This is a genomic window from Corynebacterium sp. HMSC034B08 (genome assembly GCF_001835805.1).
Lineage (GTDB): Bacteria > Actinomycetota > Actinomycetes > Mycobacteriales > Mycobacteriaceae > Corynebacterium > Corynebacterium coyleae.
In genome coordinates, this window is sequence record NZ_KV825964.1 from 224,316 (window position 1) to 337,415 (window position 113,100).

Here is a 113,100-nt window from a genome sequence, read left to right on the forward strand (position 1 = left end):
CCCAGACTCCGACGCCGTATGGAGCACTGACGCTGCTGCTATGCAACTGAAGCGTGCTGGGGCACGCCCATGGCAGATCGCCCTTACGGCACCGCTGCTCGCGCGGGCCCAAGCTGAAGCGAAAGCAGCAAGAATCCCGCAGGGCAAAACCCCGTCATCTGGGCGAGCTGCAGCACGTCGCCGTCGCAGGAAGCGCGCTCAATAGCGCCTTACTCGCTGTCAGCGAGTCGCTGTGCCCACTCTCTAATCTGCAGGGTGGCAGACTCCGCATCGAGTCCGTACTCCTGGAGGATTTCGTCGCGGGACCCGTGCAGGGGGAACACATCCGGAAACGCGAGTTGGCGTAGCGGTGTGTCCACCTCTGCTGCCGAAAACGCCTCAGCGATAGCAGATCCGACGCCGCCTCGAATGATGCCGTCTTCATAGACCACAACCATGTCAGCTTCGACAGCCAGGTCACACAGCGCGGCGTTGACGGGAATGATCCAACGGGGATCGACAACAGTTACGCGGATACCGTCGTCGACAAGCGCATCTGCAATCTCGAGCGCGGCCTGACCAAATGCGCCGACGGCAACGAGTAGCACGTCGATTTCTGAATCGCTGCTATCACCTGTGGGTTCGGCGAGGATATCTACACCGCCGACGTTTCGCAGTGCCGGGATCGTCGGGCCGGCAGAGCCCTTCGGGAACCGTACGATCGTCGGGGCGTCGTCGACAAGAAGGGCCTCCCTGAACTCTTCGCGCAACGACTGAGTGTCTCGAGGTGCGGCGATACGGACACCCGGGACGATCGATGCGATCGCCATATCCCAAACACCGTTATGGCTTGCGCCGTCGGAGCCAGTTACGCCTGCACGGTCCAGCACTAACGTAACCGGCTGGTGGAGCAAACCTGCATCCATAAGCAACTGGTCAAAAGCACGATTGAGGAAGGTCGAGTAAATCGCCACAACCGGGTGCAATCCACCGAGTGCCATACCAGCGGCAGACGTCACTGCGTGCTGTTCCGCAATCCCCACATCGAAGAACCTGTCTGGGAACTGCTCACCAAATGGCTGCAGACCGGTTGGCCCCGCCATTGCCGCAGTGATCGCAACGATGTCATCGCGTTCGTGGCCTGCGCGAAGCAGCTCTTCGGTGAAAGCGGCGGTCCAACCTGGCTTAGAGGTGGCCAGTGCTTTTCCTGTTACAGGGTCGATCACGCCGGTAGAGTGCATCTGGTCGGCTACGTCATTGACTGCCGGGGCGAAACCGTGGCCTTTCTCAGTGACAACATGCACGATCAACGGCCCCTCGTAGCGCTTGGCATACTTAAAGGCGTTGAGCAGTGCCTTGAGATCATGCCCCTCGACCGGACCGACATATTTCATACCAAGGTCCGGGAACATTTCGGTTGGAAGAACCTGATACTTCACGCCTTCCTTGAGCGCATGCAACGCATCAAAGGTCTTCTCTCCGACCCACCCCATAGATTTGAGGGTCTTTTTCCCAGACTCCATGACCTCGTCGTAGCCAGGCTGGATCCGAATAGCGGCTAGCTGGTCACGGAGCTTGGTCAGGTTATTGGCCAGTCCGCCAATCGTCGGAGAGTACGAACGGCCGTTGTCGTTAACCACGATGACAACGTTGCGGTTTCCGGCCGCGATGTTGTTGAGTGCTTCCCAACACATGCCACCTGTGAGCGCTCCGTCACCGACAACTGCGATGACGTGATCGTCCGAACTACCGGTGAGTTCCTTCGCTTTGGCAAGACCGTCAGCATAGGACAGCGAGGCACTGGCATGGGAAGATTCGGTCCAGTCGTGTTCTGATTCAGATCGCGACGTGTACCCAGAAAGACCGCCCTTCTTGCGCAAGGAATCAAACTGGTTCGCACGTCCAGTCAAAATCTTGTGCACATACGACTGATGCGATGTGTCAAAGATGATCGGGTCGTTCGGGGAATCGAAAACGTAATGCAGCGCCAGTGTCAGCTCAACAACGCCGAGGTTCGGTCCGAGGTGTCCTCCGGTTGCTGACACTTTCTGGATGAGCAGCTGCCGGATCTCGTCCGCGAGCGCGTTGAGCTGGCTCGGCGCGAGCTTCTGCACGTCTGCCGGTGTCTCAATATGCTCGAGCAGTCCCACTATCCTGTCGCTCTCCTTCAGGTTTTTCGCCGCGATGCGGTCCGCATCTGCAGTGTTCCCGTATGGTTTCCGCACGTTGCGTAGTGCGGAATCGGTTCTGGTCAGCTTACACTCCGAAATTGGTTGACCCTATTCCTCCGCACCACCATTGTGGTCAGGCACAAGTGATGCCATGACCTCAAAATGGTGAGTATTGGGAAAAGCATCGATAAGAGCGATGTGCTCGACTCTAAATCCGTGCGCGCCAAAGCCTGCGAGGTCGCGCGCAAAGGTTGCTGGATCACAACCGATGTGAATGATGCGTTCTGGAGCCGCTTGCGCAATCTTGTCGACGACATCACGCCCTGCCCCTGACCGGGGCGGATCTAAGACAACAAGTCCCGGAGCCGGAAGCTCGCTGATTCCAACTTCCACCTTCGCATTGTGGCGATGCACATCAAACTCGTCTTCCACTGGCTGTGGGGTCGCCGTCGCCGAAGCGGAGTAATCAACACTGTCGATCCTGCCGCCGCCGATTGCCTCATTGATCGCAGGCACAAATGCACCGACGCCTCCGTACAGATCCCATCCGTTACGGTGCGTGTAGTTGTCGCTTCCCCATTCTTTAATGAGGTCGCTATAGGTTTGCGCCGCGTTGAGGTGCGCTTGCCAAAATGCTGTAGGGGGAAAGGAAAACTCGTGACCGTCTACCACCTCGGTGACCAACCCCGGGCCTTCAAGCACCTTGTGAATACGCTCAACGCGTCGGCCACGCTGCGCCGACTGTGTTTCCACAACGTGACGTTTCCCGCGGAAATCCACGACCGCCACAATCTCACTGCCGGGCGTGTATCGAGCCGCGTCGTCGCCAATGATGCCGTCGAGCACTTGCGGCGCGACCTGACTACACACGACACCACCGACAACATCTGTCGATTTCAGTGCACGCATTCCGGCTCGTCCTTGCGGGTCAACGCCCATGCGGACACGGGTGCGCCAACCAGTTCTGGGTTCAAGCTCCACAACCCGCAATTGCTTCTCGACGACATCCGCCTCGACAACACCACTCTTGCTCGCAAGCGCACCGAGTTGGCCAAGAAGAACGTCGCGTTTGAGCGATACCTGTACCGCCGGGTCAATGTGCGCGAAGTCGCAGCACCCCGCACCTGCTGCTGCCGCAGGACAAGCCGATCTGACCCGGTGAGGCGATGGATCCACTACTTTGACAAGCTCTGCACGTGCCCAGCGTTTTTTCACACGGGTCAGTCGCGCTTCAACCGTGTCGCCGGGAATTGCGCCCGCGATGAAAACGACGCGCCCGTCTGGGGCGTCGGCGATGCCTTCTCCCCCGTGCGCCATTGCCCTCACAGACAACTTCAGCACGAGGCCGGCAGTAATCTCGTCAGTCACAGCTACTCGGACTTGCCGCGTCCGGCTTGGCGCTGAGCGCGCTGCGCCTCACGGAATTCGCGGAGCTGCTTTTGGCCTTCGACATTTTGAGCGATGATCTTCTGCAACGCGTCGCTCAGCACGTTCGGGTTACCCTCCGCGGGGGCTTCCTGAGCGCCCTGAGCCTGCTGAGCACGCGCCTCCACAGCCTCTTGCACCTGCTTTGCCAGCTGCTCAGGAAGCACAACGGGGAGAGAGTTTCCAGCAAGAATCGGGTCGTCGCCACGGTAAACAAACGAGCGCGCGACCGTTTCACGACCAAGTTGCGCAAGCTGGTCTTCCGAACCGGACGGAGCAGCAAGTGTCACGCGGTAGAGCCAGCGCGGCCCCTCCACACCGATGATTCGAATGACGCCGTTAGTGCCGGTTCCTACGATCTCTTGACCCCAGGGCCCCTGCTCAATTTCGACGGGCATACCCTCAGAACGCATACCTTCGATGATCTCGTCGGAAGATTCCTCCCACAAACCACCGGTTCGCGGAGCAGCAAACGCCACCGGGGTCAGGCGGCCGAAGCGGGTGACGATGTGAACCATCTTGGGGCCCTGCTCGCCCATCTCCACCTGGACCTGGGATTCCTTCGGCAGTGGAATCCGGATGGATCCGAGGTTCAGCGTGGCCTGGGAGAAGTCCGAAAAGTCAAAGTCATCAATGTTGACGTTATCGCCATCGAACGGACCCGTGGAGCCATTGATCGGGTCATAATCTGTAAGAACCTGCACGCCTTCTGCCACACGAAGCTCCGGCGCCTCTACCTGCGCATCTGCCGTAGCAGATGCCGACTGGGTATCAGCAACCGATTCGGGCACCTCAGCCTCGGACGCTGCCGGTGCCGCGGTTGACTCCTCTACAACCTTCTGCGGTTCCGGGGTTGTTTCGGCTTTCTTCTTCCTCCTGAACGGCCAGATTGCCATTGCAGGTACCTCCTCTAAATTCTCAGTACGTTTTCGTCGCTAAAGACTGTAGCCCCCAGAGCGACACAGAGTTAGTTCGTGCCAGTCGATCCGTAGCCGCCAGCGCCTCGGACCGTCTCATCGAGCTCGTCTACTTCTTGAAAGCTTGCCAGTTCCACACGTTGCACGACGAGTTGTGCGATACGCATTCCACGTGTGATGACAATCGGCTCAGACCGGTCGGTGTTAATGAGGCACACCTTGAGCTCGCCCCGGTACCCTGCATCGATGGTTCCGGGAGTATTTACAATGCTCAAGCCCTGCTTTGCTGCGAGCCCGGAACGCGGGTGAATCAATCCCACTGTGCCTACAGGAAGCGCAATCGCAATTCCTGTGCCAATAAGCGCTCGCTCACCTGGCTGGAGCGTCACATCCTCTGCGGAGTAAAGGTCAGCTCCGGCATCTTCCGGGTGAGCCCGGTGAGGCAAGGGCAAATCAGGGTCAAGTCGCTTAACTGCGATTGGGCCGATGGTGTCGTCGATACGCGCGATTGATTGTTGCTCTTCCACGCTGCCAACCATACGGCAGCTAGGTTCCTCCGATATCAATGCCTAAGGTATGAGGGGTGACTACGAACCCAGTGAATCCTTCCGACACTTCCGCTCCGGATGCAGCGAAAGTGCTGTATACCGAGCGCCAATGGGTGCCTTGGTACTGGTGGGCTGCAGTTGCAGGCCTGACGCTGCTCCTCGCAGGCGAGCTCGCACTGAACCGCAACATGTGGTGGTTTGTCGGCGGCTTTGTTGTCGCAGGCGCGTTGGCGGTCTGGTTTTTAGTATGGCTGTCGCGCTACACCCTAACCGTTGAGCAGGACCCTGACGGGACCCGCTGGTTGCTCGCCGGGGATGCGAACTTGCCCAGTACGGTCGTGGACCGCGCGACGGTTGTGCCGGCTTCCGCCCGCCAGAATGCTTTGGGTAGGCAACTCGATCCGGCAGCGTTCCTCATCACGCGGTCGTGGGTGCCCGAGCATGTTCTTCTCGTGCTCGATGACCCTGAGGATCCGACGCCGTATTGGCTTATTTCAGCAAAAGACCCGGAAGCCGTGCTTGATGCATTCGTTCCGAGCCTTAAGGACCGCTCCTAATCCCCGCGAGGAGCGGATAACGGCTTGCGCCGCCTGGTACTAATTACTCGCAGTCGAGGCAGATCTTGGAGCCGTCGTCCTCGACATAGGCGAGGCGCTTGTTCTTTTGCACCAAGAAGCAGGACGCGCAGGTGAATTCGTCTTCCTGGCGTGGCTTGACCTCAACATTGAGTTCCTCACCCGAGAGGTCCTGCGTCGGGGGCTCGACAGGCTCAACAATTTCCCCATCATCGTCCATGCTGCTGCCTGCAACCTCTGCTGCCTTCAGGCCTTCGAGGGAGTCGGTTTCGATGTCGTCGTCCATGCGGCGGCGCGGCGCATCGTAATCGGTGGCCATGCTTGATGTTCCTCCAGCTCAACGTCGTGCTTGATCGCGCCTCTACACGCGACATTTGAGCGGAATACTAAAGCACGTCCATGCTTCTGTCATCTTTGCTGGTAGAAACTCATTTTTTCGACATCATCCGCACAAGGGTGCAAGTTTGTACACTGCGCACATGACCTCACCTCAACCACACAACGAGTCGCACGTGTCGCGCTCAGTTTCCCCTTCATCCCGGTTCGGCTTTGGAGTTGACGTTGGAGGCTCCTCCCTGAAGGCTGCGGTTGTCGACCTTCACAGTGGCGAATTTCACGGTGAAAGACTTGAGGTGCCTACGCCACAACCGGCGACCCCTGACGCTATTGCAGAGGCGGTCGCGCAGCTAACGCGTCAAGCAGCATGGTCAGGCCCGGTTGGGATTGCGCTTCCGAGCGTGATTGTCCGCAACATTGCTCGCACTGCGGCGAATATTGACCCGACTTGGGTGGGCACGGATGTGGTTGAGCTCTTCTCTACCGTGCTGGGGCAGCACGATGTCACTGTGCTCAACGATGCCGACGCAGCCGGGCTTGCGGAGGTGTCTTTCGGATGCCCCGAAGCACAGCGCGGCTCTGCCTTGTTTCTGACGTTTGGCACGGGTATCGGCTCAGCGCTTCTAGCTAACGGTCAGCTCTTTGCCAATAGCGAGCTCGGGCATCTGCTTATCGACGACACGGAGGCCGAACACCTTGCGTCATCCGCCGTGCGCACGAGGGAAGGCCTTTCTTACGACGATTGGGCCAAGCGCGTGGAAACTGTTCTTTGCGAATACGAACGACTCCTCAACCCGGATGTCATCATCGTTGGCGGCGGTGTTTCGGAAAACAGCGACCAGTGGGTTCCACTGCTGAACGTCAACACTCCAGTAGTTGTGGCCAAGTTACTGAATCGAGCAGGCATCGTGGGCGCTGCCAAGGCCGGTGCCGGTCATGTCGCTGGCTCACCTCATAGGTAAATCCTGTAGGGTGTTGACATTCTGCATATTCGGGCTACGCGCCCATACGTGCAGTAGGCACATGAAAATGGAACGTTCACCTGCTTGCTAGGATGGGCGTTCTGAAAATTTTTATGTGCCTGCGTACCCTGGTTTTCCAGTGGTAGCAAACACTGCACCAACTGCACTTCACAACGATGAAGTGCACATCGCAGTGGTTGTGGGCCGAACCTCTTGCGAGGTCCCGGCCCCGAGATAGTCTGATGAGTCGAAAGGGCGTACGTGGTAGCCAGCGAAGCTTCAAGCAACAACACCGTTCATGGCGAGCCTGTGGATCCGTCAAACGGTGGCGAGAGCAACGGTTCCGGTACCGACTCGAAGCCTGCCAAGAAGACGGTGAAGAAAGCAGCCAAAAAAGCAGTGAAGAAAACCGCGAAAAAGACTGCTAAAAAGACTGCGAAGAAAACCGCGAAAAAGACAGCCAAGAAGACGGTAAAGAAGTCCGCGAAGAAAACTGTCCGTAAGTCTGCGGCGAAGCGCACCACAAAGGCTGCTCAAACCGCTGCAGCGACGGCGGACGAAGCCGAGACCGAGGATCTCGAGGCAACAAGCGCGGACGACGAGTCCTTGGATCCGACAGATGCCGAGGATTACGACCCGGACATGGGCGACGATGAGGACGACGCGTTCGACGAAGATCTCGACGGTGCCATGGACGACGCCGACGAGACCGAAGACGAAGATGACGAGGAAGAAGAGGACGACGGTTCTTCTGTCTGGGACATTGAAGAATCCGCTGCCCTGCGCCAAGCACGCAAGGATGCTCAGCTGACCGCATCCGCGGACTCTGTTCGTGCCTACCTCAAGCAAATCGGCAAGGTTGCACTTCTCGATGCAGAGCAAGAGGTCTCTCTTGCGAAGCGCATCGAGGCAGGACTCTACGCACAGCACCGTCTCGACGAGATGGCACGTGCTGCTGCAGAAGGCGACAAGGATGCAAAGCTCACGCCTGCGGTAAAGCGTGATCTCCGCGCGGTTGCTCGTGATGGCCGTAAGGCAAAGAACCATCTGCTCGAGGCGAACTTGCGTCTCGTCGTGTCGCTGGCCAAGCGTTACACCGGCCGCGGGATGGCATTCCTGGATCTGATTCAGGAAGGAAACCTTGGCCTCATCCGTGCCGTTGAGAAGTTCGACTATTCCAAGGGCTACAAGTTCTCCACCTATGCCACGTGGTGGATCCGCCAGGCAATTACGCGTGCTATGGCAGACCAGGCCCGCACCATTCGTATTCCGGTGCACATGGTCGAGGTCATCAACAAGCTTGGCCGCATTCAGCGTGAGCTGCTGCAGGACCTCGGTCGCGAGCCAACGCCGCTCGAACTGGCAAAGGAAATGGATATCACCGAGGAGAAGGTCCTCGAGATCCAGCAGTACGCTCGTGAGCCGATTTCGCTCGACCAGACGATTGGTGACGAGGGCGATAGCCAGCTCGGCGACTTCATCGAAGACTCCGAGGCAGTCGTTGCCGTGGATGCCGTGTCCTTCACGCTTCTACAGGATCAGCTGCAAGACGTTCTGCACACGCTCACCGAACGTGAGGCTGGCGTCGTTCGCCTGCGCTTCGGCTTGAGCGATGGCATGCCGCGCACCTTAGATGAAATTGGTCAGGTCTACGGCGTCACGCGTGAACGTATCCGCCAGATCGAGTCGAAGACGATGTCGAAGTTGCGTCACCCGTCGCGCTCCCAGGTGTTGCGCGACTACCTGGACTAAATTTTCACGCGACAAAGCTCAGCGCCCCGGCCAGATCATGTATCTGCCGGGGCGCTGAGCTTGCGCTTTACTCGGTGCTACTCGTTTACGGCGAGTATCACCGCGGTCTTTAGTTCGAGGACCCTTCCATTTCATTTATCTTTTCATTGAAGCCATCTTCGATGCACTTCTGGTATGCAGCGTTGTCCGATTGGTACTGTTCACAATCGCCGATGATGTCCTTGGCAAAGTACACACCCCAGAAGATCATCACCGCAGTTGCGATCATTGCGAAAGCGCCTAGGACCAGGCCGGTCACCGCCATGCCTTTGCGGGAACCCGGCCCCACGATGTTCTTCGATTTACGGATACCAACGATGCCGAGGATCACCGCGATGACACCAAGAATGATGGCACCGAACAACGTGAACATGGCAGGGATCGAGAGAATGCCGAAAATCAGGGCTGCCATTGCAACGCCATTAGGTTTCTGCTCCCCTACCGGCGCTGTGCCGTAGGGCGCGCCGTAAGCGGAGGGGCTCTGGGCCGTGTCATAGCCCGCTGGTGCCTCATAGCCGGCGTAGTTGTTCGCTGTGTCGTAGCCTTCCGGCTGCGGCTGGTTATAGGGCGAGACTCCCTCAGGGTGGCCGTTCGGGTCGTTCGGGTAACCGTTGGGGTTGTAGCGGTCAGTCATTCGTTTCTCCTCGTTTTACGTAATGTGCCCGCCCACTGTACCGACTTCGGTGTCACCAGTCACGAAGGTATGCGATGCGTTCTCGGAGCTGTTCCGCGCTACACAGTGCAGTCGGTGGACCTCCGCAGGCCTTTCGTACCTCGGTGTGGATCGCACCGTGTGGGCGACCAGTTTTGCTGGCGACGATGGATACGCGCGCGTTGAGTTCGCTGCGTAGCTGAGGGAGTTCGTCAGCTGCAGTTGCACTTTGGGGAGTCTCCTCCACCGGCTGTGTTACCTTCTGCGGCTCCCCGAGGATCTCCGCTCGTTCACGAGCGCGTCGTTCCTCTGCCCGGCGCGCTTTTTCTTCAGCATCGCGTGCGTCGAGTTGGTCGGCCTGGCGTTTGGCCAGCAGGGTGCGTACTTGCTCGGCGTCGAGGAGGCCGGGCAGTCCGAGGAAGTCTTGTTCCTCTGCAGAGCCGGCGACTGTTGGGGTGCCGTAGGTGGATCCGTCGAAGATCAGCGAGTCGAGCTCCGCCGATGCTCCGATGGTTTCGTATCCGGAGGTTTCGTCGGGTTCGTTTTGGGTGCGGTTGGCCTGCTCGAGCAGTTCGTCGGACCAGCCGGATTCGCGGTGAGGTTTGCCTAGGACGTGGTCGCGAGAAACTTCCATTTCCTCAGCCAGGCGCAGCAGCACTGGGACGGAGGGCAGGAAGACGGAGGCCGATTCGCCGGGCATGCGGGAACGGACGAAGCGTCCGATGGCCTGGGCGAAGAACAATGGTGTGGATGCTGAGGTTGCGTAGACGCCGACGGATAGGCGTGGCACGTCGACGCCTTCGGACACCATGCGGACAGCGACCATCCATTCGTCGCGAGATGCTGAGAATTCGTCGATTCGATCGGAGGAGCCTGGTTCGTCGGAAAGAACGAGCGTGACTGGGGTGTTGGAAAGCTTTTCCAGGATCTTCGCGTATGCGCGGGCGGTGGTTTTGTTGGTGGCGATGACTAGTCCGCCAGCGTCTGGCATGTTTGCGCGGACTTTCATCAGGCGGGTGTGTGCAGCATTAAGGACGGCTGCGACCCAGTCACCTTTCGGGTCCAGTGCGGTCTTCCATGCACGTGCGGTTTGTTCGGCGTTCAGTGGTTCGCCGAGGCGAGCTGAGTACTCCTCCCCTGCTGAGTCTTTCCATTGTGCTTCGCCCGAGTATGCAAGGAACACCACGGGTCGGACGACGCCATCGGCCAGTGCGTGGGAATAGCCGTAGGTGTAGTCCGATTCTGAGACGAGGTGGCCGGCGCCGTCTTCGACGTAGCGCACGAAAGGGATCTGGGAGTCGTCGGAGCGAAACGGTGTACCGGTCAGAGCGAGTCGGTGTTCGACGTCGTTGTATGCCTCGTAGACACCATCACCCCAGCTCTTGGAGTCACCTGCGTGGTGGATCTCGTCGAGAATCACCAGCGTGCGTCGTGCTGAAGCGACAGCATGGTGTTTGAAGGGGTGCATACCTACTTGCGCATACGTGACGACGATGCCGTCGTAGGCGGCGTTGACTGCCGAAGAGTTGGTGAAGTTTGGGTCCAACGACATTCCGAACCGCTTGGCGGCGTCCGACCACTGGTGCTTGAGGTGTTCGGTCGGTACGACAACGATAATGCGCTGAACGGTGCGGTCAGCAAGCAGGGTCGAGGCAAGCGTGAGCGCGAAGGTGGTCTTACCTGCGCCGGGCGTTGCCACAGCCATGAAGTCGCGTGGCTTGGTACTCAGAAACGAATCGAGGGCCTCCTGCTGCCATTTGCGCAGCGAAGGCCCAGAAGACGCGGCTGTCACTTGCGGCGCAGCCCCTTATAGATCCGCTCGCAGTCCGGGCACACCGGAGAGCCGGGCTTTGCTTGTTTTTTCACCGGGAAGGTTTCGCCACACAGGGCGACGACCATTTTGCCGGAAATCGCAGAGTCGACAATTTGGTCTTTTTTGACGTAGTGAAAAAACTTCGGGGTTCCGTCGTCGGTTGTCGACGAGGTATCTTCCCGCAAATCCGGGCGTTCAAGTGTCTTCGTCGTCGTGTTCACGCGCTCTATCATGCCCCAAATTGAGCGAGAGGTTAAGCCGGAGGGCTAACCTCGACGCATATGAGCACCAATGAGAACGTTTCCCCCGATTCTGATCCGCGGGACCGAGCCCGTGACGGGTTGTTCTCTAGTTTGAGCCAGGACGATCAGACGGTTGACGCTCAAGCCGAGGATGTCGTCGACTCCTCTGTGCCTCACTCGCGTCGGCGTCGTCGCATGGCCCGCGCTTTGATCACAGACGCGGTGACGAGTCCTGAACAAAACCGGCAGTCTCGTGAGAAGCAGTACGCCATTTTGCAGGGGCTTCGCCTACCGTTCATCCTCGCCGCGATCTGGGCTGCGTGGATGAGCTGGTGGGTGCTGGCGGCAATATTGTTCGTCGTCTCGGTACCGCTGCCGTGGATTGCGGTGGTGTTGGGCAACGCACAGGGCGAGAAGCGGGATGCACGCTCAAAAAACGTGTACAAGCCTGCGGTAGTGCGTGAGGAGATTCGGTTGGAGAATTCTCGTCGTACGGCGCTCGAGAGTTCGTCGTCAAGCACGGCAAACGTGCCCGATATCATCGATCACGACGACGGTGGGGATGATGCAACAGGAGACAACGATGAGTGATTCAGTAACGGTAAGCCCGGAGACAGCGAAAACTCTTGCCCAAGCATTGGCAAAGGCCGGTTTTACGTCCGCAGGGATTGCTGAGCACCTTGGGCCAGCCGCGACGCAGGCGATGTTTCGCGGTGAGCCTGGAGTAGTGCGCCACGCGTGCCAGGATGGGTCCCGTTTGTCGCGGTTGATCCGGTTTTTTATCTTGCGCGAGCCATGCACCGCAGCGGAACTCAGTGATGTGCTGTCGCAAGAGCTTGTGCAGCTGCTTATCGACGACTGCGTGGTCGCCCCTGCAACCGACAATGCCGAACTTCACATCGCACTCGATGTGCGCCCGCATGCGATCGCAGATAAGGAGCGCTTTGTCTTTTCCGATCTCGACGCGTCGATGACCGACATCGTCCCAGGACACGATCATGTTCTCGGCGTTGGCGCCGCTTCCTTATCACTGCTTTCGGCTGCGCCTCAGACACCGGTGTCGTCTGTTTTGGATTTGGGAACGGGTTCGGGGGTGCAGGCACTTGCACAGGCTCACGTTGCTAAGAGAGTTGTCGCGACAGATGTTCACGGTCGAGCGCTGGACTTAGCTCGAGCGACGTTTGCTGCCAACGGTGTAGACAATGTGGAACTGAGGCAAGGAAGTTGGTTTGAACCTGTTGCGGGCGAACGGTTCGACCGCATTGTGGCCAACCCCCCATTTGTTGTCGGACTACCCGAGGTGGGCCATGTCTACCGCGATTCAGGCTTGGATCTTGATGCGGCCTCCGAGCTCGTTGTCTCCGGCGCAGTGGAACATCTTGCCGAAGGTGGCCGTGCTTTCATCCTGGGTTCCTGGGTGCACAGCAAGGATGCGTCCTGGCAGTCTCGGGTGGCGTCGTGGTTGCCCAGCACAGGAGTGAACGCCTGGGTGCTGCAGCGCGATGTTGTGGATCCGGGGATGTACGTCTCCACGTGGCTTCGCGACGAATCCATCGACCCCCGCTCTACTGAAGGCATCGAACGCACCGAACGGTGGCTGGAGCACTTTGCGCAAAATAACGTCACTGGAATCGGATTCGGGTGGATTGTCTTGGAAGATATCGGCGATGCCGCAACTGAGGTCACCGCTGAGGAACTATCCCAGCATTTCACTGACCGCTTAGCACCGGAGGTTGAAGAATACTTCCTGCGTAGCGATTGGCTGCGTGGAAAATCCTTCGCCGAAGTTCTTGATGCCCAATACATGCTGCGCCCAGGGGTCGCGCTTGAGGAGGTCAGTTTGGCCGACACCGAAACCGGTATCGGCTTCGCACCCGAGGTCATCCGTGTGACTCGCACGGACGGGCCACGGTTTACCCATACCGTGGATGCTGGGGTGCTCTCCGTTATTCGTGGGCTGCACCCGCAAGGCCTTGCGCTTCGCGACGTCACTGGGCTCTACGCTGCTGCCAACGGTATTAACGACGAGGCTGCACTACATGAACTTGAGCAATCCAGCTCGGCAGCCATAGTTGATCTTGTCCGTCATGGCGTTGTCCTACCCGCAGAAATCGCCGCTATCTGATCAGAAACAGAGGAATATCCTGTGAAAGCCGTCCTGACCCGCGTTTCCGAGGCTTCCGTCACCGTCGACGGCGACGTTGTCGGCGCTATCAATTGCGCTGAGACAGGCGGAATCCTCGCCCTTGTCGGCGTTGGCCGCGAAGACGACGAAGAAGCCTGGCAAAAGATGGCCCGCAAAATTGCAGAACTGCGCATTCTCGACGGGGAAAAGTCCGTTGAAGACGTCAATGCTCCGGTGCTTTTAGTCAGCCAGTTCACGCTTTTAGGCCGCACTGCCAAGGGTCGCCGCCCATCGTGGGGAGACGCTGCCCCTGGCGAAGTTGCGGAGCCAATCATCGCAAAGATCGCGTCGGCACTGCGTGAACGCGGAATTCATGTCGAAGAAGGGCGATTCGGCGCCAACATGCAAGTCCAGAGTGTCAACGAAGGGCCGTTCACCGTGTTGGTAGAAACGTAACGCTCAATGAATATAAATGGTGCCCGCGGGAACACCTCTTCACCTCGGACCGTTGCTCTATCAGATTGCAGCGATGCAACATGAAGTGTTTCACCCCAGTCCGAGGAGGCGTTGTCACATGACCCAGCCGGATCGTGCCACAGAAAAAGAAGAGAACGTCGACCGCGGTAGCCGACGTAATCAGACCAACGACAACCCATCCGCAGACCTTGTACGCGTTTATCTCAACGGCATCGGCAAAACCGCCCTACTCAACGCTGAAGAAGAGGTCGAGCTTGCCCAACAGATCGAAGTTGGCCTCTACGCTCAGCATCTTCTCGACGATCCGGAGGTGAAACTCACCCGGGCAAAAAAGCGCGACCTGACAATCCTCGCTAAGCAAGGCCGCAAGGCGCGCGCGCACCTCCTCGAGGCGAACCTGCGCCTGGTCGTATCGCTTGCGAAGCGCTACACCGGCCGCGGAATGCCACTGTTGGACCTCATCCAAGAAGGCAACCTCGGCCTTATTCGTGCGATGGAAAAGTTTGACTACGCCAAGGGCTTTAAGTTTTCCACCTACGCCACCTGGTGGATCCGCCAAGCAATCACGCGAGGTATGGCTGACCAGTCCCGCACAATCCGCCTCCCTGTGCACCTTGTCGAACAGGTCAACAAGCTCTCACGTATTCGTCGCGAAATGTATCAATCTCTCGGCCGTGAGCCGACGAACGAGGAACTGTCCGAAGAGTCCGGCATCGAAGAGTCCAAGATCGAAATGCTGCTGCGCCAATCCCGCGACCCCGTCAGCTTGGATATGCCGGTCGGTGCAGATGAAGAGGCGCCTTTGGGTGACTTCATCGAGGACGCGGAAGCCACCGACGCCGAAGACGCCGTCGTGACTACGCTGCGCCATGACGACATTCAAGACATCATTAACGGCCTTGAGCAGCGCGAACAGGATGTCATCCGCATGCGCTATGGACTGACTGACGGTGTGCCGCGCACCTTGGACCAGATTGGCCGACAGTACGGACTATCCCGGGAACGCGTACGTCAGATCGAACGCGAAGTCATGGCGAAGCTTCGTGTGGGCGAACGTGCAGACCGTCTTCGCGATTACGCAATGTAGCCATTAGGAAAAACAACAACTACGCCCAGTGATGGGACTTAGGTCACTATCGCTGGGCTACAGTATTTGTCGAACGTTCGTTATAGCAGCAACAGCTGCTGCCTCGTCGAGTGGAAGGAACCAACAACCGTGCGTGACCTCGTCGACACCACAGAAATGTACTTGCGAACGGTCTACGAGCTGGAAGAAGAGGGCATCACTCCCCTTCGCGCTCGCATCGCTGAACGGCTTGAGCAGTCTGGCCCCACCGTGTCGCAAACTGTGGCACGCATGGAGCGCGACGGACTTATCGTTGTTGAGCAAGACCGTTCCCTCTCCCTCACTGAGGAAGGGCGCGCACTCGCAACCGCGGTGATGCGCAAACACCGTCTCGCGGAACGTCTTCTGACCGACGTGCTGCGCCTTGATATTGAGAAAGTGCACGACGAGGCATGTCGCTGGGAACACGTCATGAGCGAAGAGGTCGAACGTCGCCTTGTCGCAGTGTTGGATAACCCCACCCACTCCCCATTTGGTAACCCGATCCCCGCACTGGAAGAGCTGGGAGCACCACAGGGGGTGCCCGAGACACGCGGAACTCGAGCGACCGATCTTCGAATCCAGGAACCGACCAGAGCGCGTGTTGTGCAGATTTCGGAAATTCTTCAGGTCCCGTTGACAGACGGTGTCTCCCTTGCAGGCATCGGTCACTTCGTCGGCCAAGAAGTGACGTTGACTCCATTTGAAGACGGCGCGCTGGAAGTCAAGACCGCCAACGGAGAAACTGTTGTACTTCCATCTGAGCTGGCACACGCGCTGCGCGTCGAACCGCTCAACTAACGCTTCGAGGAGAAACCCCATGAAACTTGTAGTCACAGGCGGCGCAGGATACGTCGGAAGTGTGTGCGCGCAAGCACTGCTTGAAGCAGGCCACGACGTCACCATTATCGACGATTTCAGCACTGGAAACCGCTACGCTGTCCCTGAGCAGGCTGTGCTCGTTGAGGGAAACATTGTCGATGTTATCGACGACGTACTGGCTGACGGTGACATCGATGGCGTACTGCATTTCGCTGCACGCTCGCTTGTCGGCGAGTCGATGGAGGATCCCGCCAAGTACTGGCATGGCAATGTCGGAGTATCACTCGCGTTGCTCGACGCAATGCGCAAGCACGACGTGAAATCCCTGGTGTTTTCCTCGACCGCTGCCACCTACGGTGAACCAGACACCGTGCCGATTACCGAAGATGCGCCAACACGTCCAACGAATCCCTATGGCGCCTCCAAGCTAGCGATTGACCACGCAATCACGTCCTACGCCAATGCGTACGGCCTCGGCGCAACGAGTCTGCGCTACTTCAACGTCGCCGGCGCACACAACGGTGTTGGTGAAAACCACATCACTGAAACCCACCTCATCCCCATTGTGTTGCAGGTTGCCATGGGCTACCGCGACAAGATCATGATGTACGGCGATGACTGGCCAACAAACGACGGTACTTGCGTGCGCGACTACATTCACATCCGCGACCTCGCCGACGCCCACATGCTCGCTTTGGAAAACAACACGCCTGGCCAACACAAGATCTATAACCTTGGTTCCGGTGCTGGCTATTCGGTGCGAGAAGTTGTGGAGATGTGTCGCGAAGTCACCGGCCATCCCATCCCAGCTGAGGTAGCTCCTCGCCGTGCAGGCGATCCGGCTGTGCTCATCGCGTCGTCCGAAAAGATCAAAAGTGAGCTTGGTTGGAACCCCACCCGCACAGATCTACGCCGAATCGTCGAGGACGCATGGGCGTTCACCCGCGAACTGGGAAGCCGTTCGCACTCGGCGCGTTAACCTCCGAATTCGAGCCACGTGTCTCTGCATGCTCGACTGCTCACTTCAAGAATCTCTTCTGCCTTGCCCGCCAGCATCACTTGCAGCAGCAGATTCGACAGCGCATGACCTGGAACTTCCTCGTCTGCGCACCGCAACGCAGTGCCCGCCCATGCGTACAAGCGTTGGGAAAGGGCAACCATCGCCCAAAGACACAACGCGTTGGCCCGAATGGCTCCGGTGAAGTTCCTCGCGATACACAACATCACCGCGGATGCCCCGAACGGGTATGCAAGCGCGTCGACGATTAAGCAGTCGCGCAACCGGCTTCTGCTCAGCATCGCGGCGATAAGTTCGACTTCGTCATCCGACTGAAACACATCGCTCAGTTCAACGTATCCATCCCCGTCAATGATCGAATCCGCTGGCGTTGAGACGAAGAGCTCGCAGGCCCGCTCGACGTCCCGGCGCGCAAGAGCAGGTGCCACTGAGACCAGATCCATTAGGTCAAGGCCTCGTCGATACGCAGCGGGCGCGACCTCGTCGCAACGCACAGCATCGCTGAGCAATAGCGGGTCGAAGTGCTCGAACGTATCCGCGCGATCGAGCTCCGGCAGCAAGCCGTTATCGATGTACGGCCGCATCGCCGGCGACGCGATCACCGAAGCGACCGTACCCGAAGCGAATGTGTCCTCCCACCCCCAGATCTGTGCGTTCTCCGTCTCGTTGGAGAACGCGAGGCGGTACGGGGTGCCATCAGCGACTTCCGAAACTAACCAGCACGCGTCGACCAGTGGCACAATCCCCTGATAACTGTCTCGCAACTCCTTAACGGCCTGTTTGACCATCTCCGAATCAGGGACTCGGCTAATGATCACGCCAAACGTCGCCACACGTTGCGTTATTGGCAGTTGCTCAAGCATGTTGCGAAGCTGCTCTGTGCTGCCCAAATCAGAGCATAAGTACGGCCCAACATCCAAGATGTCAGGTTCCCCCGGACGCGCTTGCAAGGTGATCAGCGAAACAGTTTCAGTTGGAAAGTAACCGAGAGTTCCAGGAAGTGATGCAATCAAGTGCGCGGGCGATTGCAATGTGTAGGTGTCGTGGTGCGCCGCGCCAGCACCATCCGATGAATGAGTTCCTTGTGGTTGAGTGTCTGTCATAAATATCAGACGCACTGAAGCAGTGTTCGGTTCCATCCAAAAACATAACGGGGAATGTTTTGCTCGCTTCCTTCGTTGTGGTGGGGGAATCAGCGATACCATTTCAGGAGATCTACAACCGTGACTTACGATCAGCAGATGTACGAGCTTGAGTACCCCTCGCCCACCGTGGACAGCACCTCCCAATCGGGCCCGGCGCTGATTATTGCCATGCACGGCTACGCCGACGCAGGTCACGCAGTTGAGTCTGCAGCCGACCATCTTAAGGCCGCGCTAGAGACCCATACGGTGGCGACGTTTAGCAACGACGAGCTCATCGACTACCGCTCACGACGCCCAACGGTGACACTCGCCCATGCTGAAATCGCAGACGTTGCAGACCTGCAACTCGATATGCGGGTCCTGCGCGACAGCAAGGGCAAGTCTTTCTTGCTCCTGTCCGGGCCTGAACCGGATCTTCGCTGGGAAGCGTTTAGCAATGCAGTCGCCGACCTCGTCGAGCGTTTCAATGTGGATAAAACGATCTGCCTCTACGCTGCCCCTATGGGCGCGCCACACACTCGCCCCCTTGTGGTATCAGCACACGGCAACGACACCGACCTCGTCGGCTCGATGTACACCTTCGACGGTATGGTGAGCGTTCCTGGCTCCGCCGCAATTCTCATTGAGCGCGAACTCCACAAGCGTGGGCGAAATGTCGCAGGCTACACAGCGCACGTCCCGCACTATGTCGCTGCTTCTCCGTACCCGCACGCAACTTTCCAGCTCTTGCAGTCGGTAGAGGATTCCACCACGTTGACCTTCCCGCTTGGTTCGTTGGAAGGCGACATGAAGCGGGTCTCCCAGCAACTTGCAGAACAAACGACGAACTCCGCTGAGATCACCCATGTGGTCCAGGCCTTGGAGGAACACTATGACCAGGAGATGGAGGAATACCGTCGCCACCACCCGCAAGCCATGATGCCCGGTGAGGCACAGATGCCCTCGGGTGAGGAAATCAGCGAGGCTTTTGAGAACTACCTCACCGCCATAGAGGACCGTGACCGCAACCGTGGTCAACAGCGCAGTCTGCCTCACGATGAGGACACTGATCGGCGCTTGCGTGACTACTACTTCATCGACCCCGACGCTGAAGTAGATGACGGCGACAGCGACGGTGACACAGGCGCAACATCCTAAATGCTGATGGGATGTCGGGGCGGTCAGCTACGGTGGTGAGCGTGACGCTCACAGACATGCTCTCCGACATTGCCGAAGCACCAGAGTCCCTCTTCGAGGACGTGGTGTGGGACTCGTTTACCTCCTGGACCGAGTCCCGCGGTATCAGCCTCTACCCTGCTCAAGAGGAAGCTTCGCTAGCGTTGCTCGCTGGCGACAACGTTATCTTGGCTACCCCAACTGGATCCGGGAAGTCCATGGTGGCCAACGCGGCGCATTTCATTGCCCTCGCCCGTGGACAACGATCGTTTTATACGGCGCCGATTAAGGCACTGGTAAGCGAGAAGTTTTTCGCGCTGTGCGAGATTTTCGGCGCTGAAAACGTCGGCATGATGACCGGTGACGCAACGGTGAACTCCAATGCGCCAATCATTGCAGCCACAGCGGAGATCGTCGCAAATATCGCGCTACGAGAGGGCGAGCATGCACGGATCGACCAGGTCGTCATGGACGAGTTCCATTACTATTCCGAGCCGGAGCGCGGATGGGCCTGGCAGGTTCCGCTCCTCGAGTTGCCAAAGGCACAGTTTCTGCTGATGTCGGCGACACTAGGCGATACTGCGTGGCTCGAGGAGGACCTGACGAAACGCACCGGGCGCACCACCACTTATGTGGGCGGCGCTGAGCGTCCCGTTCCGCTGGATTTCCACTATGTGTTCACGCCGGTGCACGAGACGATTGAGGAGCTGCTCGCCGACGGCAAGGCACCGATCTACGTTGTGCATTTCTCTCAGCGCGAAGCCACCGAACGAGCGCAGGCGCTGACCAGCATGAAAATCATTACGGATGAGGAAAAGCAGCGGATCGCTGAAGAGATTGGCAATTTCCGCTTTACCACCACGTTTGGCAAGACGCTGTCCAAACTTGTGCGTCGTGGCATCGGAATCCACCACGCAGGCATGTTGCCGAAGTACCGTCGCCTTGTCGAACGGCTTTCCCAAACCGGCTTACTGAAGGTCATCTGCGGTACAGACACGCTCGGTGTGGGGATTAACGTGCCGATTCGTACAGTGCTCATCACTGGGTTGGCCAAATACGACGGAACTCGCCAGCGCATCTTGAAGTCGCGTGAATTCCACCAAATCGCAGGCCGCGCAGGTCGCGCAGGCTACGACACCGAAGGCACTGTAGTGGTGGAAGCACCCGAACACGAGATAGAAAACGTAAAGCTGCGCCGCAAGGCGGGTGATGATCCGAAGAAACTCAAGAAGATACGGAAGAAATCTGCCCGCGACGGTGAAGTTTCCTGGTCTGAGAACACTTTTGAACGTCTGAAGGTCGCTGAACCCGAAGAGCTGACAAGCCAGTTCAAGGTGAGCAACTCGATGCTGCTCAACGTGGTGGCACGCCCTGGTGACGGCTACGAGCACATGCGCAAGTTACTGCGCGACAACCACGACAACCGTGCGAAGCAGAACAGGGACATCCTCACCGCAGTGGAGCTATTCCGTGGGCTGATTAACGCTGGAGTGGTGGAACGTACTCCGGACTCTCCCGCGTTTCGCCCATACACGCTGACGCAGGAGCTCGACCGCGACTTTGCGCTAAATCAACCTCTCGCTCCGTTCGCACTGGCGTTTCTTACCCTGCTGGATCCGGAATCGGATACATACACCCTTGATGTCATCTCAGCATTTGAAGCGATCCTCGACGACCCGAGGCAACTCCTCCAAGCGCAAGAGAAAGCCGCTCGTGGAGAAGAAATTGCTGCGCTAAAGGCTGAAGGTGTTGACTACACCGAGCGCATGGCGATTATTGAGGATGTCACCTATCCGAAGCCATTGACCGACGAGTTGGACGAAGCGTTCGATACCTTCACCCAAGGCAACCCATGGGCGAAGGAGTTCGAGCCGTCGCCGAAGTCTGTGGTGCGGGACATGATCGAGCACGCAATGACGTTCTCCGATCTCATTTCCACATATGGGCTGGCGCGCTCCGAGGGTGTGGTGCTTCGCTACCTCACCGATGCTTGGCGCACGCTCTCCTACTCCATCCCCGATGCCTACATGAACGACGAGCTCGAGGACATCGTCGTATGGCTCGGCGAGATGATTCGTCAGGTGGACTCGTCGCTCATCGACGAATGGGCGCACATGACCGGAGAAGACGAACCTGTCAGCCAGGAAACCATCGACCGAGAGCTGGCGTTTGGTGTACAAGACCCATCCGCACTGACCGCCAACCGTCGTGCGTTCACAATCATGGTCCGCAACTACTTCTTCCGAATGGTCGAACTGTTCGCTTATGAGAAAGAAGATGAGTTGGCCGAGATGCTCGACTACCTAGAAACAGACGAGCGGGTGGATTGGCCGGGGGCGATGGACGACTACTTCGACGAGTACGACGATGTCGATCTTGGCCCAGACGCACGCGGTCCTGAATTCTTCCACATCGGTGATCAATCCGGCAGATCCTGGCAGGTCACCCAGATTATTAACGACCCCGAAGGCGACAACGCGTTCCAGATTCACGGTGTGGTGGATCTCGACGCATCCGATGAAGCGGGTGAGGTTCGGGTCTCCTCGTTGGAGTTTCGGGGCCAGTAGAAGCCGTCGCGCTAAACGGAAAGCTCTAATTTGCCCCAAAACACAGCAACCCCGGCTAGATTGTGTGGAGCAAACTTTGGTTCTAGCGTGACAAGGAGCACAACGTGACGCGCACAATTGTTGTCGGCGCCGGCATGACCGGTCTGTCAACCGCATGGCACCTGCAGGAATACGGCCATGAGGTGGAAGTTCTCGAACGCATCGATGTTGCGGCCGGTTCTTCCTGGGGCAACGCCGGCTGGTTGGCACCGGGAAAGACGATCCCGCTGTCCAACTCGAGCCTGTGGGCATACGGCCCGACCGCACTGTTTGATAAGCACGCAGCCTTGGATGTGCCGGTGCGTTTCGACCCGAAACTGTGGCGCTTCTGCGCCAACTTCATGGCACACGCGACGGGACGCGCATGGGACAAGACCATGGCTCGCCTCACTAAGGCAGATATTGCTTCCCTCGCTGCTTTCGACGAGCTCGAAGCAGGTGGTGTGAAGGCCTCCACACATGAGGGTCCGTTCATCATCGGTTTCGAAAACGAGGGCAAAGCCGCCGGCTTCCTCAAGGAAGTCGAAGGCGCTCAGCGTCACGGCCAAGATATTCCTTTCGAGCAGATCACGCTTGACGACGCCCGCACTGACGCCCCGATGCTGACCGAGAAGGTCGGCGCAACCTACCGCATGGGCGGTCAGCGCTTCATCGAGCCGGGTCCGTACTGCCGGGCCATTGCAGATTCGATTATCGAGCGCGGTGGCAAGATCACGACGGGTGTTGAGGTCGTAGAGGTCACCTCCACCCGCAAGCCAGCCGTGAAGCTTTCCACCGGGGAGTGGCTGCAGGCCGACAACGTTGTTTTGGCAACCGGTGCGTGGCTTCCGTCCTTGGCTAAACAGCTTGGTGTGAACACGATGATTCAGGCTGGTCGCGGCTACTCCTTCTCGGTTGAGACAGCTGAGCCTGCTACCTGCCCGGTGTATCTGCCGGATCCAAAGATCGCCTGCACCCCGTACCAGGGTCGCTTCCGCATCGCAGGCACGATGGAGTTCCGCGGCCCGGATGAGCCGTTCCAGCCAGGCCGTATTACCTCGATGATTCACTCGACGAAGCCGTTCTTCCGTGGCATCGACTGGGAAGATCGCCAGGACGAGTGGGTCGGTTCCCGCCCGGTCACTCCGGACGGTCTCCCACTGGTTGGCGCGACGAAGGTGCCAAACGTGTACACCAACGGTGGTCACGGCATGTGGGGCATCATCCTGGGCCCGCTGTCCGGCAAGATGCTGGCAAAGCAGATTGTGACCGGCGAGATCGACGAGACGATCAAGCCGTTCGACCCGCTGCGCGGCCCGTTCGGTGGCCTGTAACGCACCAACGTTTCAAACCCCGTCACTGCACTATGCATGTGGCGGGGTTATTTTTATCCCCCGTTTTCCCCACCCGTCAACGCTGTGCGCTGCAGGTTTCCTCGCACGACTCGTGCGACGGCATCTAATTGCATTGAAAATCGCAGTTGTGCCTTATCTTAATTCCTGTCACATTGGTCAGTTATGAGTGATAAGGAACACAAATGCCACAACTGAGCACCAACCAGATCGCGCCGTCGAATAGCGATGACCTCGAGGCAGTAATCGAGGCAGCTGTTGCTCGCGCCTACCACTGGATGGAAGCTACCGCCGAAGCAGACGCCGACGACGCCTCCACCCAGCAGCTCGCTGAGTTGCTTCGCGACGAAAACGGTGTCCGCTTCACCATGGACTTCGTTGACCGCGTCATGCGCCCGGAAAGCAACCGTGTCGCAGCACACGCACTGCGGGCGATCACGCGCGGTGTCGACGCCCGATTCCTCGGCCAGATCAACTCCCTACTCGTCGGAATTGGTGCTTTCGTCGGCCCATTCCTGCCAAACGTAGTTGTTCCTGCGGCACGTGCCCGTCTCCGCCAGCTCGTTGGCCACCTGGTTCTCGATGCCGAAAGTGACGCACTGAACAAGCTGCTCGACAACGCGCAGCAGCGCGGCGAGCAGCTCAACTTGAACCTGCTCGGTGAGGCCGTCCTCGGCGAGAAGGAAGCAACAGATCGTGCAGAACGCACCCTCAATTTGATCAAGAACCCACGCGTTACCTATGTGTCCGTCAAGGCATCGTCGATGGTGTCGCAGCTCAACCACTGGGATTACGACGAATGCGTTCGATTGGTCAAGGACCGCATCCGCCCGCTGTACCGCGCTGCGCGCGACCGTAGCCCTCAGGTGTTCATCAACATGGACATGGAGGAGTACCACGACCTGCATCTCACGCTGGACGTGTTCACGCAGCTGCTCAGCGAGGAGGAGTTCAAGGACTACCAGGGCGGCATTGTGCTTCAGGCGTACTTGCCGGACACGCTTGGTGCACTCGAGTACCTGGCCGACTTCGCCCAGAAGCGTGTGGCCGACGGTGGCTCCAAGATCAAGATCCGTCTGGTCAAGGGTGCGAACCTGTCCATGGAACGCCACCACGCTGAAGTCAAGGGTTGGGAGCAGGCTCCGTACCTGACCAAGGATGAGGTGGACGCAAACTACTACCGCCTGCTGGATTTCATCCTGCGCCCTGAGTTTGCAGATGCGGTTTCTATCGGTATCGCTTCGCACAACCTGTTCACGTCTGCGTTGGCATACGAGCTGGCACAGCGCCGCGGTGTCACCGCGATGATCGACTCTGAGATGCTGCAGGGCATGTCCCCTGCGCAGCAGGAAATCGTGCGCGAGGTGTACGGCGACCAGATCCTCTACACCCCGGTTGTCGGCCGCGATGACTTCGACGTGGCGGTGAGCTACCTGGTGCGTCGTCTCGAAGAGAACGCTGCCCCGCAGAACTTCCTGCATGCCCTGTTCGCTCCGAAGACTGAGGACCGCGATCCGATTAAGGAGCAAGAGAACGTCTTCCGCTGGGCTGTCGGCAACCGTTGGGACGTGCACAATGGCCCGAACCGCACGCAAGACCGTAATACGGAAACTGAGCGCCACGTCGCACATGCTTCCGCAACGACCGGCCGCTTCTTCAACGAGCCGGATACGGATCCTGCCCTTGAGGCCAACCGTGCTTGGGCGATCAAGCACCTGAGCACTCCGCCATCGATCGACACCGGTGAGGAGATCACCGATCCGGTTGCTATCCGCGACAACATCGCGCGCGCACTCGAGGCGCAGAAGGCGTGGGGCGCGCTGTCCGCGAACGAGCGTGCAGAAGTGCTCGAGGCGATTGGTGACGAGATCGCGCGCCGCCGTGGCGAGTTCATCTCCGTTGCTGCGCACGAGGCTGGCAAGACTGTCGACCAGTCCGACCCGGAGATCTCCGAGGCTATCGACTTCTGCGACTACTATGCAGATAGCGCCCGTCACCTCGACGACATTGAGGCAGAGTTTGAGCCAAACAAGCTCACCGTGGTCGTTCCACCGTGGAATTTCCCGGTCGCCATTCCGACCGGCGGTGTCATGGCGGCGTTGGCTGCAGGCTCCGCTGTGATCCTGAAGCCGGCACCGCAGGTGACGCAGTGCGCCAAGCTGATCGCGGATTGCATCCAGGCAGTCTTCGCAGAGAAGGGCATCGACCCGGATACGGTGCAGTACGTTCGCGCTGACGAAGGCGAAGCGGGCAAGGCACTGCTTACCGACGACGCCGTGGACGCCATCATCCTCACCGGCGCATCTGAGACAGCCCAACTGTTTAAGTCGTGGAACCCGCAACTTAACGTCATGGCTGAGACCTCGGGCAAGAACGCCATCATCATCACGCCGTCCGCCGACCCGGATCTGGCGATCAACGACCTGTACCTGTCGGCGTTCGGCCACTCGGGCCAGAAATGCTCCGCTGCGTCGTTGGCAATTCTCGTCGGCTCCGCGGCCGAGTCTGAGCGTATTCGTGGCCAGCTCCTTGACGCTGCATCCACCCTCGTGGTCGGCCCAGGCACCGAGCTCTCCACCACGATGAACGGCTTGATTGAAGCTCCGGGAGAGAAGTTGCAGCGCGGTTTGACCAAGCTCGAACCGGGCGAGAAGTGGTTGCTCCAGCCGAAGAAGCTCGATGATGAAGGCAAGTTCTGGAGCCCCGGTATCCGCGACAACGTTAAGCCTGGCTCCTGGTACCACCAGAACGAGTGCTTCGGACCGGTCCTGGGCATCATGCACGCCAAGGACCTCGATGAGGCTATTGAGTGGCAGAACTCCACCGGCTACGGCTTGACTGCGGGTATTCACACCCTTGACGGCGACGAGATCAATACCTGGCTCGACCGTGTGGAAGCTGGCAACGTCTACGTCAATCGCGGTATCACCGGTGCAATCGTGCAGCGTCAGCCGTTCGGTGGCTGGAAGAAGTCCTCGGTCGGCCCAGGCGCGAAGGCTGGTGGCCCGAACTATGTGGCACAGATGGGCACGTGGCGTGACCGTGATGGTGTGGCTCCGTCGCCGGGCGTGAGCATCTCCGCCGATATCCAGGAGCAGCTGGAGGCGTTCCGCCCGAACGTCGATGCGGAGGACTACGGCTGGCTCTCCCGTGCTGCTGAGTACGACCAGCGCGCATGGGACCGCGAGTTCGGTCGTGGTCACGACCACTCTGGTCTTCGCTCGGAGGCGAACATCTTCCGTTACCGCAACACGCTCGAGCCGGTCGTGATCTACGTCGGTGAGAACTACCGCTTGCGCGATGTCTACCGCCAGCTGCTCGCAGCAGCGATCACCGGCTCCGAGATCCGTGTCGTTGCTCCTGCGGAAATCGCCTCGGATCTGGAGGCTGCTGCGATCACGGTCGATGCGAACCGTGTGGAAGGCACCCCGTCGCGCATCCGCGTTATCGGTGATGCCCCAGCAGACATCTACGGCGACATCACCACCGCTGTTTTTGATAGCCCGGCGCTCATCGACGGTCGACGTGAGTTGCTCCCGTACCTACTGGAGCAGGCCATCTCCGCAACCCTGCACGGTTTCGGCGTCATCCACGACCCGGCCGGCATCAGGAACTAGTCCCCCACTAACCGACACAACCCTGGGAGAACCCGATGACTACGAAACCACCACCATCGGAAGCATCAACTCGTCCTAAAGCTGGCGTCATTCCTGACGAAGATGCCGGCTTGCAGAAAGGGCTGTCCACCCGTCAGATCAACATGATCGCAATTGGCTCGGCGATCGGTACCGGTCTGTTCCTTGGCGCAGGTTCGCGCCTTGAGGCCGCCGGACCGTCGCTAGCCCTGATGTACCTGCTCTGCGGTTTCATCGGATACCTCATCCTGCGGAGTCTGGGTGAGCTCATTGTCCACCGTCCAACCTCGGGTTCGTTCGTGTCCTACACTCGCGAATTCTTTGGCGAGAAGGCCGCATACGTCTCGGGCTGGTTGTACTGGTTCAACTGGGCAGCGACCGCCGTTGCTGACGCGACAGCACTTGCGATCTACATCCGCTGGTTCGGCCAGTTCTACGGTTGGATTAACGACATTCCGCAGTGGGTCATCGCACTTGCGATCATCGCTCTTGTGACGGGCATGAACCTCGTCTCGGTGAAGTTCTTCGGCGAGATGGAGTTCTGGTTCTCCCTGATCAAGGTGGCGTTCCTGCTCACGTTCCTCGCGGTCGGCATCTTCATGGTCATCTTCGGCAATCCGAGTGGTGATCTGACTGGCCTGACGCTCATCTCCGATCACGGTGGCTGGTTCCCGAACGGCGTACTGCCGGCACTGATCGTGATCCAAGGCGTCGTGTTCGCTTACGCAGGTATCGAGCTGCTGGGCACGACCTCTGGTGAGGCAAAGAACCCCCGTAAGGACATCCCGAAGGCGATTAATGCTGTTGTCTTCCGCCTGCTGGTGTTCTACTTCGGCTCCGCGCTCCTGCTGTGCATGCTGCTGCCGTACACCCAGTACTCCGGTGACGAGTCACCGTTTGTGACTTTCTTCAACTCCATCGGCGTGCCGTATGCCGGTCCTATCACTCAGTTGGTGGTCATCACCGCTGCGTTGTCCTCCCTGAACGCCGGCCTCTACTCCACGGGCCGCATCATGTACTCGCTGTCCAAGGCCGGTTCCGCACCGCAGTGGGCAGGCAAGGTCACCAAGGGTGGTGTGCCCTACGGTGGCATTCTGATGACCACCGGCGTCGCCCTGTTCGGCGTTGTGCTCAACTACTTCGTGCCGGAGGCAGCGTTCGAGGTTGTGTTGAATATCGCGGCACTTGGCACGATGGCGTCCTGGGCGGCAATTTCCCTGTCGCACATGCGCTTTGTGCGGCTGGCCCGGCAGGGCAAGTACACCCGTCCGGATTACCGCGCACCATTCTCGCCGTTCACCGATATTGTCTCGCTGCTGTTCCTTGGGCTGGTTGTCGTGCTCATGGCCTTCGACTACCCAATTGGCACCTGGACACTGATTGTGTCGCTGCTGATGTGGCCGGCGCTTGCGTTCGGCTGGTTCAAGGTCCGCGATCGCGTTGAATTCATCTCGCGTTCGCACGTGAACTACGAGCACGTCACTGGTGAACAAGCACCCGACATTGATCCCCCAATCGTTACCCATTAATCCCCTCACACTTTTGAAAGGAACTGCCCATATGACTCAACTTGTCGACGTCACCAACATGTGCCGCTGGATCGACCACCACGGTGTGGAGAAGATCATCGCCGGCATCCTCGAATACATCGAAAAGGACTTCGTCCGCTGGGAGGAATTTGACAAGATTCCGCGCGTGGCCAGCCACACCCCTATCGGTGTCATTGAACTGATGCCCACCTCCGACTCAATCGAATACGGATTCAAGTACGTCAACGGCCACCCGTCGAACCCGGCTCGTGGCTTCCAGACTGTGACCGCTTTCGGTTTCCTGGCTGACGTAGACAACGGATACCCTACGTTTGAAGCCGAGATGACCTTGCTCACCGCACTTCGTACTGCTGCAACCTCCGCAATGGCGGCAAAGTACCTCGCGCGCAAGGACTCTGAAGTCATGGCGATGATTGGCTCCGGTTCCCAGTCAGAGTTCCAGGCACTCGGGTTCCGTGCGGCGCTGGGCATCGAGCGGGTTCGCATCTTCGATATCGACCCGAACGCTATGGAGAAGTTCCGCCGCAATATCGAGCCACTCGGCATCGAGGTCTACATCGCCGACAGCGTTGAGGATGCGCTCGAAGGCGCAGACATCATTACGACCTGCACCGCCGACAAGGCCCAGAACACCATCCTGGACTACTCGTTGGTTCGCCCGGGCGTCCACATCAATGGTGTGGGCGGCGACTGCCCCGGCAAGACGGAGCTTGATCCGCGCATTCTTGACGACGCCACCGTGTTCGTCGAATTCCCTCCCCAGACCCGCATCGAGGGCGAGATCCAAAACAAGGGCGAGGACTTCGAGGTCGTCGAACTGTGGAAGGTCATCGCAGGCAAGGTCCCGGGCCGCTCTAGCGATGAGGAGATCACACTGTTCGACTCGGTCGGCTTCGCAATCGAGGACTTCTCCGCCCTGCGCTACCTGCGCGACTCGACTGCTGGCACCGACTTCCAGACCTATATTGAGTTGGTCGCCGATCCGGATGATCCGAAGGACCTGTTCTCCCTGACCACCAAGGTGCTCAGCCCCATGTAGAGCGCTCTGCCTAACGACGAAACGCCGCTGGCCCCGAACAGAAAGGTTCGGGGCCAGCGGCGTTTAATCGTCGATACGCGCTAGTGGCTTAGCGTGCGTCTTCGATAGTGACCGTCTGGGCAACAGCCTGGACAACACCGGCAACCTTGATGGACTCCCAGACCTGCTCCTTGGTCAGGCCTTCCTCGCGGACGGTGTTGGCGTGGGCGACGGCGCAGTGCTCGCAACCATTGATGGTGGAAACGGCGAGCGACCACAGCTCGAAGTCAGCCTTTTCTACCCCCGGCTTGGAGATGATGTTCATGCGAAGGCCGAACTTCACGTTGGCGTAGTCGTCACCCAACCAGCCCTTAGCGCGGTACGCGACGTTGTTCATCGCCATGACAGTGGCCGCACCGAAGGCTGCGTCGATGGCCTCCTCGGAGAGGTGCTCCTTGGCCTCGTCGGTGATCTCGGAGATGACGGTTGCGTTGCGGGTCGCGGCCGCGGAGGCGACGAGCGTGCCCCACAGTTGCTGCTCATTCAGCTCGGTCGAGCGGGTCAGCGAACCAAGGTTGAGCTTCTGGTCCTTTGCGTACTCGGGAAGTGCGTTGCGCAGGTTATCGATAGACATACGTTGATCCTTTCAGTTGGTATGGGAGCGCCCCGCCACTCCAGCGGTAAGGAGCGCGGGGCGGCACGGAAACTAAAGTTCGGGTGCTACTTCAGGGACTCCTGGACCACAGCCATCTTGTCGATGTTCTTGGTCGGGTCGTTCTTCTGCCAATCGCAAGCGCAGACCTCTTCAGACTGCAGAGCGTCGAGGACACGCAGGACCTCGTCGACGTTACGGCCAACAGCGTCCGGGGTGACGGACACGAACTGGATGATGCCGTCCGGGTCGATGATGAAGGTTGCACGGTCTGCGACACCGTCAGCGTTCTCAACACCGAGGGCGCGGATCAGGTCGTGGCGGATGTCCGAGAACATCGGGAACGGGATGTCCAGCAGTTCCTCGTGGGTTGCACGCCAGTTGAAGTGCGAGAACTCGTTATCGATGGAGCCGCCGAGCACCTGGGTGTCGCGGTCCTCGAACTCCTCGTTGAGCTTGCCGAATGCGGCGATCTCGGTCGGGCAAACGAAGGTGAAGTCCTTCGGGTAGAAGAAGATGACCTTCCACTTGCCCTCGTACTTATCCAGGGAGACGCGCTCGAAGTAGTCGTCCGGGGAAGCAGCGTTAGCTTCCTTCAGGTTGCCACCCTTCAGTGCGAGAAGGTCGAACTCCGGAAAACGCTCTCCAACGGTCATGATCGGCATGATGATCCTCCAAAAGAATCTGGTCAAACGAATGTGTTTCGGACGTAAAACAGTATGACACAGTTCGCAGAAGGTTGCAACCAAAAACCTATTAGCCGGTGTAGGATTCATAAGTATGAGCAATCGAGAGTATAAACCGACACTCGCACAGATCCGTACCTTTGTCACGGTTGCAGAACAGAAACACTTTGTGAGCGCAGCAGCGAAACTTGGCATCTCCCAGCCTTCCCTGTCACAGGCTTTGGCGTCGCTTGAAAATGGTCTTGGCCTGCAACTTATCGAGCGTTCCACCCGGCGCGTGATCGTCACCCCCACCGGTGAAGCGCTGTTGCCATATGCGAAGGCAACCCTCGACGCTGCCGATGCTTTTCTTGCCCAGTCGCGCGGAGCGCTCGGCGAGCTCGCCGGCCCACTGAACATTGGCATCATCCCTACAATTGCGCCGTATCTCCTTCCGGGAGTGCTTATTGGGATCGAGGAAAACTACCCGGATTTGGAACCGCGCATCGTAGAAAACCAAACGGATCAACTGTTAAAAATGTTGCGCGACGGGCAACTCGATCTGGCAGTGCTTGCCACTCCGACGCACGCACCAGGTTTGGAGCAATTGCCGCTTTACGACGAGCCGTTTGTGGCAGTGACCAATCCGGACGATCCACTTGCCGGCCGCACCGATCTGGGGCTGGACAGCCTGAAGGACCTCAACCTTTTACTACTGGATGACGGCCACTGTCTCCGGGATCAGATTGTGGAGCTGTGCAAGATCGCTGAGGCAACTCCCGGCGCGCGCAAGCATGCTGTGACACGCGCATCGTCACTGACCACGATCGTCCAGTTGGTCGTGGCAGGGCTGGGGTCAACGTTGATTCCGGCCTCCGCGGTAGGCACTGAGTGCTCTCGCCCCGGAGTCGCTTCCGCAACGTTTGCAAACGGCGTACAGGCGCAACGCACGGTGAGCTTGGTCTACCGCGCGTCCTCGCAGCGTGTTGCGGAGTTCGAGCAGTTAGGGCAACTCGTGAAGGCTTCGTATGAGCGGGCCCTGGAATCAGGTAAATCCCTGCTTCCGCGCTAAGCTCTGCCTCTGGCTATGACTGATCATTCTTCCTCCTCCCCCGCCCCGCCGAAGCCGCAGCTCTACGATGCGCTCGATGCTGTACCGATTGCGGATGTTCGACGGTTCCGTAGGCGACTCAAAAATGCGAGCGCGCCGGATGCGCTGCGGGCGATTGGGAAGGATATTGAGAGGGCACGGGGTGTCGTCGAGAAGCGCGATGCTCTGATCCCTGAAATTACTTACCCGGAAAACCTGCCGGTGTCTGCGCGCCGCGACGACATCATGGAACTGGTGCGCGACAACCAGGTCGTTGTTATCGCCGGCGAGACGGGATCGGGCAAGACCACCCAGATCCCAAAGATGCTGCTGGAGATGGGGCGTGGCCGGCGTGGACTGATTGGACACACGCAGCCGCGCAGACTCGCCGCTCGCACCGTTGCGGAGCGCATCGCCGACGAGCTCGGCCAGGACATCGGTGAATCTGTCGGCTACGCCATTCGTTTCGACGACAAAGTAACCCCGTCTACTGCGGTCAAGCTGATGACGGACGGCATCTTGCTCACAGAGATGCAGCGCGATCGCTTCCTCAACGCGTACGACACGATCATTATCGACGAGGCCCACGAGCGCTCACTCAACATCGACTTCCTGCTGGGCTACCTCAAGCGACTGCTGCCCAAGCGGCCGGACCTCAAGGTGATTGTCACATCTGCGACCATTGACCCGGAGGCATTTGCCAGCCACTTCGCCGACGCCGAGGGCAACCCAGCTCCGATTATCGAGGTCTCCGGGCGTACTTACCCAGTCGAAATCCGCTACCGACCACTGGTTGAGCAGATTCAGAAAAAAGACGGCTCCATCAAGGAGATTGACACCGACATGATCGACGGTGTCGTCGCCGCCTGCAAAGAACTTATGGGTGAGGGCAACGGCGACATTCTGTGTTTCTTCTCTTCAGAGCGCGACATCCGTGACTGCATGGAGGCGATTGAGAAGCAGCACTGGCGTGGCGTTGAGGTTGTTCCGCTGTTCGGTCGCCTCTCCAACGCGGAGCAGCACCGTGTGTTCTCCCCACACTCGGGTCGTCGCATTGTGTTGTCGACAAACATCGCCGAAACGTCTCTGACCGTGCCGGGCATCCACTATGTGGTGGACACTGGCCTGGCGCGTATCTCGAGGTATTCGACACGCACCAAGGTCCAACGTCTGCCTATCGAGGAAATCTCCCAGGCTTCCGCGAACCAGCGTTCGGGCCGATCGGGCCGTACCGCCGACGGCATTGCCATCCGCCTGTATTCGGAGGAGAACTTCGAAGCGCGCCCAGAGTTCACTGACCCGGAGATTCTGCGCACAAACTTGGCGTCAGTCATCTTGCAGATGATCTCGCTGCGGCTTGGGGATATCAATGAGTTCCCCTTCATCCAGGCGCCTGACCATAAGGCGGTCCGCGACGGACTTATGCTGCTGCACGAATTGGGGGCGATCTCGCAAAAAGAACGTGGTGGCGCACCGACCCTCACCAACGTTGGCCGCGATATTTCCCGCATTCCTGTGGACCCCAAGATGGCCCGCATGCTGGTGGAGGCCAATCGCCTCGGCGTGCTTGATGACGTCACTGTCATCGTCGCAGCCATGACCATCCAGGATGTTCGAGAACGCCCCTTGGAGTACCAGGCCCAGGCCGACCAAGCACACGCCCGCTTCAAGGACAAAGAGTCCGACTTCCTGTCATCGCTGAAACTGTGGGACTACATCGGCGATTCCCGCGACGAGCTGTCCGGCAACGCATTCCGTAAGCGTATGAAGCGCGAGTTCCTCCACTACATGCGCATCCGTGAGTGGCGCGATCTTGTCCGCCAATTGCGCGACGTGGAGCGACAGCTCGGCTGGTCTCCCGCCGATAGTGTCGCGGGTGAGCGCGATGCAGCTGCAGTCCACCAGTCGCTCTTGACTGGTTTGCTCTCCAATATCGGCGCGCGTGACGGCAATTCCAAAGAGTTTCAGGGAGCGCGCGGGACACGGTTTATGGTCTTTCCCGGCTCGTCGCTGGCTAAGCGGCCTCCGGAGTTTCTCATGGCCGCTGAACTCGTCGAAACGTCACGGCTCTGGGCTCGTGACGTAGCCAAGATCGAACCTGCTTGGGTTGAGCGTGCCGCCGGCGACCTGCTCCAACACTCCTATTCGGAACCTGTGTGGTCGCGTAAGCGTTCCGCAGCGATGGTCCACGAAAAATCCATGCTTTACGGCGTGACCATCGTGCGTGATCGGCTTGTTCCCTACCACCGGGTGGATCCTGCCGCTGCGCGCACAATGTTCATCCGCCACGCGCTGCTGGAGGGCGATTGGAACCGTCACCATAAGTTCATCGACCACAATGAAGCGTTGCTTGCGGAAGCAGCCGAGGTCGAGGAAAAGGTTCGCCGCCGCGGCCTTGTCGTCGACGAAGATACGTTGTTCGACTTTTACGACGCTCGCCTGCCCGACAATGTCACCACCGCTCGCCACTTTGATTCGTGGTGGAAGAAACAGCGTGCGAAAGACAAGCATTATTTGGACTTCGATCCGAACGCATTGCTTGACGACGACAACGTTGACGCCTCTGCGACCGCCTTTCCCGAGGCCAAGCGCCAGGGCTCCGTGGAATACGCACTGCGCTACAAGTTCGAACCGGGCGACCCGTTTGATGGAGTCACTGTCGAGGTACCCGTGCCACTCCTGGCAAACCTTGACCCTGACGGCTTCGATTGGCTCGTCCCAGGCTTGCGCTCTGAACTCGCTGCCGAGATGATCCGCACCCTACCGAAGGCGTTACGTAAAACCGTCGTCCCCGCCCCCGACTTTGCGCAGCGTGCACTCGAGGTAATGCCCGAGGACGTCAACACGGACATCCCGTTTACTGAAGCGCTCGCCGATGCGCTTCGAAGCGTTGGTGGCCGCGGTATTAACGCCACGGATTTCAACCCCCAGGCGTTGCCACCGCACTTGCAGGTTACCTATGCGGCAATCGACCGCCGCGGCAAGATCGTCGACCACGACAAGGATCTCGCAGCGTTAAAACGCCGTCAGGCGGGCAAGATTAAGTCGTCTGTATCCAAAGCTGGACGCCAATCGGAGTCTGAGTCTGTAAAAAAGTGGACGTCGGACTCGCTCGGCGCTGTACCGGAGACTGTGACCACAACAATCGACGGTAACGAGGTTGATGCTTACCCAGCACTCGAAGCTACAAAAGACGGTGTCAAGGTCACGGTGCACCCGACGAAGGCTGCTGCCGACGCGTCGATGGTCACTGCGACACTGACGTTGCTGTTGCGCGAAATCAGCGTTAATGCGCAGCAGATGACCAAGGGCCTACCGCTGCGCCACAAGGTCGCTGTTGACCGCTATCCCCACGGCGGAGCAAATGGCCTGGTCGAGGATGCTCGTGTAGCAGTGATTCGTGATCTGATGATGTCGCACGGGGGGCCGGTGCGCACTCCGGAGGAGTTCGACGCCCTTCTCGCCGAGATTAAGCCACAGGTCTCGGGTGGTGTAAGGCGTGCTGTGGTCAACACTGCTCCAGCGCTTGCCGCGTACGCCGACATTTCGGTGGAGCTCGATCAGTGGGAGGGGCCTGCGATTGATGACATGCGTTCGCAGCTCGTCTTCTACCTCCCCCGTCACGCAATAACGGTTCATGGGGTGCAGCACTTGCAGCATTTGCCGCGCTATATCGATGCGATGCGGATCCGGCTGGAGGATATGCGTCTGGACCCGGACCGAGATGCTGACCGCCAGGAAGTTGTCGATGGGGTGAAACGCTACCTTGCTGATCATATGAAGCGACTTCCCACACAACGGTCGAAGACGCGGGCCTACAAGGATATTCTTTGGCTCATTGAGGAGTTGCGGGTCAGTTTGTTCGCGCAGCGACTTGGCACTCCCCGACCGGTCAGCCAGCGCCGGATTGAGAAGAAAATTGATGCGCTGCGCTAGCGATATTCTTCGCGGTCGCGCCGACGCATAAGCCTGATTTCCGACTCGAAATCGTCGGCACTTTCAAACGACTTATACACAGATGCGAAGCGCAGGTATGCAACCTCGTCAAGCGCACGAAGTGGCTCGAGTACTGCCAAACCAATCTCGTGAGCAGGAACCTGCGAGCTGCCCTGCGCACGCACGATTTCTTCGACTTCTTGTGCGAGGCGCTTCAGTGCATCGTCGGAAACGTCCCGACCTTGACATGCACGCCGCACACCAACGATGAGCTTGTCGCGGTCGAACGGCTCACTTACTCCATTACGTTTGACGACGGTGAGTACCGCGTTTTCAACAGTGGTGAATCGACCACCGCATTCTGTACATTCACGGCGACGGCGAATTGCAGAGCCTGCTTCGACAAGTCTGGAGTCAGCGACTCTGGTCTGTTCGTTATGACAGAAGGGGCAATACATAGGGCTCAGAATACCCCTCTAGCGGACCGCCTCAGAGTCTGCGATGAAAACCGGCTGGGACGATCCCGGCACCTGGTCTGCATCACTAAACACTCCACCAAACGCAGAGCCGGCTAAAAGCGCTCCAGTCAGCAACGCTGCTAAGACGAAACCTTCCTTGCCCTCGCGGTGAGATTCGAATGCCTCAGATACATATTCCCGACGTCCATAACCTAGGTTCTCTGTACGCTCACCTTTTCGATCAATAACGTCAAGCGTTCGAACACCGCTATAAACACCGCTACGATCTCGTCCTGGATTAAGGTCCCACACCTCGACCGGCTGCGCTAACCGAGGCGTCCGAGATACACCGCAATCGCTCCCATACCCACTGTTCACTGCTGGATTAATCGTTACCGACATTTCACTCTCCTTCAATCTCGTGCACCACTGTACGAATGCACTCGACATGTTCGAATATGTAATCGTTTGTATGTTCGATTCCGCTTACATGTTCGATTTATAGCAAAGCGAGCAAACACTGTCTAGCCCAAAGCGGAAAATATCGAACAAACTTGCCCTCTCTGGTAGGTTCTATGCCTACAGACCTAGAAACAGAGACACGCGGAAAGAGGAAGAGCGGTGGCAAAGAAAAAATCTGACGCAGGCAATCTCGACATGAGCACACTTTCAGACAGGCAACGTCGAATCCTTCAGGTCATCCAAGACGCCGTTGTGCTCCGCGGCTACCCGCCAAGCATCCGTGAGATCGGCGACGCTACCGGGCTGCAATCAACCTCATCCGTGGCATACCAGCTCAAGGAACTGGAGAAGAAGGGCTTCCTGCGCCGCGACCCCAATAAGCCGCGTGCCGTGGATCTGCGCCACCTGCAACAGACAACCAAACCGAAGCGCAAAACCCCCCAGCAGGACACGCCCGAGGACGCGACTCCCGCGCGTTTCGTTCCAGTTTTGGGACAAATAGCAGCTGGTGCACCTATCCTGGCCGAAGAAAACGTCGACACCTATTACCCACTTCCTAGCGACCTACTCGGTGATGGCGACGTTTTTATGCTTCAGGTTGTTGGAGAGTCCATGCGCGATGCCGGCATCCTCAACGGCGACTGGGTTGTTGTACGTTCGCAGCCTGTTGCCGAGGAAGGCGAGTTCGTCGCTGCATTGCTTGACGGCGAGGCGACAGTCAAAGAGTTCCACCGCGATTCCACCGGTGTGTGGCTCCTTCCCCACAATGATGCGTTTGCCCCAATCAAGGGCGATAACGCAGAGATCATGGGGCGTGTTATTTCCGTTTTCCGCACCCTTTAGCGGGAATTTGCCCTCCTTTAGGGGCAAAACAAACACAATCGCAGACATCCGGGCATGAATGTCTGAAATACTGAGTACTCCGACCAAAACGTTTGAGGAGTGCGATGTACGCCGAGGAGCGCAAACGCCAGATTGCGTCACTTACTGCTGTGGAAGGCAGGGTGAGCGTCGCTGAACTCGCGGAGAAGTTCGATGTCACTGCCGAAACGATCCGCCGCGACCTCACCGCACTTCACGCCGATGGGATTGTGCACCGCGTACATGGTGGTGCTGTTGCAAACCAAGCGTTTCTCACCTCTGAACTCCCGCTCGATGCCCGGTCTCGTGCGGCATCTGATGCGAAAACCGCGATCGCGAAAGCTGCACTGGATTTTCTCCCCCGCCACGACAACGCCGCGATTTTTCTGGATTCTGGCTCTACAACCAGTTACTTTGCACAGTTGCTTTGCGAGGGCACCCGCGCTCAAGACTGCTCTATCGTGACAAATTCGCTGCCAATCGCCCTGGATCTTTCCTCCGCAGGCCTTGATGGCGTACAGCTTCTTGGAGGGTCAGTTCGTGCAATTACGCAAGCGGTAGTTGGTGCGACTGCACTTCGAACGTTGGCATTGCTCCGCGCCGATGTCGCATTCATTGGTACCAATGCTCTGACGATTGACCACGGCCTATCTACCGCCGATTCTCAGGAAGCAGCCGTGAAATCGGCCATGGTCACAAATGCCCAGAAGGTCGTGGTCTTGTGTGATTCATCGAAGATCGGCAACGATTACCTTGTCAGTTTCGCACCCCTCGATGCCATCGACATCGTCATTACCGATAGTGGTGCACCTGAGACATTCCTCGAAGATCTCGAGCGCAATGATATTGAGGTCGTTCTTGCGCCGGTGACATCCAGCACACACTAATTCCGATTGTGTGGGATTCGTTGCAAAAACGGATACAGTCGGACACACTGGTTGTGTGAGCAGCACAAAGAACACGGTGCGGGTAGTCACCCTCACCCCAAACCCCAGCATGGATGTGACCGTAAACGTCCCCGTGCTTAAACGCGGTGAGGTTGCGCGGATTTCCCAGACCCGAAAAGAGGCGGGTGGAAAAGGGGTCAATGTCGCGCACGCGTGTGCCAAAGCGGGCATTCGAACCATCGCGATTGCCCCCTGTGCCCCCTCCGATCCGTTTGCGGACGTCATCCGTGAACTGCCGGTGCAGTTTCACCCCGTTGCTATCGCGGCATCGGTGCGAACCAATACTGCGATCGTTGAAGATGACGCAACAACGACAAAGATCAACGAACCAGGAGCGAGGCTTTGCGACGACGAAAAGGCGGCCGTTGAATCAGCTATAGATTCAGTCGTCGCAGACGCTGAAGCCGTCGTTCTTGCAGGATCGCTTCCCCCTGGTGTCCCAACTGACTGGTACGCAGATCTTGTGGAGCGCATCCGTCGGGTTAATGCTGGCGCGCTGGTCGCAGTGGATACTTCCGATGCACCGCTGCAGGCAATTGGTGAGCGACTCGATACGAGCGCGCCGGACGTGTTGAAGCCAAACGCGTTTGAGCTCGCGCAGCTCACCGGTGGCGACGGCAGCGCATTGGAGCGCAGCGCTTCCGAGGGCGACTACGCCGCCACCGTTTCGGCAGCACAGAAACTGATTGACCACGGGGTCAACGAAGTACTGGTCACCTTAGGCGGCGCCGGTGCATGCTTAGTTACTCGCGCTGGTGCGTGGGCGGCGACCCCACCTCCAGTCACGGTGCTCTCAACCGTCGGCGCTGGTGATAGTTCGTTGGCTGGCTACCTGATGGCACGGATCGCCGGGGATGAACCAGCCGAGTGCCTCCGCCGTGCAGTGGCGTACGGCTCGGCTGCGGCGTCGCTGCCGGGCACTGGCATCCCCTCTCCTTCCGATATCGACCTTGAACACACTCACGTGTTCCCCGTATAACTGCATGAAAGAAGACAACGTGAATCAACCTCTCATCACGCCAAAACTTGTCACGCTTGATGCTGACCTTGGCATTTCTCCCTCCGATGTCATTGGCCAGCTCGCTGCACGTATCGCAGATTCTGGCCGTGCGACTGATGCCGCAGCGGTGGCTGCGGCAGCCGTCGCGCGCGAGGCTAAGGCCGGCACCGGCGTGAACGGACGGGTCGCTATCCCGCACTGCCGTAGTGCCGCTGTCACCGAACCCACGCTTGCGTTTGCCCGGCTGTCCAACCCTGTTGACTTCAACGGCCCCGACGGTGACGCCGAGCTGGTGTTTCTCATTGCAGCACCTGAAGGCGGCGGCAAGGCACACTTAAAGATTCTCTCGAAGCTCGCCCGCGCACTGATCCGCGGCGATTTCGTTGATAACCTCCGCTCCGCCGCGTCCGAGCAGGAGATTGTGGATCTTGTGCACGGCGTGGTCAATGCTGAACCGAAGAAGGCTGAACCGAAGAAGGCTGAGCCGAAGAAGAAGGCCGATGCGGTGGTGTCGTCGCAAAGCAATGCGCCAATTCGTATTGCAGCGGTCACATCGTGTGCGACCGGCATTGCACACACCTACATGGCAGCGGATGCACTGACGCAAGCAGCTAGCAAGCGCGACAATGTTGATCTTCGTGTCGAGCCGCAAGGCTCCTCCGGTGGGGATCCGCTCGACCAGGCGTTTATCGATTCCGCTGATGTGGTGATTTTCGCCCATGATGTCGCTGTTCGCGGAAAGAGTCGCTTCGCGGGTAAGCCCGTGGTCGACAGTCCAGTCAAGCGTGGTGTCAACGAACCTGACGCGATGATCGATGAGGCGATCGCCGCATCGAAGGACCCAAACGCACCTCGAGTAGCTGCAGCGTCGAAGGCAGATAGTGACGACACCGCGTCTGCCGCGACACAGAGCTGGCCCAAGCGCATCCAACAGGCGATCATGACCGGCGTTTCCTACATGGTGCCGTTCGTCGCCGCCGGTGGCCTGCTGTTGGCCCTCGGATTCCTCTTCGGCGGCGCGGACATGGCGAATGGCTGGCAGGCACTGGTCACCGAGCACTCCCCGACTAACCTGCCTGGCAATCAGATCACTGTGGACGGCGAACTCATTGCGTTCAGGCGCTCCGGCTGGTTGCTCTACCTCGGCGCAGTGCTCTTCGCCACTGGGCAGATGGCTATGCAATTCGTCGTGCCGGCACTGTCCGGCTACATCGGCTACGGACTCGCTGGGCGCCCCGGCATCGCGCCTGGCTTCGTCGGCGGCGCAATCTCCGTGATGGTCGGCGCTGGCTTCATCGGTGGCCTGATCACCGGTTTGCTCGCAGGTGTGATCGCCCACTGGATTCAGACCTGGAAGGTTCCGCGCTGGCTGAGCTCGCTCATGCCGGTGGTAATCATCCCGCTGCTGACATCGCTGATCATCGGCGTACTGATGTTCCTGCTGCTGGGCCGTCCGCTCGGCGCTGTCATGGAAGGACTCACCGCGTGGCTGGAGTCCATGTCCGGTTCGTCTGCCGTGCTGCTTGGCGTGATTATCGGCTTGATGATGTGCTTCGACCTGGGTGGCCCGGTGAACAAGGCTGCCTACCTGTTCGGCACCGCTGGCTTGTCTGCGGGTACCCAGGGTGCGTACGAAATCATGGCTGCGGTGATGATCTCGGGCATGGTGCCGCCGATCGCGCTGTCTATCGCCACCTTCCTGCGTTCCTCGCTGTTTACCCCGGCTGAGCAGGAGAACGGAAAGTCTGCCTGGCTGCTGGGCCTGTCCTTCGTATCTGAAGGTGCGATCCCGTTCGCAGCTGCAGATCCGTTCCGTGTGATCCCTTCGATGATGCTTGGCGGCGCAACCGCAGGTGCGGTCTCGATGGCCCTTGGCGTGGGTGCGCAGGCACCGCACGGTGGCGTGTTTGTGATCTTCGCCTACCACCCGTGGTGGGGCATGCTCGTGGCGTTGGCTGCCGGTGTCGCGGTGGCAACGCTCGCTGTTGTGGCGCTCAAACAGTGGTGGCCTAACGATGAGATCCGAAAGGCTGCGAAACGCGAGGAAGAACTCGTGTCGGCTTAAGCACAAGGGCGTACACTCGACTGCAAAACGCATTCTTGAAAAACCGCGTGAAAGGAAAGTTGCATTATGGCTTCGAAGACGGTCAAGGTCGGTTCCACGGTTGGTCTGCACGCTCGTCCGGCGACGGTGATTGCGGACGCTGCTGGTGAGTACGATGACGAGATCCTGCTTACCCTGGTCGGCGGCGACGAGGACGATGAGACTGATGCTGCGTCCTCGCTCATGATCATGGCGATGGGTGCAGAGCACGGCGATGAGGTCATCGTCACCTCTGATAATGCCGAGGCGGTTGAGAAGATCGCCGCACTGATCGCGAAAAATCTCGACGACGAGTAAAGGCTTCTTGCTTAGCGACGACTACGCCCGGGCAACCACTGTGGTTGCCCGGGCGTAGTCTTTTTGATGGGTGAGGTTAGCGGAACTGGCCTTCACCAATATGGTCGTAAGCCCACCGCATCAGCGGGTAGATAACGATGATGCCGACGGAGCCGAGGGCGATGCCTTCCAGGGTGACCTGCCCGACCTCGAAGGTGAGGTTGCCGATGCCGACAATCAGCGCGACGGCAGCTGCGGTGAGGTTCGCCGGGTCAGTGAAGTCGACCTTGTTGTCCTGCCAGATTCGCACGCCAAGCATGCCGATCAGGCCGTAGAGCACCAGGCACGCGCCACCGAGCACGCCGGCAGGAATGGTGAAGATGACTGCGCCGAACTTCGGGATGAACGCGAGGATGATCGCAAAGGTGGCGGCCACCCAGTATGCAGCGGTGGAATACACCTTGGTCGCGGCCATGACTCCAATGTTTTCTGCGTAAGTAGTGGTGCCGGAGCCTCCGAAGCCACCCGCCAGGGTCGTGGCGATGCCATCGCCGATCAGTGCCCGGCCCTGCATGTGGTCCAGGTTGCGGTGGGTCATCTCGGCGACCGCCTTGACGTGTCCGACGTTTTCAGCAATGAGCACAACAAGCACCGGAAGTGTCACTAGCACGGCAGAAAGGTGGAACTCCGGAGTGTGGAACTGCGGCAGGCCAACCCAGGCGGCGTCACCGATGGTGGCCAGCGCGTCCTCGCTCAAACCGCCAGTGAGCGCGGCGAAGAGCCAACCCACCAACACACCAATCAGGATGGACAGTCGGGAAAGCATCCCGCGAGTTGCAACCGTGACCACCACGATGGTCAGCAAAGTCACGCCTGCAACAGCAGGCTGGGTTTGTACGTTACTGACCGCAGTCGGTGCGAGGTTAAAGCCGATCAACGCCACAATCGCACCTGTGACTACAGGGGGCATTACGGCGTCAATGACGCGTTTGCCGGCTTTTTGCACGATCACGCCGACAAGGATGAGCGCCACACCCGTCAGCAGCACGCCACCGAGTTGCGATCCAATGCCATACTGCTGAGACGCGGTCAGCGGGGCGATGAAGGCAAAAGAAGAGCCGAGGTAGCTCGGCAACTGGTTCCGGGTGATCAGCAGAAAGATAATCGTGCCAAGTCCGGAAAACAGCAACGTGGTGTTTACTGGGAAGCCAGTGAGCGTGGGCACCAGCAGTGTTGCGCCAAACATAGCCACCACATGCTGCATGCCGATGCCGATGGTGCGCGACCACGACAGTCGTTCGTCGGGAGCGACAACAGCCCCGGGTTTCACATGGCGTCCGTCGCCATGCAGGGTCCAACCAATTGAGTTCGTCACGAGTCTTCATTATGGCCCTCGCGCGCTTTGCATAGCTAATCGCAGCCGCAGCAGTTCGAGCGGGTAAGTTGCTCCTCATGGACATCATCATTCGACGCACCCCCGAGGAAGTCGGCACATACGCCGCCGATTGCATCGAGCCGTTCGCACGCCAAGGCGCCACCATCGGCCTTGCGACCGGATCCTCACCCAACCCAACCTATAAAGAGCTCATCCGCCGACACCGCGAAGAAGGCTTGAGCTTCGCCAACTGCAAGGCCTTCTTGCTGGACGAGTACTACGGCATCCCTCGTGACCACGAGCAGTCTTACTACTCGACGATCCGCCGCGAGTTCACCGGCTCTATCGATATTCCGGATTCGTCCGTTGCGTCTCCCGACGGCGAGGCCGCCAACCCCCAGGCAGCAGCTACCTCCTACGACCACGCCATCCGCCACGCGGGCGGTGTAGATATCCAAATTCTCGGCATTGGCGCAAACGGACACATTGCGTTCAACGAGCCGACGAGTTCGCTGCGCTCCCGTACCCGTCTCATCGACCTGCATCCACGCACGATCGAGGACAATGCACGCTTCTTCGATTCTGCCGACGAGGTCCCGCGCCAAGCCCTGACACAGGGCATCGGCACCATCCTTGAGGCACGCCACCTGGTGCTTATCGCCACTGGCCCGGCGAAGGCTAACGCGGTACAAGCACTCGTCGAGGGGCCTCTGTCCGCATCGTGCCCGGCATCGGCACTGCAGCTGCACAACGCCGCGAAGGTTGTCGTAGACGAAAGCGCCGCCGAGATGCTCACCGGGGCCGAAACCTACAAGGCGTTCGACCCTTACTGGCGCTAACACCGGGGTCAACGCCAACCCGAACCGCCAGGCTTAGGAGACGACGAACTCCGCATACTGGTCGGCGAGGACACGTGGCAGGCGGACGTCGATACGCGTGCCCTCTGCCTCGTACTCCTCGGAGCGCACTGTGCCCTCCTCGTGCACGCGGCTTACCACATCACCGCGGGTGTAGGGCACGACCATGGTCACGTGCGCGTCGATAGAGTTGAGGTGCTGCTCGATGCGCGCCTCTAGCTCGTCGATTCCCTCCCCCGTCAGCGCGGACACAAACACCGCGGTGCGGCCGGTTTTTTCAAAGGCGTGGCGAAGTTCGGCGAGCACGATCGGGTCAGCGTCGTCGATCTTGTTCACCACAACGATCTCCGGCGGCATCTCCTCGCCCGAGTCGCGTGTGACCTCTGCAAGGACCGCATTGACTGCTTCGATCTGCTTCAGCGGGAACGGATCCGAACCGTCCACGACGTGCAGGACAAGGTCGGCGCCGCTGACCTCTTCGAGCGTGGACTTAAACGCCTCAACCAGCTGGGTAGGCAGGTGGCGCACAAACCCGACAGTGTCGGTCAGCACTACGTTGCGCCCGTCTGCCAACTTGGCCTTGCGCGTCGATGGGTCGAGAGTGGCAAACAGCGCGTCCTCCACCAGCACGCCCGCACCCGTCATCGCGTTGATCAACGAGGATTTACCCGCGTTGGTGTAGCCCGCGATCGCGATCTTCGGGATAGTGGAGCGCTGGCGCTGCGCGCGCTTGATCTCTCGGGCAGTCTCCATATCGCGCAGCTGGTGGCGCAGTTTGGCCATCTCGGTGCGCAGGCGGCGACGGTCGGCCTCGATACGCGTCTCACCAGGACCACGCAGGCCCACACCGCCGTTGGAGCCAGCACGACCGCCCGCCTGACGCGACAGGTTGCCACCCCAACCGCGGGTACGGCTGTAGAGGTACTCCATCTGCGCAAGGCTGACCTGTGCTTTGCCCTCTTTACTCTTCGCGTGCTGGGCGAAGATATCGAGAATTAACATCGTGCGGTCGATCACCTTGATCTTGAGGGCTTCCTCCAGCGCGATCATCTGCGACGGCGAAAGCTCACCATCAAAAATCACCGTGTCAACGCCGGTAGACAGCACAATCTCACGCAACTCCGCAACCTTGCCGGAGCCGATGTAAGTACCCGGATCAGGTTTGTCGCGCTTTTGATACAGCATGTCGACGACTTCAGCGCCGGCTGTTTCCGCCAGTGCTGAAAGCTCCCACATGCGAGCCTCAATCTCCGCAAGGGTGCCTTCGGTCCACGCGTCAACGAGCAAGACCTGTTCGATGCGGAGTTTGCGGTACTCCACCTCGGTGATGTCTTTTTGGTCCTGCGAGCGGATCTCGGTCGACCCGGTCACGGAACGAAACGCGTTGCGCTCCTCCAGGTCAAGCGCGCCTACCGTCGGTGCGGATTCGTCGGGAACGGTGTTGTGCCGAAAAGCCTCACGGAGAAGTTCGTCGTGGGCGCGTTGCTCGGGCGTGGTGTCGTCGTCACGCAAAAAGCGCTCACGGTTACCGCCGAAACGGTCAAGGTGGGGTTCAGTCATTACATCCTTTAATGGAGCTTGAAATGTCCTCTTCATATCTACCCCATTAAACGCAGATACGGCCGAGATTCTTCCCCGTGTGCGACTGCGACTATTATCGGGCGCCATGAGCACAGCAATCAGCAACGACCTCGCCGCAATCGGCTTGGACTTTGAGAAGTGGCAGGACGCTGTGGAAGCCGCCATTGCCACCGACCGTCTCGCAGTCACCGGTGAAGTGCGCGGCGGCCAACTGATCCAATACGCCGACCCCTCAGGTGCGCAGCTCAACATTTTGGCAGTTGAGCCGTTTGCCACCTTCGCAGGTTTCGACTCCGTAACCCGCGCATACGCCCACGTCACCCCAATCAACGACGTAGTTGCGCTCGCCGATGTGGTGGACCCACGCGGCAACGCGATGGCATCCCTGACCGTGAATCTTGCCCAGGGGCCGCTGCTTGTCGACGAGCCCACGCTCCAATGGCAAGAACTCTCCGTGACCGCACTCGCGCTGACAGCGGAGTGCTACACATCAACCGATGCCTACCTGGCCCTGCACCCGGGAGCGGTGGTTGGCACGGTAACCTCCCCGGGTGCCGAAGCAGTCGCATCCGGTGCCGCCGCTACCCCGGACGCACGCGCCGAATTCTCCGGCCGCGTACTGGATGCGGAATACCGCACCTCCGAACTGACCGGCCAGCGCTTCATCCACGTCTCCGTCGACGCCGCGTTCCCGTTCGACGTATGCCTGCCCGACGGCGACCTGCCGTCGCGCGACTCCGTCATCGCAGGCACCGCAGTGATGGCCGGCTCCATCCCCACTCCGACCGGTGGCGGCTGCGGCGGTTGCGGCGGATCCTGCGGTTGCGGCGGCCATTAATCCCGTAGGGCTTGAACCATGAGTTCACCGGACAAAGACCTCTCACGAGCACTACTCGGCGCGCTCGTACTCGCCGCCTCAGTAGTGCTTGTCTTGACGCTGAAACTACCCGGTCTGCTCGTGTCTGCCCTACTGATTGTTTGTGCATTCTTCATCAGCCGACATCTGCAGCCTGACCCCGAAGTGGCAGCAATGCGCTCGTCACTGCAGTACGCGCGCGACGACATCCTCGAAATTCTCGACGCATACGAGAAGCTCCAAAACGGCGCATCAGCCGCCGATATCGCAGACCGGACGCTGCACTACCCCGCCCTGGCAAACCCCGATAACTCTGTGCCCCAAATCAACGAGTTTCTGCTTCGAGCATCCTCTGCGCGACGCTTCATTGAGCGCGTCGACGGTTATCTCGAATCCCCCGGCACCGACAAAACCCAGTTGGAACGCATCCTGATGGTCGCTGACGAGCGCGCCTTCGAACTTCAGGAGGCCTGGGACGACGCACGCCGGGCCGCAAAAGAGATCGGCCCGGCGTAACGGTTTAACGTTGCGGTTTTAGAACGGCAACTTGATCCCAAGCTGCGGTGCGAACGACACAATACCTGCAGCAATCAGACCGAGAGCAGCAAGCACGCCGGCGATGATGCCGACAATCTTGCCGGCATCGCTCGAGCCAGCGTCCTTATCGTTGTCACCCGGGTTGTTGTCACCCGGCTTGGTCTTATCGTCCAGCTTTGGTTTGGAAGGCTTGGTCGGGAACGCAATAGTACGGTCCCCACCAGCCAAGCAAGCCTTCTGCGCTGCAGTCATTGCAGAGCCGAAGTCACGCTCAATCACCCGCAACATCCGGCCGTACGGTGTCTTTTCAAATGCTGCCTGCAACGCAGCAATTTTGTTTGCTGGAATCGGCATGTCCTCTTCATCTTCATCCAACAGATCAAAAAAGCTCGATGCCTTATACGGGTCGTCGGATGCAACAACCCTCGACGTCAGAAACTGTTTCGAGTCTCCAAGGTCCCCCGGCGAAGGGTAGGCGGCCCCCAGTCGGGATTCTAGATATGCGATGTAGGCAAAGGCCAGTTCGGACTTCTCCGGAAAACGGTGTGATTCCTTCTCAGTTAAAGCTTCATAGGCATCCGCTATCCCTTCTGCCGGCTCAAGCTTCGCTTGCTTTGCTTCGAGATAAGCCTTCACGGTCGGGTTGTTAAGAAAAGCATCGGCAGGCGCTTTTACCTGCGGATAGACCACTTCAATTGCAGCTGCCGTATCCCTGAAAAGAGTAGTTAAAGAATTATCTCCCACAACTTTGTCACGGTAAGCCTGCTCAGCGTCCGTCAGACGAAGTAGGCAAATTTCTCCAAAAGTGCCTTCGCCCTTTTTGCCAACCTCAGCAGCATTTACAGCAGGGATGGTGATCAAGGATGCCGAGAGGCCGAGCGCGACGGCCGAGGCGATTACTTTGCGTTGCATGGGAAACTCCTGTCGGGTGGCTGGGGATACAACGACAGGTGCATTGTAAGGCAGGAAAATCCCCCACACACGTGGTTTACAAAAACTTTCCGCTAAAGTGTGCTGACCAGCTCTCCTCGGAACACGATGGTGGCCGGACCGGTCATGGTGGCTACGCCGTCGTTGAGCTCGACCTTGACGGCACCACCGGGCACGTTGATGGTGACGGCACCGTTTTCAATTCCGGCGTCTGCAAGCACTGCCTGCGCTGCAGCAACCGTGCCGGTGCCGCAGGAGCGTGTCTCCCCGACGCCGCGCTCCCAGACGCGCATGTGCGCCTCGCCGTCGCGAAGTTCGGTAAGCACTTCGACGTTGACGCCTTCAGGGAAGAACTCCGGGTCGAAGGTCGGGGCGACAAAATCCATTTCCGCAAGCCCTTCAGGTGTCAGCTCCGGGATCACGCAGGCGAGGTGTGGGTTGCCCACGTCCACGCCGATGCCAGCGAACTGGTTGTCCCCCATCGATGCGGTGGATACACCGGTGACCTGAACCGCCCCCATGCCGACGGAGACGACGGCATCGGCCTCATCAGCCTCGAGCACACGGATGTGCTTGACACCGGCGCGGGTGTCCACGTCGAACTCGCGGGCATCTTCAAGCCCCTCGGCGACGAGCACATGGGAGAAGGCACGGATGCCGTTGCCACACATCTCTGCGATGGAGCCGTCGGCGTTGCGATAGTCCATGAACCACATACCGTCACGTCGGACGACACGCAGCAGGCCGTCGCCGCCGACGCCGGCTCGGCGGTCGCACAGGAAGGCGACGTACTCTGGGGTGATGTCGAGTTGGTCGTCGACGTCGATCAGGACGACGAAATCGTTTTCGGTGGCATGTGCTTTCAGGAACTTCACGCCAGCGAGTCTAACGCGAGTTCCACCACGTTCGAATCGGCGGCGTCGAGCCATACCGTGCGCGGGTCGCGGTTGAACCACGAGCGCTGCCGGCGCACGTAACGGCGAGTACCGGTGATGGTCTGCTCAAGCGCTTGTTCTTCGGTGAGTTCCCCGTCGAACATGGCGAGGACCTGCGCGTAGCCGATGGCGCGACCGGCGGTGGAATTGCGGACGAGGCCGTCTGTGACCAGGGCGCGGGTTTCGTCGATAAGCCCATGCTCGAACATCATGCGGGTGCGCAGCTCGATGCGGGGGTTGAGCCACTCGGCATTCGTGCGCAAACCGAGGATACGTGTGCCCCAACGTGGAGGGGCATTTTTCGGCGGTTGGGAAGCCTTGAACGGTTTGCCGGTCAATTCGATGACTTCGAGGGCGCGCACGGTACGTCGCGGGTCTTTGTCCTCGATGATGCTGGCTGCTTCCGGATCGACCTCGGCGAGTTCGGCGTGCAGCGCGTCGACGCCGATCTCCCCCAGACGCGCCTCGTAGCGGGCGCGCACGGTGGGGTCGGTGGGTGGGAAGGACCAGGCGTCGATAAGCGACTGCACATACAGCATCGAACCGCCCACCAGCACCGGCACCTTGCCACGCGCCATGATCTCCTCAACCGTGGCCACGGCAAGCGTCTGGTACTCCGCGACGGAGGCGGTCTTGGTCACATCCCAGATATCCAGCAGGTGGTGCGTGATGCCTTCGCGCTCCTCCACCGGTAACTTCGCGGTGCCGATGTCCATGCCCCGGTACAGCTGCATCGAATCAACGTTGACCACTTCCCCGCCGAACTCGTGCGCCAGCGCAATGCCAAGCGCGGACTTGCCGCTGGCAGTGGGCCCTACAACTGCAATGGGATTCATACGCTCCACTCCGCTACATACCGTCCGACACCCAGCGTGTCATCGGCATCGATCAACCGCGCATCCTTGCGCTCAAGTCCTGCGAGTTCGCGCCACAGTTCCGGTTCGAGCACCTGCGTATCGACGAGCACAGCTTCACCACCGTCCAACCACCGCACAATGGCCTCGTGCGTCTCCGGCGCGCCGGGCACCAAGGCCAGCGGGGCGCGCGGAGTTAACCCCGCAGGCCCGTCGACGACGACAACGGTGATGGCGGCGAGGTCAGGGTCGTCAATGCGCGAACGTACCTCGCGAACCTCCGGGTCCCCCAGCGCAAACCTAGCGACCAGCTCTCCTAAGTGGTTCCCACTACGCACCGTGATGTCAGGGCCGCCCCAGGCACGAAACGACCCCGTGTGCGCCGTGTGCCACTGCTCGTCGAGCGAGCAGACGATGTCGATGGCGCGGCCACCTGCAGTTTCTGCCAACGCACGGGTGGCGGCGAGGAGGCGCTGCGAGGCGTCGTCGTGGGGCGAGAGCGCCAACGCAGGCGATCCAGGGATGATCCAAAGGTTTGCTCTCACCCGCTCAACCCTACCCAGAGACCCAAATCACCCCGCAGCGATGCGTGTGGCTGTACGATCGCATGCATTGCGCAAAGGCAGCCGCGGCGCGCGGCACAGTGCGGCCCCAAGGCCGCGGAAAGGACGACCACTATGACCGAGTCGAACCCCACCAACACCTCTGGCAAGATCCCCTCGCCTGCCGCCATGGCGAAGAAGGGTCCGAAGCCTCGGCCACGCCCGGCCGCGGCGCCTGCCGCCCCGTCAGTTACACCGGCGCCTGTTCCGGCCCGTACCCCGTCGGACCCGTCGAAGTTTGGCCGTGTTGATGCAGACGGCAACGTCTTCCTCACCCGCGGCGGCACTGAACGCCAGATCGCGTCCTGGCAGGCAGGTACGCCCGAGGAAGGCCTCGCACACTACGGGCAGCGTTATGACGACCTGGTTACCGAAGTCGAACTCATCGAGACCCGTCTGCGCGCTCACCCGGAAGACGCAGACGCGATCCGCAAATCCGCCGAAGCGCTGAAAGCCTCGCTTGACGACGCCGCAGTAATCGGCGACCTCGACGCCGTCGAAACCCGCCTCGATGCTGCGATTGCCGCATCCGCCGATGCCCGCGAGCAGGCCAAGGAACAAAAGGCGGAACGGCGTAAGGCAGCGATCGCCCGCAAGGAAGCACTCGCCGCCGAGGCCGAAGACCTGGCAGAAAACTCCACCGAATGGAAGCGCGCCGGCGACCGAATCCGCGACATCCTCGAGGAGTGGCGCGGCATCCGCGGCATCGACCGCGCAACCGACGACGAGCTGTGGAAGCGCTACTCCCGCGCCCGCGACAGCTTCAACCGTCGCCGTGGCGCCCACTTCGCCGAGTTGGACCGCAACCGCGCCCAGGCAAAGAAGATCAAGGAAGAACTCGTCGACCGCGCCGAAGCGCTCAAGGACTCCACGGATTGGGGCAACACCGCCCGCGCCTACCGCGACCTGATGACGGAATGGAAGGCCGCCGGCCGCGCCCCACGCGAGGTAGACGACAAGCTCTGGGAGCGCTTCCGCGCCGCCCAGGACCACTTCTTCGAAGCCCGCAACGCCGTCAACGCGGAACGCGACCGCGAATTCGAGGCCAATGCAGAAGCCAAGGATGCGCTGATCGCCGAATACGACGCGCAGATCGACCCCGCGAAGGGCCTCGGCGCCGCGAAGGCGAAACTGCGCGAACTGCAGGACAAGTGGGACGAGATCGGCTTCGTACCACGCGGTCGCATCCGCGAGTACGAGGACAAGATCGCCCGCATCGAGCAGCGCGTCTCCGAGGCCGAAGACTCCCGCTGGCGCAAGACCAACCCTGCCCAGCAGGACAAGGTCAACCAGTTCCAGGTCAAGGCCGACGACTTCGAGCGCCAGGCTCAGGAGGCGGAGGCCAAGGGCAACGCCGCCAAGGCAGCAACGCTGCGTGAGCAGGCGAAGCAGTGGCAGGAGTTCGCCGACGTTGCTGCGAAGGCTGTGAACGAGGGCTAGTGCTCACACCACAGCAGTACGTCCCCCGGCCCAGCTCATCGGAGGCAGTGGTCGGGGGTTACGCATTTTCCGCCACGCTCGCCATCCAAGACATCACAGGCCTTGCCACCTCTGGTGTGTCCGCATCGCACATTGCGAAGCGCCTCGAGCCGTCCGCCGAGTCGGAAGCAATCCTCTTCGTGCTCACCTCCCAGCAGGCACCCCGCCCTGTGACGGATTTGGGCTACCGCGAACTTTTCGACGACGACCTCGACCACACCGACGCCTGGCTCTTCATCTCCCTGCCTTTGCTCGAAGACCGTCGCGTGATCGAAGCGAACTTCACCTTCGACGCCGAGATCGCGCCCATGCCCGGCGAAGATGAACCGCCCGAACCGTGGGCCGCAGCGCTGTCGCTTCTCGACGACCTCTCCACCCGCCTCGAACGCCCCATCCGCCAACTCTGGGTCACCCACCTGCCCGACGCCCCGGCATCCCCCGCGCTGGCCGAAGCCGGTTATGCCGCTGCTTTCCGGGAAGACCAGGCCACGTTCGGCATCACTGCACTGGAGGCACTGCCTCGTACTGTGGCAGCCGAGTTCGCAGTCATCGAAGGCCCAGGGTTCTTTTCCAAGCGCAAGGCCGGCGCGAACGAAGTGGAACAGTTCTCCAGCCTGCTCACCGCGGCATCGCGCGACTACCCTCGCGGCGAGCTCGTGATGGACACGATCAATTGGGACCTTGAGCGCATCCGCGACGCCGGCGCGAGGCTGCAAGACCGAGGCGGCTCGCAACTGACCGGGCTGGCCTACGTCGACGGCGTCATCGTCGGGCTCTGCGAAGTCGTGCGCTTCCACGCCGACGACCCGAAGGTCTGCGAACTCGGTCTTGTCTACGTCCTGCCAGAGCACCGCGGCCGTGGCATCGGCAAATCCCTGCTGCGCGCTTCACTCGAGCGAGCACACGCAACCTGGGAAGACTTGGAGACTGTGTACTGCTCCTACCCCGCCGACTCCGCGCCAGCAGCCGCCATCATGAAAACGGTCGGCGCGGAAGTGGTTTCCGCGACGACAGGGTGGCAAAAGGTCTAAATCTTGCGGTGGCGTTCGGCGGCGCGGGCGCGGCGGTCGTCGACAAGCAGCGGGTTCTCCTCGCGCGCGTTCGCCTGATGCGTCGCCGACTGCTGCAGCAACGCCACGTCGTCGCGCTGCTGCACCTTCGCGCGCTCGTCGGCCACCTTCACCTGTGCCTCAGAGCGAGACAGGATCAGCGGGAACAGCGTGAACACCGCAACGAACACAGCCAACATGGCCAGGTAGTAGCCGATGTCGCGTGAGGTTTCCGGAGCACTTTGGTTGCGCAACCAAATGCCGAGGATGGAAAACACGGCAGAGACCGTTGTGACCATCCAGGCAGGCAGGGTGACGGCGAATCGTCGCAAAGCAACTGCGAGCGATGTCAAAACCCCAACACCGATGAAGGAAAACCACACAAACAAGTACTCCGCCACCGAAGTGCGCGCATCGCGCGACGCCTGGGTCAGCCCCAAAACCTGCCAACCGGCCACCCCACCTGCAAACGGCAACACCAACGCCACGAGGTACACCACCGCACACGCGGCGAGCACCCACCGTTTCGCCCTCATCGTGATCTGCGAAGCGGCGGACTTCTCCGCGTGAGCCAACGTCTGCGAATCCTGCTGCGTCATAGCAGCCACTGTAGCCCCTAGCAGCCGCAGGACGAATCGCCGGTGGGCTGCTTGGGCGGTTGACCGATCGTCGGTAAGCCAAGCCCCACGCCGACAGGTGCAGTCGTCGGCACTTGGCCTGCGGCAGAATTGTCGCCAGCCTTCGTACGACGGTGGTTACGCACCCCAGAATCTGCAATGAGGAAGTGCGGCTTGGACTCAGTGATGGTGACAGTGACGTAATCGCCCGGGCGGATCTCGCCATCAATGTCACCCTCAACCGCGAAGTGCACCAGGCGGCCATCGCGAGCGCGACCCGACATGCGGTGCGTCCGGTCATTCTTACGTCCGCCACCCGCTTGCACAAGCAACTCCTGCTCCGTGCCGATCATCTTCTCGTTCTCCTCGGCACTAATGCGATCCTGCAAGGCAAGCAGGCGCTCGAAACGATCCTGCACCACAGCCTTCGGGATCTGCTGCTCCATCTCCGCAGCCAGCGTGCCCGGACGCGGCGAATACTGGAACGTAAACGCAGAGGTAAAACGAGCCTTCTCCACCACATCGAGCGTCGCCTGGAAATCCTCCTCAGTCTCACCCGGGAACCCGACAATGATGTCAGTGGTGATGGAAGCGTGCGGAAGCTTCTCACGCACCTCCTCCAAAATCCCAAGGAACTTCCTCGACCGGTAGGAACGGCGCATGTCCTTGAGCACCTTGTCGGAGCCCGACTGCAACGGCATATGCAGCTGCGGGCACACGTTCGGAGTCTCCACCATCGCGTCAATCACATCCGAGGTGAACTCCGCCGGGTGCGGCGACGTAAAACGCACACGCTCCAAGCCCTCGATGTCGCCACAGGCACGCAAGAGCTTGGAGAACGCAGAACGGTCGCGCTCCATGTCCTCGTCGACAAAGTTCACGCCATACGCGTTCACATTCTGACCAAGCAGCGTCACCTCGGACACACCCTGATCGACGAGCGCCTGCACCTCCGCCAAAATATCGCCCGGGCGGCGATCCTGCTCCTTACCACGCAACGACGGCACGATGCAGAACGTACACGTGTTATTGCAGCCCACCGACACAGACACCCAACCGGCGTAGGCAGACTCGCGCTTCGCCGGCAGGACAGACGGAAACACCTCGAGCGACTCAACAATCTCTACCTGGGCTTCGTCCTCCACCCGTGCGCGATCGAGCAACGCCGGCAATGCGGAGATGTTGTGCGTGCCAAAGACGGCGTCGACCCACGGTGCCTTCTCAATCACCGTGTCGCGATCCTTCTGCGCCAAACACCCGCCGACCGCAATCTGCATGCCCGGATGATTCGCCTTCGTGTTCTTCAACTGTCCGAGCGAGCCATACAGGCGCTGATCCGCGTTTTCACGCACCGCACAGGTATTGAAGACCACCAGGTCGGGCTCAGCCCCCTCGTCTGCCGCCACGTACCCAGCATCCTCGAGCAGACCCGAAAGACGCTCAGAATCGTGCACGTTCATCTGGCAGCCGAACGTCCGCACCTCATAGGTGCGCGAAGTGGTGTTTTCAGAGGTATTTGCCGTAGTCACGGCGAGACAGTCTAACCAGGCAAAGCGCCCAAACCTAACCGCAAATGACAAACACTTTCCCAGTTTTGGTCACCCGCATCACAGTTTTGGCCTACTGTGCCTTGTATGACACAGGAGATTGCCGAACCCATGATTCGCATGGTGGGTGTGGAGAAGTACTTCGACGACTTCCACGCACTACAAAACATCAACCTTGAAGTCCCCCGCGGACAAGTAGTCGTAGTGCTGGGACCGTCCGGATCGGGAAAGTCCACCCTGTGTCGGACGATCAACCGCCTCGAAACCATCGAGGAAGGCACGATCGAAATTGACGGCCGTACCCTCCCCGCCGAAGGGAAGGAACTGGCCCACCTCCGTTCAGACGTAGGCATGGTGTTCCAACAGTTCAACCTGTTTCCGCACCTGACCATTCTGGACAACGTCACCCTGGGCCCCATCAAGGTCCGCAAGGTGAAAAAGACCGACGCCACCGCACGCGCTCGCGAACTGCTCGACCGCGTGGGCATCGGCAACCAGGCAGAAAAATATCCGGCACAGCTCTCCGGCGGCCAGCAGCAGCGCGTCGCAATCGCACGCGCCCTTGCGATGGAGCCGAAAGTCATGCTTTTCGACGAACCCACCTCCGCCCTCGACCCCGAAATGGTCGGCGAGGTCCTCGACGTCATGGCTGAACTCGCCGAAAGCGGCATGACCATGGTCGTGGTCACCCACGAAATGGGATTCGCCCGCAAAGTTGCCGACCGCATCTTGTTCATGGCCGATGGCGAAATCGTCGAAGACACCGACCCCGAATCGTTCTTCACCAACCCGCAGTCCAGCCGTGCACGAGACTTCCTCGGCAAAATCCTGCCTCATTAACCCACCCACGTTTCTTACAAGGAGAATCACCATGAAGCGCACCGCACGTTTCGCATCGACCACTGCCGCAGCCCTGCTCGCGGCCACCACACTCGTCGCCTGCGGCGGCGACTCCGCCGGCGACGCCGAAGGCCTTCTCGCACAGATCGAGGCCGGCAACGTCACCCTCGGCACTAAGTACGACCAGCCGGGCCTAGGCCTGCGCGAAGCCGACGGCTCCATGACCGGCCTCGACGTCGACGTCGCCACCTACGTGGTCAACCACATTGCCGACGAAAACGGCTGGGAGCATCCAGAAATCACCTGGCGCGAAACCCCCTCGGCACAGCGCGAAACCGTGCTGCAAAACGGTGAAGTCGCAGCAATCGCCGCGACCTACTCCATCAACAAATCCCGCTCCGAAGCAGTCGACTTCGGCGGTCCGTACCTCCTGACCCACCAGGCCCTGCTCGTACGCTCCGACGATGCCGACATCACCGGCCTCGAATCCCTCGACGGTCGCATCCTCTGCTCTGTGACCGGCTCCACCCCGGCGCAGAAGGTCAAGGACACCCTGCCGGGCGTCCAGCTCCAGGAGTACGACACCTACTCCTCCTGCGTCGAAGCACTGCGCAACGGCAACGTCGACGCCCTCACCACCGACGCAACCATCCTCGGTGGCTACTCCGCACAGTCCCCGGGCGACTTCAAGGTCGTCGAGCTGAAGAAGGACGGCGAAGAGTTCACCAACGAGCACTACGGCGTTGGCCTGAAGAAGGAAGACGCTGGCGCACTCGAGGCCGTCAACAAGGCACTCAACGCGCTTTACGAAGACGGTTCCTTTGACAAGTTCGTCAACGACAACCTCGACGGCGGCCAGGGTGTTGAAAAGGACAAGGTCGGCGACCTGTCCTTCGTCGAGTAGCACCCGCCGTGTGGCCGGGTGAACCCCACCCGGTCACCGAGCCCCAACCCTTCTTCATCTCCTTCACGTATTGGAAGTTCCCGCCATGGATGCAATGTGGGCTGATCTCGCGCCCAAACTGTGGCCAGCATTCTGGACCACAATCAAGCTGACCTTCTACTCCGCCATCGGATCAATGATCCTGGGCACCCTGCTCACCGCAATGCGGGTCTCCCCCGTTGCCATCCTGCGAAACCTGTCAGCGTTTTACATCAACACCGTCCGCAATACCCCGCTGACACTTGTGATCCTGTTCTGCTCGTTTGGCCTCTACCAAAACCTTGGCCTTGAGCTCGCGAGCCGCGAATCCAGCACCTACCTTGCAGACCAAAACTTCCGCCTCGCAATCCTCGGCTTCATCCTGTACACCTCGTGCTTCGTCGCCGAATCGCTCCGAAGCGGCATCAACACCGTTCACTTCGGACAAGCCGAAGCCGCACGCTCCCTCGGACTGAGCTTCGGGCAGATCTTCTCGTTGATTATCTTCCCCCAAGCTCTGCGTGCAGCAATCGTTCCGCTGGGCAACACGCTGATCGCTTTGACGAAGAACACCACGATCGCATCGGTCATCGGCGTCGCGGAAGCATCGCTGCTGATGAAATCCACCATCGAATTCCACGCAAACCAGCTCTTCGCCATTTTCGGCATCTTCGCCCTCGGCTTCATCGTGCTCACACTGCCAACAGGGCTTGCCATCGGCTGGCTGTCAAACCGATTGGCGGTGAAACGATAATGCCATCCTCACTCCGAGCAACCGTGCTTTACGACGCCCCCGGGCCCAAAGCAGTATGCCGCAACTACATCTACACAGCAATCACCACCATTGTCCTTCTGCTCGTCGGCTGGTGGGTACTGAGCAAACTGGCTTCGCATGGCCAACTCGATGCCGAGCGCTGGACCCCCTTCGTCCAGGCAAACACCTGGACCACCTACATCATCCCTGGCCTCGTCGGCACGCTTAAAGCCGCCGCCCTATCAGTGCTGCTCGCAATTGTCTTCGGTGTCATCTTCGGACTTGGCCGCCTTGCCCCAAACAAGATCGTGCGAGGCTTCTGCGCTGTGGTTGTCGAGTTCTTCCGCGCAATCCCAGTGCTGCTCCTCATGATCTTCCTCTACCAAGTCTTCGCGGTATACAAAATCGTCCCGCCAGCATCCCTCGCATTCTGGGCCGTCGTTGTAGCACTGACGCTCTACAACGGCTCCGTTATCGCCGAGATCCTTCGCGCCGGCATCAAATCTCTACCCCGCGGCCAAACCGAAGCCGCCCAGGCACTTGGCTTAAGCCACTGGCAGACGATGGGCAAGATCTTGCTGCCCCAGTCCGTCGCAGCCATGCTCCCCGCACTGATCTCCCAGATGGTCATTGCGCTGAAGGATTCCGCTCTGGGGTACCAAATTGGCTACGTCGAGGTTGTCCGCTCCGGCACGCAGGTAGCCTCTGCAAACCGCAACTACTTGGCGTCGCTCATCGTGGTGGCCATCATCATGATCCTGATCAACTACGCACTGACAATGCTCGCTACCCGCGTCGAGCGCCAACTACGCGCCGGCCGAGCACGCCGCAACCCCTTTGCCAAGGTGCCCACCGCCGGAAAGGAAGTCGGTCTAGACACCAAGGACACCGTCAACCTCGACTGGCAAGCCCCCGGCTACCAGCAGATCGACAACCCCGTGGAGAAACACTAAGCCCGCGTCACGGGTGGGTTGCACACTCGGCGATGCGTTCGTCGAGCGCTTCCCTCCCCAGGCGCATCGCTAGCCCCTGGTGAAACCCACGGCGGGCAAGCGCCCCAACGATCCGGCGCAAAAACTTGTCGTACTCTGCCCGATCCTCGGGTGCGTGTTTCACCTTGCGCGCCGCCTTTTCGGCGACCCCGCGGGCGATGCGCTCTTCGTCGTCGTCTGTGATCTGCTCGAGCGCAGCCGCACGGTCCGCACTACCCACCCCTTTGTCACGCAGCTCCATATCGAGCGCACGAGCAGACTTTCCGCGACGCGCAGCGCGCTGACGCACCCACTCAGAAGCAAATGCTGCGTCGTTGAGCAGGCCTGAGCTGGCGAGGTCGTCGAGAACTTCGTCGACAAGCATGGGCTCAAACTCGGCCTTGATCAGCCGACCACGCAGCTCCTCACGCGAGCGCGCCCGCTGATCCAGCAGCCCTAATGCGCGTTTGCGTACCGGCGCCTTCGCCTCCTCATGTGCGTGGTCGATGAAACCCGACCCCGGCTCGTACGCCTCGAGAGCAGCTTTGAGGCGCGCAATCTTTTCGGGGTCCGCCATATGCTACTTCTCGTCCGCCTTGGCGTCGTCTTCGTCGTCAAAATCGATGTTGGGCACCATGTCCACCGGATCATCCGACAAGGCATCGTCGTCAACATTGGCATACTTGCCCACACCAAGCGCGCGGAAGATTTTGTCTTCGATTTCGTCGGCCAGGTCCGGGTTGTCTTTGAGGAACAGGCGCGCCTTTTCCTTACCCTGCCCCAACTGGTCGCCCTCGTAGGTGAACCACGAGCCGGACTTCTTCACAATGCCGTTTTCCACGCCCATGTCGATGATGGAGGACTCCCGCGAGATGCCCTCGCCGTACATGATGTCGAACTCGGCGATCTTGAACGGCGGGGAAACCTTGTTCTTCACAACCTTCATCCTGGTGCGGTTACCGATGGAATCCTGGCCGTCCTTCAGGGTTTGAATACGGCGGACATCGCAACGCACAGACGCGTAGAACTTCAAGGCCTTACCGCCAGTGGTCGTCTCCGGGGAGCCGAACATCACGCCAATCTTTTCACGCAGCTGGTTGATGAAGATCGCGGTAGTCCCGGAGTTGTACAGCGCACCGGTCATCTTGCGCAGTGCCTGCGACATCAAACGTGCCTGGAGGCCGACGTGGGAGTCACCCATCTCGCCCTCGATTTCAGCCTTCGGGGTCAGCGCTGCAACAGAGTCGATCACGATCATGTCGATAGCACCAGAGCGCACCAGCATGTCCGCGATCTCAAGCGCCTGCTCACCCGTATCTGGCTGGGAGACCAGCAGATTGTCGGTATCCACGCCAAGCTTGCGGGCGTAGTCAGGGTCGAGGGCGTGCTCGGCATCGATGAACGCCGCGATGCCGCCTGCGCGCTGCGCCTCCGCAATCGCATGCAGGGCAACGGTCGTCTTACCGGACGACTCCGGGCCGTAGATCTCCACGACCCTGCCGCGTGGCCAGCCGCCGATACCAAGGGCAACGTCGATAGCAGTGTTGCCGGAAGAGATTGACTGAATCGGCGGGCGATTCTCGTCGCCCAAGCGCATGACGGCGCCCTTGCCAAAGTCCTTCTCAATCATCGCAAGCGCAGCGTCGAGCGCGTTCTGGCGCGAGTTCGCGGCGGAAGCGGCAGTCTTCTTCTTCGTTGCCATGTGGTGTTTTCCTCCAAATTGTCGGTGGTGCGACGGTTGCCGCATCCACACTGTGTGTTAGTCCGTGCCTATTAGACGCACGCGCCTACCCTTCGGTTCCCTCCAAAACAGGGAAAGTTCCTCGGGGGCGAATACAGGAGCCACTTTAGAATGCGGCTACGACATCGAACACTGTACACGCAAGCGTGTTCGAACGGGAATTCAAAACCCGGGCCTGTCAATGCCAAGTCGGCGCTCTTCCGGAATGTCAAACGCTTCACAGAGTCCGCGCCACGCCTCGCGGGGATCGACACCACTTTCGATCATGTCCGCCGCGGTGCGCTCGTAGCCCGGTATCACCTGCGTATCGATAATCCACTTGGCTCGACCCGCGCCAAATTCGTCCTCGACCAGTTGATGAAACTCCGTCAAACGCATGACTCAACACGCTACCCGAACACGCGTTATTGAACGGCGTTCAGGTACACTGCCGCGCATGAGTAAATCTTCCACCGCGCAGGACATTGCGCTCATCGCCGTCTTCGCGGCCATCATCATCGCTCTCGGCTTCGTCTCCATCCCCGTCGGCGCCGCAGGCGTGCCTATCGTGCTGCAAAACGCAGCCATCATCCTCGCCGGCCTCGTCCTCGGCTGGCGCCGCGGCCTGTTCACCGCAGGTATCTTCCTCCTGGTCGGCCTCGCACTACCCGTGCTTGCAGGCGGCCGCACCGTCATCTCCGCACTCGGCGGCACGACCGTGGGCTACCTTGTGGGCTACCTCGTCTCCGCTACCGTCGCGGGCCTGATCGCCTACCGTGCGCCATTCCGCCGCAACACCGCAGCTACGATCGGCGTCCTCATCGTCGCCGGCTACGTTGCCCTGTTCTTCCAGTACCTCTGCGGCGTATTCGGCCTCATGGCCCGCGCTGAGATGTCCTTCGGCGCAGCATGGGCCGCACAGGTGCCATTCCTGCTGCCCGACGCCGGCAAGGTCGCCCTCATGATCGCCATCGCAATCGCAGTGCACCAGGCGTTCCCTGACCTGCGTGGTAGTCGTCGATAAGCACGATGCCCCTCATCGAATTCAAAGGCGCAGCCGTCACCTACGACGGCAACACCGTCCTCCAGCCACTGACTACGCGCCTCAGTGAACAGCGCATCGGCATCATCGGCTCCAACGGATCCGGCAAATCCACCACTGTGCGCCTCATCAACGGACTCATCGAACCCACTTCAGGGCAAGTGCTTTACGACGACCTCTCCCCCACCACCCAAGGCCGCGACGTCCGCAAACGCGTCGGATTCGTCTTCTCCGACGCCGAATCCCAAATCGTCATGCCACGCGTCTCCGACGACGTCGCCTTCTCTCTTCGCCGCTTCAAACTCCCCCGCGACGAAGTGCGATCGCGTGTCGACGACGCTCTCGCCCGCTTCGAACTCACCGACCTCGCCGAAAACTCACCGCACACCCTGTCGGGCGGCGAAAAACAGATGCTCGCACTTGCATCCGTGATGGTGATCAAACCAGACACCATCATCGCAGACGAACCCACGACACTGCTTGACCTGCGCAACCGCAAACGAATCGTGCGCGAACTTAACGCACTCGAGCAGCAACTCATCGTGGTCACACACGACCTGGACATGCTGCGCGACTTCGAACGCGTTCTCGTCATCGACGACGGCGCACTCGTCTACGACAGCAACCCCGCCGACGCCATCGCGTTCTACACCGACCTCATGGATAACAAACCATGATCCGCGAACTCCCCCTCGGTGTCTACATCCCCGGCGACACACTGCTCCACCGCATGCAGCCAGCACTGAAGTTCGTGCTGCTGGTGGTCTTCATCATCGGGGTCACTGTCCTGCCCACCCGGCCCTGGCACGCAGCCGCCGCACTCGGGTTTGTGCTGGTGCTCTACTTGTGGGCACGCATCCCAATGAAGATTGCGTGGCGCCAACTCGTGCCACTCCTGCCCTTCCTGATCTTTTTAGGCGCGTTCATGGTGTGGCAAAACGGCGTCGAATCGGCGGCGACGCTACTCATCGGGCTGCTTGCCACCATCGCGGCGGCGAACCTGCTCACACTGACCACCCCGGTCCAGGAACTCCTTGACGCCCTCGACCGCGCACTCGCACCGTTGGGACGCACAGGCGAACTCATCTCGCTCACCATCGCGTTAACCATTCGACTGATTCCGCTGACACTCGCGACCGCAAACGAAGTCCTCGACGCCCGCAAAGCCCGCGGGGCTGGCTTCTCCCTCCTAGCGTTCGGCACTCCCCTGGTCATCCGCTCCGTGCGGCGGGCGAAGATGATCGGTGAAGCGCTGATGGCGCGCGGCGCCGTGGACTAACCCCACGCAGCGAAAAGGCCCGAAGCGATGTGCTTCGGGCCTTCGACGTTGTGATTTACTCGCCGCGCAGTTCGCGCATGCGCTGCGCAACCGCATCATCGCTGACGTTAGCGTCGGTAGCGGACTGCCCCGGCTCAATCGCCTGTTTCTTGCCAGCGGTGAGCTCGCCTGCCATCTCCGCACGCAGCTGCTCCAAGCGGCCGTGACCAGCCATCTGGATACCGGCCTGCTCAACCTCAGCCATACGACCCTGAATGGAGTTCTGCGCCAACTCGGCGGCACCAAGCGCGTTAGCGTAACGACGCTCAATCTTCTCACGAACCTGATCCAAGTTCGGACCGGACGCAGTAATCGAGTTCATCGACTGCATCGTCTCCGAAACCTTCTCCTGCATCTTCGCCTGCTCCAGCTGCGACAGGAGCTTCGAGCGCTCAGCAACCTGCTGCTGCAAGTGTGCCGCGTTACGCTCCACAGCCTGCTTCGCCTGAGCTGCCTGCTGCAGCGCCTGGTCGTGGAGCTGCTTAGTATCCTCCACACCCTGCTCAGCGGTGACCAGCTGTGCCGCAAACGCCTCCGCGGCGTTTTCGTACTCCTGTGCCTTCTGCGCGTTGCCCTCGCCGCGAGCCTTATCAGCAAGCTTGAGCGCCTGGCGGGCATTCGCCTGCAGCTTCTCAACATCCTCGAGGCGACGGTTGAGCTGCATCTCCAACTGACGCTGGTTACCAATCACCGCGGCAGCCTGCTGCGACAGTGCCTGGTGCTGGCGCTGCGCCTCGTTGATGGCCTGCTCAATCTGGATCTTCGGGTCAGCGTTCTCTTCGATCTTGTTGTCGAAGAGAGCCATCAGGTAGTTCCAGAACTTGGAAAAGGGGTTCGCCATGGCTAATCACCGCGACCTTTCATCTTCATTAGTTAGTGCGTCAAACTCCACCCACAATAGTCGGGTGAGCTCCGTTACGCTTCCGCAGCCGCCGGAGAGGTAACCGCGAGTTCCTCGTTGAAGGAATGCAGCGACATATTCGCCACCGCTTCCAGCAACACCTCAGACACCGTGGTGTCCAGTGCCTCGCACAGCGCTGCAAGCAGTTCAGAGGACACTTCCTTGCGACCGCGCTCCAGCTCCGAGATGTAGCCGGAAGACACGCGAGCCTCCTTCGCCAACGTGCGAAGGGTTACGCCCTTATCAGCGCGAAAAGCGCGCAGCGACATACCGAGGGCTTCGCGGAACAGCGGCTCACGCGCTGGGGCGGATGCAATCGGCAGTTCTACCGGGGCTTCGTAAAGCAGAGTCGTAGTTGTCATCAGCTGCTCCAACGATCGGTGGTCTAGTTTTGTTCCCGAACGCCAGTCAGCGCACCAACCAGGGCCGCTTCGACCGCGCGTCGGCGAATCTCGTTCCGCGACCCTGCGAGGACTCGGACAGGGGTCGCATGTCCATCGACAAGCGCATACCGGCCCGCTTCCGAATCGAGCAGTTCCGCAGCTTGCGACGACGCCGTCCACTTCGGCCCCGCCAGCCCAATCCACACCGTGCCAGCCGGCATACCGTCTTGCGCACCGGGCCCTGCGACGCCAGTAAGCGCAACCGCCCAATCCGTCCCGCACACCTTACGAGCACCGCGCGCCATCTCGCGGGCCACCGCCGCGGAGACCACGCCTTCTTCCTCAATCAGGTCGGCCGGAACGTGGGCCAACTCGGTTTTGAGCTCCGCCGAGTACGTCACCAAACCGCCGACGAGTACGTCGGAAGCACCCGGCACGTCCGCAAGGGTCGCAGCAGCAAGCCCGGCAGTCAGCGACTCGCAAAAAGCGATGGTTTGGTTCCGGGAACGTAGTTCGTCGATAAGCAATTGCGCCGTCGTCATTTGTTCGCCTTTCCTGCATCAACCAAATACTGCACACCCGTAACCACGGTGACCGCCACCGCGAGCAACATCACCACAAACACCGGCGTATCCGCCCATGCGGGCAACGGACACAAGTACAGGCCAACCGCCAGCGACTGCAGGACAGTCTTCACCTTGCCGCCCTTCGACGCCGGCACCACCAGACCGCGACGCAACATCCACATACGCCACACCGTGATCCCCAGCTCACGAGCCACGATCACCACAGTGACCCACACCGGCAACGGCCCCGCAATATTCAACGTAACCAGCGCAGTAATCATCAACGCCTTGTCCGCGATCGGATCAGCAATCTTGCCGAAATCCGTAATCAGCCCCCGCGCACGAGCAATATCCCCGTCAAGCTTGTCTGTGATCATCAACGCCACAAACAGGCCAAACGCCCACCACCAGCGCTCCGAAAGCACCAGCCACGCGAACACAGGAATGAACAGAATCCGCAGAGACGTCAACACATTCGGCAGATTCCAATTCGACGGCTTATCCGTTTGCATCACGCGATCCACCATACCCATCTCACGCGTTCCACCTAGACTGCCCTCCATGAAGTATTTCGCAGCAACCTACACCTACGGCGAGCAAACGCTTGTCGACGACACCCGCCCCGCCCACCGCGAATTCATCTCCTCGCAACTCGCACTCGGACGCATCGTGGGATCCGGCCCTTTTATCGGCGCCAATCAAGCCCTGATCATCCTGCAACTGCCCGACACTGCCACTGAAGCTGATGCGGCGGCCGTGCTGGATCAAGACCCATACACGACCGCCGGCGCACTCGCAGCGCGCGAGATCCGGGAGTGGAACCCGGTGATGAATATCTTCGGCTAAGCCTTCCTACCCCCACGCGCGACATCGAGGTGGGCGGTCTCGCGCGATCCCGTCGCGGTGTAATCGCCCTTGCCAGATGTCGCCGGATCGTCGATCCACTCAACATGGTGTCCGTGACGGTCGACCTTGCGGCGGTTGCCGTGGTCGTCGAAATCAATGTGGTACTGGTTTTCGTTCGGATCACGAACACCAGCCTTCACGTCAGCGCGGTCCTTGATCACCGAGGCAATCGCGGTGATCGCGAGCACGCCGACGATGATCAGCAGCGAGGCGACAGTGCCGACCTCCGGCACGTCGAGACCCTCGCCGCCATTGATGAACGACAGGTTGTTCTCGTGCAGCGCGTGCAACAGCAGCTTCACACCAATGAAGCCGAGCACCACCGCGAGGCCGTACGGCAGGTATACCAGGCGGTCGAGCAGGCCGTTGAGCAGAAAGTAGAGCTGGCGCAGGCCCAGCAGCGCGAACGCGTTGGCGGTGAACACGAGGAAGGATTCCTGGGTGATGCCGTAGATCGCCGGGATGGAGTCGAAGGCGAACATCACGTCGATGAAACCGATGGACAGCAGGGCGACGAACAGCGGCGTGACAGCCTTCTTTCCGGCCTGGGTAGCGGAAACGAGACGGTCTCCGTGGTACGAGCTGGTCACCGGAATAACCTTGCGTAGCGTCTTGACCACCATCATGTCGTTCGGATCCGGATCCTCTTGGTCCGTCACCTCGTCGTACACCATCTTGATCGCGGTGTAGATCAGGAAGGCGGCGAAGATGTAGAACACGTCCGACCAGGCCTCGATGATCACGGCACCCAGCAGAATGAATACGAGACGGCAGATCAGCGCGATCACGATGCCGATCAGCAACACCTTTTGCTGATACGCGCGTGGGATCTTGAACGCACCCATGATCAGCGCGAACACGAACAAGTTATCTACCGACAGCGACAGCTCAGTGATGTAGCCAGTGAAGAACTGCATGCCGTGTTCGCCGTCCCACAGCCACCACACGATCCCGCCGAAAATGCAGGCCATGGTCATGTAGAACAGGGCCCAGCCGCCCGATTCCTTCATCGTCGGCTCGTGCGGGGTACGCACGTGCGAGACGAAGTCAAAGATGAAAAATCCCAGGATCACCGCAGAGGTGATCAGCCATATACTTAACGGCACATGCATGCGTTTAATCCTCCGGTAGCAGAAACAACCGGAGGTCTCCCCCACCCAAGTGGGCTGTTCGGACCGGGGCCATCACTTTTCGACGACACCGTGTTGACGATCCAGAACACTTCCGGGGTACTCCCCTCCAAGTGGGTAACACAATACACACACTTTTTTGGTGTCGCGAATGTGGATAACCACCCCAGTTTGTTGATGTGTCAACGCGGTTATCCACAAGGGCCCTGCCAGGCATTGCGGAACTGGTTTAACGTGCGAGGCATGAGCCCATTTGAAACCTTCCTCGCGGACCTACCCACGGTGGATAGCCTGCAAGGCTTCAACCGTGCAGCCGCACTTGCCAGCCGCTGCCGGCCAGCAACCGTGACCGCCTGGGGCCGCATCCACGACGTCTACTTCGGCGCCACAAAGTGGACCAAGCAGCAGCGCCGAGCCCTGGAGGCGGCCCGCGCTGGCGCGTTCGACTTGGACCGGCTGTCGTACATCGAGAACCGGCTGACTGCAATCGACGATGAGGGCGAACGTTGGCGCGTGCGCCACAAGCTCCTCGCCGTCCACGGCAGCTTCGCCGCACTGCGCCAGGCCGCAAAGGACCTCATCCCACCCACGGCGCCGAGGATGCCGAAGGCACAGGTCACGTTCTCCTGCTCCACCCTTGGGATGCGGACGATGAGGGTCACCGCCTCCGAGCGAGACATCGCGGATCTCGAGCACGCCCTGCGCCAGCACGTGGACAGCTCACGGCCCGCGGCACCGCAGATGCTTGACGCCTTTCTCTCACTGCTTCGCGACGGCACCTCCATCCCACACGCCGCTCCCCGCCCTATAGTGCTCGCACCGCTACCTGAGCACATCCAGATCCTCTCCGGCGACGGCGAGGATGTGACCCTCGTACTTACCGACGGCACCACCATGACCGGAGCCGAGTACCTCAATCTCACCTTCGGCGAAATCGCCCTGTTCCACCCGCAAGCCGGGGCGGTGAACCTCTACCGGACACAGCGCTTCGCCAACAAAAAACAGCGCGACCTCGCACGCCTGCTCATGCCTCGTTGTCCCTTCCCCTCTTGCCGTCATGGAGCTGACTCGTGCGAGATTCACCACATCACGGCCTGGAAGCACGGCGGAGAAACCAACATAGATAACCTCGCACCCCTGTGCAGCTACCACAACCGGGTCAACGACGACGACCCTTGGCACACCAGTCGAGGGCGCATCGAAATCATCAACGGCACCCCGACATGGGTCTCGCCAAGTGGTGTGCCGGTTCCCGTGACCGAAGCGGGGGCGATGCAGCAACTCTTCGGCTAGCGGCTGCTTAACGACGAAAACCCGCACACGGCGGGTTATTCGACATGCCCTCAGACAGGCTAGAAGGCTCCCCCAGTGGGGTTGTACGTGGCGGTGACGGTGCGGGTGTCGCCGTCGGTGCCGCCAGTGTCACTGCCAGAGTCAGGGCCGTCGGTGGTGGTGTCGTCGTCAAGCATGACGTCCTTGGGTGCCTCAGCCGGATCGGCGCCCTTGATCATCCAGATGATCGTCTCCAACTCCTCCGGCTTGACCAACACCTCGCGAGCCTTCGACCCCTCAGACGGGCCGACCACGCCGCGAGATTCCATCAGGTCCATCAGGCGGCCAGCCTTGGCGAAACCGATACGCAACTTGCGCTGCAGCATCGACGTCGACCCCAACTGGGAGGTCACCACCAGCTCGACGGCCTCGAGGAGGTCGTCCATGTCCTTACCGATGTCGTCGTCAATGACCTTGGCTTCCGCCTGCTTATCCTCCGTGACGCCCTCAACGTAGTCGGGTTCGTCCTGTTGGGACTTCGCAGCGTCGACAACCGCCTGGATCTCCTCGTCCGAAACGAACGCGCCCTGCATACGCTGCGGCTTGCCGGCACCCTGCGGGATGAACAAACCATCACCCATACCGATGAGCCTCTCGGCACCGCCCTGGTCGAGGATCACGCGAGAGTCCGTCAACGACGAGGTCGCAAACGCAAGACGCGACGGCACGTTCGTCTTAATCAGACCAGTCACCACATCCACGGACGGACGCTGGGTCGCAAGCACCAAGTGGATACCGGCCGCACGCGCCTTCTGCGTGATACGAACGATCGAGTCCTCGATTTCCTTCGGCGCCGTCATCATCAGGTCTGCCAACTCGTCGACAACACACACGATGAACGGGTACGGACGCATCTCACGCTCCGACCCCGGAGGGGCCGTCAGCTCACCAGAGCGCACCTTGCGGTTGAAGTCCTTGATATGGCGCACGCGCGCGGACTTCATGTCCATATATCGCTGCTCCATCTCCTCCACCAACCACTGCAGGGCTGCGGCCGCCTTCTTCGGCTGAGTGATAATCGGCGTGATCAGGTGCGGGATACCCTCGTACGGGGTCAGTTCCACCATCTTCGGGTCCACCAAGATGAGGCGGACCTCCTCAGGGGTGGCGCGCGTGAGCAACGAGATGAGCATGGAGTTCACGAACGCTGACTTACCGGAACCCGTCGAACCCGCAACCAGCAGGTGCGGCATCTTCTGTACCGACGACGCGATGAAGTCGCCTTCGATGTCCTTGCCCAGACCGATGAGCATCGGATCGTCCTGCGACGCCACGTTCGGTGCGTCGAGCACGTCGCGCAGGCGTACCATTTCGCGGTCAGCGTTGGGTACCTCGATGCCGACGGCGGATTTGCCGGGGATCGGGGTGAGCAGGCGGACGTTGTCGGTGGCCACCGCATAGGCGAGGTTGGACTGCAGGTTGGTGATCTTGGAGACCTTCACACCTGGGCCAAGTTCGACCTCGTAACGGGTCACTGTCGGGCCGCGGGAGAAGCCGGTGACTTGTGCGTTGACGTTGAATTCTTCGAAGACATCGGTGATGGCTTCGATCATGCGGTCGTTGGCTTCGGTGCGCGTCTTCGGCGGGTTGCCGGGGATGAGCAGGTCGGTTGAGGGCAGGGTGTAGTCGCCCTGCGGGATCTTGCGTACCTGCTTCGGTGCCGGTGGTTGGGTTTCGGACTTTGGGGTGGTTGCAGGGATTTTGGAGGCGTCGATGCCGGAGCGTGCGGCGATGGCTTTCGCCATCTGCTCGCGCGAGGTCTCGACGGCATCGGGGGCCACTGCTTGTCGACGATCCGACGTCTCTTCCGGGTGCTCCAACACCTTCGTCTCGTTGGGGTTGTTGTCGGCGCGGGTCGTCTGCGCTGGTGCCGGCGCTGACGTCGGTGCGGGGCGACGCTTCGGACGAGGAACGACCGTGGTCGCCTCCGGTTCTGGTTCTGGTTCGGAGGTGTCGTCGGTGTCGTCGGTGTCGTTGAGGTCGTCCGCAAAGTCGAACAGGTCGTCGTCTTCGTCCTCGTTGGTGGGGTAACTCTCCATCGGCGTGCGCGGGCGGCGCGGACGGGGCATCAGACGTGGCGCTGGACGCGACGCGCGTGGGCGTGGGCGGTCGCGGCCTTCTGCAATGTCATCGAGGTCTGCGTCGACGTGCGAGTACGGGTCGTCGTCCTCATCGTCTTCTGCGTTGAGCATGCCGGTAACGAGGCCCTTGACGTAGTCGTAGGCCTCGCGCACCGTAATACCTGTCGCTTTGAGCGCACCGTACAGCACGATCAAGCCCAGCAGCGGCACGGCAACGAACGAGGAAAAACCAGCAGCGAGCAAACCACCGGTGAAGGCACCGATCGCGCCGCCAGCGATCCTGCGGTCTTCCCATGCCGAAGGGTTGCCGGCAAACACGTGGATGAGGCCAAGCATCGCCACTGCGATGATGCTGAAGCCCAGAGCGGCGCGTGCGCGAACCTCGTCGCTCGCGCGCACGTTAAGCATGAGCGCAATAGCGACGCCGACGAGCACGACCGGCAGGATCAGCGCACCCGCACCGATCAACCAATGGGTGCCGGTGGAGATCAAATCCCCGACCGGGCCCGCAACATCGAACCACACTGAGCCGCCGATGACGGCCGCGAGGCCGATAAGTACAAGACCCCATGCGTCGGCGTGGTGCTCGAAGGTGCTGGAACGCGGCGTGGGGTCGTCGTCACGCTGTTCGAGCTCGTCGTGGTCGTCGTACTGGTCGCGTCGCGGGCGACGGCGTGAGGTACTCAGATTCTCTTCTTCCTGCTCATGGTGGCGCGGCTCGCGCCGGAGAAACGAACCGACGCCGCGGGCTGCGGCGCCGAGGGAACTACCGACCACTTTGTACGCAGAGCCGACGCGCTCATCGGCAGTGTCGGCGGCCACGGTGGAAGAGGTCGGCGGGTGTGTCATCGACACCGGCCCGCCGTAGCGGGTGCCGTCCGCCGAGCGGCGTGAAGAAGACCGCGAGTTACGCGGTGCGGTGTTTTTGACAGACATGGGTGTAACTCTAACGCCTTAAGTCACATTTTCCCCATACGCCACACCAGAGGCACGGTGTCAAGCGTTACATCTTGACATCCAGACCATCGAGCGCTTCCAATGCGCCGGTCAGTTCAATCTCCGCAGCGTTGCGACCCGATACCCACAACAGCAATTCGCCGGGTGCTCCGCTGACGCGCACGACGTCGTCGCCACGCTGTGCCACCCCTGCCTTATCCCCGAGAGTCACCGGCGGCAGGTCCGGCGGTGTCAGAATCACGGGCGCTTGAGCCTTCCGAAGCGTCATTGCGCCAAAGCGCTTCGCCAGCGCCAACAGTTGCGCATTCACCGTGCGAGAAAAGTCGCGCGGGCGCACCTCTCCCCCACCCCGGCGCACATCCTCGTGGTGAATAAAGTGCTCGGCAGTGTTCATTGCAGCATCGAACGGCTTGATCCACACCGGCGGGCCGGCCGCCCACTCGTTCACCACCTCGGTGTATGGGCGGGCCTTCACCTTTGAGGTTTCCTTCTCCGTCATACCCGACAGTGCGTCCACGAACATGCCCGGCAACGCCAAGGGCTTCGACTCGCGGATCAGCAGGTGTGCGGCCAAGTCGAAGGTGTTCCACCCTTCGTTCAAGGTGGGCGCATCAGGGCCTACCTCAAGGAACAACTCGGCCAGACGTGAGCGTTCTCGTTGTGCAAAAGACATGCCAACGAGCATAGCCACGAGCTTTTAGAGCAGCTGCGCGCTCCGGAACACGCTAAAGAGATTCTGCTCGATATTGATGAACACTCGGAGTACAGGTGCGAACATCGCCCACGTCTTGTCAGTGGTCACGACCCGACCCGACGCGCCGTAACCCAAATCGGTGACCGTCTGCCCTTCGACGTAGCACCCCTGCATGCCACCTTTGTAGTGAGCGCACAGGATCTGGTCGCCGTCGAAACGACCCAGCACGCGAATCGCATCGTTATTAGCCGAGTAGTAGTCCTGATCACCAGGGCGCACAACGTCGTGGCTCATCCAGTATCCGGTGTAGCCCGGATCGTACGGAACCGGTGTCCCCTCCGGCAGCGGATGTGCTCGCTCGTCGGCAAGTGCAGGCGTGGCTGTGAGAAGGGTCGCGGTGGCGGTGAGTGCTACGAGTGACTTTTTCATACCTCTGAAATAGCAAAATCGGGGCCCGGCGTTACGGCCAGACCCCGATTTGGGGGTTAACGCAGCGAACTAGCGGGACTCGCGAGTAGCGGCGATTTCCTCCTCAGTCGCGATGTGGTTGTCGGACGACATCGGCACAACGGTCGGCAGGATCACAGGCTGACGCTTGTAGTTCTGCTCGATCGCGCGCGAGACCTTGCGGCGGATCTGCTGCACCATGCGGAACGGATCGTTCTCGCCTTCCGCAGCGAGGTCACCCATGACGGCTTCAACACCTTCGACGACCTTCTTGTTGAAGTCGCGGTCATCGTCGGAGTAGCCGGTCGTCGATACGCGAGGTGCTTCAAGGAGACGACCCGTGGCGTCGTCGATAACACAGGTAATCGACACGACACCGCCGGATGCCAGCGACGTACGATCGGCGAGCACGTCCGGATCGACGTCACCCATGGTCACGCCGTCAACGTAGAGCTGGCCCACCTGGTACTGGCCGGCAACCTTGATGTTGCCCTTGTGCATATCGACGACAACACCATTCTGGGCAAGCGCCGTGTTGTTCGGCTTCACACCAGTAGAGATCGCGAGCTCCTTGTTCGCGCGCATGTGACGCCATTCGCCGTGCACCGGCATGGCGTTGCGCGGGCGTGCTGCGTTGTACAGCGCAAGCAGCTCGCCAGCGTAGCCGTGGCCGGACGCGTGAACGTGCGCCTCAGCGTTGGTGATCACGTTCGCACCGATCTGGGCGAGGTTGTTAATCACCGCAAACACGGCCTCCTCGTTGCCCGGAATGAGCGAGGACGACAGGATGATCGTGTCGCCGTCGTGGATGGTGATCTGACGGTGCTCGCGGCGAGACATGCGCGACAGCGCCGCCATCGGCTCACCCTGCGTACCCGTAGTGATCAGTACCGTCTTATGCGGGGCCATCTTCGCGGCTTCTTCGATCGGAATGATCGTGCCCTTCGGAGCCTTGAGCAGGTTCATCTTCTCCGCAATCTCCATGTTGCGGAGCATGGATCGGCCGTTGAAGGCAACCTTGCGGTTGTTGGCCACAGCGGCGTTGACCGCCATCTGCACACGTGCAACGTTGGAGGCGAACGAGGCAATGACAACGCGCTGGCGAGCATTACCGACGAGACGGATCAGCGTCTCCTCAATACCCGCCTCCGAGGCGGAGATGCCCGGGATGGTGGCGTTGGTGGAGTCACACATGAACAGGTCGATGCCTTCGTCGCCAAGACGCGACAGGGCCGGCAGGTCGGTCGGCTTGCCGTCGTACGGGGTCTGGTCAACCTTGACGTCGCCGGTCATCACGACGTGGCCGGCACCGGTCTTGATGGACACGCCGAGGCACTCCGGAATGGAGTGGTTGACGTGCCAGAAGCGCAGGCGGAACGGGCCGACGGTGACCTCGGAGTCCTTGTTCACGTCGTTGAGCTTCGGACGCTGGCGGTGCTCCTGCGTCTTTGCCTTGATCAGGGCGTTGGTGAACTTGGACGAGTAGATCGGGATGTCGTGGCGCAGCTTCAGCAGCCACGGGATCGCACCGATGTGGTCTTCGTGGCCGTGGGTGACGATGAGCGCGTCGATCTTGTCCAGCTTGTTCTCAATCGGGCCGAAGTCCGGCAGGACCAGGTCCACGCCCGGCTCGTCGGAGTTCGGGAACAGCACGCCACAGTCCACGATGAGCAGACGGCCGTTGTATTCGAAGACCGTCATGTTGCGGCCGATTTCGGAAATGCCACCAAGTGCGTAGATACGCAGGGTGTCCTTGGCCAGTTTCGGCGGGGCTGGCAAGCGCTTGGTCAGGTCGGCGCCTTGCATTCCCTTCACCGGGTTGCGACGTCCGCCGCCCTGGTTGCCACCGCGACCACGGCCACGGCGACGGTTTCGGCTGCTGCCACCACCGTTGCCGCCACCACCGTTGTTGCCGCCGTTACCACCACGGTTGCCGCGCGGCCTTTCGCCGCCATTGCGACCACCGTCGCGACCGCCATCACGGCCCGCGTCGCCGCCATTATCGGCGGTGTTCTTCTGTGCGTTTGTGTCCGGGGTCTCCGGAGCTTGGAAGACCGGCTGTTGATCAGCCGCTTCCGGGGGTCCTGCCTTGCGCGTCACCTTACGGGCGCGGTTGCGGGGTTCGTTCATATTTATAGGACTCCAGCCTGTTTCATATCTTCTTGGAGCCGCTTGACCTGCTCGGCTGTCGCTGGTGCGACAGGCAGGCGCGGGTCTCCCACTTCGATGCCCTGCAGTCGCAGAGCTGCTTTTGCAAATGTCACGCCACCCAGCTCGGCCTGCTGCCGTGCGAGGACGTTGAGTACGTTGGCGTTGATTTCCCGTGCGCGGGCGAGGTCGCCGGCCTCGAATGCGTCCACGAGTCCCCGCAGCGCTTGTGGTGCTGCGTGTCCGACGACGGAGATAACTCCGGTTGCGCCGAGTGTGAGCCAGGGCAGGTTGAGCGGGTCGTCGCCTGAGTACCACGCCAGGCCTGTCTCTTGGATGAGCCCTGCGGCTTCGAAGAGGTCGCCGCGGGCGTCTTTCATTGCCTGAATGTTGTCGACCTCGGCGAGTTCGCGGATCGATTCGGCAGTGATGGGGATCCCGGAGCGTCCCGGGATGTCGTAGAGGCAGACGGGTAGGTCGGTTGCGGCTGCGATTGCTTTGAAGTGCGCGACTACTCCGGCCTGTGAGGGCTTGGAGTAGTACGGGGTGACTGCGAGCAGGGCGTCTGCGCCCGCGTCTGCAGCTTGTTGTGCCAGCGTGACTGCGTGGCGGGTGTTGTTGGAGCCGGCGCCTGCGACGATTTTTGCGTTGGTGCCAACTTCTTCGCGCACTGCTTTGAGCAGCTCAACTTTTTCTTCTGCGCTGGTTGTTGGGGATTCGCCGGTGGTTCCGGCGAGGACGAGTGTGTCGATTCCGTTTTCTACAAGGTGGGCAGCAAGCCGACGTCCTGCGGCGAGGTCGAGGTTGCCGTCGGAATCAAACGGCGTAACCATGGCGACGCAGACGGTGCCGAATGTGTTGGCACCTGTATCAACTTTGCATGATGAGCCCATGAGCAAGAAGAATACCTCCTATTGACACGTATGTGCTTATCGACGTTCCCCTGCCGCCAAATCTTCAAACACCAAGGGCGCTTCCGGCTGGAGCACATCGAGGCACGCGCGTGCGATCATTCTGATTTCTTTGTCTTCATATTTTCCGCTGTGCTTCTCGACGAAACCACGCCACGCCCCGTACGACCCTGTGATTACCAGTTGCGTTGCGGTGGCTAAGGGCTGAAGCAAGCGTGCTGCTTCGGCGGCTCGTTTGCGCCGAGAGAGCAGGTTGGGGTCGTCGACAAGCACGTGCTCGAGGCCGTCGAGGAGTTCTTGGCGGATGAATGCAATGTGTTCGATGGCGGTGTCAAACAGGTTGACGAGGTCCTCGTCTTCCGCGATGAGGTGTGGGACGACCGCGCCGTCGTCGTCACGCAGGCTCACCGCGAAACCGGGGTGTGCACGGATGATTTCTGCCGCGGCGCGCGATACCCCGTACACGTGGAGGGTGGCGCTGGCGTGGGCGAGAAGGTCGGTGCGGTCGTCGTCGATAAGCCTGCGCAGCACTGTTTCGGCGTCGTGGGACGACATTGCGGCGTGCGCGATAACCGCCTCTGCGTCGGTGACATCGGTGCCGCCTGCGGGGCGGGTGTTGCGCAGGGCGGTTGCGGCGACGAGTTCGGCACGCATTTAGAGCCCGAGGTACTCGTCGAGGCCGATCGTCAGACCTGGACGGTTGGCCACTTCGCGCACACCAGTCAAAACACCTGGGACGAAGGATTCACGGCCGTAAGAGTCCTGACGGATGGTCAGTGACTGATCGGTGGTGCCGAAAATGACCTCTTCGTGCGCGACCATGCCCTGCATGCGTACCGCGTGGACAGGCACACCGTCGACATCGGCGCCGCGGGAGCCGTCGAGTGCTTGCTCGGTCGCGTCCGGCATCGCGTCCATACCGGCTTCCTTGCGGGCCTGTGCAATCCCCTGCGCTGTCTTGACCGCGGTGCCGCTCGGCGCGTCGAGTTTGTTCGGGTGGTGGAACTCGACGACCTCCGCCGACTCGAAGAATGGCGCCGCCTGGCGGGCAAACGCCATGGTGAGTACCGCAGAGATGGCGAAGTTCGGAGCGATGAGCACGCCGACACCCTCGTTAGCAGCACACCAATCGCGGACCTGCTGGTAGCGGGCATCGTCGAAGCCAGTCGTGCCGACAACGCAGTGAATGCCGTTGTTAATGCAGAACTCCAGGTTGTCCATCACCGCGTTCGGGGTGGTGAAATCGACGATGACGTCGACGCCTTCGTCGACAAGCGTTTGCAGCGAGTCCCCCTTGTTGATCTCCGCCGCCAGCTCGAGATCGTCCACCTTCTTCACCCCGGCGACGACTGCCGAGCCGACCTTGCCCTGTGCGCCAAGCACTCCAACCTTGATCATGTGCATCCTTTCTTTCGCTCGCCCGCAATGGTAGCGCCACCTAAGCTGGGCGACTATGAAACGCCACACGACACTACTTATCCCGGGTGCCATTGCGGCGCTGCTGCTCGGCGCGTGCTCTGCGGACAACGACGCCGGCACCGACGCCAGTACCGACGCCACCGTTACAGCACCAACGTCGCAGAGCACGACCGCTACCTCGAGTGAAGCGGCGACGACCACTGATGTCTCCCCTGCCGCAGCAGCTGCCCCCGTAGAGCCCCCCACCAAAGATGGGTTCTCGCTCGAAGACACACACATCCAGTCCGAGCAACTCGCCGAGATGATGATCGAAGACGTGCGTGCTGGTTCGCACGAGGGATACGACCGCCTCGTAGTGGAACTGTCTGGCACCGGTTCGCCGAGCGTGATCGCCGGGTACGACACCGACCCGCGCCAGCAGGCTTCCGGCCTCCCACTGAAACCCGCCGGTAATGCGTACTTCACGCTGATCATCCAGGGTGTGCCGCTAAGTATGTCTGCAGATGAGGCAGTCTTGGCTAAGTCCAGCCCCGCCGGCGTTGCGGCCGGCAGCATCACGGAGATCGCGGACGGCGGCGTGTTCGAAGCGGACGCCCAGTACGTTGTCGGTTTGGACAAGCAGCGCCCGTACAAGCTCAGCGTGCTTGAAAACCCGACCCGCATCGTCGTGGACTTTCAGAAGTAATGAACGCCACATCGTGGCTTGGGCTCGCCTTCGTCATCGGGGTGAGTGTCCTTGGGTTGTTCGTCTTGTGGCGCAAGTTGCGCGAGATTCAGCGCAGCGATCTTGACGACGACGCCAAGCGCCGCTGGGGCCTGCTTTTCGGTATCTCGCCGCTTGCCGGATTGTTTACGTGGAATCGTCGCGAAGAATTGCTCGGCCATCGTGACGATTCGGAAGAAACTTCCAGTGAGACAGGTCAAGGGGGAGCGTGATTGTGTTACGCTTCACACCATGCCAAAGCCACAGCCATCCGATAGCTTCGACGACCTGCTCGACGGCAGTGTTAAAACCGGTAAGCGCGACGTAAAACGCGCACCGCTCGGCCCTGACTCGCTGCTGTGGAAATGGGGCGCCGACAACCGCATTCAACTCCTGCGCGGCTACACCGGCGTGCTGCAGAATATGCACCCAGCCATCGGCCAGTCACTGCTGGACCACTCGAAGTTTTTCGAGGAGCCTTTCGCACGCCTTGAGCGCTCCACCCCTCAAATCATCGCGTCGATTTACGACGACCAGGACGTGATCGGTAAACAAATCCGCGATTACCACGTAGATATCAAGGGCAAGCTCCGCGACGGCAAGCGCTACCACTCGCTCAACCCAGAAACCTACTGGTGGGCACACGCAACATTCGTCTACCGTGTCATCCTCGCTCAGGAACTGTTCGGGACCCCGTTTACCCACGCGGAGAAAGACCAGATCGTGCGCGAAGGCGTGACCTGGTGGGACTTGTACGGCCTGTCCGAGCGCCCTGTCATTGACAACTACGACGACCTGATCGCCTACATCGAAGAGATGGAAGACACCGTGCTTGAGCGCAACGATACCGTCGATTTCGCGCTGCGTACCGCCCGCGTCGAACCGGTGAAGGCACCGGATGGTGTCCCCGAGGCTGTGTGGAAGGTCATCTGGAAGCCGATCATGCGCAGCGTGATTTGGCTGACTGTTGGCACGCTCAACGACAAGGAGCGCCAGATCCTCGACCTCGACTGGACGCACCGCGACCAGCGCCGCTTCAACCGAATCGCAAGGTTTATCCGCGGTGTGTTCAAGATCCTGCCTGAGGACAAGCGCTACATGGAGCCAGGGCGCTCGCTGATGATCAAAAACGGCATGATCTCCGGCAAGTACAAGGAACCGAAACTGATCACCCCGTACTCTCCGAAGAGCCAAGACGCAACGTCCGGCGGTTGCCCCGTCTAACATCGGCGTTATGCTGCCAAAACGCCTCCGCGAACAACCACTGCCCGCACACCTTCAGAGCGAGCTCGTCACCCTGACGACCAACCACGGCGGCGAGGTGATCTCCGTCGCATCTCCGCTTATCGACGAGCCCCTCGGCACCGTCCCCGCAGGCACCACAGACGACGTGGATGAAGCGTTTCGCCGCGCCCGTGTGGCGCAGCGTGCGTGGGCGGAGCGCAGCCTGGCGGATCGCACCGCGGTGTTCGACGCGTTCCATTCGCTGGTCTACCGGCACCGCGACGTGCTGGCGGACATCGTGCAGCTCGAGACCGGCAAGGACCGAACGGCAGCGTTCGACGAAGTGCTCGACGTGCTCAATAATGCCCGGTACTACGCCCGCAACGCAGCAACGTTTCTGGCAGAGAAACGACGCCCGGGTGCTCTACCTCTGCTGACCCGTGCGCGGGAGCAACGCATCCCCGTCGGTGTTGTCGGCCAGATCAGTCCGTGGAACTACCCGCTTTCCCTGGCTATTTCTGATGCCATCCCGGCTCTTATCGCTGGCAACGCTGTGGTGGCGAAGCCGGATTCGAAGACGCCGTTTTCGTGTCTCGTCGTCAAGCAACTGCTCGTGGAGGCTGGCCTTCCAGCGGACGTGTGCCAAGTCGTGACAGGCTCCGGCCAAAAAGTCGGCGGTGCGATAGCCGAGCGGTGCGACTACCTGATGTTCACCGGCTCCACCGCCACCGGCAAGAAACTGGGCCGCACTGTCGGCGAACGGCTCATCGGCTATTCCGCGGAACTCGGCGGCAAAAACGCGATGATCGTCGCGCCGGACGCCGACGTACAAAAGCACGCGCGCACAATGGCTATCGCGTGCTTCTCCAACGCGGGTCAGTTGTGTGTGTCCATCGAACGCATCTACGTCCACACAGACATTTACGACGACTTCCTGCACGCGTTCACCCACTCCACCGAATCACTCACCTTGGGCAAGGGACTGAACTGGGACTATGACATGGGCTCGCTTATCGACGATACCCAGCTCAAACGGGTGCAGACCTACGTCGACGACGCCGTAGCGAAGGGTGCACGGGTGGTCACCGGTGGCACACCTCGCCCAGATGTTGGTCCTCTCCACTTCGCGCCTACCGTTCTCGCAGACCTACCCGCTGACGCGAACCTGCGTGAGGAAGAGGTGTTCGGCCCCGTCGTGTATGTCCAGCGTGTGGCAAGCCTCGACGAGGCGATCGAGCAGGCTAACGCCCTCCCGTACGGACTAAACGCCTCCGTGTTTGCAGCCCCGCACACCGCCTGGGAGATCGCGCGCCGCGTCGAGGCTGGCAGCGTGACCATCAACGACGGCTACGCCGCTACATGGGGCTCGATGGCAACCCCGCTGGGCGGGGTAAAGGAATCCGGGATGGGCCGGCGCCACGGACGCGACGGGGTGACCAAGTACACCGAGGTGAAAAACATCGCACAGCAACGCATCGTGTCTATGCGCGGCCCACACGCGATGCCGAAGCGGCTCTACGGCCCGCTCATGACCTCGGCACTGGCGCTTGGCAAAAGGTTGCGTCTTCTGCCCTAGCAAGACAAAACGGGCGCTTCCCCAACTGGGAAGCGCCCATGATGTTTGCGAAAAACTACGCGTTATCCTCCACCGGGACAAGCGAGATCTTGCCACGGTTGTCGATGTCGCGGATCTCAACCTCGACCTTGTCGCCGACGTTGATGACGTCCTCGACCTTCTCCACACGGGTGTTACCACCCAGGTTGGAGATGTGGATCAGGCCATCGGTGCCCGGGGTGATGGACACGAACGCGCCGAACGCCACGGTCTTGACCACGGTGCCCAGGTAGCGCTCGCCCACCTTCGGCATCTGCGGGTTCGCGATCGCATTGACCTTCTCAATCGCGGCGTCGGCAGCCTCACCAGAGGTGGCGGAGACGAACACGGTGCCATCGTCCTCGATGGAGATGTCTGCGCCGGTGTCCTCGGTGATCTGGTTGATGGTCTTGCCCTTCGGGCCGATCAGCTCGCCAATCTTGGATACCGGGATCTTCACAGTGGTGATCTTCGGTGCGAGCGGGTTCATCTCGTCCGGGCCGTCGATGACCTCAGCCATCGTGTCCAGGATGGCCTCGCGGGCGTCGCGGGCCTGGTTCAGCGCATCTGCAAGAACGCTGGACGGAATGCCGTCGAGCTTGGTATCAAGCTGCAGGGCGGTGATGAACTCACGGGTACCGGCGACCTTAAAGTCCATGTCGCCGAACGCGTCTTCGGCACCGAGGATGTCGGTCAACGCAACGTATTCGGTTTCACCGTTGACCTCGCCGGAGACCAGACCCATCGCGATACCCGCAACCGGTGCTGCCAGCGGCACGCCAGCATTGTACAGCGACAGCGTGGAAGCACACACGGAGCCCATCGAGGTCGAGCCGTTAGAACCGAGCGCCTCGGAAACCTGGCGGATCGTGTACGGGAACGCCTCACGCGACGGGATCACCGGCTCAAGGGCACGCTCGGCGAGCGCACCGTGGCCGATTTCGCGGCGCTTCGGAGAGCCGACGCGTCCGGTTTCACCAGTGGAGTACGGCGGGAAGTTGTAGTGGTGGATGTAGCGCTTGGACTCCTCCGGGTGCAGCGAGTCGAGGTGCTGCTCCATCTTCAGCATGTCCAGGGTGGTCACGCCGAGAATCTGGGTCTCGCCACGCTCGAACAACGCAGAGCCGTGGGCACGCGGGATGAGCTCCACCTCGACGCCGAGGTCGCGGATATCGGTCACGCCGCGGCCGTCGATACGGAAGCCCTCGGTGAGGATCTTCTCGCGCACGATCTGCTTCTGCAATGCGTTGTACGCGGCGCGGATTTCCTTCGATGCTGCGTCGCGCTCCTCGCGCTCGTCATCGTCGATATCGAAGGAGTCGAACAGATCTTCCTCGATGTCTTCCATGTACTCGTTGGTGGCGTTCTCACGCTCAGCCTTCGATGCAATGGTCATCAGCTTGGCCAGCTTCTTCGCAGCCTTCTTCTCAACGGCCTTGAACACCTTCTCGGAGTACGCCGGGAAGAGCGGGAATTCCTTCTGCTCGGTGGAAACCTCGCTGGTAAGCGCACGCTGCGCACGGCACAGGGTCTCGATGTACGGCTTGGCAGCCTCGAGACCTTCTGCAACGGTCTTCTCAGTCGGGGCTGGGTAGCCCTTCTTGATCTGCTCGACCACGTTCACGCCGGCGCCAGCCTCCACCATCATGATGGCGACATCTTCCTCGGTCTTGCGGCCACGCTTGCGCTCAACCATGCGGCCAGCAACGACCATTTCGAACAGGCAACGCTCGTGCTGCTCGTAGTTCGGGAATGCCACCCACTGGCCCTCGGGGTGCTTGTCGTCGGCAAGCAGCGCCATGCGCACGCCACCAACCGGGCCGGACACCGGCAGGCCGGAAAGCTGCGTCGCGGCGGACGCACCGTTGATGGCGACGACGTCGTAGTACTCCTCCGGGTGCTGCGACAGCACCGTGATGACAACCTGAACCTCGTTGCGCAGGCCCTTAACAAAGGTCGGGCGCAGCGGGCGGTCGATCAGACGGCATGCCAGGATCGCCTGGGTGGACGGGCGACCCTCGCGGCGGAAGAACGAACCCGGGATCTTGCCCGCGGCGTACATGCGCTCTTCAACGTCAACGGTCAGCGGGAAGAAGTCGAATCCTTCACGCGGTTGGTTGGAGGCGGTGGTGGTGGCCAGCATCATGGTCTCTTCGTCAAGGTATGTGGTGACGGAACCATCGGCCTGGCGTGCGAGCTGGCCGGTCTCGAAACGAATGGTGCGGGTGCCGAAGTCGCCGTTATCCAGCGTGGCAACCGCTTCGGTGACGCCGAAATCTTCATCGACGTGGACATCAAACGAGTTGTTTGGCTTAAAGTTGCGCAAAAGATCCCTCTCCTTCGAAGGCGTGTTGGCGATCATCGGTGCCGCCATGTCATAGGTGTTCTTGCAACGGCCAGCAATAATAGCAAAAAACGCCCCACCGCGCAGGTGAGGCGTTATTTTTTGCGCTATTGCTTAGCGACGAAGACCCAGACGGGCAATGAGATCACGGTAGCGATCAACATTGTTCTCGCGCAGGTACTTCAGCAGACCACGACGACGACCGACGAGCAGCAGCAGGCCACGACGGGAGTGGTGATCGTGCTGGTGGTCCTTCAGGTGCTCGGTCAGGTTGTTGATACGCGCGGTGAGCAGCGCAACCTGTGCCTCGGTGGAACCGGTGTCGGTCTCGTGGATACCGTACTCCTTGAGGATTTCGGCCTTCTTCTCAGTGGACAGTGCCATGAGGTGCTCCTTGGTTGTTTCAGTTCGCGTTCTACGGAAAAAGTCTGTGCTGCACCGCAACTGCCGCGAACCACAGTCGGCTGGCGCAAGACCTCGAAAAGGTTACACGACAGGGGTGGACTGGGCCAAACCAGTCAATCGACGCATGAACTCTTCGAGGAAACCTGCAGTATCTACCCGTACAGCCACTGCTGCGCACTTGTCGGGGTCGTTCAGGCGGGTTTCGTCGCCAATCGTGCGCCCACGCGTCTCGCCCTCGGTGTCCACCTTCATGTTGATGCCAAGCGTGTCCACCAAACCCGGCTGGATAGCCACGGCAACCGCCAACGGGTCGTGCAGTCCGCAGCCACCAAGGTGCGGCGAGGTGGTCTTGTAGGCGTTGATGTAGTAGTTCGTGATGTCGGCAAGGAACTTCCCGCCGGTGGTGCCCAGTTCGGCCCACTTCGCGGTTTCTTTGGCGGTCAACAGTGTTTGTAGCGTGACGTCGAGACCGATCATGGTGACGTTGCGCAGCTGGCGGAACAGCAGGTCGGTTGCTTCGGGGTCCTGGTTGATGTTCGCTTCGGACCAGGCGGTGACGTTGCCTGGGACGGTGAGCGCGCCGCCCATCATTACGATGTTGGCATTTTCACGGAACACGTTGGATGCCTCGACCGCTGCCGCGATTGTGGTGGACGGGCCTGTGGGCACGATGATGAGGTCATCGCCGTACGCCGTAACCGATTCGACGAGGAAGTCCACCGCAGACGTCGATTCCACCTGACGCGTCGGATCAGGGATCTCCACCTCGCCAATGCCATTTTTGCCGTGGATGAACGCGGAGATCTCCTGGACCTCGAAGGAGTCCTTCGCGCGTGCGTGGTCTGGGCCTGCGAACACCGGAATGTCTGTGCGGCCAAACAGCTCCAAGATGGCAAGGGTGTTGCGCACTGAATCCTCGACAACCACGTTGCCGTAGGTGCAGGTCACGCCGATGAGTTCTACTTCGGGCGACGCGAGTGCGTACGCCAGTGCCAGGGCATCGTCGATGCCGGTGTCTAGGTCCAGGATCAGCTTCGTGGTCATGCACCGAGAATATCGCGGGTGGTGTCCACATCGCGCGCCATGTGCTCAAGTAATTCCTCAACGGAGTCAAACTTGACCATGTCGCGAACCTTGCCCACGAACTCCACTCGGGCCATCCGCCCGTACAGGTCGGCGTCGCGGTCGAGCACAAACGACTCAACGCTGCGCCGGTTGTCGCCAAACGTGGGGTTCGTCCCCACGGAGATCGCCGCTGGGTAGCGCACGCCGGGTTCCATGTCGCCGTCGATGGGGGCGTCGTCGATGATGGTGAGCCAGCCCGCGTAGACACCGTCAGCCGGGATCGCGGCCGCATCGGATGCGTACTGGTTGGCCGTCGGGTACCCCAGTTCCTTGCCGCCACGGCCGGCACCACGTTCAATCGGTGCGATCACAGAGAACGGCCGTCCCATGTAGTCGGTCGCCGTTTGTACGTTTCCGCCGGAGAGTTCGTCGCGGATGGCGGTGGAGCAGACCTTGACGCCGCCGTCGGAAAGCAATCGCACAATTGTCACGTCGATGCCTGCACGCTCCCCTAGCTGCGCCATGGTTGTAGCGGTGCCTGCGGCATCCTTTCCAAAGGTGAAATTCTCCCCCACCAGCACGTGGCGGGCGCGCAGTTGGCCCACGAGTACGTCCTCCACGTACCCCTCGGGCGAAACCCCGCCGAGCTCGTGCCGGAAATCAATGACAAGCAAGTAGTCCACGCCCAACTCAGCGATGTGGCGGGCGCGCTCCTCAAGCGACATCAGCGCCGCAGGCGTGTGACCTGGTGCGAATACCGTCACGGGGTGCGGGTCAAAGGTCATGACCACGCTCGGCACACCGAGTTCACGTGCGGTATCCACAGCCTTCGAGATCAGCAGTTGGTGGCCTCTGTGCACACCGTCAAAGACGCCGATAGTGACGACGGTGCCACCAGGCTCGCCAAACGTTTCCGGCACTGCGTCGAGGCCACGCAAAATATCCACGGGGGACACAGTACGGCATACTTCAAAAGCATGAACGATCCCCTCGAAAAGTCCGGCATTGTTGTCGTCGATAAGCCTCAGGGCTTGACGAGTCATGACGTGGTGGCGCGTCTGCGCCGCTTCTTTGGCACGCGCAAGGTTGGCCACGCTGGCACGCTCGACCCGATGGCCACGGGCGTGCTTGTCGCAGGCATTGAGCGCGGCACGAAGCTGCTGGCGCACCTGGTCGCAGAGGACAAGGTCTACGAAACGACGATCCGCCTCGGTGCGTCCACGACCACAGACGATGCGGAGGGCGAGATCACCGAAACGCACGACGCGTCTGCGGTAACCGACGACGCGATCCACGAGCAGATCGCACTGCTGACCGGCGATATCATGCAGGTTCCGTCGAAGGTGTCCGCGATCAAGATTGATGGGCGCCGAGCCCACGAACTGGTGCGCGCCGGTGAGGAGGTCACCATTCCTCCCCGCCCCGTGACCGTCCACGCTTTCGATGTCAGCGAGATCCGCCACCACGATGGCGTCGTCGACATCGACGCCCGCGTGCATTGTTCCTCCGGCACCTATATCCGCTCGCTGGGCCGCGACCTCGGCGCGGCGTTGGGGGTTGGCGGGCATTTGATTGCTTTGCGACGAACCTCCGTCGGCCCGTTCTCCATCGACGACGCTCACACCCTCGACGCGTTGGAAGACAATGCTGTGTTGTCACTGACCATGGATGAGGCACTGACCCGCTCGTGGCCGGTGCTTGATGTCTCTGCTGATGAATACGCGGCGCTATCCATGGGCAAGTGGCTCGAGCCGCGCGGTTTGAAGGGCGTGCACGCCGCCGTTGGACCAGACGGCAAAGCAGTCGCCCTGGTCAAAGAGCAGGGCAAGCGCCTAGCCACGGTGTTTGTGGCGCGGCCGTCCACGCTGTAGCGCCTAGCGCACGTACGTGGAAGCCACCGCGTAGCCACCACGGACCACCCAGCGGCCCTCAAACACCGGCACCGGCGCGGGACGGGCGAGGAGCTGCGAGACAAACGTGCCGTCGGCGCGCAACTCAATTTCGGCTTCGTCGAAATCTAGCCAACGCCGTGTCATCGGAAACCAGCACTTGTAGGTCGCTTCCTTGGCGCAAAACAGCAGCCGGTCGGCCCATTGCTGACCCTGCTGACGCATACCGTTGACCATCGCGATCTCAGTATCACTGGCGATCGACTCCAGCACCCCGTCTGGCAGCGATTCTGCCGGCTCCGCATCGAGCCCCATCGACAGTACGTACCGGGTTGGTGCTGCGACAGCGGCGCGCAGGCCATCGGTATGGGTCAGCGAGCCGGTAAACCCCTCTGGCCACAACGGCATACCGCGTTCCCCGCGCAGGATCGCGCCTGCAGATTCCACGCCCAGTTCGCGCAGTGCCTGGTGTGCGCACCAGCGGGCATCGCCGAACTCTCCCTTGCGCAAATCGACTGCGGTTTTGACCTCTTGGCGCTCCGCCGGGTGCAGGTCGTCGTAGCGGGTGAGGTCGCCGGCGTCGTCGGTAAGTAAAAAGACGCAGCGTGCTTCTGGAGGAAACAGCGAAATATCTTGCATCACTATTCAACCTCCATGACCGGGTACGGGAATTGCCGCGTGGACGGGTGGTGGCGCCACTCGCGCGGATAGCCCAGGGAGACCTCAATGTGGTCGACGCCATCGACCTTGGTCACCCCCGGCATGTGCAGGTGACCGTACACCACTGCCTGCGCGTTGTAGCGCTTGGGCCATGTCCTGGTGTGCCGGGTCCCGCACCACAGGGCGATTTCAGACCACATCATGCGCTGCACCGGCTCCTGCACCAGCGGCCAGTGGTTGACCAGAATCGTCGGCCCGCTAATGCGGGATAAGCGTTTGGTGGTGTAGGCCAAACGGTCCCAGCACCAGCCACGGATATCCACAAATGGTGCGATGGCAAACTCGTCTGTCATCACCACGTTGTTGTCGTGGGCGGCCTGCAGGGCTTCGTCGACAGTCATTTCCCTGCTGCGGAACGAATAGTCGTACAGCGTAAATAGCGGCGCGATGGTCACTCCGCCGAACACCGGATAGCGATCTTCCGGGGTAATCACACCGATAGCGCGCATCGCTTGAACCAGCATGGCGTACTTTTCTCGGCCGCGGTACCTGTCCGCAGAACGGCAAAATAGCTCGTGGTTGCCGGGCACCCAGATGACGGTGTCGAACCGACTGGCCAGTTCTGTCATCACTTCAACGATGAGTTCGAACCGTTCGGCCACGTCGCCAGCGACGATGAGCCAGTCAGACGGGTCAGTAGGCTGGATGTCGTCGATTTTTGGGCCGTTGAGCTTCACTGCGGCGTGCAGGTCGCTGACTGCCCAGAGTGTCGTGGTCATGCGTCATTCCTACCATCACCGCTTGTCACTGCCCATCGCATGGAACGGAACCTGTGCACTACACCTACGAGGCGCACAAGGATTTGGCCGAGTTGTCCGACCCAAATACCGGTCAGGCCCCAGCCGAAGAAACCGGAAGCGATGATGATCGGCAGCGCAACCCCGAGCAGCGAAAACAGTGTCAGGTTGCGCAGGTACGCCGCATCCGCCGCACCAAGCAGCACACCGTCGAGCGCAAACACCGCTCCCCCGGCGATGATCATGGCGATAAACAACAGCCACGGCAGCTGCAGCGTATCGACGACCGCCTGATCCTGCGTAAACAAACCCAGAATCGGCTCACGGAACAACGCGAACACCACGGCCAGCACGACCGCGAAGACCATCGAGTACTTCAGTGCGTGCTCACCAACGGCGCGTGCGTCCTGCGCCCCTGCCCGCCCCAAAGCCGAGCCGGTCAGGGTCTGCGCCGCAATAGCCAGCGAATCAAGCACGAGTGTGAGGAAGTTCCACAGCTGCAGCATCAACTGGTGAGCAGCAAGCGCAACCACGCCGAAGCGACCAGCAACTGCAGCAGCGGTCAGCAACGAGACTTGAAACGATAACGACCGCAAAATCAGGTCGCGGCCTAACACGAGCTGCTTGGAAATCACCGACCACTGCGGCGCCCAGCCCCGGCCCGACGTCCGGTGCTCCCTGATAAGAAACACCACGAACAACGTCGACGTGATCCCCATGCCAATCACGTTGGATATCGCGGAGCCCACAAGCCCGTACTGGTTCACCAATAACGGCAACGAGATCGCGCCGGGAATGAGGCCACACAGCGTTAAGTAGAACGGCAATCGCGTATTTTGCACGCCGCGCATCCAGCCATTTCCGGCCATGATGATCAGCGTCATCGGGATGGCGAATGCGGATACACGCATCCAGGACGCAGCGCGCACACTCGTGTCAACGTCACCTGCAAGCGCCATCGCCAACGGCTGGGCGAACACCCACACAATCAGCGCCAAGATCGCGCCCACCCCGAGCGCTACCCAGGTAGCTTGTACACCTTCCTCGACTGCCTGATCGCGTTTTCCGGCACCATAAAACCGCGAGCTTCGCGCCGTCGTGCCATAGGACAAAAACGTTAATTGGGTTGTCACGGTCGACTGGATGGCAGCGCCTGCAGCGAGTGCAGCCAGCTGCGCGGTGCCGAGCCTGCCAACGACAGCGGTATCCAGCAACAGGTACAGCGGGTTGGCTGCCAGCACGCCGAGCGCGGGCAGCGCGAGCATCAAGATATCCCGCGCGGTTGGTGTGCGGGCAGCGTCCGCGCCCCTCATCGGTCGGCGGGTTCTGGCAACGCGTCGAGCAGGTCGCGGACGACCTCAGAGCGCGAACCGGTGGCCGAGTACCCCGCTGCTGCCTTGTGTCCGCCACCGCCAAGAGAGCGCGCGACGGTTGAAACGTTCAGCACCGTAGAACGCAGCGACATCGCCCAATGCTTGCTGCTGTACTGCTTCAACACCACACCAACGTCGGTGCCTTCAAGGGCACGGGCGTAGTCGATGATCGCCTCGACCGTTGGCTGGCTCATGCGCGCTAACAACCCCGTGGGAATGGTGAGCACTGCAACGGAGAGCCCCTTGACCGGAATGATCTGGGTTTCCGCCAACACCGCGCCCATGAGCTGGAGGTCAGTCGCACTCATCGTGTCCATCAGGTCCAGTGCAATCTGGCGAGTATTCAGGCCGTAGCCCATCAGCTCCGCGGCCAAACGGTGCATCCTCGGTGTGCCCCACCGGAAGCTGCCGGTGTCGGTGACCAAGCCCGCGTACAGGCAGTACGCGATGTCCTCGTCAAGCTCCACCCCAAGATGATCAAGCAACTCGCGGATCATCGTTGTGGTCGATTCGGACTCGACGATCAAATTCATGTCGCCGAAACCGGGGTTGGTGTTGTGGTGATCGATGACAACAACGCGCGACGGGTTATCCGTAACATCGACCAGGAATGCTCCTGTGCGATCTGCGGAGGCACAATCCACGGTGACAACAAGGCCATCCTCCGGCAAAGTTTCGCCGTAGATGATCTCATCGACTCCCGGGATAGTGCGCATATTCGCCGGGTGCGGCAACGGCTGGCCAATGTAAACGTCGTTGTCGATACCAAGCGCCGTGAGCCCCTTTGCGAGCGCACACGCCGACCCGATCGCATCCGCATCGGGGTTGATGTGTGCGACCACGTTGACGCGGTCCGCGGCGCGGATACGCTCGGCAACCTCGGCAAATAGCGGAGCATGCTCCGCAAACAGCTGGCTGTTCAGGGCACTACTCCCCTTCACCGGAGCGCTTGTACGGGTCAGCATCGCCAACCGGCTTCGCATTTGCGCGCAGCTTTGCAAGCTCCTCATCACGCGCGCGTGCACGGTTGAGCAGCTCCTCCATGTGCGCGGAAGCTTCCGGCACGGTATCGCGCTCAAACGAGATGGTCGGCGTGAACCGAACCGAAAGCTGATCTCCCACGATCTTGCGGATCTGCCCGCGAGCACGGTTGAGCGCCTCAGCGGCCTGCTCGTAGTCAGGTTCGTCGTCGATCTCTTGGCCACGCACTGTGTAGTAAATGGTGGCGTCATGAAGGTCCCCGGTGACTCGGGTGTCGGTCACAGTGACCAACTCCAGCCGGCGGTCCTTAATCTCCCGCTCAATCGCGGAAGCAACAATCGTCTGAATCTGCTTCGCCAACCGCTGGGCGCGGGTGTTATCAGCCATGTCACTCCTCCTCAAAACTTCTGCATAGTGTAACCCCCGCCGAGCACGTGCGTGCGGGGCGGGGGTTTCGTCGATAAGCAATTGCTTTGCGACGACTAGTCGCGCGGGACCTCGACCATCTCGTAGGTCTGAATGATGTCGCCCACCTGGATATCCGGGTAGGACAGCACCATGCCGCACTCGTAGCCCTTGGCTACCTCGTTGACGTCGTCCTTCTCGCGGCGCAGCGAATCGATCGACGCATCCGGAGTAATGACGTTGCCGTCGCGGACCAGGCGCAGCTTCGCACCGCGCTTGACCTTGCCCTCGGTAACCATGCAACCTGCGATGAGGCCGACTGCGGAGGCCTTGAAGATCTGACGGATCTCGGCTTCGCCCAGGTCGCGCTCTTCGTAGATCGGCTTGAGCATGCCCTTGAGCGCCTGCTCCACATCCTCGATCGCCTGGTAGATGACCGAGTAGTAGCGGATCTCCACGCCTTCGGCATTCGCCTCTTCCGTGGCCTTGCCGTCCGCGCGGACGTTGAAGCCAATGATGATGGCGTCGGATGCCGCCGCGAGGGTGACGTTGGTCTGGGTCACAGCACCGACGCCACGGTCGATGATGTTGACCTGCACCTCGTCGTCGACCTCGATCTTGAGCAGCGCCTCCTCGAGGGCTTCCACCGAACCGGCGTTGTCGCCCTTGAGGATGAGGTTGAGCTGGCTGCGCTCCTTGAGAGCCTGATCCAGGTTCTCCAAAGAGACACGCTTCTTACGACGTGCCTGCATCGCCGCACGCTGACGAGCGTCACGCTGCGCAGCAATCTGGCGAGCCACACGGTCATCCTCAACCACGAGCAAGTTGTCGCCCGGGCCAGGAACACCGTTGAGGCCCTGGACCTGAACCGGACGGGACGGGCCTGCCTCTTCCACGTCCTCGCCCCACTCGTCGACCATGCGACGCACGCGACCGAAGTTGCCGCCGACGACAATCGAGTCACCGACACGCAGGGTGCCGCGCTGCACGATGACGGTGGACACCGGGCCACGGCCACGGTCCAGGTGGGACTCGATGGCAATACCTTGTGCGTCCATGTCTGGGTTCGCCGTGAGCTCAAGCGCCGCATCTGCGGTCAGGAGCACAGCCTCCAGCAGGTTGTCGATACCGGTGCCCTGCTTCGCGGAGATGTCAATGAACATGGTGTCGCCGCCGTACTCTTCCGGCACGAGGCCGTACTCGGTGAGCTGGCCACGGATCTTCTCCGGGGAAGCCTCCGGCTTATCCACCTTGTTCACTGCAACCACGATCGGCAGTTCCGCAGCCTTGGCGTGGTTAATCGCCTCAACGGTCTGCGGCATGACGCCGTCGTCCGCTGCCACCACGAGGATGGCCAAGTCGGTCGACTTCGCACCACGGGCACGCATGGCGGTAAACGCCTCGTGGCCCGGGGTATCCAGGAACGTGATCTTACGCGGGTGGCCGTCGAGGGTGACCTCGGTCTGGTATGCACCAATGCCCTGGGTAATACCGCCGGCCTCGCCACGACCCACGTTTGCCTTGCGGATGGAGTCCAACAGGCGGGTCTTACCGTGGTCGACGTGACCCATGACGGAGACCACTGGAGGACGCTGCTCGAGCTCCTCTTCGCCGCCTTCGTCCTCACCGAATTGCAGGTCGAAGGATTCGAGCAGTTCACGGTCCTCGTCCTCCGGCGAGACAATCTGGACTTCGTAGTTGATCTCAGCGCCGAGCAGCTGCAGGGTGTCCTCAGACACGGACTGCGTTGCCGTCACCATCTCACCGAGGTTGAACAGCGCCTGCACCAGCGAAGATGCATCGGTGTTGATCTTCTCAGCGAGGTCAGACAGGGTCGCGCCTTGGCGCAAGCGAACGGTCTTGCCGCCGCCGTCGGGGAGACGAACGCCACCGATGACGTTCGGCTTGTGCATCTCCTCGTACTCAGCCCTCTTCTGGCCCTTGGACTTGCGGCGCTTGCCGGGTGCACCACCCGGACGGCCGAATGCACCTGCGGTACCGCCGCGACGTCCGCCGCGACCGCGGAAACCGCCACCCGGTCCGCCGAAACCGCCACGCTGTGGCCCGTTCTGGCCACCACGACCACGACCACGGCCACCGCCGCGGCCACCGGCCGGTGCAGCCTTCGCAGGCATTTGTGTCGGCGACGGACCTGCCGGCATATCCGCCGGGGACGGACGGTTGCCGCCACCCTGACGGGCACCACCCGGGCGTGGGCCGCCCTGGCCCTGGCCACCGCGACCCTGCCCCGGACGTCCACCCGGACGCGGCGGGCGCTGCCCACCGCCGGTGTTGGACGAGAACGGGTTGTTAGCAACGCGCGGGCGTCCACCAGGCTTCGGCATCGGGCGAGGCATACCGCCCGGAGTCGGGCCGTCCTTCTTCGCAGCAGCCGGCTTCGGCGCTGCAGGCTTTGGAGCTGCGGGCTTTGGAGCTGCGGGTTTAGGTGCGCCTGGCTTCGGGGCGGAACCCGCAGGCTTCGGCGCTGCAGGCTTCGGTGCGCCCGGCTTCGGGGCGCCTGGCTTCTGGGCCGGCTCACCCGCAGCCTTCGCAGCCGGTGCCTTCGGAGCAGCCGGAGCCGGCTTCGGCTTCGCAGCCTCGCCCGGCTTTGGTGCGGAACCGGCGGGCTTCGGCGCTGCAGGCTTGGCACGGTTCTGGCCAGGCTTCTTCAGCGGCGGTTTCGCCGGAGTCGGTGCTTCCTTCTTTTCGTTGTCGTCTGCGCCACCGCCATTGAGCTTGGCGTAGTGCGCCTTCATCTTCTTGATGACAGGCGGCTCAATGGTCGACGACGCCGTCTTCACAAACTCACCCTGTTCTTTCAGGGTTGCGAGTAATTCCTTACTTGTTACGCCGAGCTGCTTAGCCAACTCGTGTACGCGTAGCTTTCCGGACACATGTCTCCTTGTTGTTCATGCTAGGAGCCCAGTGCCCTTCGGCTACCGGCCCCTAGACGTGGTCAGTGACTTTCATCGCTGATGCTGCTTCATGGTTGCGTACTCATCAGTGTTCGGTCTTTCCTTCATTCTCTGGGTCGACCGCCTCGGCGCTTCTGCTTTGCGACGAGGCGAGGTACGTACGTACATGACCTAGGTCTACTTTCGCAGACAGACGGAGCGCTCGCCCAAAGGCGCGGCGTTGTTCCGCCAGCTCGACTGCGTCCAACGACGGGGTAATCCATGCTCCCCGACCAGGCAGTTTCCGGTCCGGGTCGGCGAGGATCTTCCCCGGCACGTCCGGATCGGCGACCACGCGCAACAGTTCGACGTCGGGGTGAGTTTTTCGGGTGGCAATACAGGTACGTGTGCGGATGGGGTGCTTACGCATTCCGCTCATTCGCATCCTTCCCGCAACCTATCTGCCGTCTAACACTGTGCCGTTATGTCTCACACCGGCGCACTCGTGTGCGTGGTGGGCCGCCGCACCCAACGTGCGGACGCAAAGCCGTTAAACACTGTACGCGAAAACCCGCAGAATCTGTACTTCCTGCGGGTTTCATAAACGTTGGCAAAGACCTTATTCGTCGTCGGCGATATCAGCGTCGGAGCGGATGTCGATCTTCCAGCCGGTCAGGCGGGCGGCCAGGCGGGCGTTTTGGCCTTCCTTGCCGATGGCCAAGGAGAGCTGATAGTCCGGCACCGTCACGCGAGCCGCTTGCATATCCGCATCGAGCACCGTGACATCCACCACTTTCGAGGGGGCCAGGGAGTTACCGACGTACTTCGCCGGGTCCGCATCCCAATCGATGATGTCGATCTTCTCGCCGCCGAGCTGCTGCATGATGTTGGTCACGCGCGCTCCTCGAGGCCCGATGCACGCGCCCTTGGCGTTGACACCCTTGACGGTTGCACGCACCGCAACCTTGGAGCGGTGGCCTGCCTCGCGCGCGATGCTGACAATCTCTACCGAACCGTCGGCTACCTCCGGCACCTCGAGTGCGAACAGGCCTCGAACCAACTCGGGGTGCGTGCGCGACAGGTTGACCTGCACGCGCTTGTCGCCCTTGTTCACACCCACCACGTAAGCCTTGATGCGATCGCCGTGGCGCAACACTTCGCCCGGGATCTTCTCTGCCGGCAGCAGGATGCCGTCCTGCGGGTCTGCCTCCGTACCGAGCTGGACGATGCTGATGCCGCGCGCCTCTGCGTGGGCATCGCGCTGGACCAGCCCAGAGACAATCTGGCCCTCGAGTTCGGCGTACTCGCCGTAAACGCGGCCAGCCTCCGCTTGGCGCAGACGGCCCTTGATCGCGTCACGCACGGCGACGGAACCAATTCGGGAGAAGTTCACCGGCGTGTCGTCGTATTCAGAGATGACTTCGCCTTCGGCGTCGAGCTCGCTGACGATAACGGCAACGTCGCCCGTTTCGGTGTCAATGTCCACACGCGCCTTGGAACGCTCCGTACCGCTTTCCTCCTTGAACTCGCGGTATGAAAACAGCAACGCGTTTGCGATGGTGGTCAGCAGATCCTCCATCGAAATGCCCTGCTGCTCTTCGATGGTTTTCAGCGCGTTCAAGTCGATATTCACTTGTTTCCTTCCTGTGCCGCCGCTGCGGCTTCGAGCTCTGCAAACGTCTGATCCGCCAGCTCAACTTCTGCTGCTGGCGGCGCGTTGAACTCAATTTCTACCACTGCACCAGCAATTTCTGAAACCGGTGCAATTCGCACCTCATCGCCCTTTTTCGACGAACGCACCAGCGCAACATGCTCCTGCGCCTCATCCAGTACGGCGATGCGCCACTTCTGCTCACCCGCCTTAATCAGACGGCCCTGGTTGCGACGGAAGTGTCGCGGCTGCGTCAGCGGCATATCCACACCAGGGGTGGTCAGTTCAAGCGTGTATCCGGCGCCGAAGTTGACTTCCCCGCGCTGCTCGAGGTCGTCGAAAAGCGTTGATAGCTCATTGGACACTTCCTCCAACTCATCCAGCGTCGGGTGCGTATCCGAGTCGAGCGCAATAACGACCTGCGATTTCTTCCCCGCCTTGACGGTGCGAATGTTCTCAATGTCCATCGCGTACGCCTTCACGACAGGGGCGACCAATTGTTCAAGTTCGTTATTTGTGGGAAATGCCATGCGTCAAACCTAGCGTGTAACGTGCAGCGGGTGAAGAAACTGCTTGTTTTGCCAGCTGTACTGCTCCTGACCAGTTGCACAGTGATGGATGTTGTCGGCCCTCGCGCCAACGGCGAGATCATGTCGCTGGCCAAGCAAGCCTCCGCTGATTGGGTGTTCGGGGAGCACCCCGAGTGGGCGGAACTGCGCAAGTTCCAGAGCGAGCAGCTTCAAGACGAAGCACTGCGCCTGTGCGGCACGGACGAAACTGGACAGACCCCGCAGTCCTGCAACGTCGGGTATGGCGACACCGACCTTCCGGCAGCCGCGGACGGCGCAGCCCTTTTGGAGCACACCGTCACCGCCGCCGACAAGGTGCCTGACGATTCGGTTGACCTCGTAGTAGCCCAAGCCATCGATGCGCTTGCGCTCACTCCAGTCGAGATCACTCTCGAGGGCCCGCTTGACGACGACGCCGCGACCCAATCCGCCGCCGACCTCCTCGCCCGCGAAAACGCGATGTATTACGGCCTCGGCCTCGCGCTCGCCCATGCCGACGAGGCTTTGCGCACCCGCATTAGCGAGCTGCGCGAGGCGTCCCACGAACGCACCGAGGCGCTTACGGAACTGCTCGGCGACACAGACGGCCAATCGTTAGTTCCCGCCGCCGGATACACCTTCGCGGACGGCTACAACGACCCCCAGACAACGCAAGAGGCCACCGCGCTCGTCGAAACGATGCACGGTGACCTTGTCAAACAGTGGCGCTACGCCGCCGCTCACGCAGAGACCAAGCAGTGGCGCAAGGCGGCAATCCAACTCGCCGCCCACGCCCAGCGGGCCTAGCCTTCACACCCAGATTTATCGCCTAGCCGCGGCGCTCTGCGACCAGTTCCTGGACCTTCGCCACGATGTCGTCGGCCGGGACCTCAAGGGTCTCGCCCCCGCGGATGCGCAGTTCGACGTTGCCGTCAGCGAACGCGCGACCGAGGATCACGATGAACGGCATACCGAGCAGTTCCGCATCCTTGAACTTGACGCCTGGGGAGACCTTCGGGCGGTCGTCGAAAAGCACCTCGAGCCCGGCGTCGGAGAGTTCAGCCGCGATGCGGTCGCCTGCCTCGAGCGCAGCAGCGTCCTTGTTCGCCACAGCCACATGCACCTGGTACGGGGCGATCTCCACCGGCCAGACCAGGCCCTTGTCGTCGTGGCGCTGCTCCGCCACCACAGCGAGCATGCGAGAGATACCGATGCCGTAGGAACCCATGGTCGGCACGGCACGCTTGCCGTTTTCGTCCAGGATCTGCACGTCCATGGCTTCGGTGTACTTGCGGCCCAGCTGGAAGATGTGGCCAAGCTCGATGCCGCGGGCGAGTTTCACGGTGCCGTTGCCGGACGGCGACGGGTCGCCTTCCTTGATCTCGGCGGCCTCGATGTAGCCATCGACAGTGAAGTCGCGACCAGCGACCAGTCCGACGACGTGCTTCTGCGGAGCGTCCGCACCGGTGATCCACGCGGAGCCGTCAACCACACGCGGGTCCGCGAGGACACGCACACCGTTGGCCTGGAGCGCACGCGGGCCAACGTAGCCCTTGACCAGGAAATCATTCTTGGCAAAGTCTTCGTCGCTTGCCAACTCGAAGGTCGCCGGCTCGAGCGATGATTCCAGGCGCTTCTCGTCCAGTTCGCGGTCACCCGGGATGAGCACGCCGACCAACTGTGGGCCGACCGGCTTGCCGTCCTCATCCACGGCGCGCGGATCGTTGACCTTGATCATCATGCACTTGAGGGTGTCGGAGGCTTCGGCAGGGCGGTCGTCGATAAGCACTCCTGCGCTCTGCGCCCACTCCACGAGTGCCGCGATGGTCTCGGACTTCGGGGTGTCGTGCTCGACAGCCTCAGGCAGCCCTTCGACCGCACGGGCTTCCGGAGCAACCGTGGTCACAGCCTCAACGTTGGCTGCATAATCGCCCGCGGTGGAAACGACAAAAGTGTCCTCGCCGTTGTCGGAGTACGCGAGGAACTCCTCGGATGCGGAGCCACCCATGGCACCGGAGGTGGCCTGGCAGATCTCGTACTTCAGTCCCACACGGTCGAAGATGCGCTGGTAGGTCGCACGATGGTTTGCATACGACTCATCCAGACCCTCGTCCGACATGTCGAAGGAGTAGGAATCCTTCATCACAAACTCACGCCCGCGAAGGATGCCCGCGCGCGGACGCGCCTCATCGCGGTACTTCGTCTGAATCTGGTACAGCGTGACCGGGAAATCCTTATACGACGAGTACAGATCCTTCACCGCCGTAGTGAACATCTCCTCGTGCGTCGGGCCGAGCAGCATGTCCGCACCCTTACGGTCCTTCAGGCGGAACAAGTCATCGCCGTATTCGGTCCAACGGTTCGTCGCCTCGTAGGGCTCGCGCGGCAGCAGTGCCGGGAACAGCAGTTCCTGGCCACCCATTGCGTCCATCTCCTCGCGCACCACACCCTCGATCTTGCGCAGCGCACGCAGACCAAGCGGCAGCCAGGAGTACACGCCCGGCGCGGCACGGCGGACGTAACCAGCACGGACAAGGAGTTTGTGGCTCGGCACTTCAGCGTCGGCCGGGTCTTCGCGCAGAGTGCGCAGGAACAGCGTGGACAGGCGAGTAATCATGCGGGGCAGTTTACCCGGTAGCTTGTTCGTCATGCTGATCGTCCTCCCTCCTTCCGAAACCAAAGCGCCCGGCGGCACCGACGCGGCGATGGCGTTGTCGTTTCCGTCGTTGGATCCCATTCGCAATTCGCTTCTCGACGAACTCACCCACACCCTCGTCGACACCCCCGCCTCCAAGCAGGCAGAGGCGGAGGAAAACCTCACGTTGCGCTCGGCACCGGTGATGCATGCCATCGAGCGCTACACGGGTGTGCTGTACGACTCGCTCGATGCCTCCACGTTGTCCGCCGACGCGCTGTCGCGCCTTGCCGTTGGCTCCGCGCTGTTCGGCGTAGTCCGTGCGGGCGACCTCATCCCCCGCTACCGCCTGTCCGCCGGAATGAAACTGGACGGCAAAACGTTGCGCGCCTGGTGGGGATCCGCCGTGACGGATGCACTTGCAGACTGCGGCTTTGTCATCGACATGCGCTCCGGCGCCTACCAGAACCTCGGCCCTGTCCCCGGCGCGCTGACCATCCGCGTGGAACAGGCCGACACCGGCAAGGTGGTCAGCCACTTCAACAAGAAGTACAAGGGCGAGCTGGCCCGGGTTCTGGCGCCACACGACGCTGCGTCTGCTTCGGAGGTCGTGGATCTGGCTGTGGCGGCCGGTTTCGACGTCGCCGTTGGCGGCACCCTTCTGACCATGCGTGTGTAGGTGTCACGCCGCCTGGGTGTGTGCTGCCCCGTTGTCTGCTTCTCGCGCCTGGGCGAGGGCGAGCAGGGCGCGGGCGTCGTCGACAAACTCGTCTTCCTTAAACAACAGATCATGCGGCGACGCCCTGAGCAGATACACACCACGTTTGAGCAGATGTTTCTCCCGCTTGCGCTCTTGTCGCAGCGTCTCGTCGGTTTTCCTGAAGGTCACTCCGTCGTATTTGTAGTCCCCGTCGATCTCCAGGATCAGCGCCCCGAGGCGAAGATCTACCTCGTAGCCGGCGAACATGCCGTTGACGATCCAACCGTCAGCCACCCGCTCGATCAGCACCGCGCGTGCGTACGACTCGAACGGCGACCGCGAGTTACCCACCGCGTACCGCAGCACTTTCCGCAACACCCCGATCCCCTTGACCCGGCCGAGCTTGTCAACCTCCGCCTCCACGGTCGCACGATCGGTGTGGTGTTTGAGCACCCAGTCCATCGCCACCAGCCCCTCCCTGAACCCGTGGCGCAGAGCGATCTCGAACGCGGTGGTCAGCTCGTCGGTAACGCGCAATGTGTCAAAGTGCTTGATCACAGTCTCGCAGTTGCGCGCACGGTGATAGACGGTATTGTCCGGCCACTGTCTTCTCGATGGTGTCCTGCCGTTCGGGAGCAACAGTTCTACCGGTTCGTTTGAGTCCGTGGTCACCAGCCACATCCCCAGTACACGCGCCGCAGACCTGCCAGCCAGCGCCGCCTTCCTCGCTGCCTGACCTGCTGCAACCGCCTGCACCCAGCGCTTTTCGTAAAACGCCAACGCGTGAAAGTCGGCCTGTAGCATCGCATGCCTTGCCGACAACGCGACTGTCCTACCTGCTTGTGTATCTCTACGGTCGATCACCTTGCTCAGGATCTCCCGTTGCCTCCCCATATCCATGCCACAACGATTGCAGAGATCCCGTGTCGGCGGAAGACCCCGCCCGTTTTTGTGGATAACTTCGGGTAACTCCGGATACTTTCGCGCCGGTTATCCACAGCCTAAAAGACGATATCGTCTTTTAGCATTTGCGCGGATCTAAAACCCCAGGTCGCGGCTCCATCGCCGGCACAAAAGACGATATCGTCTTTTGGGTTGTGTCTAAGATCGCCTACATGCCTGCCCATTACCGTCGCTATGCCCTCGCTGTCCTGGCCTACGCAGCCGCGTTCGCGTACATCCTGCTGCGTTGGGACGCGATCCCCGACCCGGTGCCGGTCCATTTCAACGTCAACGGCGACGCGGACGGATTCGAACCGAAAACCCTGCTTCACGCGACGTTCTTGATCACAATCGGCATCGCCATCTCCATATCGATGCTCGCGTGCGTACCGCCGAAAACCCTCGCACGCCAGACCGTGAACGTACCGGAGGACAAGGCGTTGCCGTATTCGGAGACGGCGGCGGCGCGCGTCGAGAAGCTGTGCGATGCAACAGCCGACTTCATGTCGAAGACCCTCCTCGCTATGGCGGTCTTGTTCGCGCTGACCAACGTCTCGATGATGCTGCCGGACATCTCGCTGCCATTCTGGCTGGAGATCGCACTGTGGATCGCATTCACCGTCTACATCGTCGTCGTAGCAATCCGCATGACCACGGCCAAGGACGGCATCGAACCCGACGAAGCGGAGCAACAACGCAACCACCTGCTGCGGATGCAGGGTGGCATGGGCACCTACAAGGAGCCGAACGACCCAATGCTCGCCGCGGTGCTGCCGCAGGCCCCGGGCAAGATCTCGGTCAACACGGCACACGCGCCGGGCAAGCGTTACCTGTGGCGTGTGATGACAAGCGTCGTCGCAGTCCTGGTGGTCTGTCTCCTGTTTGTGTTTATCTAACGGCTACAGCACGTTGAGGAACACCGTCACCACGAGGATGTTGACGAAGTCGATGAACATCCCGCCGACGATTGGTAAAACGAAAAACGCTAGGCGCGACGGCGAGTACTTCTGCACCACCGACTCCATGTTGGCTACACCGTTGGGGGTTGCGCCCATGCCAAAACCGCAGTGGCCGGCGGACAGGACGGCGGCGTCGTAGTCGCTGCCCATCGCTCGGAATGTGACAAAGCGGGCGAAGAGGAGCATCAGCACGGTCTGGGCGATGAGCAGAATGACAAGCGGGATGGCAAGGTCTGCCAGTTCCCACAGTTTGATCGTCATCAGTGCTTGCGCGAGGAAAAGTGCGAGCGCAACACTGCCGATGATCTCCACCTCTTGTGTGGGCACAAACTCGTGGTACTGGCGCTGGTTGCGCGTGTCTGAGATGTAGCGGAACAGAATGCCGACGAGCATGGCACCCAGGTAGTTCGGGAAGGCGGCTTTGTCGGTGAACTGGCTGATGATCCAGTTGATGCCGTCGGTGATGTAGGTGCCGATAAACATCGCGATGAGGATGACGATGAAGGCTTGCATGACCTGGTCGCTGCGCAGGTCTCGTCGATACGCAGTGAGCAAACTATCGTCCACGTCGACATTGCGGGTGCCGCTGGATTGGAGGCGGTTGCGTTTGATCAGACGGTCGCCGACAGGCCCGCCTATGAGCGAGCCCATCAGCAGGCCGAACGTTGCTGCGGTGTAGGCGACGGTTTCTGCGCGCTCCACACCCTGCGCCTCCACGAGCGGGGCCATACCGCCGGACACCCCGTGGCCGCCGGTCATGGACACAGACCCGGTCATGAGCGCGAGCGCGGACGGGATGTCCACAATCGGCGCGAGCAGCACCGCAAGAAGGTTCTGTAGCACCACCAGCACAGAGGCGACGAGAAGGAAGCGGGTGACCATCTTGCCGGCTTTGCCAAGAAGCGCGACACTGGCGCCGAAGCCGACGGTGGTGAAGAACATCGTCATGAAGAAGCCCTGCAAGGTGGTGTCGAAGGTGATGTCCACCCAACCGGTGAGTTTGAACACCAGGTTGAACAGGGCGAAAAGGAACCCGCCGATCACCGGCGCTGGGATGGCGAAGCGCTCAAAGAACGCCACGTTGTTGCGCAGCCAGCGTCCAACGACGAGCAGGAGCACGGCGAAGCCGATGGTTTGGATCATGTTGAATTCAATCGCCATCGGCGGCCACCTCTCTGTTAGATGTCTGTCGATCTCGAAGAGTCTAAAGCGCGCACACGGTTTGTGACAAAGAACACGCTCCTGTGCTTCTCCCGGTAGCGTTTAAACCATGACCACAATCGACAACGCCCGCGCACTACTCGCCGACGCCAGCCGTATCGAGGTCTTCACCGGCGCCGGCATGAGCGCCGACAGTGGCCTTGTGACCTATCGCGACGCGCAAACCGGCCTGTGGGAGAACGTGGACCCGCAGGCCATGGCGTCTATCGACGCCTGGCACACCGACCCGGACACCATGTTGGCCTGGTACCTCTGGCGTGCACAGTTGGCGCAGCGCGCCGAGCCGAACGCGGGGCACATCGCCATTGCACAGTCGCCGAAGACGACGGTAACCACGCAAAACATCGACAACCTTCACGAGCGTGCTGGCAGCGACAATGTCGTCCACCTGCACGGCTCGCTCTTCGCGTTTCGCTGTTCGCTTTGCGACGAGCCCTACACCGACCCAATCCCACTGCCCGAGGAGCCTGTCCCGACGATCACTCCGCCCCAGTGCCCGTTATGTGGCGGGCCGGTGCGTCCCGGCGTGGTGTGGTTCGGCGAGATGTTGCCCCAAGCTGAGTGGAAGGAGGCGGAGCGTCGCATGCGCACCGCTGACGCGTTGATCATCGTCGGCACTTCTGGCGTGGTCTACCCCGCCGCTGGCCTGCCTCTAATGGCGCACGCGCGCGAAATCCCCATCATTGAGGTCACCCCGATGCGCACGGACCTGTCGCATATCGCCGACGTGGTCATCGAGGACACCGCAGCCAACGCCCTGCCGAAGCTGCTGGGTTAGTAGTGGTACCGGGCTTGGAGAATCACCAAATCTGTCCCAGCGACCGTATAGACCAAGCGGTGTTCTTGTGTGATCCTCCTCGACCACGCCCCTTCAGCTCCGTACTTCAGCGGTTCGGGTTTCCCTATGCCTTCAAACGGATCCCTTAAGGTGTCGCGCAGAAGCTGGTTGACTCGCCTCAGCGTTTTCTTGTCGTTGCCCTGCCAGTACAGGTAGTCCTCCCACGCGTTGGTGGTCCACACAAGCCGCATTACGCGTCCAGGTCGATGTCGTGTTCGGCCACCGCCCCGTTGAGTGCTTCCTCGTAGGCCTGAGTCAGGCGTCGAGCATTCTCTGGCGACTTAAACAGGTAGGCAGTCTCAACCCATGCCGCGTAGTCATCTGCAGCCATCAATACTGCATTACCGTGACGCGACACGATTTCAACGGGATCGCGATCATTGTTCACACGCTCGATGAGCGGATATAGCGTGCGCCGCGCTTCAGATGCACTGATAGACATCACAACCTCCTCCGAGTGGTACCGTAATACGGTACCACACTCTAGAGTGAAGCACGCAGGACCGTGAAGGTCTTATCGCGGGTGACCTGCTCCACGGCGCCGAACCTTTGCTCCACCTCGCCGCGGTAACGCAGGTGCGAATTGTGGACCAGGTAGAGCGTGCCGCCCGGCGCGAGTAGTCGCTTGGAGGCGTCGAGGAGGTGCTGGACGAGGGTTGCGTCGACCGTGGTCCCGTCGTGGAACGGTGGGTTGAGCGCAATGGTGTCGAAGGAGCCGTCCGGGAACTGTGAGCCTGCATCATCCCAGGTCGCATTCAGGCCGATGGCGCGGGCGGAGAGCACCGCGTCTGCGTCAGCGTCTGTGGCCACTGCCTCCAAGCCACGCGTGACAGAGCCGTTGCCACACCCCAGGTCCAACAGTCGTCCAGGCTCTGCCGGCAGGCAGGAGCGCAGCAGTTCCCCACCACGGTCGGGCTTCGCCCCTGAGAACACGCCTCCGATGGCGACAAGTCCATCGCCGCGTACGGGCTCATAGGACACCTCGCGCGGCCCAGACGCCACAAGACAGCGAAACTTCCCGCGCCCACGGGAGGCCGCCACCTGGTCGAACGATTCGCCCAGCACCACATTCATGCCACGAGACAAGTGTTTATTGTTCGCGCCGAACACCACCCGCGCCGAAGCAAACCCAGCTCCCGCAATCGAGCGTGCCAGGTAGTCCAGCCGCGCCAGGGACTTCGGCATCTCCCCAATGGCAACGGCTGTGCCTGAAGAGCCGGCAAGGTAGTCGTCGATACGCATATCGCCCGCAATCTCCGCACCGAGCGACGCTGCTTCCTGGCAGCGTGAGTAGTCGGAGTCCAAAAACACGACCTTCGCCCCAGCAGCGAGTGCGGTGCGGGTGAGATCGAGTGTCGGGTCGTTGCACACGAGGACGACCTCTCCCGCAGCAACATCGGCCGTGTCCCAAATCAGACTATCCAGCGTGCGCAAGGCCTGCGACCTCCCCAAAAACGTACACAGCAGGCGAAGTCACATCGTTGTTCTCCATCACATCTGGCAAGGTGGCGGCGGTAGCGAAGAACACGCGCTGCGCGTCGGTTTCGCCTTCCTGGATCACCGCTGCGGGCGTATCCGGGGACAGCGATGCCTCCAGCAGCTTCTCGACGATCGCACGCACGTTGCGCACCCCCATCACCACCACGATAGTGCCACCGACCTGTGCAAGCGCGGACCAATCCACGAGCGACTTGGGATGCTCCGGCGGCAAGTGTCCCGACACCACGGTGAACGCATGCGTCACCCCGCGTTGCGTCACGGGCACGTTTGCCGCCGCAGGAACGGACACCGCGGACGTCACGCCCGGGATTACCGAGCACTCAAGACCGGCAGCCGCGCATGCCTGCAGCTCCTCAAAGCCGCGACCGAACACGTACGGGTCGCCGCCTTTGAGCCGCACGACCTGCTTGCCCTCACGCGCATAGGACACCAGCATCTCGTTGATACGCTCCTGCGCGACCTGGCGCGCGTAGGGCAACTTGGCCACGTCCACGACTTCTTTGCCGGTCAGATCCAGAAAACCCTCAAGCTCCGCGGCCGGCCCAAGGTGATCCGCAAGGATTACGTCCGCTGCTTCCAGCGCGCGCAAACCTCGGATGGTGAGCAGGTCCCATGCGCCTGGACCGCCGCCGACAAGAGTGATGTGGCCAATCGTCATAGCGACACAGTCTAGGGTGACACCATGACACGACCCCAGCTCGACCACACATTCGCCGAGAACCTGCCCGAGCTCGCCCACCCTGAACCAGGCAGAAGTTTTGAGAACCCCCAGATGGTTGCCCTCAACGAGCCTCTCGCACAAGAACTTGGGCTCGATGTCGCTTGGTTGCGTAGCAGCGACGGCCTCGCCTGGCTTACCGGCGCCCAGGGCGGGCACGCATTGGCATATGCGGGCCATCAGTTCGGTCAGTTCGTGCCATTGCTTGGCGACGGCCGCGCGTTGCTGCTCGGCAACATCGCCGGCCACGAGATCCAACTCAAAGGATCCGGCCTGACAGTGTTTTCACGGCGCGGCTCTGACGGTGTGGGCGCAATCGGCCCAATGCTGCGCGAACATCTCGTCTCCACGTTCATGCACGCGGTCGGCGTACCGACGACACGCTCGCTGGCCGTGCTGACCACCGGAGAGAAGGTCATACGCCAAAACGGCGCGGTGCCGGGTGGGGTTGTGGTCCGCGTTGCGAAAAGCCACCTTCGTGTCGGCAGCGTCCAGTACGCGGCAACGCAGTCCGAGGACCTTGTACGCCAGATCGTCACCGCTGCCGGTTTCGACAATGCAGCCAGCCTGCTCGAAACCGTCACCCGCCGCCACTTCGACCTGGTTGCGCACTGGATGCGCATCGGTTTCGTCCACGGGGTGATGAACACCGACAACGTGACACTCTCAGGCGAAACGATCGACTACGGGCCATGCGCGTTCACGGAGCGCTTCGACGCCGCAGCGTCGTTTTCATCTATCGACAGGCAAGGCCGCTACGCCTTTGGCAACCAACCGAGCATCATCGCCTGGAACATGGCTCGCCTGGCAGAGGCGCTTTACCCCTTGCTGGGTCAGGATTATGTTGACGCCTACATCAAAACAGTCCAGCCAACCTGGGACGAGGCGTGGCAGCGTTGGATCGGCGACGACCACGAGGGGCTCAACAACGCCACCGACATCACCGCCTACAACCGCGCACACGGCATCAACGGCGATCCAGGACCGATCTTCGTCCCGCGCAACCACATGCTGCAGGATGCGATAGACGCCGCTGAGTTGCACGGTGATTACGCGAAGTACAACGAACTGCTCGCGGCAGTATCCGACCCGTACAACGAACAGGCCGGGCCCGAATGGATGACCCGGCCGGAAGGACAAATGCCCTACGTCACCTTCTGCGGGACGTAGGGCAGCCAGTTCAGTGAAGCGAGCGGATTAATCCTCGAGCTTCAGCGTCTTCTGGGTCCATGCCCACTGCTCCTCGTACGCCTTCTTGTCGTGCTTGAGCGACTTGCCGTACGTGGGGAACATCTCGTGGAGCTTGTCAGCCCACTCAATCATGCGCTCACCGAAGCAACGCTCCAACAGCTCGAGCATCGCAGCCGGGGTAATCGACGCGCCCGGGGATGCGCCGAGGATGCCCGCGATGGTGCCGTTCTGGTCGTTGACCAGAGCGGTACCGAACTCCAAGGTGCCGAAACGCGGGAATGCTGCCGGCTTGATCACCTGCACGCGCTGGCCGGCGACGACAACGTCCCAGTCCTTGCCGTCTGCCATCGGGTAGTACTCGTGCAGCACGTCCATCTTGCCGTCGAAGTTACGGAAAACCTCTTCAACCAGGTACTTGACCAGGCCGATATTGGTTGCCGCGACACCAAGGTAGGACGGGATGTTGTCCAGACGGATGGACTTGAACAGGTCCAGGTAGGAGCCTTCCTTCAAGAACTTCGGGGTCCAGCCGCCGTATGGGCCGAAGAGCAGGGACTCTTCGCCATCGACGACGCGCAGGTCCAGGTGCGGAACGGACATCGGCGGGGCACCAACCTTGGCCTTGCCGTACACCTTTGCCTTGTGCTGCTGGACGAGTTCCGGGTTGGTGGTCTTGAGCCACAAACCGGAGATCGGGAAGCCCGCGTAGCCGTGAACCTCTGGAACGCCTGCCTTGCGCAGCAGGTCCAGGGCGTAGCCGCCAGCGCCGATGAACACGAAGCGTGCACGGACGACCTGCTTGTCACCGGTGCGAACGTTCTTCACGGTGACCTTCCAGAAGTTGCCCTCACGCTTGAGGTTGAGCACTTCGTGGCCGTAGCGGATCTTGGTGCCGCTTTCCTGAGCGGACTCCAGGAACTGCTTGGTCAGGGAACCGTAGTTGATGTCAGTGCCGGCATCAGTCCAGGAAATTGCGACCGGCTCAGCGTCGAAGTCGCGGCCTTGCGCCATCAGCGGCAGCTTCTCAGCGAACTTCTCGCGGTCATCGGTGAACTGCATCTCCGGGAACATGTGGTTCGCAGAAAGCTTGTCGTAGCGCTTACGCAGGTATGCAATCTGGTCTTCGCCCTGGGCGAAGGAAACGTGCGGCACCGGGTTGATAAAGGCGCGCGGGTCCTTGATCACACCGTTTTCTACCTGGTGGGACCAAAACTGGCGGGCGACCTGGAACTTCTCGTTGATCGCCATCGCCTTAGAGACGTCGATTCGACCGTTCTTTTCCGGGGTGTAGTTCAGTTCGCAGAGAGCGGAGTGACCCGTACCAGCGTTGTTGAACGCGTACGAGGATTCCTCGGCGGGACCATCGAGGCGCTCGAAGATCACCTGGCTCCACTCGGGCTCCAGTTCGTGCAACATCGAGCACAGGGTGGCGCTCATAATGCCAGCGCCAACGTGCAGGATGTCCACCTCGTCCGCGTACTTATTACCACCGTTGTCAGACATGCGTAGTCATCCTTATAGTGTTTCGACAATTTTTGGAGTACAGACATTCTACGTCTATCTGCACCGGAACGTGCATAGGCCCGAATTATGGCACGGCCCACACCCGCTTTCGGGTCAGTATCATCAGCCCCATGAATCAAACAGAAGAAGCATCCCTCGACACACTTACCTGGAAACCGGACGTGCTCGGTAAAAATTACGAGCATGCGCGTCTGCAATTAGATAAGGACCCCGACACGGGACATGCACCGGAGGCGGTGTTGGTCCGGGACGTGAGGTCGTCGACAAGCAATAAGCCCGCAGTGCTGTGGGTCCACGGCATGTCCGACTACTTCTTCCACAACCATGTTGCCGACGAGTTCGTGGAACGCGGTTACCCCTTTTACGCGCTGGATCTGCGCCGTTGTGGCCGCGCGCACACGAAGGGCCAGCGCTTCCACTTCACGCTGGATATGCGTCGTTACTTCGAGGAACTCACGACGGCGCTGCGGCTCATCGCGCGCGAGCATGGCTCGGTCGTTGTGCTCGCACACTCCACTGGCGGGTTGATTGTTCCGCTGTGGGCGGATCATTTACGACGAGAATCGCCCGCGGATCATGCACTGCTTCAAGGAATCGCGCTCAACAGCCCGTGGTTGGACCTGCAGTACCCGACCTGGCAGGTGAAGCTCCTGCGCCCAGTACTGAACACGCTTGGAGCCATTTTCCCGTCTATCCCACTGCCGGGCGGCGGGCTGGGCACCTATGGCACCTCTATCCACGAGAGCAAACACGGCGAATGGAGCTTCAACACCACCTGGAAACCGCTGGTCGGTCACCGCAAGTACTTCGGCTGGATCCGGGCAGTACTTAAAGGACAGGAACAAATCCACAAGGGCAACGTTGATACCGGCGTGCCAACGCTGACCCTGTGCTCTTCGCACTCATACCTGGGCAAGGAGTACTCCCCCGCTGCCGACACGGCCGATACCGTGCTTGACGTCGACCAGATCCAGCGTTGGGCCCCGACACTTGGGAAAGATTCACAAGTGCGAGTTATCGACGGCGCCCGCCACGACGTTTTCCTCTCCGAACGCCATGCCCGCGAGTCCGCGTTCAAGGCGACGTTTACGTGGCTAGACGATCTCACCGGGGCGCAGTAACGTCTAAACCCAATCCATACATATATATAGAGGAGACGAGCATGTCTGCTGTGGCGACAAATTCCACCCACTACGACCTCATTATCGTGGGCACCGGTTCCGGCAACTCGATCCTGACCCCGGACTTCGATGACAAGAAGGTCGCTATCGTCGAAAAGGGCAAATTCGGTGGAACGTGCCTGAACGTGGGTTGCATCCCGACGAAGATGTACGTCCTGGCCGCCGAGCACGCCTTTGCCGCACGCGAGGCCGGCAAACTCGGTGTTGATCTTGAGTTCCATGGCGCCGACTGGGATGCCATCAAGGAACGTGTTTTTGATAACCGGATCGACCTCATCGCCAAGGGCGGCGAAAACTACCGCCGCAATGAGTGCGACAACGTCACCGTCTACGACATGGAGGCCTCCTTTGTCGGGGCGAAGACCCTAAAGACGGGTCGCGGCGGCGTAGAGACAACGATTACCGCAGACACGATCATTCTCGCCGCCGGTGCGCGTCCGTTTATCCCCGAGTGGGCCAAGGGCGTCACCTATCACACCAACGAGGACGTCATGCGCCTCGACGAACTGCCAAAGTCGATGACCATCGTTGGCGGCGGCTTTATCGCGATGCAGTTTGCTCACGTCTTCGATGCCCTGGGCACCGACGTAACCATCATCAGCCGCTCTCCCCTGCTGCGTCCGCTCGACGAGGATCTGCGCGATCCGTTCAACGAGATCGCCACACAGCGCTACACCACCCACATCGGCCGCACGGTCGCATCAGCCACCGAGAATGGTGGCCAGGTGACGCTCACGCTTGACGACGACACCCAGGTGACCTCCGACGCCCTCCTCATCGCCACCGGTCGCATCCCGAACAGTGACACCCTCAACGTTGTAGCGGGTGGCATCGAAACGCATGACGACGGCCGCGTAAAAGTCGACGAGTTCGGCCGCACGACCGCTGAGGGTGTGTGGTCGCTTGGTGATCTCTCTTCCCCCTACCAACTCAAGCACGTTGCCAACGCCGAGATGCGTGCGGTGACCCACAACGTGCTTGCCACCTGGCGCGACAACGGCGCGCTCGTTCCGATGCCGCACGACCACGTGCCGTCGGCGATCTTCACCCACCCGCAGATCGCCACCGTCGGCTTGACCGAGCAGCAAGCAATCGAGGCCGACCACGATGTCACCGTCAAGGTCCAGAACTATGGCGACGTTGCATACGGCTGGGCGCTGGAGGACAGCACCGGACTGGTGAAGCTCATCGCGGATCGCACCACAGGCAAACTGCTGGGCGCCCACTACATGGGCCCACAGGCATCGACCTTGATCCAGCAAATGATCACCGTCATGGCTTACGACCTCGACCTTCGCGAGTTCCCACGCAGCCAATACTGGATCCATCCAGCACTGGCCGAAGTGACGGAAAACGCGATCCTGGGCCTCGACCTGACCTTCAAAGAAGTCTAAACCTATCCTTCACCCCCTAATTTGGGGGCCATTCAACAAAACCGCTGGGACAACTGCCCAAGAAGCGAAAAGCGCACGTTGCGATTGTTATCCACCCGCAATCATTCCCAGCGGACACACAGAGACTCCAACCTTTTGATGATCTTTGCATCAAATCGCACACCAAACTTGCACGATGCTGGAAACGATCGGCTATTGTCGTTGCAGACACCGGGACCGAGCCTCTAAGGCTTGCTATCGGTCCTAGGAGCTCAATGCCCCTGGACTTCTTTGAATTCCACCCGGACGTCGTGCAAGAACTATCAGAGAAGGATTTCGTTTCATGCGTAATTTCCGTAAGGCAGCCCTCGCCGGCGCAACCGCCGTCGCTGTGGCATTCGGCTCCACCGCAGTCGCAACCGCTGAGACCAAGAAGCCGGAGGCAACCCCGACCCCGACGTACACCTCTTACCCGGCACCGGTCCGCGACCAGAAGCCGGGCGTCGACAACGACGCTGAGAAGACCAACGGTTCCTCCACCAAGCTGGGCAACAAGCTCGGCGTTTGGAGCAAGGACGAGAACGGCGACGTCAAGGTCAACGGTGTTGATGGCCGCGCAATCTTCGGTACCAAAAAGCAGGAAAACGGCTTCAACAACCAGCCTAAGTACGCTCAGGCTGCTTACGGCCTGACCGTCTTCACCGCTGTCTCCGCAGTCATCGGCCTCATTGTTGGCCCGCTGTACAACTTCATCGTTCACGGCCCGGTGAAGTTCTAATAACGCGGATTTCCGCTAACCACTTCCAACTCACATTTCGAAAGAAGGAATAAGATGCGTAACTTCCGCACCGCTGCAGTTGCTTCCGCAACCGCTCTGACCGTCTTCGTTGGCGGCACCGCTATCGCTTCCGCTGAGGAAAACAAGGATCCGGAGACCACCGCTACTGCCGAGCAGAACGGCCAGACCGACACCAAGAAGCCGGAAGAGAAGAAGTCCGACAAGGACAAGCAGGTCATCTTCGCTGGCAAGCAGGAGGGCGACAAGTCCTTCGGCGACGTTGTCAAGGACGGCACCGCAGGCCTGTTCAACGGCAAGGGTTCCTCCAAGTACTTCGACGAGAAGGACACCGAGCGCCCGTTCTACCCGACCGACGCATTCGGCGAGAAGACCAACCCTGAGGCTGTCCCGCAGTGGGCACGCTACTGGATCGACGGCACCATCGTCGCTGGTATCGGTGCTCTCGTCGGCCTCGTGATCGCTGGCATCAACTTCGCTTCCTACAACGGCTTCATCCAGCTGCCGAAGTTCTAAGTCAACTTCGTCGTAGGACGATAGAAACCCGCTGCTCCGGCAGCGGGTTTTTGCTTTGGTCAGTCTCGGCTTTGCAGCCAACAAAAATGTGCCCCGCAGGGAACGTTCCCTGCGGGGCACATATGCATCTACCAGTGCGACGCCTACTCCCCCAGCATGTGCTGGCCTGCTGCTACATCGGCGTCCGGGATCGTGAGAATCTCGTTGCCATCGTCAGTGATCACGATGGTGTGCTCGAACTGCGCGGTGTACTCACCATCGACGTTCTGTACCGTCCAGCCGTCGTCCCACACGGTGTACGGCAACTCACCCAAGTTGATCATTGGCTCGACGGTCAGCGTCATTCCCGGCTCGAGAACATCCGTGTATGCATCCGAGTCATAGTGCAGGACGACGAGACCGTTGTGGAACGTCGTACCCACACCGTGTCCGGTGAAGTCGGTGACCACGTTGTAGCCGAAACGCTTCGCGTACGCCTCGATGACGCGCCCGATGACGTTGATCTCGCGGCCCGGCTTCGCCGCCTTGATGCCGCGCATCATGGCCTGGTAGGTACGGTTCACAAGGTCCTTGTGTTCCTGTGCAACCTCGCCCGCGAAGAACGTGGCGTTGGTGTCGCCGTGCACACCGTTCTTGTATGCGGTGACGTCAATATTGACGATGTCGCCCTCCTGGATCACAGTCGTATCCGGGATGCCGTGGCACACAATCTCACTGAGCGACACGCAGGAAGACTTTGTAAAGCCTCGGTAGCCAAGCGTGGAGGGGTACGCACCGTGTTCGATGAGGTAGTCGTGCACAATGCCGTCGATCTCATCGGTGGTTTTGCCCGGCGCAACCGCCGCACCAGCAAGGGCGAGGGCGTTCGCGGCGATCTTGGATGCCTCGCGCATCGCTTCAATCGTCTCGGGCGTTTGGATGACCGGTTCGCCGACGTTTTCTTGGACGTCGTCTTTCCAGGCGTACTCCGGACGCTCAATGTGGTCCGGGACCTTACGCACTGGGGTCGGTTTACCTGGTGTAAGTAGTCCTCTTGGATTCATAAACGCCATGGTAGTACCGCAGCCAAATCGGCCCTGCGGCAGCTAGCCAGCTTTCTGATCTACCCCAGCGGCAAGTTGGCAAGCATCGTGTTCGTCAGCGCGACTGCCGCTTCAGAACCACCGCCGAGGACCACCAGGGTTGCAAACGCGATGTCGTCTTCCACGCGGTAGCCGGTGAACCAGGAGTGGGACCCACCGTTGATTTCGGCCTCGCCGGTCTTGCCGCGAATATCGCCACCGGCACTCATTCCGCCTGCGGTACCGCCTGGCCCGGTCACGGCAGCCATGATCTGGCGGAGCTGATCAATCGCTTCCGGCGGAAGAGGCTGCACGTCCTCGCTGAGTTTCGTTTCCTCACCCTGTACCAAGTACGGCACCGGCAAGGATCCACGCGCGGCCGTTGCAGAAACGAGAGCCATGCCGAACGGGCTGGCAAGGTCGAGGCCCTGGCCGTAGCCGGCCTCAGTTCGGTCGAGAGGTTCCTCCCCGACCGGGATCGAACCAGTGATTGTCTCTACCCCTGGAATCTGCATATCGAGCCCGAGACCAAACTGCTTGCCCACGTCCTGCAGCTCACCTGGTCCTAGGCGCGTCGACATGTCCGCAAACGTGGTGTTGCACGAACGCGCAAAGGCTGTTTCCAACGGCACGGTGCCGAGGCTGAAGCCTGCATAGTTGGTCACGATGCGCCCATACAGGTTCATCGTGCCCGGACACGGTACCGGCGAACCTGGTGTGAGCCCCTGCCGTGCAAGCCCCGCCGCTGCGGTGATGATCTTAAATGTCGAGCCAGGCGGGTACTGGCCCATCGTCGCCAGATTGCCTTGCGCATCCGCAGCCGGGGTCTGCGCAATAGCCAGAATCCCGCCCGTAGACGGTCTGATGGCCACAATCATGGCCTGCTGCCCGGCAACGGGTTC

Annotated in this window: 109 protein-coding genes (1 of these 109 cut by a window edge); 51 read left to right on the forward strand and 58 right to left on the reverse strand. The window is 60.7% G+C overall.

The window, feature by feature from the left end; translation table 11 throughout:
• A partial coding sequence (locus tag HMPREF2656_RS13330) for a hypothetical protein (protein ID WP_210400969.1) occupies window positions 1-205 on the forward strand: 205 nt, incomplete at its 5' end.
• A gap of 4 nt (window positions 206-209) precedes the next feature.
• On the opposite strand, the gene dxs is transcribed toward HMPREF2656_RS13330, so the two are convergent.
• The 4 genes from dxs to dut form a co-directional block, all read right to left on the reverse strand.
• On the reverse strand, window positions 210-2,129 hold the full coding sequence (dxs, locus tag HMPREF2656_RS07520) for a 1-deoxy-D-xylulose-5-phosphate synthase (RefSeq protein WP_070816243.1): 1,920 nt from the start codon (window positions 2,127-2,129) through the stop codon (window positions 210-212).
• 129 nt (window positions 2,130-2,258) lie between these two features.
• Window positions 2,259-3,518, reverse strand: coding sequence for a class I SAM-dependent RNA methyltransferase (locus HMPREF2656_RS07525; protein WP_246825137.1), 1,260 nt, complete (start codon window positions 3,516-3,518; stop codon window positions 2,259-2,261).
• Between the two features lie 2 nt (window positions 3,519-3,520).
• Window positions 3,521-4,471, reverse strand: a complete 951-nt coding sequence (locus HMPREF2656_RS12545) for a DUF3710 domain-containing protein (protein ID WP_083319479.1) — start codon at window positions 4,469-4,471, stop codon at window positions 3,521-3,523.
• A gap of 71 nt (window positions 4,472-4,542) precedes the next feature.
• Complete coding sequence (gene dut, locus HMPREF2656_RS07535) at window positions 4,543-5,019, reverse strand: dUTP diphosphatase (protein ID WP_246819509.1); 477 nt, start codon at window positions 5,017-5,019, stop codon at window positions 4,543-4,545.
• A 56-nt stretch (window positions 5,020-5,075) separates the two neighbouring features.
• On the opposite strand from dut, the gene HMPREF2656_RS07540 reads away from it, so the two are divergent.
• The gene (locus tag HMPREF2656_RS07540; protein WP_070816245.1) at window positions 5,076-5,597 is read left to right on the forward strand and encodes a DUF3093 domain-containing protein; all 522 of its coding nucleotides are present in this window, start codon (window positions 5,076-5,078) and stop codon (window positions 5,595-5,597) included.
• A gap of 43 nt (window positions 5,598-5,640) precedes the next feature.
• Here the strand turns inward: HMPREF2656_RS07540 and HMPREF2656_RS07545 are convergent, their stop codons facing one another.
• On the reverse strand, window positions 5,641-5,934 hold the full coding sequence (locus HMPREF2656_RS07545) for a DUF4193 domain-containing protein (protein ID WP_070422359.1): 294 nt from the start codon (window positions 5,932-5,934) through the stop codon (window positions 5,641-5,643).
• Window positions 5,935-6,094: 160 nt separating this feature from the next.
• Between HMPREF2656_RS07545 and ppgK the strand changes: the two genes are divergently transcribed.
• Together ppgK and HMPREF2656_RS07555 are read left to right on the forward strand one after the other, a co-directional pair.
• Entirely contained in the window at window positions 6,095-6,913 is an 819-nt protein-coding gene (ppgK, locus tag HMPREF2656_RS07550) for a polyphosphate--glucose phosphotransferase (protein ID WP_070816246.1), read from the forward strand.
• A 309-nt stretch (window positions 6,914-7,222) separates the two neighbouring features.
• Window positions 7,223-8,665: an RNA polymerase sigma factor gene (locus HMPREF2656_RS07555; protein WP_070816247.1), complete on the forward strand. Its 1,443-nt coding sequence runs from the start codon at window positions 7,223-7,225 to the stop codon at window positions 8,663-8,665.
• A 109-nt stretch (window positions 8,666-8,774) separates the two neighbouring features.
• Here HMPREF2656_RS07555 and HMPREF2656_RS07560 read toward each other — a convergent pair whose 3' ends face one another.
• The 3 genes from HMPREF2656_RS07560 to HMPREF2656_RS07570 are packed head-to-tail and all read right to left on the reverse strand — an operon-like array spanning window position 8,775 to window position 11,402.
• Window positions 8,775-9,338, reverse strand: a complete 564-nt coding sequence (locus HMPREF2656_RS07560; RefSeq protein ID WP_070451290.1) for a DUF4190 domain-containing protein — start codon at window positions 9,336-9,338, stop codon at window positions 8,775-8,777.
• Between the two features lie 52 nt (window positions 9,339-9,390).
• Complete coding sequence (locus HMPREF2656_RS07565; RefSeq protein WP_070816248.1) at window positions 9,391-11,148, reverse strand: DEAD/DEAH box helicase; 1,758 nt, start codon at window positions 11,146-11,148, stop codon at window positions 9,391-9,393.
• Complete coding sequence (locus HMPREF2656_RS07570; protein ID WP_070422354.1) at window positions 11,145-11,402, reverse strand: DUF3039 domain-containing protein; 258 nt, start codon at window positions 11,400-11,402, stop codon at window positions 11,145-11,147. The genes HMPREF2656_RS07565 and HMPREF2656_RS07570 overlap by 4 nt, the downstream gene beginning before the upstream one ends.
• Window positions 11,403-11,450: 48 nt before the next feature.
• Here HMPREF2656_RS07570 and HMPREF2656_RS07575 point away from each other — a divergent pair, with 48 nt between their 5' ends.
• The 6 genes from HMPREF2656_RS07575 (at window position 11,451) to galE (ending at window position 16,919) form a co-directional block, all read left to right on the forward strand.
• Window positions 11,451-12,002 (forward strand): DUF3099 domain-containing protein, encoded by a 552-nt coding sequence (locus tag HMPREF2656_RS07575; RefSeq protein ID WP_083279411.1) that lies wholly within the window; start codon window positions 11,451-11,453, stop codon window positions 12,000-12,002.
• Entirely contained in the window at window positions 11,995-13,536 is a 1,542-nt protein-coding gene (locus tag HMPREF2656_RS07580) for a DUF7782 domain-containing protein (protein WP_070451286.1), read from the forward strand. Before HMPREF2656_RS07575 ends, HMPREF2656_RS07580 begins: the two co-directional genes overlap by 8 nt.
• Window positions 13,537-13,557: 21 nt before the next feature.
• Window positions 13,558-13,992 carry a D-aminoacyl-tRNA deacylase gene (gene dtd, locus HMPREF2656_RS07585; protein ID WP_070422352.1) on the forward strand — a complete coding sequence of 145 codons (435 nt, stop codon included), beginning with the start codon at window positions 13,558-13,560 and terminating at the stop codon, window positions 13,990-13,992.
• 118 nt (window positions 13,993-14,110) lie between these two features.
• Entirely contained in the window at window positions 14,111-15,100 is a 990-nt protein-coding gene (locus tag HMPREF2656_RS07590) for a sigma-70 family RNA polymerase sigma factor (protein WP_070422351.1), read from the forward strand.
• Window positions 15,101-15,229: 129 nt separating this feature from the next.
• Window positions 15,230-15,919 carry a metal-dependent transcriptional regulator gene (locus HMPREF2656_RS07595; protein WP_070422350.1) on the forward strand — a complete coding sequence of 230 codons (690 nt, stop codon included), beginning with the start codon at window positions 15,230-15,232 and terminating at the stop codon, window positions 15,917-15,919.
• 19 nt (window positions 15,920-15,938) lie between these two features.
• Window positions 15,939-16,919 (forward strand): UDP-glucose 4-epimerase GalE, encoded by a 981-nt coding sequence (gene galE / locus HMPREF2656_RS07600; RefSeq protein ID WP_070816249.1) that lies wholly within the window; start codon window positions 15,939-15,941, stop codon window positions 16,917-16,919.
• On the opposite strand, the gene HMPREF2656_RS07605 is transcribed toward galE, so the two are convergent.
• Window positions 16,916-18,163, reverse strand: coding sequence for a DUF4192 domain-containing protein (locus HMPREF2656_RS07605; RefSeq protein ID WP_083316782.1), 1,248 nt, complete (start codon window positions 18,161-18,163; stop codon window positions 16,916-16,918). The genes galE and HMPREF2656_RS07605 overlap by 4 nt on opposite strands.
• A 36-nt stretch (window positions 18,164-18,199) precedes the next feature.
• Here HMPREF2656_RS07605 and HMPREF2656_RS07610 point away from each other — a divergent pair, with 36 nt between their 5' ends.
• From HMPREF2656_RS07610 to HMPREF2656_RS07635, 6 genes are all read left to right on the forward strand, one after another.
• Complete coding sequence (locus HMPREF2656_RS07610; RefSeq protein WP_371440661.1) at window positions 18,200-19,240, forward strand: PAC2 family protein; 1,041 nt, start codon at window positions 18,200-18,202, stop codon at window positions 19,238-19,240.
• A 56-nt stretch (window positions 19,241-19,296) separates the two neighbouring features.
• Complete coding sequence (locus tag HMPREF2656_RS07615; protein WP_070816391.1) at window positions 19,297-21,825, forward strand: DEAD/DEAH box helicase; 2,529 nt, start codon at window positions 19,297-19,299, stop codon at window positions 21,823-21,825.
• A 104-nt stretch (window positions 21,826-21,929) separates the two neighbouring features.
• Window positions 21,930-23,177 carry an NAD(P)/FAD-dependent oxidoreductase gene (locus HMPREF2656_RS07620; protein WP_083284800.1) on the forward strand — a complete coding sequence of 416 codons (1,248 nt, stop codon included), beginning with the start codon at window positions 21,930-21,932 and terminating at the stop codon, window positions 23,175-23,177.
• Window positions 23,178-23,380: 203 nt separating this feature from the next.
• Window positions 23,381-26,812 carry a bifunctional proline dehydrogenase/L-glutamate gamma-semialdehyde dehydrogenase gene (locus HMPREF2656_RS07625; RefSeq protein ID WP_070816250.1) on the forward strand — a complete coding sequence of 1,144 codons (3,432 nt, stop codon included), beginning with the start codon at window positions 23,381-23,383 and terminating at the stop codon, window positions 26,810-26,812.
• Window positions 26,813-26,847: 35 nt separating this feature from the next.
• The gene (locus tag HMPREF2656_RS07630) at window positions 26,848-28,359 is read left to right on the forward strand and encodes an amino acid permease (protein WP_083319481.1); all 1,512 of its coding nucleotides are present in this window, start codon (window positions 26,848-26,850) and stop codon (window positions 28,357-28,359) included.
• Window positions 28,360-28,390: 31 nt separating this feature from the next.
• Complete coding sequence (locus HMPREF2656_RS07635) at window positions 28,391-29,419, forward strand: ornithine cyclodeaminase (RefSeq protein ID WP_070816251.1); 1,029 nt, start codon at window positions 28,391-28,393, stop codon at window positions 29,417-29,419.
• 88 nt (window positions 29,420-29,507) lie between these two features.
• Here the strand turns inward: HMPREF2656_RS07635 and HMPREF2656_RS07640 are convergent, their stop codons facing one another.
• The gene (locus HMPREF2656_RS07640) at window positions 29,508-30,032 is read right to left on the reverse strand and encodes an alkylhydroperoxidase, AhpD family (protein ID WP_070816252.1); all 525 of its coding nucleotides are present in this window, start codon (window positions 30,030-30,032) and stop codon (window positions 29,508-29,510) included.
• An 86-nt stretch (window positions 30,033-30,118) separates the two neighbouring features.
• Window positions 30,119-30,715 (reverse strand): peroxiredoxin, encoded by a 597-nt coding sequence (locus HMPREF2656_RS07645; RefSeq protein WP_070422344.1) that lies wholly within the window; start codon window positions 30,713-30,715, stop codon window positions 30,119-30,121.
• A 115-nt stretch (window positions 30,716-30,830) separates the two neighbouring features.
• Here HMPREF2656_RS07645 and HMPREF2656_RS07650 point away from each other — a divergent pair, with 115 nt between their 5' ends.
• Both HMPREF2656_RS07650 and hrpA read left to right on the forward strand, forming a co-directional pair.
• Window positions 30,831-31,787, forward strand: coding sequence for a hydrogen peroxide-inducible genes activator (locus HMPREF2656_RS07650; protein ID WP_070483803.1), 957 nt, complete (start codon window positions 30,831-30,833; stop codon window positions 31,785-31,787).
• Window positions 31,788-31,802: 15 nt separating this feature from the next.
• Window positions 31,803-35,741 (forward strand): ATP-dependent RNA helicase HrpA, encoded by a 3,939-nt coding sequence (hrpA, locus tag HMPREF2656_RS07655; RefSeq protein WP_070816253.1) that lies wholly within the window; start codon window positions 31,803-31,805, stop codon window positions 35,739-35,741.
• Here hrpA and nrdR read toward each other — a convergent pair.
• Window positions 35,738-36,199 (reverse strand): transcriptional regulator NrdR, encoded by a 462-nt coding sequence (gene nrdR, locus HMPREF2656_RS07660; protein WP_070422341.1) that lies wholly within the window; start codon window positions 36,197-36,199, stop codon window positions 35,738-35,740. The genes hrpA and nrdR overlap by 4 nt on opposite strands.
• 657 nt (window positions 36,200-36,856) lie before the next feature.
• Between nrdR and lexA the strand changes: the two genes are divergently transcribed.
• The 5 genes from lexA to HMPREF2656_RS07685 all read left to right on the forward strand — a co-directional run bounded on the left by lexA (window position 36,857) and on the right by HMPREF2656_RS07685 (window position 41,870).
• Window positions 36,857-37,504 carry a transcriptional repressor LexA gene (gene lexA / locus HMPREF2656_RS07665; RefSeq protein WP_083284773.1) on the forward strand — a complete coding sequence of 216 codons (648 nt, stop codon included), beginning with the start codon at window positions 36,857-36,859 and terminating at the stop codon, window positions 37,502-37,504.
• A gap of 104 nt (window positions 37,505-37,608) precedes the next feature.
• The gene (locus tag HMPREF2656_RS07670) at window positions 37,609-38,409 is read left to right on the forward strand and encodes a DeoR/GlpR family DNA-binding transcription regulator (protein ID WP_070451043.1); all 801 of its coding nucleotides are present in this window, start codon (window positions 37,609-37,611) and stop codon (window positions 38,407-38,409) included.
• A 55-nt stretch (window positions 38,410-38,464) separates the two neighbouring features.
• Window positions 38,465-39,448 carry a 1-phosphofructokinase family hexose kinase gene (locus HMPREF2656_RS07675; protein WP_256381253.1) on the forward strand — a complete coding sequence of 328 codons (984 nt, stop codon included), beginning with the start codon at window positions 38,465-38,467 and terminating at the stop codon, window positions 39,446-39,448.
• A gap of 19 nt (window positions 39,449-39,467) precedes the next feature.
• Window positions 39,468-41,534: a PTS fructose transporter subunit IIABC gene (locus HMPREF2656_RS07680; RefSeq protein ID WP_141761039.1), complete on the forward strand. Its 2,067-nt coding sequence runs from the start codon at window positions 39,468-39,470 to the stop codon at window positions 41,532-41,534.
• A gap of 66 nt (window positions 41,535-41,600) precedes the next feature.
• Entirely contained in the window at window positions 41,601-41,870 is a 270-nt protein-coding gene (locus tag HMPREF2656_RS07685; protein ID WP_070422337.1) for an HPr family phosphocarrier protein, read from the forward strand.
• Between the two features lie 76 nt (window positions 41,871-41,946).
• Here the strand turns inward: HMPREF2656_RS07685 and HMPREF2656_RS07690 are convergent, their stop codons facing one another.
• Window positions 41,947-43,224 (reverse strand): uracil-xanthine permease family protein, encoded by a 1,278-nt coding sequence (locus HMPREF2656_RS07690; RefSeq protein WP_070422336.1) that lies wholly within the window; start codon window positions 43,222-43,224, stop codon window positions 41,947-41,949.
• 77 nt (window positions 43,225-43,301) lie between these two features.
• Between HMPREF2656_RS07690 and nagB the strand changes: the two genes are divergently transcribed.
• Window positions 43,302-44,063 carry a glucosamine-6-phosphate deaminase gene (gene nagB / locus HMPREF2656_RS07695; RefSeq protein WP_070422335.1) on the forward strand — a complete coding sequence of 254 codons (762 nt, stop codon included), beginning with the start codon at window positions 43,302-43,304 and terminating at the stop codon, window positions 44,061-44,063.
• A 33-nt stretch (window positions 44,064-44,096) separates the two neighbouring features.
• Here the strand turns inward: nagB and hflX are convergent, their stop codons facing one another.
• Window positions 44,097-45,641: a GTPase HflX gene (gene hflX, locus HMPREF2656_RS07700; protein WP_083319482.1), complete on the reverse strand. Its 1,545-nt coding sequence runs from the start codon at window positions 45,639-45,641 to the stop codon at window positions 44,097-44,099.
• A 106-nt stretch (window positions 45,642-45,747) separates the two neighbouring features.
• On the opposite strand from hflX, the gene HMPREF2656_RS07705 reads away from it, so the two are divergent.
• Both HMPREF2656_RS07705 and HMPREF2656_RS07710 read left to right on the forward strand, forming a co-directional pair.
• Window positions 45,748-46,500 (forward strand): hypothetical protein, encoded by a 753-nt coding sequence (locus tag HMPREF2656_RS07705; protein WP_210400970.1) that lies wholly within the window; start codon window positions 45,748-45,750, stop codon window positions 46,498-46,500.
• A gap of 18 nt (window positions 46,501-46,518) precedes the next feature.
• On the forward strand, window positions 46,519-47,034 hold the full coding sequence (locus HMPREF2656_RS07710; protein ID WP_070483813.1) for a hypothetical protein: 516 nt from the start codon (window positions 46,519-46,521) through the stop codon (window positions 47,032-47,034).
• 18 nt (window positions 47,035-47,052) lie between these two features.
• On the opposite strand, the gene HMPREF2656_RS07715 is transcribed toward HMPREF2656_RS07710, so the two are convergent.
• The 4 genes from HMPREF2656_RS07715 to HMPREF2656_RS07730 all read right to left on the reverse strand — a co-directional run bounded on the left by HMPREF2656_RS07715 (window position 47,053) and on the right by HMPREF2656_RS07730 (window position 50,319).
• Complete coding sequence (locus HMPREF2656_RS07715; RefSeq protein WP_070816256.1) at window positions 47,053-47,967, reverse strand: hypothetical protein; 915 nt, start codon at window positions 47,965-47,967, stop codon at window positions 47,053-47,055.
• A gap of 92 nt (window positions 47,968-48,059) precedes the next feature.
• Complete coding sequence (gene dapF / locus HMPREF2656_RS07720; protein ID WP_070816257.1) at window positions 48,060-48,914, reverse strand: diaminopimelate epimerase; 855 nt, start codon at window positions 48,912-48,914, stop codon at window positions 48,060-48,062.
• Window positions 48,857-49,756, reverse strand: a complete 900-nt coding sequence (gene miaA, locus HMPREF2656_RS07725) for a tRNA (adenosine(37)-N6)-dimethylallyltransferase MiaA (protein ID WP_070816258.1) — start codon at window positions 49,754-49,756, stop codon at window positions 48,857-48,859. The genes dapF and miaA overlap by 58 nt, the downstream gene beginning before the upstream one ends.
• A complete protein-coding gene (locus tag HMPREF2656_RS07730) occupies window positions 49,753-50,319 on the reverse strand; it encodes a hypothetical protein (RefSeq protein WP_070816259.1) in 567 nt (188 codons plus the stop codon). The genes miaA and HMPREF2656_RS07730 overlap by 4 nt, the downstream gene beginning before the upstream one ends.
• A gap of 132 nt (window positions 50,320-50,451) precedes the next feature.
• Between HMPREF2656_RS07730 and HMPREF2656_RS07735 the strand changes: the two genes are divergently transcribed.
• Entirely contained in the window at window positions 50,452-51,816 is a 1,365-nt protein-coding gene (locus HMPREF2656_RS07735; RefSeq protein WP_070816260.1) for a DUF349 domain-containing protein, read from the forward strand.
• Window positions 51,816-52,886, forward strand: coding sequence for a GNAT family N-acetyltransferase (locus tag HMPREF2656_RS07740; RefSeq protein ID WP_070816261.1), 1,071 nt, complete (start codon window positions 51,816-51,818; stop codon window positions 52,884-52,886). The genes HMPREF2656_RS07735 and HMPREF2656_RS07740 overlap by 1 nt, the downstream gene beginning before the upstream one ends.
• Here the strand turns inward: HMPREF2656_RS07740 and HMPREF2656_RS07745 are convergent.
• Window positions 52,883-53,503, reverse strand: coding sequence for an Rv2732c family membrane protein (locus HMPREF2656_RS07745; protein WP_070816262.1), 621 nt, complete (start codon window positions 53,501-53,503; stop codon window positions 52,883-52,885). The genes HMPREF2656_RS07740 and HMPREF2656_RS07745 overlap by 4 nt on opposite strands.
• 17 nt (window positions 53,504-53,520) lie before the next feature.
• Window positions 53,521-55,050, reverse strand: coding sequence for a tRNA (N6-isopentenyl adenosine(37)-C2)-methylthiotransferase MiaB (gene miaB, locus HMPREF2656_RS07750; protein ID WP_070816263.1), 1,530 nt, complete (start codon window positions 55,048-55,050; stop codon window positions 53,521-53,523).
• A 129-nt stretch (window positions 55,051-55,179) separates the two neighbouring features.
• On the opposite strand from miaB, the gene gluA reads away from it, so the two are divergent.
• From gluA to HMPREF2656_RS07770, 4 genes are all read left to right on the forward strand, one after another.
• On the forward strand, window positions 55,180-55,908 hold the full coding sequence (gene gluA / locus HMPREF2656_RS07755; RefSeq protein ID WP_168167285.1) for a glutamate ABC transporter ATP-binding protein GluA: 729 nt from the start codon (window positions 55,180-55,182) through the stop codon (window positions 55,906-55,908).
• A gap of 31 nt (window positions 55,909-55,939) precedes the next feature.
• On the forward strand, window positions 55,940-56,812 hold the full coding sequence (locus HMPREF2656_RS07760) for a glutamate ABC transporter substrate-binding protein (RefSeq protein ID WP_070816265.1): 873 nt from the start codon (window positions 55,940-55,942) through the stop codon (window positions 56,810-56,812).
• Between the two features lie 85 nt (window positions 56,813-56,897).
• Window positions 56,898-57,584 carry an amino acid ABC transporter permease gene (locus tag HMPREF2656_RS07765; protein WP_070816266.1) on the forward strand — a complete coding sequence of 229 codons (687 nt, stop codon included), beginning with the start codon at window positions 56,898-56,900 and terminating at the stop codon, window positions 57,582-57,584.
• Window positions 57,584-58,537, forward strand: a complete 954-nt coding sequence (locus HMPREF2656_RS07770; RefSeq protein ID WP_070816267.1) for an amino acid ABC transporter permease — start codon at window positions 57,584-57,586, stop codon at window positions 58,535-58,537. Before HMPREF2656_RS07765 ends, HMPREF2656_RS07770 begins: the two co-directional genes overlap by 1 nt.
• Window positions 58,538-58,544: 7 nt before the next feature.
• Here HMPREF2656_RS07770 and recX read toward each other — a convergent pair whose 3' ends face one another.
• The 3 genes from recX to HMPREF2656_RS07785 all read right to left on the reverse strand — a co-directional run bounded on the left by recX (window position 58,545) and on the right by HMPREF2656_RS07785 (window position 60,674).
• Window positions 58,545-59,132 (reverse strand): recombination regulator RecX, encoded by a 588-nt coding sequence (gene recX / locus HMPREF2656_RS07775; protein WP_070816268.1) that lies wholly within the window; start codon window positions 59,130-59,132, stop codon window positions 58,545-58,547.
• 3 nt (window positions 59,133-59,135) lie between these two features.
• Window positions 59,136-60,257, reverse strand: coding sequence for a recombinase RecA (gene recA, locus HMPREF2656_RS07780; RefSeq protein ID WP_070422320.1), 1,122 nt, complete (start codon window positions 60,255-60,257; stop codon window positions 59,136-59,138).
• Between the two features lie 201 nt (window positions 60,258-60,458).
• Window positions 60,459-60,674 (reverse strand): DUF3046 domain-containing protein, encoded by a 216-nt coding sequence (locus tag HMPREF2656_RS07785; protein ID WP_070422319.1) that lies wholly within the window; start codon window positions 60,672-60,674, stop codon window positions 60,459-60,461.
• Between the two features lie 58 nt (window positions 60,675-60,732).
• Between HMPREF2656_RS07785 and HMPREF2656_RS07790 the strand changes: the two genes are divergently transcribed.
• From HMPREF2656_RS07790 to HMPREF2656_RS07800, 3 genes are read left to right on the forward strand one after another with little or no spacing between them, the layout of a single operon-like run.
• The gene (locus HMPREF2656_RS07790; RefSeq protein WP_070422318.1) at window positions 60,733-61,299 is read left to right on the forward strand and encodes a biotin transporter BioY; all 567 of its coding nucleotides are present in this window, start codon (window positions 60,733-60,735) and stop codon (window positions 61,297-61,299) included.
• 5 nt (window positions 61,300-61,304) lie between these two features.
• Window positions 61,305-61,994 (forward strand): energy-coupling factor ABC transporter ATP-binding protein, encoded by a 690-nt coding sequence (locus tag HMPREF2656_RS07795; RefSeq protein ID WP_070816269.1) that lies wholly within the window; start codon window positions 61,305-61,307, stop codon window positions 61,992-61,994.
• Window positions 61,991-62,596: an energy-coupling factor transporter transmembrane component T family protein gene (locus tag HMPREF2656_RS07800; protein WP_070816270.1), complete on the forward strand. Its 606-nt coding sequence runs from the start codon at window positions 61,991-61,993 to the stop codon at window positions 62,594-62,596. The genes HMPREF2656_RS07795 and HMPREF2656_RS07800 overlap by 4 nt, the downstream gene beginning before the upstream one ends.
• A 55-nt stretch (window positions 62,597-62,651) precedes the next feature.
• On the opposite strand, the gene HMPREF2656_RS07805 is transcribed toward HMPREF2656_RS07800, so the two are convergent.
• The 4 genes from HMPREF2656_RS07805 to pgsA all read right to left on the reverse strand — a co-directional run bounded on the left by HMPREF2656_RS07805 (window position 62,652) and on the right by pgsA (window position 64,997).
• A complete protein-coding gene (locus HMPREF2656_RS07805; protein WP_070451023.1) occupies window positions 62,652-63,476 on the reverse strand; it encodes a PspA/IM30 family protein in 825 nt (274 codons plus the stop codon).
• Between the two features lie 74 nt (window positions 63,477-63,550).
• Window positions 63,551-63,898: a helix-turn-helix domain-containing protein gene (locus HMPREF2656_RS07810; protein WP_070422314.1), complete on the reverse strand. Its 348-nt coding sequence runs from the start codon at window positions 63,896-63,898 to the stop codon at window positions 63,551-63,553.
• Window positions 63,899-63,921: 23 nt separating this feature from the next.
• Window positions 63,922-64,461 carry a CinA family protein gene (locus HMPREF2656_RS07815; RefSeq protein WP_070451022.1) on the reverse strand — a complete coding sequence of 180 codons (540 nt, stop codon included), beginning with the start codon at window positions 64,459-64,461 and terminating at the stop codon, window positions 63,922-63,924.
• The gene (gene pgsA, locus HMPREF2656_RS07820; RefSeq protein WP_083279421.1) at window positions 64,458-64,997 is read right to left on the reverse strand and encodes a CDP-diacylglycerol--glycerol-3-phosphate 3-phosphatidyltransferase; all 540 of its coding nucleotides are present in this window, start codon (window positions 64,995-64,997) and stop codon (window positions 64,458-64,460) included. The genes HMPREF2656_RS07815 and pgsA overlap by 4 nt, the downstream gene beginning before the upstream one ends.
• Window positions 64,998-65,046: 49 nt before the next feature.
• On the opposite strand from pgsA, the gene HMPREF2656_RS07825 reads away from it, so the two are divergent.
• Window positions 65,047-65,331, forward strand: coding sequence for a YciI family protein (locus HMPREF2656_RS07825; protein WP_070451021.1), 285 nt, complete (start codon window positions 65,047-65,049; stop codon window positions 65,329-65,331).
• Here the strand turns inward: HMPREF2656_RS07825 and HMPREF2656_RS07830 are convergent.
• The gene (locus HMPREF2656_RS07830) at window positions 65,328-66,503 is read right to left on the reverse strand and encodes a TerC family protein (protein ID WP_070816271.1); all 1,176 of its coding nucleotides are present in this window, start codon (window positions 66,501-66,503) and stop codon (window positions 65,328-65,330) included. The two genes, HMPREF2656_RS07825 and HMPREF2656_RS07830, sit on opposite strands and share 4 nt — an antisense overlap.
• Window positions 66,504-66,764: 261 nt before the next feature.
• Between HMPREF2656_RS07830 and HMPREF2656_RS07835 the strand changes: the two genes are divergently transcribed.
• On the forward strand, window positions 66,765-67,814 hold the full coding sequence (locus tag HMPREF2656_RS07835) for an HNH endonuclease signature motif containing protein (RefSeq protein ID WP_070816272.1): 1,050 nt from the start codon (window positions 66,765-66,767) through the stop codon (window positions 67,812-67,814).
• Window positions 67,815-67,873: 59 nt separating this feature from the next.
• Here HMPREF2656_RS07835 and HMPREF2656_RS07840 read toward each other — a convergent pair whose 3' ends face one another.
• The 7 genes from HMPREF2656_RS07840 to dapB all read right to left on the reverse strand — a co-directional run bounded on the left by HMPREF2656_RS07840 (window position 67,874) and on the right by dapB (window position 76,489).
• Window positions 67,874-70,870: an FtsK/SpoIIIE family DNA translocase gene (locus HMPREF2656_RS07840; RefSeq protein ID WP_070816273.1), complete on the reverse strand. Its 2,997-nt coding sequence runs from the start codon at window positions 70,868-70,870 to the stop codon at window positions 67,874-67,876.
• 67 nt (window positions 70,871-70,937) lie between these two features.
• Entirely contained in the window at window positions 70,938-71,564 is a 627-nt protein-coding gene (locus HMPREF2656_RS07845) for a TIGR03085 family metal-binding protein (protein WP_083319495.1), read from the reverse strand.
• Between the two features lie 24 nt (window positions 71,565-71,588).
• The gene (locus tag HMPREF2656_RS07850; RefSeq protein ID WP_070451016.1) at window positions 71,589-72,014 is read right to left on the reverse strand and encodes a hypothetical protein; all 426 of its coding nucleotides are present in this window, start codon (window positions 72,012-72,014) and stop codon (window positions 71,589-71,591) included.
• Window positions 72,015-72,083: 69 nt separating this feature from the next.
• Entirely contained in the window at window positions 72,084-74,162 is a 2,079-nt protein-coding gene (locus HMPREF2656_RS07855) for a ribonuclease J (RefSeq protein ID WP_070816275.1), read from the reverse strand.
• Between the two features lie 2 nt (window positions 74,163-74,164).
• Entirely contained in the window at window positions 74,165-75,073 is a 909-nt protein-coding gene (gene dapA / locus HMPREF2656_RS07860; protein ID WP_070816276.1) for a 4-hydroxy-tetrahydrodipicolinate synthase, read from the reverse strand.
• A 36-nt stretch (window positions 75,074-75,109) separates the two neighbouring features.
• Window positions 75,110-75,745: an FAD-dependent thymidylate synthase gene (locus HMPREF2656_RS07865; RefSeq protein WP_070816277.1), complete on the reverse strand. Its 636-nt coding sequence runs from the start codon at window positions 75,743-75,745 to the stop codon at window positions 75,110-75,112.
• A complete protein-coding gene (dapB, locus tag HMPREF2656_RS07870; RefSeq protein ID WP_070816278.1) occupies window positions 75,746-76,489 on the reverse strand; it encodes a 4-hydroxy-tetrahydrodipicolinate reductase in 744 nt (247 codons plus the stop codon).
• 55 nt (window positions 76,490-76,544) lie between these two features.
• Here dapB and HMPREF2656_RS07875 point away from each other — a divergent pair, with 55 nt between their 5' ends.
• From HMPREF2656_RS07875 to HMPREF2656_RS07890, 4 genes are read left to right on the forward strand one after another with little or no spacing between them, the layout of a single operon-like run.
• Window positions 76,545-77,195 carry an AMIN-like domain-containing (lipo)protein gene (locus tag HMPREF2656_RS07875; RefSeq protein ID WP_070816279.1) on the forward strand — a complete coding sequence of 217 codons (651 nt, stop codon included), beginning with the start codon at window positions 76,545-76,547 and terminating at the stop codon, window positions 77,193-77,195.
• Window positions 77,195-77,446: a hypothetical protein gene (locus HMPREF2656_RS07880; protein ID WP_070816280.1), complete on the forward strand. Its 252-nt coding sequence runs from the start codon at window positions 77,195-77,197 to the stop codon at window positions 77,444-77,446. Before HMPREF2656_RS07875 ends, HMPREF2656_RS07880 begins: the two co-directional genes overlap by 1 nt.
• A gap of 19 nt (window positions 77,447-77,465) precedes the next feature.
• Entirely contained in the window at window positions 77,466-78,437 is a 972-nt protein-coding gene (locus HMPREF2656_RS07885; protein ID WP_070816281.1) for an oxygenase MpaB family protein, read from the forward strand.
• A gap of 10 nt (window positions 78,438-78,447) precedes the next feature.
• The gene (locus tag HMPREF2656_RS07890; RefSeq protein WP_141761041.1) at window positions 78,448-80,013 is read left to right on the forward strand and encodes a succinic semialdehyde dehydrogenase; all 1,566 of its coding nucleotides are present in this window, start codon (window positions 78,448-78,450) and stop codon (window positions 80,011-80,013) included.
• Window positions 80,014-80,068: 55 nt separating this feature from the next.
• Here the strand turns inward: HMPREF2656_RS07890 and HMPREF2656_RS07895 are convergent, their stop codons facing one another.
• The 4 genes from HMPREF2656_RS07895 to HMPREF2656_RS07910 all read right to left on the reverse strand — a co-directional run bounded on the left by HMPREF2656_RS07895 (window position 80,069) and on the right by HMPREF2656_RS07910 (window position 84,792).
• The gene (locus HMPREF2656_RS07895; RefSeq protein WP_070422398.1) at window positions 80,069-82,393 is read right to left on the reverse strand and encodes a polyribonucleotide nucleotidyltransferase; all 2,325 of its coding nucleotides are present in this window, start codon (window positions 82,391-82,393) and stop codon (window positions 80,069-80,071) included.
• Between the two features lie 96 nt (window positions 82,394-82,489).
• Complete coding sequence (rpsO, locus tag HMPREF2656_RS07900) at window positions 82,490-82,759, reverse strand: 30S ribosomal protein S15 (protein WP_070422298.1); 270 nt, start codon at window positions 82,757-82,759, stop codon at window positions 82,490-82,492.
• 102 nt (window positions 82,760-82,861) lie between these two features.
• The gene (locus tag HMPREF2656_RS07905) at window positions 82,862-83,824 is read right to left on the reverse strand and encodes a nucleoside hydrolase (RefSeq protein WP_070816282.1); all 963 of its coding nucleotides are present in this window, start codon (window positions 83,822-83,824) and stop codon (window positions 82,862-82,864) included.
• Window positions 83,821-84,792: a bifunctional riboflavin kinase/FAD synthetase gene (locus HMPREF2656_RS07910; protein WP_070451068.1), complete on the reverse strand. Its 972-nt coding sequence runs from the start codon at window positions 84,790-84,792 to the stop codon at window positions 83,821-83,823. Before HMPREF2656_RS07910 ends, HMPREF2656_RS07905 begins: the two co-directional genes overlap by 4 nt.
• Window positions 84,793-84,822: 30 nt before the next feature.
• Between HMPREF2656_RS07910 and truB the strand changes: the two genes are divergently transcribed.
• Entirely contained in the window at window positions 84,823-85,716 is an 894-nt protein-coding gene (gene truB, locus HMPREF2656_RS07915) for a tRNA pseudouridine(55) synthase TruB (RefSeq protein ID WP_070816283.1), read from the forward strand.
• A 3-nt stretch (window positions 85,717-85,719) separates the two neighbouring features.
• On the opposite strand, the gene HMPREF2656_RS07920 is transcribed toward truB, so the two are convergent.
• The 9 genes from HMPREF2656_RS07920 to rimP all read right to left on the reverse strand — a co-directional run bounded on the left by HMPREF2656_RS07920 (window position 85,720) and on the right by rimP (window position 95,025).
• Window positions 85,720-86,373: a 4'-phosphopantetheinyl transferase family protein gene (locus tag HMPREF2656_RS07920; RefSeq protein ID WP_070816284.1), complete on the reverse strand. Its 654-nt coding sequence runs from the start codon at window positions 86,371-86,373 to the stop codon at window positions 85,720-85,722.
• A 2-nt stretch (window positions 86,374-86,375) separates the two neighbouring features.
• Window positions 86,376-87,173 (reverse strand): metallophosphoesterase family protein, encoded by a 798-nt coding sequence (locus HMPREF2656_RS07925; RefSeq protein ID WP_070422294.1) that lies wholly within the window; start codon window positions 87,171-87,173, stop codon window positions 86,376-86,378.
• Window positions 87,170-88,504, reverse strand: coding sequence for an MATE family efflux transporter (locus HMPREF2656_RS07930; protein ID WP_070816285.1), 1,335 nt, complete (start codon window positions 88,502-88,504; stop codon window positions 87,170-87,172). Before HMPREF2656_RS07930 ends, HMPREF2656_RS07925 begins: the two co-directional genes overlap by 4 nt.
• Window positions 88,501-89,505, reverse strand: a complete 1,005-nt coding sequence (locus HMPREF2656_RS07935) for a DHH family phosphoesterase (RefSeq protein WP_224213814.1) — start codon at window positions 89,503-89,505, stop codon at window positions 88,501-88,503. The genes HMPREF2656_RS07930 and HMPREF2656_RS07935 overlap by 4 nt, the downstream gene beginning before the upstream one ends.
• Entirely contained in the window at window positions 89,492-89,932 is a 441-nt protein-coding gene (gene rbfA / locus HMPREF2656_RS07940) for a 30S ribosome-binding factor RbfA (RefSeq protein ID WP_070816286.1), read from the reverse strand. The genes HMPREF2656_RS07935 and rbfA overlap by 14 nt, the downstream gene beginning before the upstream one ends.
• A 95-nt stretch (window positions 89,933-90,027) precedes the next feature.
• Entirely contained in the window at window positions 90,028-92,844 is a 2,817-nt protein-coding gene (infB, locus tag HMPREF2656_RS07945; protein ID WP_070483872.1) for a translation initiation factor IF-2, read from the reverse strand.
• 106 nt (window positions 92,845-92,950) lie between these two features.
• Entirely contained in the window at window positions 92,951-93,274 is a 324-nt protein-coding gene (locus tag HMPREF2656_RS07950; protein ID WP_070451066.1) for a YlxR family protein, read from the reverse strand.
• A gap of 189 nt (window positions 93,275-93,463) precedes the next feature.
• Window positions 93,464-94,477, reverse strand: a complete 1,014-nt coding sequence (gene nusA, locus HMPREF2656_RS07955) for a transcription termination factor NusA (RefSeq protein WP_070422289.1) — start codon at window positions 94,475-94,477, stop codon at window positions 93,464-93,466.
• Window positions 94,474-95,025 (reverse strand): ribosome maturation factor RimP, encoded by a 552-nt coding sequence (gene rimP / locus HMPREF2656_RS07960; RefSeq protein ID WP_070422288.1) that lies wholly within the window; start codon window positions 95,023-95,025, stop codon window positions 94,474-94,476. The genes nusA and rimP overlap by 4 nt, the downstream gene beginning before the upstream one ends.
• Window positions 95,026-95,055: 30 nt before the next feature.
• Between rimP and HMPREF2656_RS07965 the strand changes: the two genes are divergently transcribed.
• Window positions 95,056-95,850: a DUF4439 domain-containing protein gene (locus HMPREF2656_RS07965; RefSeq protein WP_246816789.1), complete on the forward strand. Its 795-nt coding sequence runs from the start codon at window positions 95,056-95,058 to the stop codon at window positions 95,848-95,850.
• A gap of 22 nt (window positions 95,851-95,872) precedes the next feature.
• On the opposite strand, the gene HMPREF2656_RS07970 is transcribed toward HMPREF2656_RS07965, so the two are convergent.
• A complete protein-coding gene (locus tag HMPREF2656_RS07970; RefSeq protein WP_070816400.1) occupies window positions 95,873-97,660 on the reverse strand; it encodes a proline--tRNA ligase in 1,788 nt (595 codons plus the stop codon).
• Between the two features lie 31 nt (window positions 97,661-97,691).
• Between HMPREF2656_RS07970 and HMPREF2656_RS07975 the strand changes: the two genes are divergently transcribed.
• Window positions 97,692-98,357 carry a YaaA family protein gene (locus HMPREF2656_RS07975; protein ID WP_070816287.1) on the forward strand — a complete coding sequence of 222 codons (666 nt, stop codon included), beginning with the start codon at window positions 97,692-97,694 and terminating at the stop codon, window positions 98,355-98,357.
• Window positions 98,358-98,360: 3 nt separating this feature from the next.
• Here HMPREF2656_RS07975 and HMPREF2656_RS07980 read toward each other — a convergent pair whose 3' ends face one another.
• A complete protein-coding gene (locus HMPREF2656_RS07980; protein WP_070816288.1) occupies window positions 98,361-99,182 on the reverse strand; it encodes a hypothetical protein in 822 nt (273 codons plus the stop codon).
• Window positions 99,183-99,493: 311 nt separating this feature from the next.
• Here HMPREF2656_RS07980 and HMPREF2656_RS07985 point away from each other — a divergent pair, with 311 nt between their 5' ends.
• The gene (locus HMPREF2656_RS07985) at window positions 99,494-100,216 is read left to right on the forward strand and encodes a DUF1648 domain-containing protein (RefSeq protein ID WP_070816402.1); all 723 of its coding nucleotides are present in this window, start codon (window positions 99,494-99,496) and stop codon (window positions 100,214-100,216) included.
• A 3-nt stretch (window positions 100,217-100,219) separates the two neighbouring features.
• Here HMPREF2656_RS07985 and gltS read toward each other — a convergent pair whose 3' ends face one another.
• Window positions 100,220-101,440: a sodium/glutamate symporter gene (gene gltS, locus HMPREF2656_RS07990; protein WP_070422284.1), complete on the reverse strand. Its 1,221-nt coding sequence runs from the start codon at window positions 101,438-101,440 to the stop codon at window positions 100,220-100,222.
• Between the two features lie 109 nt (window positions 101,441-101,549).
• Here gltS and HMPREF2656_RS07995 point away from each other — a divergent pair, with 109 nt between their 5' ends.
• Window positions 101,550-102,278, forward strand: coding sequence for an NAD-dependent deacylase (locus HMPREF2656_RS07995; protein WP_070816289.1), 729 nt, complete (start codon window positions 101,550-101,552; stop codon window positions 102,276-102,278).
• On the opposite strand, the gene HMPREF2656_RS08000 is transcribed toward HMPREF2656_RS07995, so the two are convergent.
• Genes HMPREF2656_RS08000 through cobA form a run of 4 tightly spaced genes read right to left on the reverse strand, consistent with a single transcriptional unit; the run spans window position 102,275 to window position 104,496 of the window.
• Window positions 102,275-102,529, reverse strand: a complete 255-nt coding sequence (locus tag HMPREF2656_RS08000) for a Txe/YoeB family addiction module toxin (protein WP_070422282.1) — start codon at window positions 102,527-102,529, stop codon at window positions 102,275-102,277. The two genes, HMPREF2656_RS07995 and HMPREF2656_RS08000, sit on opposite strands and share 4 nt — an antisense overlap.
• On the reverse strand, window positions 102,529-102,780 hold the full coding sequence (locus tag HMPREF2656_RS08005) for a type II toxin-antitoxin system Phd/YefM family antitoxin (RefSeq protein WP_070422281.1): 252 nt from the start codon (window positions 102,778-102,780) through the stop codon (window positions 102,529-102,531). The genes HMPREF2656_RS08000 and HMPREF2656_RS08005 overlap by 1 nt, the downstream gene beginning before the upstream one ends.
• Before the next feature lie 41 nt (window positions 102,781-102,821).
• The gene (locus tag HMPREF2656_RS08010) at window positions 102,822-103,772 is read right to left on the reverse strand and encodes a class I SAM-dependent methyltransferase (protein ID WP_070422280.1); all 951 of its coding nucleotides are present in this window, start codon (window positions 103,770-103,772) and stop codon (window positions 102,822-102,824) included.
• Window positions 103,756-104,496 carry a uroporphyrinogen-III C-methyltransferase gene (gene cobA, locus HMPREF2656_RS08015; RefSeq protein ID WP_070816290.1) on the reverse strand — a complete coding sequence of 247 codons (741 nt, stop codon included), beginning with the start codon at window positions 104,494-104,496 and terminating at the stop codon, window positions 103,756-103,758. The genes HMPREF2656_RS08010 and cobA overlap by 17 nt, the downstream gene beginning before the upstream one ends.
• A gap of 24 nt (window positions 104,497-104,520) precedes the next feature.
• Here cobA and HMPREF2656_RS08020 point away from each other — a divergent pair, with 24 nt between their 5' ends.
• On the forward strand, window positions 104,521-105,726 hold the full coding sequence (locus tag HMPREF2656_RS08020; protein WP_070816291.1) for a protein adenylyltransferase SelO family protein: 1,206 nt from the start codon (window positions 104,521-104,523) through the stop codon (window positions 105,724-105,726).
• 27 nt (window positions 105,727-105,753) lie between these two features.
• Here the strand turns inward: HMPREF2656_RS08020 and mqo are convergent, their stop codons facing one another.
• Window positions 105,754-107,250, reverse strand: a complete 1,497-nt coding sequence (mqo, locus tag HMPREF2656_RS08025; RefSeq protein ID WP_070483883.1) for a malate dehydrogenase (quinone) — start codon at window positions 107,248-107,250, stop codon at window positions 105,754-105,756.
• 131 nt (window positions 107,251-107,381) lie between these two features.
• Between mqo and HMPREF2656_RS08030 the strand changes: the two genes are divergently transcribed.
• From HMPREF2656_RS08030 to HMPREF2656_RS08045, 4 genes are all read left to right on the forward strand, one after another.
• A complete protein-coding gene (locus HMPREF2656_RS08030; protein ID WP_070816292.1) occupies window positions 107,382-108,392 on the forward strand; it encodes an alpha/beta hydrolase in 1,011 nt (336 codons plus the stop codon).
• Between the two features lie 41 nt (window positions 108,393-108,433).
• Window positions 108,434-109,846, forward strand: coding sequence for a mycothione reductase (gene mtr, locus HMPREF2656_RS08035; protein ID WP_070816293.1), 1,413 nt, complete (start codon window positions 108,434-108,436; stop codon window positions 109,844-109,846).
• A 322-nt stretch (window positions 109,847-110,168) separates the two neighbouring features.
• Window positions 110,169-110,603: a hypothetical protein gene (locus tag HMPREF2656_RS08040; protein ID WP_070450997.1), complete on the forward strand. Its 435-nt coding sequence runs from the start codon at window positions 110,169-110,171 to the stop codon at window positions 110,601-110,603.
• A 54-nt stretch (window positions 110,604-110,657) separates the two neighbouring features.
• The gene (locus tag HMPREF2656_RS08045) at window positions 110,658-111,137 is read left to right on the forward strand and encodes a hypothetical protein (RefSeq protein WP_070816294.1); all 480 of its coding nucleotides are present in this window, start codon (window positions 110,658-110,660) and stop codon (window positions 111,135-111,137) included.
• Window positions 111,138-111,280: 143 nt separating this feature from the next.
• Here the strand turns inward: HMPREF2656_RS08045 and map are convergent, their stop codons facing one another.
• Entirely contained in the window at window positions 111,281-112,180 is a 900-nt protein-coding gene (gene map / locus HMPREF2656_RS08050; RefSeq protein ID WP_168167552.1) for a type I methionyl aminopeptidase, read from the reverse strand.
• A 59-nt stretch (window positions 112,181-112,239) separates the two neighbouring features.
• Window positions 112,240-113,100, reverse strand: partial view of a penicillin-binding transpeptidase domain-containing protein gene (locus tag HMPREF2656_RS08055; protein ID WP_070816296.1) — the final stretch only. Its footprint extends 945 nt past the window's final position; only the last 861 of its 1,806 coding nucleotides appear in the window; the start codon falls outside the window, past its right edge; it ends in the stop codon at window positions 112,240-112,242.

What these genes read in the sequence shown, in the direction of transcription:
- HMPREF2656_RS12545 (WP_083319479.1), bottom strand. Translation starts at nt 4,471, where the DNA reads ATGGCAATCTGGCCGTTCAGGAGGAAGAAGAAAGCCGAAACAACCCCG.
- HMPREF2656_RS07545 (WP_070422359.1), bottom strand. Translation starts at nt 5,934, where the DNA reads ATGGCCACCGATTACGATGCGCCGCGCCGCCGCATGGACGACGACATC.
- ppgK (WP_070816246.1), top strand. Translation starts at nt 6,095, where the DNA reads ATGACCTCACCTCAACCACACAACGAGTCGCACGTGTCGCGCTCAGTT.
- HMPREF2656_RS07560 (WP_070451290.1), bottom strand. Translation starts at nt 9,338, where the DNA reads ATGACTGACCGCTACAACCCCAACGGTTACCCGAACGACCCGAACGGC.
- HMPREF2656_RS07570 (WP_070422354.1), bottom strand. Translation starts at nt 11,402, where the DNA reads ATGATAGAGCGCGTGAACACGACGACGAAGACACTTGAACGCCCGGAT.
- HMPREF2656_RS07575 (WP_083279411.1), top strand. Translation starts at nt 11,451, where the DNA reads ATGAGCACCAATGAGAACGTTTCCCCCGATTCTGATCCGCGGGACCGA.
- HMPREF2656_RS07580 (WP_070451286.1), top strand. Translation starts at nt 11,995, where the DNA reads ATGAGTGATTCAGTAACGGTAAGCCCGGAGACAGCGAAAACTCTTGCC.
- HMPREF2656_RS07590 (WP_070422351.1), top strand. Translation starts at nt 14,111, where the DNA reads ATGACCCAGCCGGATCGTGCCACAGAAAAAGAAGAGAACGTCGACCGC.
- galE (WP_070816249.1), top strand. Translation starts at nt 15,939, where the DNA reads ATGAAACTTGTAGTCACAGGCGGCGCAGGATACGTCGGAAGTGTGTGC.
- HMPREF2656_RS07605 (WP_083316782.1), bottom strand. Translation starts at nt 18,163, where the DNA reads ATGGTATCGCTGATTCCCCCACCACAACGAAGGAAGCGAGCAAAACAT.
- HMPREF2656_RS07610 (WP_371440661.1), top strand. Translation starts at nt 18,200, where the DNA reads ATGTACGAGCTTGAGTACCCCTCGCCCACCGTGGACAGCACCTCCCAA.
- HMPREF2656_RS07615 (WP_070816391.1), top strand. Translation starts at nt 19,297, where the DNA reads ATGCTCTCCGACATTGCCGAAGCACCAGAGTCCCTCTTCGAGGACGTG.
- HMPREF2656_RS07625 (WP_070816250.1), top strand. Translation starts at nt 23,381, where the DNA reads ATGCCACAACTGAGCACCAACCAGATCGCGCCGTCGAATAGCGATGAC.
- HMPREF2656_RS07630 (WP_083319481.1), top strand. Translation starts at nt 26,848, where the DNA reads ATGACTACGAAACCACCACCATCGGAAGCATCAACTCGTCCTAAAGCT.
- HMPREF2656_RS07635 (WP_070816251.1), top strand. Translation starts at nt 28,391, where the DNA reads ATGACTCAACTTGTCGACGTCACCAACATGTGCCGCTGGATCGACCAC.
- HMPREF2656_RS07640 (WP_070816252.1), bottom strand. Translation starts at nt 30,032, where the DNA reads ATGTCTATCGATAACCTGCGCAACGCACTTCCCGAGTACGCAAAGGAC.
- HMPREF2656_RS07645 (WP_070422344.1), bottom strand. Translation starts at nt 30,715, where the DNA reads ATGCCGATCATGACCGTTGGAGAGCGTTTTCCGGAGTTCGACCTTCTC.
- HMPREF2656_RS07650 (WP_070483803.1), top strand. Translation starts at nt 30,831, where the DNA reads ATGAGCAATCGAGAGTATAAACCGACACTCGCACAGATCCGTACCTTT.
- hrpA (WP_070816253.1), top strand. Translation starts at nt 31,803, where the DNA reads ATGACTGATCATTCTTCCTCCTCCCCCGCCCCGCCGAAGCCGCAGCTC.
- nrdR (WP_070422341.1), bottom strand. Translation starts at nt 36,199, where the DNA reads ATGTATTGCCCCTTCTGTCATAACGAACAGACCAGAGTCGCTGACTCC.
- lexA (WP_083284773.1), top strand. Translation starts at nt 36,857, where the DNA reads ATGAGCACACTTTCAGACAGGCAACGTCGAATCCTTCAGGTCATCCAA.
- HMPREF2656_RS07670 (WP_070451043.1), top strand. Translation starts at nt 37,609, where the DNA reads ATGTACGCCGAGGAGCGCAAACGCCAGATTGCGTCACTTACTGCTGTG.
- HMPREF2656_RS07685 (WP_070422337.1), top strand. Translation starts at nt 41,601, where the DNA reads ATGGCTTCGAAGACGGTCAAGGTCGGTTCCACGGTTGGTCTGCACGCT.
- nagB (WP_070422335.1), top strand. Translation starts at nt 43,302, where the DNA reads ATGGACATCATCATTCGACGCACCCCCGAGGAAGTCGGCACATACGCC.
- hflX (WP_083319482.1), bottom strand. Translation starts at nt 45,641, where the DNA reads ATGACTGAACCCCACCTTGACCGTTTCGGCGGTAACCGTGAGCGCTTT.
- HMPREF2656_RS07705 (WP_210400970.1), top strand. Translation starts at nt 45,748, where the DNA reads ATGAGCACAGCAATCAGCAACGACCTCGCCGCAATCGGCTTGGACTTT.
- HMPREF2656_RS07710 (WP_070483813.1), top strand. Translation starts at nt 46,519, where the DNA reads ATGAGTTCACCGGACAAAGACCTCTCACGAGCACTACTCGGCGCGCTC.
- HMPREF2656_RS07715 (WP_070816256.1), bottom strand. Translation starts at nt 47,967, where the DNA reads ATGCAACGCAAAGTAATCGCCTCGGCCGTCGCGCTCGGCCTCTCGGCA.
- dapF (WP_070816257.1), bottom strand. Translation starts at nt 48,914, where the DNA reads ATGGCTCGACGCCGCCGATTCGAACGTGGTGGAACTCGCGTTAGACTC.
- miaA (WP_070816258.1), bottom strand. Translation starts at nt 49,756, where the DNA reads ATGAATCCCATTGCAGTTGTAGGGCCCACTGCCAGCGGCAAGTCCGCG.
- HMPREF2656_RS07735 (WP_070816260.1), top strand. Translation starts at nt 50,452, where the DNA reads ATGACCGAGTCGAACCCCACCAACACCTCTGGCAAGATCCCCTCGCCT.
- HMPREF2656_RS07745 (WP_070816262.1), bottom strand. Translation starts at nt 53,503, where the DNA reads ATGACGCAGCAGGATTCGCAGACGTTGGCTCACGCGGAGAAGTCCGCC.
- gluA (WP_168167285.1), top strand. Translation starts at nt 55,180, where the DNA reads ATGATTCGCATGGTGGGTGTGGAGAAGTACTTCGACGACTTCCACGCA.
- HMPREF2656_RS07760 (WP_070816265.1), top strand. Translation starts at nt 55,940, where the DNA reads ATGAAGCGCACCGCACGTTTCGCATCGACCACTGCCGCAGCCCTGCTC.
- HMPREF2656_RS07765 (WP_070816266.1), top strand. Translation starts at nt 56,898, where the DNA reads ATGGATGCAATGTGGGCTGATCTCGCGCCCAAACTGTGGCCAGCATTC.
- HMPREF2656_RS07770 (WP_070816267.1), top strand. Translation starts at nt 57,584, where the DNA reads ATGCCATCCTCACTCCGAGCAACCGTGCTTTACGACGCCCCCGGGCCC.
- recX (WP_070816268.1), bottom strand. Translation starts at nt 59,132, where the DNA reads ATGGCGGACCCCGAAAAGATTGCGCGCCTCAAAGCTGCTCTCGAGGCG.
- recA (WP_070422320.1), bottom strand. Translation starts at nt 60,257, where the DNA reads ATGGCAACGAAGAAGAAGACTGCCGCTTCCGCCGCGAACTCGCGCCAG.
- HMPREF2656_RS07785 (WP_070422319.1), bottom strand. Translation starts at nt 60,674, where the DNA reads ATGCGTTTGACGGAGTTTCATCAACTGGTCGAGGACGAATTTGGCGCG.
- HMPREF2656_RS07790 (WP_070422318.1), top strand. Translation starts at nt 60,733, where the DNA reads ATGAGTAAATCTTCCACCGCGCAGGACATTGCGCTCATCGCCGTCTTC.
- HMPREF2656_RS07795 (WP_070816269.1), top strand. Translation starts at nt 61,305, where the DNA reads ATGCCCCTCATCGAATTCAAAGGCGCAGCCGTCACCTACGACGGCAAC.
- HMPREF2656_RS07800 (WP_070816270.1), top strand. Translation starts at nt 61,991, where the DNA reads ATGATCCGCGAACTCCCCCTCGGTGTCTACATCCCCGGCGACACACTG.
- HMPREF2656_RS07805 (WP_070451023.1), bottom strand. Translation starts at nt 63,476, where the DNA reads ATGGCGAACCCCTTTTCCAAGTTCTGGAACTACCTGATGGCTCTCTTC.
- HMPREF2656_RS07810 (WP_070422314.1), bottom strand. Translation starts at nt 63,898, where the DNA reads ATGACAACTACGACTCTGCTTTACGAAGCCCCGGTAGAACTGCCGATT.
- HMPREF2656_RS07815 (WP_070451022.1), bottom strand. Translation starts at nt 64,461, where the DNA reads ATGACGACGGCGCAATTGCTTATCGACGAACTACGTTCCCGGAACCAA.
- pgsA (WP_083279421.1), bottom strand. Translation starts at nt 64,997, where the DNA reads ATGCAAACGGATAAGCCGTCGAATTGGAATCTGCCGAATGTGTTGACG.
- HMPREF2656_RS07825 (WP_070451021.1), top strand. Translation starts at nt 65,047, where the DNA reads ATGAAGTATTTCGCAGCAACCTACACCTACGGCGAGCAAACGCTTGTC.
- HMPREF2656_RS07830 (WP_070816271.1), bottom strand. Translation starts at nt 66,503, where the DNA reads ATGCATGTGCCGTTAAGTATATGGCTGATCACCTCTGCGGTGATCCTG.
- HMPREF2656_RS07835 (WP_070816272.1), top strand. Translation starts at nt 66,765, where the DNA reads ATGAGCCCATTTGAAACCTTCCTCGCGGACCTACCCACGGTGGATAGC.
- HMPREF2656_RS07840 (WP_070816273.1), bottom strand. Translation starts at nt 70,870, where the DNA reads ATGTCTGTCAAAAACACCGCACCGCGTAACTCGCGGTCTTCTTCACGC.
- HMPREF2656_RS07845 (WP_083319495.1), bottom strand. Translation starts at nt 71,564, where the DNA reads ATGTCTTTTGCACAACGAGAACGCTCACGTCTGGCCGAGTTGTTCCTT.
- HMPREF2656_RS07850 (WP_070451016.1), bottom strand. Translation starts at nt 72,014, where the DNA reads ATGAAAAAGTCACTCGTAGCACTCACCGCCACCGCGACCCTTCTCACA.
- HMPREF2656_RS07855 (WP_070816275.1), bottom strand. Translation starts at nt 74,162, where the DNA reads ATGAACGAACCCCGCAACCGCGCCCGTAAGGTGACGCGCAAGGCAGGA.
- dapA (WP_070816276.1), bottom strand. Translation starts at nt 75,073, where the DNA reads ATGGGCTCATCATGCAAAGTTGATACAGGTGCCAACACATTCGGCACC.
- HMPREF2656_RS07865 (WP_070816277.1), bottom strand. Translation starts at nt 75,745, where the DNA reads ATGCGTGCCGAACTCGTCGCCGCAACCGCCCTGCGCAACACCCGCCCC.
- dapB (WP_070816278.1), bottom strand. Translation starts at nt 76,489, where the DNA reads ATGATCAAGGTTGGAGTGCTTGGCGCACAGGGCAAGGTCGGCTCGGCA.
- HMPREF2656_RS07875 (WP_070816279.1), top strand. Translation starts at nt 76,545, where the DNA reads ATGAAACGCCACACGACACTACTTATCCCGGGTGCCATTGCGGCGCTG.
- HMPREF2656_RS07880 (WP_070816280.1), top strand. Translation starts at nt 77,195, where the DNA reads ATGAACGCCACATCGTGGCTTGGGCTCGCCTTCGTCATCGGGGTGAGT.
- HMPREF2656_RS07885 (WP_070816281.1), top strand. Translation starts at nt 77,466, where the DNA reads ATGCCAAAGCCACAGCCATCCGATAGCTTCGACGACCTGCTCGACGGC.
- HMPREF2656_RS07890 (WP_141761041.1), top strand. Translation starts at nt 78,448, where the DNA reads ATGCTGCCAAAACGCCTCCGCGAACAACCACTGCCCGCACACCTTCAG.
- HMPREF2656_RS07895 (WP_070422398.1), bottom strand. Translation starts at nt 82,393, where the DNA reads ATGATCGCCAACACGCCTTCGAAGGAGAGGGATCTTTTGCGCAACTTT.
- rpsO (WP_070422298.1), bottom strand. Translation starts at nt 82,759, where the DNA reads ATGGCACTGTCCACTGAGAAGAAGGCCGAAATCCTCAAGGAGTACGGT.
- HMPREF2656_RS07905 (WP_070816282.1), bottom strand. Translation starts at nt 83,824, where the DNA reads ATGACCACGAAGCTGATCCTGGACCTAGACACCGGCATCGACGATGCC.
- truB (WP_070816283.1), top strand. Translation starts at nt 84,823, where the DNA reads ATGAACGATCCCCTCGAAAAGTCCGGCATTGTTGTCGTCGATAAGCCT.
- HMPREF2656_RS07920 (WP_070816284.1), bottom strand. Translation starts at nt 86,373, where the DNA reads ATGCAAGATATTTCGCTGTTTCCTCCAGAAGCACGCTGCGTCTTTTTA.
- HMPREF2656_RS07925 (WP_070422294.1), bottom strand. Translation starts at nt 87,173, where the DNA reads ATGACCACGACACTCTGGGCAGTCAGCGACCTGCACGCCGCAGTGAAG.
- HMPREF2656_RS07930 (WP_070816285.1), bottom strand. Translation starts at nt 88,504, where the DNA reads ATGAGGGGCGCGGACGCTGCCCGCACACCAACCGCGCGGGATATCTTG.
- rbfA (WP_070816286.1), bottom strand. Translation starts at nt 89,932, where the DNA reads ATGGCTGATAACACCCGCGCCCAGCGGTTGGCGAAGCAGATTCAGACG.
- HMPREF2656_RS07950 (WP_070451066.1), bottom strand. Translation starts at nt 93,274, where the DNA reads ATGCGTAAGCACCCCATCCGCACACGTACCTGTATTGCCACCCGAAAA.
- rimP (WP_070422288.1), bottom strand. Translation starts at nt 95,025, where the DNA reads ATGGCATTTCCCACAAATAACGAACTTGAACAATTGGTCGCCCCTGTC.
- HMPREF2656_RS07970 (WP_070816400.1), bottom strand. Translation starts at nt 97,660, where the DNA reads ATGATTACTCGCCTGTCCACGCTGTTCCTGCGCACTCTGCGCGAAGAC.
- HMPREF2656_RS07975 (WP_070816287.1), top strand. Translation starts at nt 97,692, where the DNA reads ATGCTGATCGTCCTCCCTCCTTCCGAAACCAAAGCGCCCGGCGGCACC.
- HMPREF2656_RS07980 (WP_070816288.1), bottom strand. Translation starts at nt 99,182, where the DNA reads ATGCTACAGGCCGACTTTCACGCGTTGGCGTTTTACGAAAAGCGCTGG.
- HMPREF2656_RS07985 (WP_070816402.1), top strand. Translation starts at nt 99,494, where the DNA reads ATGCCTGCCCATTACCGTCGCTATGCCCTCGCTGTCCTGGCCTACGCA.
- gltS (WP_070422284.1), bottom strand. Translation starts at nt 101,440, where the DNA reads ATGGCGATTGAATTCAACATGATCCAAACCATCGGCTTCGCCGTGCTC.
- HMPREF2656_RS07995 (WP_070816289.1), top strand. Translation starts at nt 101,550, where the DNA reads ATGACCACAATCGACAACGCCCGCGCACTACTCGCCGACGCCAGCCGT.
- HMPREF2656_RS08000 (WP_070422282.1), bottom strand. Translation starts at nt 102,529, where the DNA reads ATGCGGCTTGTGTGGACCACCAACGCGTGGGAGGACTACCTGTACTGG.
- HMPREF2656_RS08005 (WP_070422281.1), bottom strand. Translation starts at nt 102,780, where the DNA reads ATGTCTATCAGTGCATCTGAAGCGCGGCGCACGCTATATCCGCTCATC.
- cobA (WP_070816290.1), bottom strand. Translation starts at nt 104,496, where the DNA reads ATGACGATTGGCCACATCACTCTTGTCGGCGGCGGTCCAGGCGCATGG.
- HMPREF2656_RS08020 (WP_070816291.1), top strand. Translation starts at nt 104,521, where the DNA reads ATGACACGACCCCAGCTCGACCACACATTCGCCGAGAACCTGCCCGAG.
- mqo (WP_070483883.1), bottom strand. Translation starts at nt 107,250, where the DNA reads ATGTCTGACAACGGTGGTAATAAGTACGCGGACGAGGTGGACATCCTG.
- HMPREF2656_RS08030 (WP_070816292.1), top strand. Translation starts at nt 107,382, where the DNA reads ATGAATCAAACAGAAGAAGCATCCCTCGACACACTTACCTGGAAACCG.
- mtr (WP_070816293.1), top strand. Translation starts at nt 108,434, where the DNA reads ATGTCTGCTGTGGCGACAAATTCCACCCACTACGACCTCATTATCGTG.
- HMPREF2656_RS08040 (WP_070450997.1), top strand. Translation starts at nt 110,169, where the DNA reads ATGCGTAATTTCCGTAAGGCAGCCCTCGCCGGCGCAACCGCCGTCGCT.
- HMPREF2656_RS08045 (WP_070816294.1), top strand. Translation starts at nt 110,658, where the DNA reads ATGCGTAACTTCCGCACCGCTGCAGTTGCTTCCGCAACCGCTCTGACC.
- map (WP_168167552.1), bottom strand. Translation starts at nt 112,180, where the DNA reads ATGAATCCAAGAGGACTACTTACACCAGGTAAACCGACCCCAGTGCGT.